This is a genomic window from Geomonas oryzae, from assembly GCF_004117875.1.
GTDB lineage: Bacteria > Desulfobacterota > Desulfuromonadia > Geobacterales > Geobacteraceae > Geomonas > Geomonas oryzae.
Window position 1 is genome coordinate 345,425 of the sequence record NZ_RAHW01000006.1, and the last position, 97,849, is coordinate 443,273.

Sequence of the window (97,849 nt, forward strand, 5' to 3'; positions counted from 1 at the left end):
GATGACCGCCGCGAACGAGCCTGCTCAGGCAGGGGCCACCGCTTTTGCCACGCTACGCTCCGTGACGGTCTCCCCTGACGGTTCCAGCGTCGAGCTGATCAGCGACAAGCCTCTCACCTACACCTCCTACAAAAGCGGCGAACCGTCAAAGATCATCGTGGACATCTCCCAGACCGAGCCAGGGGGCGTTTCCTCCCCGATCGAGGTGAACCGCGGCAGCGTCAAGCGCATCGACGTGGAGCGCCAGCCGGTGGGGGGGAGCGTGCTGACCCGCGTGTCGGTGGTGCTCACCCACGATGTCGACTTCTTCGTCGCCACCGACCCCGCCGACAAGAGCAAGCTCATGATCACTTTGCCGCGCGAGGCCGAGGCGAAGCCCGAGCAGCCCGAGGTCAAGGAGGCTCCCATCGCGGAGCCGCGCATCGAAGAGAAAACGCTCGTAGCGGATGCCGCGGCAGCGGCCCCGCCGGTACAAAAAAGCGACGCGCCGGCTCCCGCCGCACCGGTCGCCGAAAAACCGGTCGCGAAGACCACCGCCGCCGATGCCGGCAACGGGCAGAAACTGAACGCCATCATGACGGTAGCCGACGGCGTCGAGCTCTCCGTCCAGGGCGGGGTGCAGACCTTCAACTCCTTCAAGCTCGCCAAGCCGGACCGCATCGTTCTCGACCTGTTCAAGGTTAAAAACGCCCTCGTGCAGAACGTGGTGCCCATAGGCGCCTTCGGTGTCGCCAACGCCCGCGTAGGCTCCACCCCGGACAAGGTGCGCGTCGTCCTCGACGCTGCAGGGGAGGGGCTCCCCGCTTTCGAGGTGGTCAAGACCGATCTCGGCGTGAAGATCAAGCTGAAAGCAAAGGGACCTGCACAGGCCGAGGCAGCCGCACCGGCAGCCGCACCGGCAGCTCCTGCCGAGCCCGCTGCTCCCGCACCCGCACCCGCACCCAAACAGGCGGCTCCCGCTCCCGCTACCAGGATGAAGACGGATGTCCCCCCCGCAAGGAACGTGAAAGGGTCGCTCGAGGCCGTCGAGTTCAGGGTTGTGGACGGGGTATCCCGCATCACCATGAAGCTGTACGGTACCTGCGAGCCGGGTGAGCCGGTTCGCTCCGCACAGGGGCTCACCCTCACCATCAACGACTGCCAGGTACCGAAAAAACTGCAGCGCGCCATGGATACCTCCAAGTTCGGCACCCCGGTCCTCTCGGTTACCCCGTACCAGGTCAAAGGGAAGAAAGGGTACCTCACCAGGATTTCGGTGAAGCTGCACGGCAAACCTGAATTCAGTACGAGCCGCAGGGGGGATGTCTACACCTGGGATATCGTGAACCCCGGCCCGGCAGTCCCGGCGAAGCTTCCCGCGGCACCCGCTCTGGCACACGGCGGTAACGACGCCGCCGCCGAACTTGCCGCTCCCCCCGCACCCGCGCGCGTCGAGGAGCCGATGACCGACATCTCCGCCTCCGCCGAAAAACATCTCCAGAAGAAGGTTTACAAGGGGAGAAGGGTGACCCTCGAGTTCTCCGACGCCGACATCAGGAAGATCTTCCAGCTCATCGCCGAGGTGAGTAACCTGAACTTCCTCATCGGCGACGATGTCACCGGGACCATCAGCATCAAACTGGTCAACGTCCCCTGGGACCAGGCTCTCGACGTCATCCTCGACACCAAGGGGCTTGCCATGGTGCAGCAGGGTAACATCGTGCAGATCAAGCCGCGCAACAAGATGCAGAACCAGGCCGACGAGGAAGCCGCAGCGAAGAAAGCCGCCGAGCGCATGATGGAGCTTAAGACCGCGGTGTTCGAGGTGAACTACGCCTCGGTCTCCGACGTCGCCTCACAGTTCGGCATGCTTAAAAGCGAGCGCGGCATCATCACCAAGGACGAGCGTACGAGCCGCGTCATCGTGAGAGACGTCCAGCCCGCCCTGGACGAGATGCGCGCCCTCCTGAAAAACCTCGACGCGCCCGAGAAGCAGGTGATGATCGAGGCTCGCATCGTCGAAGCCACCTCCACCTTCACCCGCGACCTCGGCGTGCAGTGGGGGCTCACCTACCGTGACGCCTCGGCGTCGGTGGCCAACATCAATTCCGTCGAGACCACCTTCGGCGGCGTCGTATCCACCGCCGGCCCCGGGACGAGCGGTGCAGGCGGTCTCGGCCTCGGCATGTCGTTTGGCAAGCTGACCAGCAACGTGCAGCTCGACATGAGGCTCGCGGCAGCCGCCACCGTGGGGCAGGTGAAGATCATCTCCACTCCGAAAGTGGTGACGCTGAACAACAAGGCCGCGAAGATCTCGCAGGGGCAGTCGATCCCGTACCAGACCACCTCGGCTGAAGGGACCAAGACCGAGTTCGTCGAGGCGGCCCTCACCCTGGAGGTTACGCCGCACATCACCGCCGACGGTTCGGTAAGCATGAAGATCAAGGCGAGCAACAACTCCCCCGGCACCGGCTCGCCGCCGCCGATCAACAAGAAGGAAGCCACCACCGAGCTCGTCGTCTCCAACGGCGATACCACCGTCATCGGCGGCATCTACGTCGACAGCGACACCGAGTCCGACACGGGCGTGCCGTTTCTAGCCGACATTCCGCTTCTTGGTTGGCTTTTCAAGTCGAACGCGAAGCAGAAGACCAAGACCGAACTGCTCATCTTCATTACGCCGAAGATTGTTCTTTAAGGAGATCCTATGTTTAAACGGTTTGCTTTGTTGTTTTGCAGCGCGTGCATCGTCGCCGTCCTCAGCTCATGCGGGGCAGGCGACCTGGGTGGCGGGGTAGGGGAATTCACCACGGTGAACGCGACTGCAACGGCACTCACCAGCAGGCTCGAGTCCGACATCGTCAAAGGGAACACCTGTTCCGATTCGGTGTCCACCGGTGGAACCGTGGTAACCGACAGCGTCAACGTGACCTTCGCCTCAAAGGCGCTTTACACTACCGGCGCCCTCGACCTGGTCATCAGCAGGATCACCATCCATTACACCCCTGTCAATCCGGCGACCACTCCGCCGCTTGCCGACAGCTTCGCGAGCATATCCCAGACCGTTGCGCCGGGTGATGCCCCGACCATCCCGGTTGCCGTCCTCACCGATGCCCAGAAGATCGCCCTCATGGAGCGGACCACGCTCCCCATGACCCTTTGCAGTTCCACTGTCTTCGAATACTACGTCGACATCGTGTTCGACGTTTCCGAGGTCGGGGGCAAAGGCGACACCCACCCCGTCACCGCCAAAATGAATCTGGCCGTTGCAGACAGAATCTAAAACGACAAGGCTCCATGGATTGTTGGTAATAGGAGTGTGAAATGAATTTATCGAAAAAAATCTGCTGGGCGCTTTTAATGCTTTTTTGTGCCGTCATGCTCAGTTGTTCCGGTGACGGCGGGACGGGCACGACCACTGCTGCCGGCGGGAAAAAACCGGCGAAGGTGCTCACCAGCGACTTCCAGGTGACCTCAGACCCTACGGACCAGTCCCAGCCTGCCATCGCCTACGACACGGTGAACCACAACCGGTACCTGACCGTCTTCGTCGACAGCAGGAACGGTCAGCAAATCTACGGCGCCATCAGCGTCGGTTCCGACTCCCTGGGGCAGGGGGTGCCCGGCAACGTCACGTCCCTCGCCGCCAATCCGACCAATTTCGCGATCACCAACGTTACCGGCAACAAGGCCCAGCCCAAAGTCGCCTTCTACCATGATCCCAACGACTCCACCAAAAGCATGTACCTGGTAGTCTGGACCGACTCCAGGGCGGGCTACGGCCAGATCTACGGCCAGTTCGTCAGCATGACCGGTGCGCTTTTGGGGGGCAACTTCCAGATCTCCCCGCACGTCGCCAACGTAGACATAAACCAGAACGACCCCGATCTGATCTACAACGAGGTGACCGGCAAGTTCGTCGTCGCCTGGGTCGACACGTCCACCTACGACACGACCGCAAACCCGGCCAACGACGTGACTTACACCGCGGTCGGCGCCGGGAACTCCATCACGATCCGGCACATCCCGCTGCCGTTTGCGGACAACAACATCGTGCGCACCATCGAGGTGGACCCGAACTACACCACCCACGCGACCGGAAATCTGCAACACGTCTCTGCGAAGGTACGCGTAGGCGGCATCGTCGACAGCGGATCTGCGATCATCGATACCTGGAAGGTGCAGTTGAACGAGTCCCACCCGAGGATCGCCTACAGCCCGATCACCGGTGAGATTTTCACCAGCTGGAGCGGCTCCACCAGCACGGTGACCCTCACCATCACTTACTCGTTGAATACGACGGCCGGACCGCCCCCCGTCACCACGGCGATCTACAAAAGTGCCGTCTTCACCTCCCTTAACGACGATGACGCCGCGACGAAGGTGAAACTGCGCAGAAACCAGGGGCTCGGCTTCATCAACGACTTCAGCTTCGGCACCGTCGGCTACCCCGCGACGAACCCCTCGGTCACCGTCGACCCCAACACGAACCGTCTCCTGCTCGCCTGGGAAGACAACAACGGCGGCACGGAAACCGGCAAGAACATCGTAGGGCAGCTCGTCGATCTCTCCGGCTTCACCGCCTACGGCGACCAAATCCAGATCTCCAACGCCGTAGGCGACCAGACCGCTCCGGTTGCCGCCTTCGACAACGTCAACCAGCGCTTCTTCGTTGCGTGGGAGGATGCCCGGAACCAGAGCGCTAACCTGAGCAACATCGACCTTTACAGCCAGTTCGTCGACCCGCAGGGGAACCTCTCCGGCGGCAACTCCATCGTCACCGTGGCCACCGGCAACCAGCTCTCACCGGCGGTCGCCTTCGGCGACGTGAACTTCCGGAAATTCATGGTGGTGTGGAAGGACGGCCGCGCGCTTTCCAACTCGGACATCTTCGCCCAACTCCTTGAGTTCTCCTCGGCGCCGCAGCTCACCATCACCGACACGAAGGACGTGCCGATTCTGAGCGGCGCCATCGACTTCGGCAACGTCGATATCTCGTCCAGTACGCCGTACAAGGACGTCACCTTCCGTATCAGAAACGACGGTAACTCCGTTCTCACGATCAACTCGATCGTAGATCCCGCGGAGCCGTTCAAATTCACCACCCCGAAACCGACCACCATCAGCCCGGGTACCAACGCGGAAATGACGGTCCGTTTCGCCCCGACCGCGGCCGGTTCGTACTCGAACCCCGCCGAGGGGTACCGCATGATCTTCGATTCCAACGGCGGCCAGGCCGTGATCAACCTCTCCGGCGCCGGCATCGGCAACCTGCCCCTGTCCATCGCGACGTCGACGCTGCCTGACGGCACCGCCGGAGCGGTCTATCCCGGGGTCACGCTGTCCGCTACCGGCGGCGTCAGGCCGTACGGTTCCTGGACCATCACTTCCGGCACGCTTCCTCCGGGGCTCACCCTTTCCCCCACCACCGGCGTGATCAGCGGAACGATCAGCCCGTCCGCCGCGTCCGCCTACACCTTCACGGTGGGGGTAACCGATTCCAACGGTGCATCGACGACCAAGTCTCTCACCTTGAACATCACCGCGATGTCGATCACGACGTCATCGCTGCCGACCTGGACCCAGCTTAAGACCGGCTACAGCGCAACGCTTGCGGCTTCCATCCCCGGCGTCACGATAAAGCCGGCAAACATGACCTGGACCGCGCAGGGATTGCCGCAAGGGCTCCAGCTCACCTCCGGCGGTACCATCACCGACGTAAGCTCCGCCACCGGTCCGCTCATCCCGGGCTCCTACAACGTGACCGTCCAGGCGAGCTACCTCGACGATACCGTGACGCCCAACAGGACCTATTCGGCCTCGAAAAGCATCACCCTCACCATCAACCCGGCACTTTTCATCACCACCACGAGCCTTCCCTCGGTGGTCGTCGGTGCCCCCTACAACCAGTCTCTCGTAATGCAGGGGGGGACGCCGTCGTATCTCTGGCAGATCTCGGGCGGAAGCCTCCCCGCCGGACTCACCCTGAGCCCGAGCACAGGGACCATCAGCGGTGCGCCGTCGCAGACCGGCACTTTTTCCTTTACCGTCAAGGTGCTTGATTCCACCGGCGCATACACGACCCGCGACCTTGCCATCAAGGTCAACCCGACGCTCTCCATCACCACCACCTCGCTCCCGTCCGTGGAAACCGGCTCCACCTATGCGCAGGAACTGGTGGCCGCCGGCGGTACCGAGCCGTATGTCTGGTCCATCTCCGGTAGCGGTACCCTCCCTCCGGGGCTCACGCTCGACAACGCGTCCGGTGTTATCAGCGGCAAGGCTTCCGGTTCCGGTAACTACAGCTTCAACATCAAGGTCACCGACGCCGACGGCAACTTCTACACCAAGCTCTTCACCATCTCGGTGAGGGCCGCCGGCATCGTTTCCGGCAACCTTGTCTTCACCGATCTGGCGGGCGCCGACCTCGGCGGAACCCACAACTTCGGCGGCGTTCTCGTCAACAAGACGGCCGTTGCGACCGTGTGGGTCAAGAACACCACCACCTCCCGGATCACAGTGAGCAGCGTCGCCGCGACCAGCAACTCCGGTTTCGTGGCAAGCGGCGGCGGTAACGTCGACCCCTCCAAATCGATACCGATCAGCCTTTACTTCACCCCGAAGGCCGTTTCCAGCTACAGCGGGACCCTTACCGTTACCGACTCCACCGGCTCGACTTACACGCTTGCCCTCGCCGGCAGCGGTGCGAGCGCCGTTGCAGCCATCGAGGGGACCACCGGCGTCACCGACAGTACGGCACTTTTCTTCTCGAACCCGGCTCTATCCGACATCACTGCGGGCAAACCTGCCGAACTGGCCACTTTCACCCCCCTTGGCGCCATCAGCCTCCGTCTTGAAAACGTGGTTTCGCCTGGCATCGTGAACGTAGCGGTCACTTTCCAGACCACGCTTAGCGACAGCAGCGTGTACTACAAAGTGGTCAACAACCCGCTGACCAACCAGATCACCTGGACCAAAATCGACCCGATCAGCCGCTCCGGCAACACCGCGGTCTTTGCCGTTGAAGACAACAACCCGCTGCACGACTCCGATCTCAACCCCGGGTACATCCAGGATCCTATCGTCGTTGGCGTCGTGGGAAGCGCTCCCACAGGTGGCGGCACCGATACCGGCAACACCCCGCCGTCTTCTTCTTCCGGCAAGAGCGGTTGCTTTATCGCCACCGCCGCTTACGGCAGCTACCTGGATCCGCAGGTCGTGGTACTCAGGCACTTCCGCGACAACGTGCTCCTGAAATCGGCACCGGGTCGTGCTTTCGTCTCCTTCTACTACAAGCACAGCCCCCCGATCGCCGACTTCATCTACGAGCACGGGTTCCTGCGCCTGCTTACCCGCTGGGCGCTCACTCCGCTTATCTTTGCGGTGAAGTACCCGGTCACCATGCTGCTTTTCCCGCTGCTCTTCGCCTACAACCGGTTCCGCAAACAAAAGATTGCGGTTCCGGCCCGGTAGGGGCGGCAGGCAGATGAAACAAACGTCAGGAGCCCTTTTCATGTTCAAACGCTTCATCGTTCTCTGTCTCGCGGTGCTCGTGCTTTCCGCCTGCTCCAAGCCCCCCGCCAAGGACCAGGTGCAGGCGGCGGTCAAGAAGTTCATCCCGATGGACTTCGAGGTGCTGCAGGTCTCGGAGGTCAAGGGGATCGACGGGCTTTACGAAGCCGCCATCAGCGTGGGCGGCCATCCGGTCATTTTTTACGTCGACAAGAAGTGTGACTACATCTTCACCGGCAGCATGATGTCGACCGAGACCAAGGCAAACCTGACCGCCGAGGCACAGACGAAACTCCAGAAGAAGTAGCCAGACAAAGACATCACCAGCGCATCGAAAGCCAGGGAAGCTCCTGGCTTTCGTTTATCAAAGAAGGAGCAGGCATGTTCAGATACCTTACCGCGGGCGAGTCGCACGGCCCGCAGTTGACCGCCATCGTCGAAGGGGTCCCTTCAGGGCTAAAGCTCATCGAGAACGACATCAACGTGGACCTTGCCCGCAGGCAGGGGGGCTACGGGCGCGGCGGCCGCATGAAGATCGAGACGGACCGCGTCCGCATCCTCTCCGGTGTGCGCTGGGGCGAGACCCTCGGCTCCCCCATCACCCTGGTGGTGGAAAATTCGGACTGGGTGAACTGGGAGCAGCGCATGTCCCCTTACGCCGAGTTCCGTGACGACAGCATCCGGGTCACCCGGGCGCGTCCCGGTCACGCCGACCTGCCGGGGGCGATGAAATACGCCCATAACGACGTGCGCAACATCCTCGAGCGTTCCAGTGCCCGCGAGACCGCGATCCGCGTCGCCGTGGGAGCTGTGGCGAAGGCTTATCTCACCCGCTTCGGCATCTCGGTCACCGGCTGCGTGACCGAACTTGGGGGCGTCAGGGCAGAGCGCCCGGCCGACGCCGGTGTTAAGGAACTGCAGGAGCGCATCACCAAGTCGCCGGTCTACACCTATGACGAGAAAGCCGAGGTGGAGATGATGGAGGCGATCGATCGCGCGAAGGACGCGGGTGACACCCTGGGGGGCGTGGTCGAGGTGCGCGTGAACGGTCTCCCCGTTGGGCTTGGAAGCCACGTGCAGTGGGACAGAAGGCTCGATGCCCGTCTCGCTGCCGCGGTGATGAGCATCCAGGCTTTCAAGGGGGTTGAGGTCGGTGCCGGATTCGAGACGGCCCGTCAGCCCGGCTCCAAGGTGCACGACGAGATCTTCTTCGACGAGCAACGCGTCGCGCGCGGCGAGAAGACCGGGTTCTACCGCAACACAAACCGTGCGGGAGGGCTCGAAGGGGGGATCACCAACGGCGAGGAGATCGTCATCTACGGCGCGATGAAGCCGATCCCGACCCTGTACACGCCGCTTAAGTCCGTCGACATGCTCTCCAAGGAGCCGTTCGAGGCAACCGTAGAGCGCTCCGACTGCTGCGCGGTTCCGGCCGCGTCGGTGGTCGCCGAGGCCGTAGTGGCGATCGAGATTGCCGGCGCCTTCAAGGAGAAGTTCGGCGGCGACTCGGTCTCGGAGACCGCGCGTAACTATTCGTCCTATATCGAGTACCTGCGGGAATTTTAGGTTCACATCCCCTCGCCCTCCGGGAGAGGGGCAGGGTGAGGGCGTTGCCTTGGGAGGACCGTCGGTTTCCCGGCGCCTTAGCGGCTTTGCGTTAAAAGGTTTGCTTATGAATATCCGGAACATCTTTCTCACCGGTTTCATGGGGTGCGGTAAGACCACGGTCGGTCACGTGCTGGCGCAGAGGCTTTGCTGGAAGTTCGTGGACCTCGACCACGCCATCGTTGAAGAAGCCGGGATGAGCGTCAAAGAGATCTTCGCGGCACACGGCGAGCCGTACTTTCGCGAGCTTGAGTCGCGAGTGCTGGTCAGAATAGCCGCAGGCAGCGGCCAGGTCATCTCCACCGGAGGGGGTGCCGTCATCGACCGGGGCAACCGAGCCGTCATGCGCCAGTACGGCCGCATCGTCAACCTGAGCGCCGATGTCCCGACCATCGTTACCCGGGTAAGCGGCAACAGTGAACGTCCCCTCCTTGCCGACGGCGCCTCCGCTGAGAGGATCCGCACCATGTTAAAGGCCCGCGAAGAGTTTTACGCCGATGCCGATCTGCGTATCGACACCACCGGCAAGGACGTCGCCGCGGTCATAGATGAACTAATCGATTCTTTGAAGAGGTATCCGTGAACGTTCAGCACATCGAAGTGGCACTGGGAGAGCGCAGTTACGACATCGAACTGGGGGCAGGCATCCTGGGCGGGGTCGGCGCCCTCTGCCGTGCTCTCGGCCTCTCCGGTACCGCGGCCGTCGTCTCCAACACCACCGTGGCTCCGCTTTACTGCGAAACGGTGCGCGCTTCCCTTGAGGAGGCGGGGTACCGCGCGGTAGAGGTAATCCTTCCGGACGGCGAAGCGTACAAAAACAGCGCGACCCTAAACCTCATCTACGACGGCCTGGTCGACGCGTCCTTGGACCGGGGCTCCTTCATACTCGCCCTGGGCGGCGGCGTGGTCGGTGACATGGCGGGCTTTGCCGCGGCAAGTTTTCTGCGCGGCATCCCCTTCGTGCAACTCCCCACCACGCTCCTTTCGCAGGTCGACTCGAGCGTCGGCGGCAAGACAGGCATCAATCATCCCCGCGGCAAGAACCTGATCGGCGCCTTCTACCAACCGAAGGCGGTTTTGATCGACGTGAATACCCTGGACACGCTGCCGGAGCGGGAGTACCGAAGCGGCCTGGGCGAGATCGTGAAATACGGTGCGGTGCTCGACGGCGACTTCTTCACTTTTCTGGAGCAGAACGTCGAGAAGCTTCTCGCCCGCGACAAGGAAGCGCTCATTCACGCTGTTGCCCGCAGCTGCGCCATCAAGGCGAAGGTGGTCGCTCTCGACGAGAGGGAAGGGGGGGTGCGTGCCGTGCTGAACTACGGTCACACGCTCGGCCACGCCGTGGAGACCCTCACCGAGTACACCGGCTACCTGCACGGCGAGGCGGTTGCCATCGGCATGGTACAGGCGGCCAAAATATCCCATCACTTAGGTTACTGCAGCGATTCCGATCGCAAACGCATCGACGCCCTTGTCGGGGCCCTCGGGCTGCCCGCCGAGCTTCCCGCCTTCCCGGCCGAGCGCTACGCGGAGGCGCTTTCCCACGACAAGAAGGTGCGCGACAAGGGGCTGCTCTTCATCTGCAACCGGGGTATCGGCTCCTACAAGATGGAACGGGTCACCGACCTCAAAGCACTTCTGGAGATCTGCGGCATAGGAGAGTGACATGGTAGAGGACGCCTTATCGTTTTGGACGGAGATACAGCGCTACGAAGATCTGCTGGCTAAGGACGCCAAGTCGCTTTGTTTCGCACCGCTCTCCGAACTGTACCGAAAGCTCGGGCTGTTGGACGACGCCATCTCTGTTGCCCGCAAAGGGTGCGCGGCCCATCCCGAATATCCCCTGGGGTTTCTCGCCCTGGGCAACGCCTGTTATGCGAAGGGGGAGTCTGCCGATGCCTGCCAGGCACTGGAGAAGGCGGTAGAGCTCAAGCCGGACCACATCCAGGCCATGAAGCTTTTGAGCCAGATATACGTCGAACTGGGCCGGATCGACGCTGCGCGCAACATCCTGGGCCGCGTCCTGCAGCGGGACCCCGAGGACCTCGAAAGCACCATGCTGCTGAACTCCATCGCGTCAGCCGCTCCTGCCGATTCCTCGGAAGATGAGATCATCGAGGATGTTGAGATCATCGAGGAACTTGAAGAGGTGATCGAAGAGGCGCCCCAGCCGGCTCCCGCGATGAGCGAGCTCCAGCCATCATCGGCATCAGTCGCCAAACCTGCGGCACAAGTCCCGGTGCCCGAGCCCGAAGAGAACGATCTTTGGGCCATCGAGGACCTCGAAGGGGAACCGGAGTTGGCGGAAAGCGCCCCGGCTTCGGCGTCCCGTCCGGGAGCACCGGACCCGCTGACGACCGCGACCCTTGCCGAGCTCTACGTATCGCAGGGCTTTCTCGAGAAGGCGCAGAACATCTATCGCGAGCTCCTCACCGCCCATCCGGGCAACCAGCAGTACCGTTTAAGGCTCGAGGAACTGGCCGAACTGCAGGAACTGCAGCTTAGCCCTGCAGATCTCGCGCCCGCTCAGGCGCCCGCTGCAACACCGCCTCCAGCCGCACCTGCAGCACCTGTAGCACCTGTAGCACCGCAAGAAATGTCCGAACCGGTAAACGTTGCTCCGGAGCTTTTCGTCGAGCCGGCCGGTCTCGCCGAGGCGGCGGCGCCACTTGCGGCGCCCTTTGCACCTGCGCTACCAGTCGCCTCCGAACAGATCCCCGCTGCCGCAGCAGGTTTATCCGCTGCCTTTGCCGGGATGGAATCACCGGCGGAACAGGAGGCCGCTCCGCTTGAAAATCCTCGCCACGAAGACGCGGGGGGGACGGAAGAGGGCGTGGAAAGCGCCCTGGAGCGCTGGCTGGAAAACATAAGGAGAAGAAAAGATGGGGTTTAAGGCAATTCTGCGGGAGATCGTCGAGGAGAGCGGAGGGGGGCTGGGCGGCGTCATCATGGGGTATGACGGCATCGCCATAGAGGAGTTTCTGCGTGAAGAAAGCGGCGTGGACGTACAGACCATGACCGTGGAATACGCCTCCGTGCTCAAGGAGATCAAAAGGACGGTCGGCGTGCTGAAAACCGGCGACCTGGAAGAGGTTTCCATCATCAGCGAGAGGTGCTGCGTCATCGTGCGCGGCATAAGCGATGAGTTCTTCGTGGCGCTGGTGCTTCCCGCCGACGGCAACTTCGGAAAGGCCCGCTACCTCTTGAAACGCGCCGCACCCGGGCTCAGGGAGGAACTCAAATGAGCGATGCCAAGCCGAAGGTGCTCGTTTTACACGGGCCGAACCTGAACCTCCTTGGGGTCCGGGAGCCCGGCGTCTACGGGACCATGACCCTTGACGGGATCAACAAGGAGCTTGCCGCGCTGGCCGAAGAGCTGTCGCTCGAGCTCAAGATCCTGCAAAGCAACAGCGAAGGCGACCTGGTGGACGCCATCCAGGGGGCCATGGCGGACTGCCGCGGCATCCTGATCAACCCCGCCGCTTATACCCACACGAGCGTCGCCATCCGCGACGCGATCGCTGCCACGGCGCTTCCGGCCGTGGAGGTGCACCTCTCCAACGTCCACGCCCGGGAAGCCTTCCGAAGCCACAGTTACATCGCCCCTGTTGCGGTCGGCCAGATCTGCGGTTTCGGCGCCGACAGCTACCTTTTGGGGCTCAGAGCCCTCGCCAAACGGCTGGGAAAATAAGATTGTCTTACGGACGGAATTATGATAGGTAACAGAATCCCCGCGGCCCGAGAGTGCCTGAAACGGTTCAACGCCGATCTGTTGCTGGTGACAAACCTCAGCAACATCAGGTATCTAACCGGTTTTACCGGCAGCGAGGCGCTGCTCATTCTCTCTCCAGAAGACGGGTGGTTTCTCACCGATTCCCGTTACACCTCACAGGCGGGCGCCGAGGTCACGGGCGCAAAGGTCATCGAGTTCTCGAGCCGGATGGACGGGCTGGTCGAGCGGCTGCAAGAGCTTCGCCCCGCCAGGGTCGCCTTCGAGGCCGGCTCCACCACCGTTGCCTTCTACCAGGAACTCTGCGGCAAGACGCCGGGGATCGAATACCTTCCCGCCGACGCGGAACTCGCCGGGCTGCGCACCGTCAAGGATGCCGGCGAACTGGCGATCCTGGAGCAGGTAGCCGCCATCGCCTCCGAGGCGCTCCTCGAGACGGTGGCGCGCCTGAAGCCGGGCATGACCGAAGCCGAGGTCGCCTGGATGCTTGAAGTGGCGATGCGCGAAAAGGGGGCGGAAGGGAAATCCTTCGATTTCATCGTGGCCTCCGGCGAGCGCGGCGCACTGCCGCACGGTCGGGCCTCGGAGAAGAAACTTGCCGCGGGAGAACTGGTCACCATAGATTACGGTGCCATCTACCGGGGCTACTGCTCGGACGAGACGGTGACCGTCTGTCTGGGAGAACCCGACGCGAAAAAGCGAGAGGTGTACGAGACCGTTCTGGCTGCCCAGCGGGCGGCCATGGAGGCGGTGCATCCCGGCATGAGTTTCAAGGACCTGGACGTCAAGGCGCGCGATCTCATCGCGGGCAAGGGATACGGGGCCTATTTCGGTCACGGCCTCGGGCACGGTGTCGGCATCGACATCCACGAACACCCGGCCGCGTCGCCGCGCAGCAAGCACGTCATCCAGGAGGGGATGGTCTTCACCATCGAGCCGGGGATCTACATCCCTGAGTGGGGTGGGGTCCGTATCGAGGACACCGTGGTCGTCGAGAAAAACGGCTGCCGCCCGATCACCAGGGTCCCGAAGGAACTGATGATAGTTTAAAGTCCCCCTGCATAAAAGGGGTAGGCTCAAAGCGCAAGATTGTTTTTAGGGGGGCTGTTCCGGCTGCAACGGGGCGGCCCACAACCATGCAATAAAGGAGAAAGATGTGGATATAAAAGACCTGAAGATGCTGATCAAGATGGTAACGGAGACCGATATCACCGAGTTCGAGCTGGAGAACACCGACGAGAAGGTGGTCATCAAGAGGGGCTGCGCCGCACCGCAGTTCCAGATGCAGGCGCCCGTTGCCTACCAGTACGCACCGGCCGCTCCCGTCGCTCCGGCCGCCGCCCCCGCAGCTCCGGCTGCCGCTCCCGCAGCTCCGGCCGCTGAGAAGGAGCAGGGCGACGTGATCACCTCTCCCATCGTCGGCACCTTCTACCGCGCTCCCGCCCCGGACGCCGCTCCCTACGTTGAAGTCGGCCAGATCGTCGAGAAGGGGCAGGTGCTCTGCATCGTCGAGGCGATGAAGCTCATGAACGAGATCGAGGCGGAGTTCAAGTGCAAGATCGTGAAGATCTGCAAGGAGAACGCCCAGCCGGTCGAGTACGGCGACGCCCTGTTCGTGGTGGAGAAGCTGTAATCAAACAGATTGAGATGAAGGTCGAGCCTTGGATCGGAGTGCCGATCTGAGCCCTGACCTTCATCTGTTTCCCGGAGACATCGATGTTCCATAAAATTCTTATCGCCAACCGGGGGGAGATCGCCCTCCGGATCATCAGGACCTGCAAGGAGATGGGGATCAAGACGGTCGCCGTCTACTCCTCGGCCGACTCCGAGTCGCTGCACGTGAAGCTCGCCGACGAGAGCGTCTGCATCGGACCGGCCCCGAGCCTTTCCAGTTACCTGAACATCAACGCCATCATCTCCGCGGCGGAGCTGACCGACGCCGAGGCGATCCATCCCGGCTACGGTTTCCTATCCGAGAACCCGCGCTTCGCCGAGATCTGCGAGAAATGCGGCATCACCTTCATCGGCCCCACCGCCGAGAGCATGCGCATCATGGGTGACAAGATCTCCGCGCGTCAGGCGGTCATCAAGGTCGGTGTGCCCATCCTCCCCGGCACCAAGGAGGGGGTGAACGACGTCAACGAGGCGATCAAGGTCGCCAAGGAGATCGGTTTCCCCGTCATCATCAAGGCGACGGCGGGCGGCGGCGGGCGCGGCATGAAGATCGTGCACTCCCCGGCGGCTCTTCCGAACGCCTTCATGACCGCAAGGTCCGAGGCGCAGACCGGCTTCGGCAACCCCGAGGTCTACATCGAGCGCTACTGCGAGAACCCGCGCCACGTCGAGATCCAGGTCCTTGCCGACAAGCACGGCAACGTCATCCACCTGGGCGAGCGCGACTGCTCCATCCAGCGCCGTCACCAGAAGGTTATCGAGGAGGCACCCTCCACCGTCACCACCCCCGAACTCAGGAAAAAGATGGGCGAGGCTGCGGTTGCCGCCGCGAAGGCGGTCAACTACAACAGCGTCGGCACCATGGAGTTCCTGGTCGACAAGAACAACAACTTCTACTTCATGGAGATGAACACCCGCGTTCAGGTGGAGCACCCGGTCACCGAAATGATCACCGGCGTCGACATCGTGAAGGAGCAGATCCGCTCCGCTTACGGCGAGAAACTCCGCTACACGCAGGATGACATCAAGATCAAGGGGCACGCCATCGAGTGCCGCATCAACGCCGAAGACTCGGTGAAGTTCACCCCGTGCCCCGGCAAGATCACCGACCACCATACCCCGGGCGGTCTCGGTGTCCGCGTCGACTCCTTCGTCTACACCAACTACACCGTCGTCCCGCACTACGACTCGCTCATCGCGAAGCTCATCGTGCATGCCGACACGAGGGACGAGGCGATCAAGCGTATGGCCCGCGCCCTCGACGAGTACATCGTCGACGGGATCAAGACCACCATCCCGTTCCACAAGCGGATCATGGCAAACAAGGACTTCATCGAAGGGAACATAGATACCGGTTTCATCGAAAGGCTGGTGCTGGAGTAAACTATGGACTTTCCCGAAGAACTCAAATACAGCAAGGAGCATCTCTGGGTGCGCGTCGAAGGTGACCGGGCCGTCATCGGCATCACCGATTACGCGCAGGTGGAGCTTGGCAACGTGACTTCGGTAGAGCTTCCCGAGCCGGGCGACGAACTGGAGCAGGACGACTCCTTCGGCTCCATCGAGGCGAGAAAGACGGTCGCCGACCTCTACGCGCCGCTTTCCGGGACCGTGATCGAGTCCAATTCCGAGCTCGCCACCGCACCGGAGTTCGTGAACGACGACCCTTATGACGGCGGCTGGCTTGTCGTCATCGAGATGGCCGACCCTGAGGAGCTGAACCTCCTCATGTCCGCCGAGCTGTACGAGGACACCGTCTCAGTCTCGGAAGAATAACAAGAAGTTGCACCCGATATACCAGAAAAGGCGAGAGATCCTCTCGCCTTTTCCTTTTGTTTCATAAGCCTCATCCCGGAGCTTTAATCGTGACCATCAATATCGGACACATCAAGTACGCGAACTGCACTCCCATCTTCACCGCCCTCGAATCCCACTTCGACTGCACCGGCTATCGTTTCGTCGACGGCGTCCCGTCGCAATTGAACGCGATGCTCAGGGCAGGCGGCATAGACTTAAGCCCTTCCTCGTCCATCGAATACGCCACGGCGCACGAGCAGTACTGTCTGCTGCCGGAGCTTTCCATCAGCGCCATCGGACCGGTGAAGAGCGTCTTCATGTTCTCGCGAGTGCCGATCGAGGAATTGGACGGCGCCGCCATCGGCCTCACCGCAGAATCGGATACCTCGGTGAACCTTCTGAAGGTGCTGCTCGCCCGCAAGTACGGGTTCAGTAACACCTTCGAACGGACCACACTGCCGCTTGCCGAGGCCCTGGAGCACTTCCCCGGCCTGCTCCTCATCGGTGACCTGGCGCTCAAAGGGGCCGCCTCCGGTTCCGACTTCTTCTGTTACGACTTGGGGCAGCTCTGGCACGAGTTCACCGGACTTCCCTTCGTGTTCGCCCTCTGGATCGTGCGGCGCGACGCTGCGCGCGAAAAGCACGCGGAGCTTAAGGCGCTCGCCAGGGACCTGGTGGCCGCGAAAAAGCTCGCATATGACAGCTACGCCGAGATAGCCGCAGGAAGTGAGGAGCGCGCCTGGCTGAGCGAGGAGGCGCTGGTGGATTACTGGCAGACCATCTCGTACGAGCTCACCGAGACTCATCTGGAAGGGGCACGCCTTTTCTTCCGGCACGCCTTCGAGATGGGGCTCATCCCGAGTCTGCCGGAGTTGCGTTTTCTGGAGTAGGGGAGAAGAAGTGCGGCTGGGCGAGTTGAAACGATGGTCCCGGCGTTTGAAATTTATTTTTTGAAGTTCAAACGCTCGTCCCTCGATTTGAATTTCAGTTTTCGAAATTTAACTCGCGTCTCGAGGAATTAAACAGATCTTTCCGGCGTTTGAAAATTATTTTTGAAGTTCAAACGCTCGTTCCTCGATTTGAATTTCGGTTTTTGAAATTTAACTCGCGTCTCGATGAATTGAACAGATCCTTCCGGCGTTTGAAATTTATTTTTTGAAGTTCAAACGCTCGTCCCTCGATTTGAATTTCAGTTTTCGAAATTTAACTCGCGTCTCGATGAATTGAACAGCTCCTTCCGCCGTTTAAATTTATTTTTTGGAATTCAAACGCGCGTCACTCGATTTGAACTTCGGCTTTCGAAATTTAATTCGCGTCTCGATGAATTGAACGGGACCTTTCGCTGTTTGAAATATTTTTTTTAATTTCAAACGCGCCTCGGGCTCGTTCATTTCGAACCGGCGCTTCTATATCTCTCCTGCCGCTTTTTTTCTGCGATAGTCGGAAAGGATCCGTGCATGGTCGAAGCAGAGTGGTGCAGGGAGGGCGTCAATGGGGAATACACCGAATGCTGCCGCATCGTCGCCCGCGTTGGGGGTGCCGGTAGCCGTGGCTACGTACACGGTCGAGATGTTGTGGCTGCGCTTATCGCGGGCCGGGTCCGAGTAACATCCCAGCAGCCGCAACTTCTCTTCGTCCAGCTCGAGGCCGATCTCTTCCTGCATCTCCCGTACGGCCGCATGCTCCAGCGTTTCGCCGTAATCGACAAACCCGCCCGGGATGGCCCAACCGAAAGGCTCGTTTTTGCGCTCGATGAGCACGACCCCTTCGGGGAGTTCGACGATCACGTCCACGGTCGGCAGAGGGTTCTTGTACTGTTTAACCTTGGCCCCGCAGGCGGGGCAGGCGAGGAAGTCAAAAGGCATCACGAGCCTCCGGTTCAATAGTGGATACAAAAAAAGGGAGGACGTTTCGGTCCTCCCTTTTATGGTACAGCAGATTGTTCTTGGTACTACTTCTTCTTCTTGGCGCCTGCAGCTTTCTTGGAAGCTTTGAGCGGGTTGATCTTGGCGTCGTCGGTCTTGATCTCAACCTTGACGTGGGTAGCGAAGTTGCAGATACCGCCGACCCACTTCTTCTCGGGGGCCGGGTATGCGCTGCAAACCTTCCCGATGGAGCCATCGACGACCCTGTCGCACCCTTCGCAGTTCTCTACGATGAGCTGGCAGGAACCTTCGGTAAATACACAACCCTGTTTACCCCAGAAAGTGCACTCGGCACCAGGAAGTACGGTTTGACATTGCATGTTTTAAGCCTCCTCAATTGCTTCGTAATCGTTGATAAAAGACACTCTACCAATTTCGAAAGAAAAATGTCAACCCACTTTTTTCCCGAAAACTTGACTCTCCTCCCGCATTGAATTAATCTCTAGTAATTATTCTGTCAGGCCGCTTGGCACTCATGTTTTCGATGTCTTATCCATCGGAGATCCCGAGTTTTGCCACAGCAGACGGCCTTACTATCAATTGTCCCTGGAGGGTTTATGCAGCGAATCACTTTCGGCACTTCCGGCTGGCGCGGCATCATGTGTGAGGACTTCATCTTTGAGAATGTTAAGGTAGTGACCCAGGCGATTGCCGACCACGTTAAGAGTACCGGCGAAGCGAACAAAGGCATCATCGTCGGGTACGATTCCAGGTTCATGGGGGAAGCGTTCGCGAAGGAGTCGGCGCGCGTCCTGACCGGCGCCGGTATCCCCACCTTTTTGTGTGTACGCGATACTCCCACCCCGGTTATATCCTTCGAGATCCTGAGAAGGGGCGCCGCGGGCGCCATCAACTTCACCGCAAGCCACAATCCCCCCGAGTACAACGGCATCAAGTTCTCTCCCTCTTGGGGCGGCCCTGCGCTCCCCGAGACCACCAACGACATAGAGCGTCGCGCAAACGAGATGTCCGGCGAAATCTGCTACAACGAGTGCCCTCTCGACGAGGCCGCCCAGAAGGGACTCCTTGAAGAGATCGACCCGATGCAGGATTATCTCGCGGACCTTGCCAAAAAAGTCGATTTCGCCGCCATCGCCAAACTGGGCACCGTTGCCGTCAATCCTCTCTACGGAACGGCGCGCGGCTACCTCGCCGAACCGCTCAAGGCCCACGGCGTGAAGGTCGTGCAGATGAACGCCAACCGCGATCCGTACTTCGGCGGCTTCCCCCCCGAGCCCAGCGAGAAGTATATCCACGATTTCATAAAACTTGTACAGCAGGACCCGGAAATTTCTCTCGGCATCGCCACGGACGGCGACGCGGACCGCTTCGGCATCGTCGACGGCGACGGCAGCTTCATTGAGCCTAACTACATCATCGCGCTGCTTCTTGACTACCTGGTCCGTGTGAAGGGGATGACCGGCGGGGTGGGGCGCTCGGTGGCCACCTCTCACCTGGTGGACGCGGTGGCGAAGATGCACGGCATCAAGGTGTACGAAACACCCGTGGGCTTCAAGTACGTCGGGGAACTCATCAGCCAGGGGAAAATCATTATCGGCGGCGAGGAGAGCGCGGGTTTATCCATCAAGGGGCACGTCCCCGAGAAGGACGGCATCCTCGCCTGCCTGCTGGTGGCGGAGATGGTGGCGCACGAGGGGATGCCGGTCAAGGCTCTTTTGGAGCGACTCTACAGCAAGGTCGGGCGCTACCTAACCAAGAGGGTGAACATCACGCTCTCCCCTGAGCTTGAGGAGTCCTTCCCGCAGACCATCGCCGCGACCCCGGCGAGCTTTGCCGGAGAGGCTGTGCGGGAAAAGATCACCGTGGACGGGAACAAGTTCCTTCTCGAGGACGGCAGCTGGCTTTTGTTCCGCAAGTCCGGCACCGAGCCGGTGGTGCGTCTTTACTGTGAGGCGTCGAGCGAGGATCGTCTCCAGGCGCTGGTGGAAGCGGGCCGGGCGTTCATCCTCGGCAAATAGGAAGGGGAAGCTAGTCAGACAAGGGACGCAGACGCCAAAGGGAAATCGTTCTTCCCCCGGCGCTCTGCGTCTCCTTTTTCCGTCGCCGCTTTTTTGCGCGGCAGCCGACCGCATCGCAGGCAGCGCTTCGAATGCAACGACGATACCCGTTCACGGTCGTGGTAGAACTTCCTTCGCACATTCCCGCACTTACCGCTTCGTGATTGTCCTTCTTTCCGCCGCCGTCGCATGCGGAGCGGGAATTGCACTTCCTGCCGTAAACTCTGGATAAAAAAAGTACCTGACCACTTTACTGTTGTTTTGGGGTCGTTTAGGGGTTGTTCTTTCGACAAGCTTTGCGCTATGATTACGGGACTAATTAGAAGGGAGGGTCTATGTGGGACTACACCGATAAAGTAAAAGAACATTTCCTCAACCCTAGGAACGTGGGCGAGATAACGGATGCTGATGCGGTCGGCGAGGTGGGAAGCCTGGCCTGCGGCGATGCCCTTAAACTCTTTATAAAGCTGGACGAAAATAAGGAACGCATCGTCGACGCGAAATTCCAGACCTTCGGCTGCGGCAGCGCCATCGCCTCCTCCTCCGCCCTCACCGAGATGGTGAAGGGGAAGACCCTTGACGAGGCGCTGGAGATCACCAATCAGCAGATCGCCGATTTCCTGGGCGGGCTTCCGGAAGAGAAGATGCACTGCTCCGTCATGGGGCAGGAAGCGCTCGAAGCCGCCATCGCCAAGTACCGCGGCGTCGAGGCGCCTGCTCACGGCCACGGTCATGACCACGTCGAGAGCGAGGGGGAGCTCGTCTGCAAGTGCTTCGGGCTGACCGACGTCTTCCTTAAGAAGGTCATCGCCTCGAACAAGCTGCACACCGCCGAGCAGGTCACCCACTTCACCAAGGCGGGGGGCGCCTGCGGCGGCTGCATCCCGAAGATCAAGGAACTGATCGCCGAGGTGATGGGCGAAGAGAAGAAGGCGGCGGCAGAGAAGCCCTCAAAGCTCACCAACCTGCGGAAGATGCAGCTCATCCAGGAGACCCTGGAGAACGAGGTGCGTCCGCAGCTTTGGGCTGACGGCGGCGACCTCGAACTGATCGACATCGACGGCTCCACCGTCCAGGTCGCTTTCAGGAAGGCCTGCGCCGGCTGCGCATCCTCCGGCTACACCGCCAAATTCGTCGAGCAGAAGCTGCGCGAACTTGTTTCCCCCGACATCACCGTGCAGGAGGTCCAGGGATGAGAGAGATCTATCTTGATAACAACGCCACCACCAAGGTGGACGAGCGCGTTTTCGAGGAGATGCGTCCCTATTTCTGCGAACTGTACGGCAACCCGAGTTCCATGCACTTCTTCGGCGGGCAGGTACAGAAGAAGGTGGACGAGGCGCGCGCCCGCGTCGCCTCTCTTCTCGGTGCCCTGCCGGACGAGATCGTTTTCACCGCATGCGGCACCGAGAGCGACAACGCAGCTATCCGCTCGGCGCTCGAGGTGTTCCCGGAGAAGCGTCACATCATCACGAGCCGCGTCGAGCACCCGGCCGTGCTGACCCAGTGCCGCAACCTCACAAAGCGCGGCTACCGCGTCACTGAGCTGAACGTGGACGGCAACGGCCAGCTCGATCTGAACGAACTCGAGAGGGCGCTGGACGACGATACCGCCATCGTCTCCCTCATGTACGCGAACAACGAAACCGGCGTGATCTTCCCCATCGAGGAAGCCGCCAGGATCGTGAAGAAGAAGGGAGCCATCTTCCACACCGACGCGGTGCAGGCGGTAGGAAAGATCCCGCTGAACATGGCGGAGTCCGCCATCGACATGCTCTCCCTTTCCGGGCACAAGCTGCACGCCCCGAAAGGCGTCGGCGTCCTCTTCGTGCGTCGCGGCACGCCGTTCCGTCCGCTTTTGGTCGGCGGGCACCAGGAGCGCGGGCGCAGGGCGGGCACCGAGAACACCGCATCCATCATCGCCATGGGTAAGGCGTGCCAGCTTGCCGAGCAGTACATGGCCGAGGAAGCGGGGCGCGTGCGCGAGATGCGCGATCGTCTCGAGCGCGAACTGACCGCGCTGATTCCCAACACACGCATCAACGGCGGCGGCACCGACCGTCTCCCCAACACCCTCTCCATCGCCATGGAGTTCGTGGAAGGGGAGGGGATCCTGCTCCTTCTTTCCGAGAAGGGGATCTGTGCTTCCTCCGGCAGCGCCTGCACCTCCGGCTCGCTCGAGCCCTCACACGTGCTGCGCGCCATGGGCGTTCCTTTCACCTGCGCCCACGGTTCCATCCGCTTCTCGCTTTCCAGGTTCACCACCGACGACGACATCGACGCGGTGATCAAGGAACTGCCGCCCATTATCATCCGGCTGCGCGAGATGTCGCCGTTCGGGCGCGAGTACCTGGTTCAGAAGTAAATCCGCGGTCCGAAAGACAACTGACGGAGCAAAAGAAAAGGGGTGAGCATGTCAATGCTCACCCCTTGTTTCATCGTGCGAGAGGAAAAAATCATTGGTTGAGATCTGTCTGGAAAAGGTAAAAGCCAGGATCACGGAAGGGAAGTTCCTGGAAGACATTACGTTCGAGATCGCACGCAATCAGCACTGGGCTGTTGTCGGTGCGAACGGCTCCGGCAAGTCGGCGCTGGGAAAACTGCTTTGCAACGGTCTTCCCGTGCTGTCCGGCACGAGCCGCGTTCCGGAGAACTCCGCCTACGTCTCCTTTGAGAAGATCAACGAGATCCTGGAGGTCGAACGCTACAACGATGACTCCGACTTCCTGGGTTACGTGACGGAAGGGACGCGGGTGGACAAGTTCATCCTCTCCGGCAGCGATGCGGACGAGGCGCGGCTCGCGGAACTGGCACAGGAATTCGGCTTCACCAAGATCCTGGAGCGCGGCATCAAGTTCCTCTCGACCGGTGAGATGCGCAAGACCCTTATCTGCAAGGCGCTGTTGCAGGACCCCGAGCTGCTGGTGCTCGACGAGCCTTTCGACGGCCTTGACCGGGACTCGAGCACGGTACTCAAACAGCTGATCAGCCGCTGCATCGAGCGCGGGACCCAGGTGGTGCTCCTTTTGAACCGCTTTAGCGAGATCATGCCGGAAACAACGCACATAGCGTATATAAAGGAATGCCGCATCCTCATGTCCGGCGTGAAAGAGGAGCTGCTGGAGTCCGAAGCGCTGCGCCGCTTCCATGCCTTTCACTACACCCTCCCGGCCGTCCTGCCGGAGGTCGACACGGCGCGCAGCGCGCCGCCCCTTGTGCCCGGCGAGCCGCTCATCGACATGAAAAACGTCTCGGTCCGTTACGGGGAGAAGCAGATTCTGAACGGGGTCACCTGGACCGTGCGGGAAGGGGAGCACTGGAAGATCAGCGGGCCGAACGGCTCGGGGAAATCGACGCTCTTGAGCCTCATAAGCGGCGACAACCCGCAGGCCTACGCCAACGACATCAGCCTCTTCGGCCGTAAGAAGGGGAGCGGTGAAAGCGTCTGGGACATCAAGAAGCGGATCGGCCTCGTCTCCACCTCGTTGCAGCAGGAGTACCGTGTGGCCGGTACGGTGAAGGTGGCAGTCATCTCGGGGATGTACGATTCCATCGGTATGTACTCGCAGTACACGCTGCGCCAGCAGGAGATCGCGCTAGAGTGGCTCGACATCCTGCACATGGGGCACCGGAAAGACCACGCCTTCCGCGACCTCTCCTACGGCGAACAGCGCCTAGTCCTTCTCGCCCGCGCCATGGTGAAACAGCCGGATCTTTTGATCCTGGACGAGCCGTGCCAGGGACTGGACGACGTGAACCGGGAGATGGTGCTGAAGCTGATCGACCACCTGGGGCGCACCGGTAACACCCAGATCCTCTACGTGAACCATAACTCCGATGACAGCATCCCCTGCATATCCAACAGCATGGAGCTGGTGCCGGCCGCCGCTGGCGGCTACACCGCGGTGATCGGATAGCGCTACGGGTATTGTCGCCAGTACTCCAGGCCTGCGTAGGCATCCTGGAAACCGAAGCGCTTGAGCCCCTCCGCGTATGGTGAGGATTGTGCCGGTTCCCCGTTGATCCGCTCCACGGTCACCCTTTTCAGCGGGTTGAAGTCCCGGCTTACCAGTATCGTGAAGAAGGAGAGGTAGCGCTCCAGAAACGGGTGATCCGGTTCCGCTGTAAACTCCAATTCTTTCCCGAAACGCTTTGAAACCAGGACGAGACGCGGCCCGTGGTAGACCAGATGCGTGGAGGGGACGCGGGACGGGAGCGTCTCGTGCAGCCCCGCGATGCCGCTGCCGCAAAACGACGCCGGGTCCGTCGCGTTCAGCCAGTAGATCGCCTCCCCCGGCAGTCCCCTCTGCAGCAGCCGAAAGGCCTGGGGCGAGATGAACTGCAACCCCTGGATCCCCTCGAAGAACTGACCGGACAGCACCTCGCCCGACATCTCCATGATGCGCAGCGTTCTGAAGAGCCTCCCCCACTGCAGAGGCGGCATTTCCCGCGCCGCCAACTCCCTGAAGAGGATCCCGTAGCGCTCCAACAGCACGCGGACGCGGTCCTTGTTGCGCTCCTCCTGCTCGAGCACGTCCGCCGCCTCGGTCGAACTCGGCAGGAGGTACCAGTTGCCGGGTCCTTCCTGCACACGGCTCCAGCGTGTCCCGAGCGGGCGCCGCAGGTGGCGCGCATGTCCCGGCTCCGCGTTGGGGAGCTCGAAACGGTTCAGGATGCCTCGGCGCACCGCGGCGAAGGAGTCGTTGCTCAATTCGCCGTGCCAGGCGCCTTGCCAGAGCTCACCGTTCACTTCGCCGGACGGTCTTCCCGAGATGGAGCAGATCGAGGAGAGACTGTAACGCCCCATGGGGTCGGGGATGAGCCGGGGAGGGACGGAGCGGCCGGGCTCATCCCCGAATTCCTTCGCATCGCGAAAAAGGTCGAGGTCTTCGGGGAAAGCGAAGGAGAGCCTGCGCTCGCCGCAGCCGAACCAGAGGAGGTCGCTCGTCTGCATGAGACTGTCGAGCCACCCCCCGAAATAAGGCGCCAGGCGCGCGGGGAGAACCTCCTCCTCCCACATGGGCGCGGCAAGCGGAATGCCGAGCAACTGCTCCAGCCGGGTCCTCAGATCGTCCGCCTTATCTCCCGGAGCGGTCAAGCCATGGAAGTGGGCCAGGAACAGGGGAAGCTGGACGACATCGAGGGCTTCGAAGGCCGGCTTTCGCGAGCGGCGCAGCATGCGCAGCAGCGCCTCGAGGTTCACCGCGTCGCAAACCTCGGGCTCGACGCTCTTTTCGGTGAACCGGTCGAGGAGCACCGCTTCGGTCTCCTCCAGGGTCGCGAGGGCGTCACGCAACTGGTGCTCCAGCAACCCGAGCCTTTCCTGCAACCAGGCAACCGGCACCGGTCCGTAGTAGCTTAACCACCGACCGATAACCCTCGTCGCCCACGGTTCCTCTTCCTCCGCTACCCCCTCGCTGTAACCCTCCCTTTCCCAAAGTTTCAGCAGCGCTTTAAATAGCCGACCTCGAAGCGCCGCATCCTCGACGAGTGGCTCGAAGACCACCTCCTCTTTGGAAAAGGCGAGCCCCCGCGCTATCTCTGGAACCATCTCCAGGGCGGCGAAGAGCGGCGCTGCCGTGCGCGGAGGCCTCAAAAGGACGATCCTCTCCGCCACCTGCGGGAGCAATTCCTCGTTGCCGTCGCCATCGCGCCGCACCGCCTCCAGAAGGAGAGGCCATTCTTCTTCCGGGACCAAAAGCCGCTCCTTCACCCAGTCGATCAGCTCCCGTGCCGATTCAGGGGCGTATCCCTGCGCCGTGCGCTGCCGCTTTCCCTCGAAGAGCCGGACCAGCTCCTCGGGCAGGCGCGGGCGCAGGTGCGGTGAGAGCGCCATCTCTTTGAGCAACTCACCCCCAAGCGACGATCTGCGACCGCCTCCCAGGGTGTCGTCCTCGTAGACGTACTTGTTGGTCTGCTGCCAGATGAGCCCGCGGGCAAAGGGAGAGGCCTTTTCGGTGCGGACCCGCGTGACGGCGATGGTGCCGTCCTGGACCTCCTCGAGGAGACCTTTCAGGTGCAAGAGGTCGAAGTCGTCCTTCAGGGCGGAGCGCCAGGTCTCGAGCAGCACCGGGAAGTCGCGGTACTTGAGCACCGAGGCGAGAAGACGCTTCGAGCGGAGCCGGTTCAACCACAGCGGCATCCTTCTCTTGAAGCTGCTGCGCGACAAGAGAAGAGCACGCCCGGCGTTCTCGCGGAAGCGTGCCCCGAAGTAACCGCTTCCCTCCAGCGATTCCCTGAGGAGCGTCTCGACGTTCTCCGGCGTAACCAGTTCCAGGATCTCCTCCACCTGTTCCAGTTCGTCAGGGAGCAAAAGGGCGATCCCATCGTTGTTGTAGAAGGCCTGCAGAGGGTAGCCGTAGCGCTTCTCGAAGGCGGCGGTGAGCGCGAAGGTGAAGGGGCGGTTCACGGCGTTGCCCCAGAGCGTGTGCAGGATGATCTGCTGCGTCTCGGCCCCTCCGACACGGTCCCGGAACTGTTCGACCAGCATGTGATGGCGGTGGGGAAGGGGGGCGCGCGTCGCTTCCCGCTGCAGCTTGAGGTACCCCTCAAGCGCCTCGGCGGCGCCGGCATCCATGAAGTGGCGCTCCATAAGCCGCGCGGCGAGTGCCGGTTTCCCGAGCTGTTCCTCGCTCTGCTCCAGAAAACCGGCGATCCTCTCCGAGAGGAAAAAGTCGCGGTCCAGCTCCTCGGCGCGCCAAAACGGTATGATCTGCTGGGACTTCCGGGCCGGGACCACCAGCACGGTGCTGTGTGTGATCTCGGTGATCTGCCAGACCTGTGCCCCAAGTGCGAAGGTGTCGCCGAGCCTTCTTTCCCAGACGAACTCCTCGTCCAGCTCACCGATCTTCGCGCCGCTTTCTTTCAGGCGCAACTCGAAGTAGCCGCGCTCCGGGATGGTCCCCCCTTCCAGGTAGACCAGCATGGAGAGCTCGGGACGCGCGGCGATGGTCTCCTCGATACGGTCAACCGTCACCCGCGGGCGCAGCTCAGGAACACGGGTGTCGGCGTATTTGCCTTCCAGCATGCCGACGACGATGTCGAACTGCCGTCTGGTCAGGTTGCGATACGGGTAGCAACTCTTCAGGAAATCGAAGAGCTCTTCCAGGTGCCATTTCTCCGGGAGGGTCATGGCGAGGACGATCTGGGCGAGGAGATCGAGCGGCGCCTCGACCGGATGCAGTTCCTCGATCTCGCCGTCGGCTATGGCGCGCGCGATGACCGCGGCGCAGACGAAATCCATCCCGAAGGTGGGGAAGAGCGTCCCGCTGCTCACCTCTCCCACGCCGTGCCCTGAGCGCCCGATGCGCTGAATGGCGGAGGAAATGGAGCGCGGCGTCTGGATCAGCACGACGCTGTCGAGCCGCCCTATGTCGATGCCCAGTTCAAGGGAGTTGGTGGCGACGATCGCCTTGAGTTCGCCTCTTTTCAGCCGCTCTTCCACGGCGAGCCGGATTTCCCGCGAGAGGGAGCCGTGGTGCGAGTAGGCGAGTTCCTCGCCGGAGAGCTCGTTGATGAGCCGGGTGACCTTTTCCGTGGTCCTGCGGCTGTTCGCGAAGAAAAGCGTCGAGCGGTGCCGGGCGATGATGTCGATGAAGCTCTCCCCGAGCGCGGGCCAGAACTCTTCCTCGGCCGGGCCGTGTACCGCGTTCGGTGCACTGATCCCGATGCTGAAGCGTTTTTCCTGCTCTCCGCGCACCAGTGCCACCGGGCGCGGCTGGTAGCGCTCTCCCACCTGCCGGAATCCGCCCACGAAGGCGGCCACCGTTTCCAGGGGGCGCACCGTTGCGGAAAGTGCGATGCGCTGGAACTCGCCGCTCAAAAGGGTCAGCCGCTCGACGGCGGTGATGAGGTGGGTGCCGCGCTTGTCACCTGCGACGGCGTGGATTTCGTCGAGGATCACCGTGGCGACGCCTGTGAGTGCGGCCCGGCTTCCCTTCGAGGTGAGGAGGATGTTGAGACTTTCCGGTGTGGTGATGAGGATCTCGGGTGGATGGCGCAGCATGCGGCGGCGCTCGGAGCCTGGGGTGTCGCCGCTTCGCGTCTGCACGCCGATGGCGGGAAAGGGCTCCCCCTCGCTTTCAAAGACCCGGCGCAACTGTTCGAGCGGTGCCAGGAGGTTGCGCCGCACGTCGTTGTTGAGCGCCTTCAGCGGCGATACGTAGATGACCCTCGTTTCCCCGGCGGACCAGGCCCCGGTGATCAGTTGGTTCAGCGCCCAGAGAAACGCGGCCAGGGTCTTGCCGCTGCCGGTCGGAGCCGTCACGAGCACGTGGCGCTCCTGGCTGATCTCGCTCCAGGCGCGCAACTGGACGTCGGTCGGTTGACCGAGGGTGTCGGCGAACCATTTCTGTACCAGGGGATGAAAGTGTCTGAGGACGGTTGAGGACATAGCTATGACTTTAGGCGAAGGTGGAGCGCTCTTCAAGTCGTTCATCTCTTTTGTGAGGCACCTGCGGGTCCTGCATGAGCGCGCGCCCGATCTATTGTCTCAAGTGAGAGGGGCTATGAGCCGAGTTTATAGAGGAAGGGAACGAGCCGATAAACAGCAATCCTTATTGACGATCTCCTGCATGTCCCCCTCTCCCTCCGGGAGAGGGTGCCCGACGGGCGGGTGAGGGCGTTGCCGCGAAGTGAGGAAATTGCTGCCGCCGATGCCCTCACCCTTGCCCTCTCCCGGGGGGAGAGGGGATGTGGACGTTGCGTGGCGCAAGGTGCTGCTCATAAAAGTTATTTACACAGCCTGCCTCCGATGGTAATGGATGCCTCAGTATTCAATTATTTCGCGTCTCCCGGCGTTCGCCGGTAGAAGACGACGGAGGTTCGCATGAAGAGACTGTTGCTCGTGACAATGCTGGTATTGGCGGCAGCCGGGTGTTCCGGGGATAAAAGCAAGGAGCTTTACGACACCGCGCAGTTCGAGGAAAAACAGAACAACCGCGAACACGCGAAACAGCTTTACCAGGAGATCGTTGCCAAGTACCCGGAGAGTCCGGTAGCAAAACAGGCAAGCGAGCGACTTGCGGCGTTGGGTGGGAAGTAGCGCGGTTCAAGGGCAGAGGGAAACGACGGCCTCAGCGCCGGAATGCTTAAGAATCGGCGAGATTCCGGCGGCACGGCCAAAGAGCGGGGGTAAAAGTGAAACTGCGCGTTTTAGGTTGTTCCGGAGCCGAGTTCCCCGGGCACAGCCCGTCGGGTTTCCTGGTTGACGAGGGGCTGCTCCTTGATGCCGGCACCGTCGGCTCGGCACTGGAGCAGGCAGAGCAGGGGCGCATCAGGAACATCCTGGTGACCCATTCCCACCTGGACCACATCCGCAGCATCCCGCTTCTGGCCGACAATATAGTCGTTTCCGGCACGTCCCAGCGTGTCGAGGTGATCGGCACCGCGGAGGTGCTGGACGCCATCGCTTCTCACCTCATGAACGGCCTCATCTGGCCCGACTTCACGAAGATCCCGTCGCCGCAGGCGCCCGTGCTTACCTACCGCGAGATCCGCCCCGAGGAACCGTTCACCGTCGGGGCGTACCTTGTCACCGCTTGTCGGGTGAACCACCCGGTGCCGGCGGTCGGCTACCGTATCACCCGCGACGACAGCTCGATCCTCTACACCGGCGACACCGGTCCCACCGACCGGATCTGGGAACTGGCCGGAGAACTCGCCGCCCTCATCATCGAAGTTTCCTTCCCAAGCTCCATGGAGGAACTTGCCCTCATGACCGGCCACCTAACGCCGGCCCTCCTCGCCCGTGAGCTCGCCAAACTTTCCCGCCCGCCGCGCCGCGTCCTTATCACGCACCTGAAGCCGCAGTACGAGGAGACCATCATGGAAGAGCTGCGCGCCCTGTCGATCCCCGGGCTCGAGCTCCTGCAGGACGGCGGCAGGTACCGGCTTTGATGCTCACACCTGTTTCAAAATACTTCAGTTTTTTGCGACGGTAAGTGATTGAGGCTGCGGGGTGTATGCGGAGAGCGGCGGGGAAATGACCCCGCCGCTTTTGCTTTCGGATCAGGGGAAGGTGGCGAGGATGTACTGGCCGATCTTCTTGGCGTCGTCGTTGGAGATCATCCCCTCGTCGAATTTGGTCATGCCCGGACCGGGGTTGCGCATCACCTTCACGATATCCTCAGGTTTGGTGATCTTGCTGCGTTCCGCCATCGCCTTTGCTCCCAGGGGCTTCGCCGGGGTGATGGTGTTGCCGCCGTTTGGGTGGCAGACGGCGCAGTGCTGCTTGAAGAGCTGCTCGCCGCTGAGCCCGGTCGCTGACGGAGCGGGTTCCTTGGCGGCCGGACCAGCCGAAGTTGCCACGCTTTGCGGCGGGGTGACCTGCTCTTCGCTTTTCTTTTTGCATCCTGTTACCGCGGTGGAAACGAGTGCCAGAACTGCCAGGGTTACAACCAAACGCCTCTGCATGTGACACCTCCTGTTAGGGTTTTTTCATCCGGCGAGTATAGCAAATAAAGTGCAACCTGCTGGACCTGCCATTTCTTTTTCCGATTCAGGGTCCAAATTCTGAGAGAGGGGGGAGCGGAAGGGACTGGCACCTGGCGGAGCCTGTCCTCCTGTTCAGACGCTTGCGTATGGTTTGACAAAGTATTGGTAAATGTTAATCTAAGGCGTCCGTCGATAACCAAAGGAGGTGACCCATGAAGAGAATGGTCATGCTGGTCGTTTGGGCGATTTTATGTCAGATGTCCTCCACGCTTTGGGCCGCGGATGAGATGGTTCACCGCGCCAACGGCAAATTCATTCCGGACCAGCGGGATATCGAAAGCAGCCCCACCCAAGAAGATGCCTGCGAATGCTGCCAGAAGTGCAAGGCGGCTCAGAAACAGCCGACGAAACCGCCGACCGAGCGCGAGAAGGAAACCACGACCGGTTGCGAGGATTGCTGTCAGCGTTGCGGTCGACCGGTGCAGCCCCTTCCTGAAGACGTTCCCCCCGAGATCATCAACAAGCCAAGACAGAAGTGATAGAGCCGACCGAACTCAAGGCGATCAAGCTGCTGCTCTTCAAAGCGATGGGGACGACCGCGTTCGCCATCGTGGACGGTGCCGCACAGCCGGATCTCCTCGCCTCACTCGCCCAGCACCGTCCCGAATCTTATTGCCTCTTCCGAGGCGCGCTGGAGCCAGACATGGCTCGAGTCGCTCCTTATCTCGTTGCCCTGGAGCCAGAGGTCCCTTTCACCGACTGGGTTTTTTCGCTTTGGGGGCTGAGCCGGGCCATCTTCGGGCTCTCGTACCGTGACCTTCATTCCCTCAAAAGTCATTTGCGACGGCATGTCATGATCGAGTACGAAGACCGTGAGGTCTACTTCCGCTATTACGACCCGACGGTTCTGCGCAACTACCTTCCGACGTGTCTGGCGGTGGAACTTAGGGCGTTCTTTGGGGATGTTGAATGTTTCCTTGCCGAAGACGAGGAGCCTGGTAATGCCTGGATCTTCCGTCTTGAGGGAGCGGCCCTGGGCCAACGCTCGGTGGTTCTCAGAGAGAGTGGTCCTCTGTTAGCCGTCAACGGGCCGGTTGCGAAACGGGAACCGCGAGCCGGATCGGGTAGGCTGGCGGTACGGCCGGAGCAACTCAAGCAACTGGGAATGAGCATCTATCTGGAGCGCATGCGGCTTTATCTGAACGAGGTCTTTCCCGAGAGCAGAAAGGTTCCGAGGGCATCCCTGGAACGGATGATCACGGAGCTCACGGAACGAGCGGCCGGCTACAAACTGGTGCTGGAAACCCATGTTGCCGCATTCCTTGCCGCCGCCTGGATCCTCGGGATGGATTTTGATGAGTCTTACCCCGCCGCTAAGGAAGTGTTGCTGGACTACGAGATGGATTGCGGGCGGAAGGTGGAGTGGTTGTGGGATTTCATCGATGCGACGGCAGTCGAGGCGGGCGACAGGGGAGCGGAACCATGAACGGACAAGGCGATATCTTCTCGGAAGTCGCCCACCGTGCAGGCGATGCAGCCAGAAACGGCATGGAATTCGTCGCCCACGCGGCCAAGGCGGCAAAGGAGAAAGTGGGAGTCGCCACCAGGAAGGCGAGGACGTACGTTGCGAAGAAGATCCATCCGCAGCCGGCCGGCGCCGCCATCGAACCCTGCCCGAAGAACAAAAAGGCCGAGCGCGTCGCCGAGAGAAAGGCGCGACTGGCGGCAAGCGTGGAGCGGCTGAAAAACATGCCTGCCGGCCGTCAGCGCGATGCCCTGGCGCATGCGATCGATCGCTTCGCGCGCAACAACGTCGCCGTGGAACGCGCGCGGCTGGCGGACGATGTTTATAAGGTGGGGCAGGGGGATCCGCCGGAGGGGTGGGAGAGGGTAGGGGGCGAGGACCTGAGACTAATGGGAATGAATCAAGAAGATTTTCCACAACTAGATCGCAGATTTTCTCCAGAAAGTTATAAAGACGGTTACTTCGCTGAACTTTACAGATCCAAACCGGATGTTTTGGGACAAGAGCAGTACGTGCTGTCCTTTCGTGGTACGCAAGGGAAAAAGGATGGAATCACTGATCTGGTCCAAGCCTTCGGAGGGGAAACGGACCATTATTCTCGCGCCATAGCAGCCGCTCGGAAGCTGAAACGCTTCTTGGGCAATAAGCTCGAGGTGACAGGTCATTCAATGGGAGGTGGAATGGCAATCGCAGCTGGACTTGTTGCCGGCATAAAAGTTTATGCGATTGACCCAGCAGGGGTACATCCGCATACGCTGGAGCGTGTCGGAGAACGATACAATAGAGAGGTCGCCGCAAGATACGTCACGAACTACATCGCTGACGGTGAAATCCTGGATTGTATTCAAAATCCGGCAAACCAACGCGCTATTGTTGCAGGAGCGACCTTGGCGGCCCCAGCTATTGGAGGCACTATGGTGGTCGCAGGGCGTCGTGCAATGTCAGATTCCGGAACTGTCACTTATGGCTCGCCAGGTGTGATACACAAGCTTCCTATTATTGCTAACGCTGAAGACGTGCTAAATGGCAAATCAGTTCAGGGACTAACGCCTGGTCTTGCGGAGAAGCTTTCAAACGCCATTAATCCAATACGAAAAGTGGGCTTGCATGACCCAATATATGTCATTGCTGGCCTTGAACAGCAAAAAGCTGATGACATGAATACGATTAAAAGGGAACGGCAATGAGAGTCTTGCCAGTATTTGCAATGGGAATTTCTCTTGTAACAAGCTGTGTGGGAGATAAGTCAATGCAAGAAAACGGATATTATCAGGATTTTGCACGGCCTAAGGATGTAGAGTTGATCAAAGCTATTTCCGCAGGCGATTTAAAGGCAATCAGAACTTTGGCCGGAGAGGGGGGGGATTTGAATGCGGTGGGGAAGCATGAGAATACACCTCTACGGGTCGCGGTTAAGCTGAAGCAAAAGCAGGTGGTCAGGTTGCTGTTCCAGTTGGGAATTGACCCTAACACCATAACACCTGGAGGTGTTGTGGCGGCAGCGGATGACGCCGTTACAGAAAAAGATCCCGATTTTCTGCGTCTTTTTCTCGAGTTCGGTTTAGACCCGAATCTGAAATGTCAGGGCATGCCGCTAATATTTTTCGCATTATCGCGCCAGAACTGGATTCAGTATGAGATGCTTCTTTCGAGTGGAGCAGACATCAACTCAAAACTGTCTGACGGCTCGTCATTGCTACTCGACTTGGTTATGCACATGGAGTACGACCGGGCAAAAGAACTGCTGCTTAAAGGGGCGGAGTTTAGAGCTAGAAGTAGCCATGGATTTAACGTGTTGGACCAACTGGTAGATGACCAGCGCCGCCTGTGCATCGACCCCGACCTCCCCGACTGTCACAAGCGCGCCGAACTGCTTAGGCTTTTGCGGGAGCGGGGAGCGAGCGTGCCTGCAGGGTTGCCCTACATGTGATTACCGCTGTTTTCCACTGCAAAAAGCAAATCCCCCCCGTCCCCCCTTCGCAAAGGGGGGAGCGCTAGCTCACCTGCAACGCTTCGTGGAGACACCTACCGTCATTCCCCGAATATTCCAGGATGAACTCTACAACGGTGGGAGGACACAGTTGGTCCATCGAGGGAGCACGCAACTAGCTCCCTGTGACATATTCTCTACCCCTTCACTCAATCCAACAAAAAATCATTGACAGTGACACGGCTCGTCGTTATCATGACATCCACTTTCAATTGGGGTCCTCATGAAACGAGCCAAGAAAAAAGCTTTCGCCGAATTCATGTCCCAGCGCGGACTCAAGTCGACCAAGCAGCGCGACATCATCCTCGACAGTTTCCTCTCCAGCGACAGGCACCTGAGCATCGAGGAGCTGTATCTGAAGCTCAGGTCCAAGCACCCTAACATCGGCTACGCCACCGTGTACCGCACCCTGAAGCTCTTCGCCGAGGCGGGCATCGCCCGCGAGATGCAGTTCGGCGACGGCCAGACCCGCTACGAGCACGTGAGCGAGGGGGAGCATCACGACCACCTGGTCTGTACCCGCTGCGGCCACATCGAAGAGTTTGAAAACGAGGCGATCGAGAAGCTGCAGGACGAAGTGGCGGAGAGCCACGGCTTCCTGATCGAGCGGCACCGTCTCGAACTGTACGGCCTCTGCGCCACCTGCAGGAAGTAACGCCCGGGGGGAAAGCCTGGCGCGACCTCCCGGCCCGCCTGCGTCGTCAACCCATCGATCAAGAGCAGTAAAAAATTTTTCCCGCCATCATGAAAGTGATATCCATTGACATTTCATTGGCAAGCTAACGTTAAAAGGGGTAGTAGAATCATGTCGATTTTCGGTAAGAAGGGTTCCTGTCACGAAACACCAACCGTCACCAGCACCGGCGCCAAGAAGGTCGCGCTGGTCGGGAATCCCAATGTCGGCAAGAGTGTGCTTTTCAACGCCCTCACCGGCGCTTACGTTACCGTATCCAACTACCCGGGCACCTCGGTGGAGGTCTCCCGCGGCAATACCACGATCGGCGGCGAGGATTTCGAGATCATCGATACCCCGGGGATGTACTCCATCCTCCCCATCACCGAGGAGGAGAGGGTGGCCCGCGAGATCCTCCTCACCGAGCGTCCGCACCTCGTGCTCCACGTCCTCGACGCGCGCAACCTCGAGCGCATGCTCCCGATGACGCTGCAGTTGATCGAGGCCGAACTCCCCGTGGTCCTGGTGGTCAACATCATGGACGAGGCGGCGCGCATGGGGCTTCAGATCGACATCCCGCTTTTGTCCCAGCGCCTCGGCATCCCGGTCATCGGCGCCGCGACCGCCAAGAAGGTCGGTCTCCCCGAGATCAAGGCGGCCATCGCCGCTTCCAGCGCGAGCGCCATCCCCCCCTTCAGCTTTTCGCGCCTCATGGAAGGGGATATCGCCGAGATCGCCGCAACCCTGAAGGGTGACTACATCCTCTCGAAGAAGGCGCTTTCGCTGCTTCTTCTGCAGGGAGACGGCGAGGTTGCCGATCTCGTGCGCGCCACCGAGGGGGAGGGCTTCACCCAGGTGGAAGGCGTGGTGCGTGAAAAGCGCTTCGAGCGTCGCGAGTCCTTTCATCTCGACCTCTCCATGGAGCGCAAGGCCATCGTCAAGCGGGTGCTCGACGGCGCCTTCAAGACCCCGGAAAAGAGGGTGGTCACCCTGGCCGAGCGCATCTCGCGCCTGACGGTGCGCCCCACGACCGGAATACCGCTTCTGATCATCGTGCTCTACTTCGGCCTTTACCAGTTCGTCGGCGTTTTCGGCGCCGGAACCCTGGTCGACGTTCTCGAGGGAAAGGGGTTCGAGGAATTCTTCAACCCCTGGATTACAGGGGTCGTTAAGGGCAACGTGCCCTGGCCGGTGATCCAGGAACTCTTCGTCGGCGAATACGGCATCATCACGCTGGGCTTCCGCTATGCGGTCGGCATCATCCTCCCCATCGTCGCCACCTTCTTCCTCTTCTTTTCCGTTCTCGAGGACAGCGGTTACTTCCCGCGCCTGGCCCTTCTGGTGGACCGGGTCTTCAAGACCATGGGGCTTACCGGCCGTGCCGTCATCCCGATGGTGCTCGGTTTCGGCTGCGACACCATGGCCACCATGGTGACCCGCACCCTCGAGACGGTACGCGAGCGGGTGATCGCCACCGTACTTCTGGCGCTTGCCATCCCGTGCTCGGCGCAGTTAGGCGTGATCATGTCGCTTCTTTCCCAGACGCCGGGGGCGCTCCTGGTCTGGAGCCTCTGCCTCTTCGGCATCTTCCTGCTCGTCGGTCTACTCGCCGCCAAGGTGCTCCCCGGCGAGACCCCGATGTTCTACATGGAGATCCCGCCGATGCGTCTGCCGCAGTTCTCCAACGTGCTCACGAAGACCTACACGAGGATGCAGTGGTACTTCATGGAGATCCTGCCGCTCTTCATCCTCGCCTCGGTGCTTTTGTGGCTCGGCAAGATCACCCATTTCTTCGAGAAGATGATCGAGGCGATGACCCCGGTGATGGCGTCCTTGGGGCTTCCCAAGGAAAGCGCCGTTGCCTTCATCTTCGGTTTCTTCCGCCGCGACTACGGTGCGGCCGGTCTGTACGACCTGCAGAGCAAGGGGCTCATGAATCCGCGCCAGCTTACCGTCGCCGCGGTGACCCTGACCCTCTTCATCCCGTGCGTCGCGCAGTTTCTGATCATGAAGAAGGAGCGCGGGTGGAACGTTGCGTTGAGCATCGGCCTCTTCGTCTCCACCTTCGCCTTCGGCTGCGGCTGGCTTTTGAACCGTTTCCTGCTGCTGACCAACATCCTGTAACAGACCTTTATCACGCAAAGGCGCGAAACAAAGATAAACAGAACCGATTCAAACAGGGATGAAGGGGATAAAGGGGATAAAGGCTTAAAACCTTTGTCACGCAAAGACGCAAAGACGCAAAGAGAGACAAGACTTTTAGGGTTAAACCAAAATCTTTTAGTCTCAAGGTTTTATCCCGTTCATCCCCTTTATCCCTGTTAAACGCTTTTGTCTTTGATTTTGTTGTAAGCCTTTCTTTGCGACTTTACGTCTTGGCGTGACACGGTTTAGGCCTTTGGTTTTTAACGTAGAACGTAGAACGTAGAACGTTCTTTAGAGGTTTTATGCGGTGCGGATTTTGCGGACATGAGTTCGAGGAAAGTGAAGGAAACGTCGGATGCAAGAATTGCCCGATGTCATCCGGCTGCAAGATGGTAAAATGTCCCCGCTGCAATTATGAGAACCCGCCGGAGCCGGCTCTCGTTAAGGGGCTTAAGAAAATGTTCGGAAAGAAAAAATAGATCCAGCAGGCGCCGCAAGGCCCGTGGGCCGATGATGACCCTCGAGCGAGGGAGTAAAAGGAGATGTTATGAAACTCAGTGATAAAGCGGAAGAGATACTGGAGGCGCTCTGGATCGAGTCGGAGGAGAAGGGGACCGGTTACGCCGAACTGGACCGGATGGAGATCGAGGCGTCCGACCCGGCCTACCAGGAGCTCTCCTCCCGGGCCCTCGTCGAGATCCGCGACGGACGCATCTACTTCCGTCCGGAGGGGCGCGAGGAGGGGCGCATGACCATCAGGAGGCACCGGCTCGCCGAGCGTCTCATGATGGACGTCCTCAACATCCGCGGTGAAAGCGGCGACGTGAAGGCCTGCCAGTTCGAGCACCTTCTGAACGAAGGGGTCGACAGCAAGGTGTGCGCCATGCTGAACCACCCGGTGACCTGCCCGCACGGCAAGCCGATCCCCCCGGGGGATTGCTGCGACGAGGCGCGCAAAAGCGGCGACCTGGGGGTCGTTCCGCTGACCGAGCTCAAACCCGGCGACGAAGGCGACATCGCCTACATCCAGACCGAGGACAGCAAGAAGATGCAGAAACTCATGGCGATGGGGGTGCTTCCGGGCAACCGCATCTCGCTTTTGCAGGCCTTTCCCTCCTACATCTTCAGGGTCGGCTTCTCCGAGTTCGCCATAGACTCGGCCATGGCCCGCGAGATCTTCGTCAGGAGATAAGCCGCATCGTCCTTGTCGACCCCGCCGCAAAAACAGCCCGCAACACCGAAGGCGCCCCTCACCGGGCGCCTTTTTGTTTTTCCCCGCGCGACTTTGCCCCCCGTTCCATTAGCACATCGCACTTTTCCCCCCCATGAGAAAAAGACTTCAAGATCTACAAAAACGTGACGATAAAGTATCAAGACCGGGCACTGGTCTGAAACCGATTCAAACAGGGATGCAGGGGATGCAGGGGATAAAAGCGTAAAACCCTTCTCACGCAAAGCCGCAAAGGCGCAAAGAAAGACAAGGCTTTCAGGGGTAAACCAAAATTTTATCCCGTTCATCCCCTTCATCCCTGTTAAACGGTTTATTCTTTTGAATTTTGGTTGTGACTTTCTTTGCGACTTTGCGGCTTAAGTGAGCGCAGCGAACGGGCGTGAGCAGGTTGAGCGCTTAAAAGGAACGATATGATATCTGCCGGCAAAGACATAAACGAGCAACAGGCCGAGTTGAAGAGGCTCGCCGAGGCGTGGTCTGCGGCCCTAGAGAAGTCCGTGGCGGAACTGGCCGTCATTTCCGGGACGACGGAAGACGAATTCCTCGCCATCGGCGGCAGGCTGCAGGACTTCTACCAGCGCGGCGTCGGTATATCGGAACTCGCCTCCTCGATGGTAGGAGAGGTGGCGGGTGAACACGTCACCGCTGCCATGGGCGGCCTGGACGACATGCTCGACCAGATGGGGCGCTACGTGGACCGGGCCCAGGGTGAGATAGAGGAGAGCGCGCAGACGCTGCGCGAGATCCTGAGCCTTCTCTCCCAGGTGGGCGACCCGCTTTCCGGCTTCAAGAAGGTGAACAAGGTGCTGCGCATGTTGGGCATCTCGACCAAGATCGAGAGCGCGCGGCTCGGGCAGAGCGCCGCCGGTTTCGACACCCTGGCAAGCGACGTCGGCGAACTCTCGGTCCAGGTGAACGACAAGGCCGCCTTCATCATCAAGAGAAAGGACGACCTCGCCAGGGCCATCGCGCAGACCCTCTCCGGCGTGCTCGAGGCGGGCGCCAAGCAGCACGACAAGGTCCTCGAGGTGCTGGGACGGACCAGGACGGGGCTGCAGGCCTTGACCGAAATCAACTCCCGCTGTTCCAGCTCCGCCGCGACCATCTCCGCGGTTTCCGACGAGGTTTCCCGCTCCATCGGCGATGTCGTCATGTCGATGCAGGCCCACGACATCGTGCGCCAGCAGATCGAGCACGTGGAGGAGTCGCTTGAGGAACTGAAGCAGGGGCTCTCCGACGGCTCGGCAGGCGCGGATGCCGCCGCCATCATCTGCGAGCTGCAGGTGGCCCAGCTGAGACACGCCTCGGAGGAGCTGGACGCCGCGGTGCGCACCATCATCGAGAGCCTTCGGGAGGTGGCGCGCAAGCAGTCCGGGCTTTCCACGCAGACGAGCGGCCTCGCCGGGATCGCGGACCAGGCGGGGGGCGGCTTCTTCACCGATATGGAGCGGGATATCTCGGTGGCGAGCGACGCCCTCATGGAGAGCTCGCGGGTGAACCAGGGGCTTTGTGCCGCCATGGCGACCGTGGCTGAGACGGTCGGGGAGATCGCGACCTTCGTCGGCGACATCGAAAGGATCGGCGAGGAGATCAAGCTGATCGCCCTCAACGCCCAGATAAAATCGGCCTACACCGGCGACGAGGGGGCCGCGCTAGGCGTTCTCGCCGAGGCGATCCAGCGTCTGTCCATCGACGCCATCACCCATACCGGCGCGGTCTCCGACACGCTGCAGGGGATCATCTCGGTGACCGACCGGTTGAGCGCGGGGGTGAACGCCGAGGCCTCCAACCTCGAGAGCGAGGTGCAGGTGATGGTGGACAAGCTCTCGGCCCTGGTACAGTCCCTCAGGCGGGTCAACGATACCCTGAAGCATTCGCTCGGCAGCATGGACGACGGGGTCTCGCACCTTTCCACCGAGATCGAGCAGGTGATCGCCGGGATCACGGTGCACCAGAAGGTGGCCCGCGTGCTGGAAGTCTCCATCAGGGAGCTCTCCGCCATCGCGGCCGACGCACGCATCATAGCACCCGCCGGATCGACCGGGAACCTGGACCAGTTGGCCCAGCGTTACACCATGCAGAGCGAACGCAGGATTCACGAATCGATGAGCGGCCAGGCTTCCGAAAGACGGCCGCCGACCCAGTCGGCCCCCGCGCCCGCTCCGGTGACGGATGACGACCTGGGCGGGAATGTGGAACTTTTCTAAACAGCGAGGAAAAAATGGAAGAGTCGACGTTTGAGTGCAGACAAGACCCCGCGCATCCCGGAACCCGGGTCCTGAAGGTTGCAGGAGAGGTCTCCATAGGCGTTGCCGGAGAGTTCAAGGGGGCGCTCGTCGGTGCGCTCGCCGGTGGAAGCGAGGTGCAGGTGGACGTCTCCGCACTCACGGCAATAGATCTGACCGGCCTGCAGCTTCTCTGTGCCGCCCACCACAGCGCGGGAACGGCCGGCAAGGAATTCCACATCACGGACGGCGGCAACCCTACCTTCCGCGACATGGCGACCTCGGCAGGATTTCGCAGGCATACCGGTTGCGCCTACGATCGAGCGTGCAGCTGTATCTGGGTAGGAGGAGATAACTAATGGCAAAAGTAATCATGACCGCGGACGATTCCGCGAGCGTCAGGCAGATGGTGACCTTCACCCTGAAGCAGGGGGGATACGAGGTGGTCGAGGCGGTCGACGGCAAGGACGCGCTGCAAAAACTCGCCGGCACCAAGGTCGACATGCTGATCACCGACCTCAACATGCCCAACCTGGACGGCATCGGGCTCATCAAAGGTGCGAGGGCCCTGCCCAGCTGCAAGTTCATCCCGATCGTCATGCTGACCACCGAGTCGCAGGAATCGAAGAAGCAGGAAGGGAAGGCGGCGGGCGCCACCGGCTGGATCGTGAAGCCCTTCAAGCCCGAACAACTCATGGCGGTAGTCAAAAAGGTGCTAGGATGATCGACCAACACCGGCAGGCATTCAAGGAGGAGGCGTACGAGCTCCTGGCCGAGCTGGAAAGCTCGCTTCTCGAACTCGAGGAGAGACCCGACGATCAGGACCTGATCGGCAGGGTGTTCCGCGCCATGCACACCATCAAGGGGTCCGGCTCGATGTTCGGCTTCGACGACATCGCAAGCTTCACCCACGAGGTGGAGACCATCTTCGACATGGTGCGTAACGGCAAGCTCCAGGTCACCGGACGTCTGGTGAACCTCACCCTTGCCGCCCGCGACCAGATCCGGGCCATGCTCGACGCCGCGGACAGCGGCGAGGCGACCGATCTGCAGGCAAGCGCCGAGATCATCGTCGGGCTGCGCGAGCTTGCCGGGTTCCAGGGGCAGGTTGCCGCCGCGGCACCGAAGGAGGAGGTGCACGAGGCGAAGAAGGACCAGGTGACCTACCGGATCCGTTTCGCTCCGGCGCGCGAGATCTTCGTCTCCGGCACCAACCCGCTCACCCTGATCGCGGAGTTGAGGGAACTGGGCGCCTGCACCGTGGTGGCGCAGACGGCGGGCTTTCCCTGCCTCGAGGAGATGAACCCGGAATCCTGCTACGTCTACTGGGACGTCATCCTCACCACGGACCAGGGAGAGAACGCCATCCGCGACGTCTTCATCTTCGTCGAGGACGACTGCGAGCTTAAGATCGAGCCGATCGCCGAGCACAACCGCTACGAGGAGCAACAGGATTACAAGAGGCTGGGGGAAATCCTCGTCGAGCGCGGCGACATCAGCAGCGAGGACATGAAGGCCGTCCTCTCCCAGCAAAGGCGCTTCGGCGAGCTGGCCATCTCGCAAGGGATCCTGCACGAAGGGAAGGTCCAGGCGGCCCTGGCCGAGCAGCAGCACATAAAGGAAGTCCGGCAGGAGAAACAGGTTGCCGAGGCATCTTCCAGCATCCGCGTCCCCGCCGAACGGCTCGACCTCTTGGTCAACCTGGTGGGCGAGATGGTGACGGTGCAGGCGCGCCTGTCGCAGACCGCGGCCCAGCGGGCGGACGGCGAGCTGATGGCGATCGCCGAGGAAGTGGAGCGGCTGACGGCGGAACTTAGGGACAGCGCCCTCAACATCCGGATGCTCCCCATCGGCAGCACCTTCAGCAAGTTCAAGCGCCTCGTGCGCGACCTCTCCGTCGAGCTCGGCAAGCAGATCGAAATGACCACGGAAGGGGCCGAGACCGAGCTCGACAAGACGGTCATCGAGAAGCTGAACGACCCGCTCGTGCACCTGATCAGAAACAGCATCGACCACGGCATCGAGCTTCCCGAGGCGCGTGTCGCGGCCGGCAAGCCCGAGCGCGGCACGGTGCACCTTTCCGCCGTCCACTCAGGCGACAGCGTTCTCATCACCATCGCCGACGACGGCGCCGGTCTCGACAAGGAGGCCATCCGGACCAAGGGGATCGAGCGCGGCATCATCCCGGCCGGGGCCGAGCTCTCCGAGAAGGAGCTCTTCAACCTGATCTTCGCCCCCGGGTTCTCCACCGCCAAGACGATCTCCTCGGTCTCCGGGCGCGGCGTCGGCATGGACGTGGTGAAACGGGCCATCGAGGCCTTGCGCGGTTCCATCGACATCACCAGCGTGCGCGGCGAGGGGACCCGCATCACGGTGAAGATCCCCCTTACCCTGGCGATCATCGAGAGCCTCCTGGTGAAAATCGGCAACGACTCCTTCATGATGCCCCTTGCCCTCGTCGACGAGTGCGTCGAGCTCACCCGGGAGGACGTGGCCGCGGCCCACGGCAGGAACCTGGCCCACGTACGCGACCAACTGGTCCCCTACATCCCGCTCAGGGAGCATTTCGCGATTCCCGGCGCGCCGCCGGAGATCGAGCAGATCGTCATCACCCAGGTGAACGGGGTAAGAGTCGGTTTCGTGGTGGATCACGTGATCGGGGAACACCAGACCGTGATCAAATCGCTCGGGCGGGCCTACAAGGACACCGAGGGGATCTCGGGCGCCACCATCCTGGGGGACGGCACCGTGGCGCTCATCCTCGACATCCCGCAGCTCGTGCAGGCGGCCGAGGCGGCGCAGGAGTGAAGGCAGACAGGAGGTAGCGGTAAAAATGTACGCAGCGGAGGCTTTGAAGATGGAGGAGCCAGGTCGAATCGAGCCGAGCGCGTCGCTTTCCGCGCGTGACTTCGGCAGGCTGAGCCGGTTTATCTATGACACCTGCGGCATCAAGATGCCTGACGTGAAGAAGACCATGCTGGAGGCGCGCCTGCAGAAGAGGCTCAGAAGCCTCGGCATGCACAGCTTCACCGATTACTGTGATTTCCTCTTCTCTCAAGAGGGGCTCGACAGGGAACTGGTTCCCATGCTGGACATGGTGACCACGAACAAGACCGATTTCTTCCGCGAGCCCGACCATTTCCACTACCTGACCCACACCGTGCTTCCCGAATGGGTGAAGCGGCACCCGACAGGGACCCTCGCCATCTGGAGCGCCGGCTGCTCGTCGGGCGAAGAGCCGTACACGCTCGCCATGGTGCTTTCCGAGTTCGCGGCACGAAACCCCGGCTTCGACTTCAAGATCCTCGCCACCGACATCTCGACCCGCGTGCTCGACAAGGCGAAGACCGCCATCTACTCAGAGTCCCAGGTCGAGCCCGTGGCGATCGAGCTCAAGAAGAAGTACCTTTTGCGCAGCAAGGACCGTGCAAGCGGCATGGTGCGCATCGTGCCGGAGTTGCGCGCCAAGGTCAATTTCCGCCGCCTGAACTTCATGGACGACGACTTCGGCATGCGCGAGCCGCTCGACATCATCTTCTGCCGCAACGTGATCATCTACTTCGACCGGCCGACCCAGGAGAAGCTGCTGCAGCGTTTCCACCGCAACATGAAGTCCGGAGCCTACATCTTCATGGGGCATTCCGAGACGCTTAGCGGCCTGGACGTACCGCTGGTCAGCGTGTACCCGACGGTGTACCGGAAGCCGCGATGAGCGCGGAGGGGGCAGGGGTTTTCTTCCTGAAACCGGGGCAGATAGTGGTAAGCTCACATCCGCTATTGGTGACCACCCTGCTCGGCTCCTGCGTTGCGGTCACCATGTTCTGCCAAAGGTTGAAAACGGGGGGGATCTGCCACGCCCAGCTACCCACCTGCCGCGAAAAGGAAGCGGAGGGGGTGGCCCATCCCGGCAGGTTCATGGACAGCGCCCTGAGGGAGATGCTGGCGCGGCTTTTGGAGCGGGGGGCGCTTGCCGGGGAGCTCGAGGTGAAGGTTTTCGGCGGCTCCGACATGTTCCAGGGGCGCGGCCGGGGGCGGGGCGTCGGGAGGCAGAACGCCGAGACGGCGCTCGCGGTGCTCGCACGGGAGTCGATCAAGGTGGCGAACCAGGACCTTTACGGCGAGCGGGGGAGGAAGATCATCTTCCATACCCATACCGGCGCCGTTTTTCTCAAAAGGCTGAACCGATCGGGGGGTGCTGGATGCCCAAAAAGATAAAAGTGCTCATCGTTGACGACTCGGCCGTGGTGCGCCAGACGCTCGCCGACATCCTCTCCTCGGACCCGCAGATCGAGGTGATGTCGACGGCGGGCGACCCGTTCATCGCCGCCGAGCGGATCAGGCACGAGGTCCCCGACGTCATCACCCTCGACGTCGAGATGCCGCGCATGGACGGCATCACCTTCCTGCACAAGATCATGAGCCAGCACCCGATTCCCGTGGTGATGTGCTCGAGCCTCACCGAGAAGGGGTCGGAGACCGCGCTTAAGGCGCTCGAGTTCGGCGCGGTGGAGATCATCCAGAAGCCGCGTCTGGGGACCAAGGCGTTTTTGGAGGAGTCGCGGGTCAGGATCTGCGACGTCGTCAAGGCCGCGAGCCAGGCGAGGCTCAGGCGCGTCCCGGTGGTGACGCATCAGGTGGCCCCCAAGCTCACCGCCGACGTCATCATGGAGAAGCCGAAGAGCCAGGCGATGATGCAGACCACCGAGAAGGTGGTGGTGGTCGGCGCGTCCACCGGGGGGACCGAGGCGCTGCGCGTCTTTCTCGAGTCGCTTCCCGCCGACTGCCCCGGGATCGTCATCGTGCAGCACATGCCCGAGGGGTTCACGCGTGCCTTTTCGCAGCGGCTGGACGGGCTTTGCCGGATCACGGTGAAGGAAGCCGAGAACAACGATACCGTGGTGCGCGGCCGGGCGCTGATCGCCCCGGGGAACCATCATCTGCTTTTGAAGCGCAGCGGTGCGCGCTATTTCGTCGAGATAAAGGACGGCCCGCTCGTCTCCAGGCACCGTCCGTCGGTGGACGTGCTGTTTCGTTCCGCCGCGCGTTATGCAGGCAAGAACGCCGTCGGGATCATCATGACCGGCATGGGAGACGACGGGGCGCACGGCATGCTGGAGATGAAGCAGGCGGGAGCCTTGAACATCGCGCAGGACGAGGCGAGCTGCATCGTCTTCGGGATGCCCAACGAGGCGATCAAGCTTGGCGGCGTCGACTACATCCGCCCGCTCGACTCCATCAGCCGAGAGATGCTTAGGCTCTGTCAGTAAGACCGTTCTACGTTCTAGGTTCTAGGTTCTACGTTGCAACCTTAAAAGGCGTCTTTGGTTACATGGGCAACGTTGCGACATCAAGCTGCTGTCACCTTGCTTTCAGCTTTTAACTTAGAACGTAGAACTTAGAACGTAGAACTCGTTTCTCAGAGGTAGTGACATGGTTGACGAAAAGTTCTTTCTCGGGCGCCAGCCGATACTGGACCGGACGCAGCAGATCGTGGGGTTCGAACTGCTTTTCCGCTCCCCGGAGAGCCTCTACGCGGCCAACGTCTCCGACCTGCATATGGCGAGCGCGAGCGTCATCGTGAACTCCCTCTCCGAGTTCGGCTTCCAGGAGGTGCTGGGACGCCACAAAGGCTTTTTCAACGTCACCCGTGAAGTGCTCATGAGCGACGCGCTGGAACTTCTCCCGAAGGACCGCGTGGTCATCGAACTGCTGGAGACCATCGTCGCCGACGCCGAGGTCTTCGAACGCTGCCGCACCCTCAAATCCCTCGGTTTCACCCTCGCACTCGACGACCACGTCTACTCGGAGAGCTTTCACGACATCTACCGCCTCATAGACATCGTCAAGGTGGACGTCCTGGAGACCCCTGATACCTCGCTTGCGGAGATGGTCGGCAAGTTCAGGAACTGGCCGCTCACCCTGCTAGCGGAGAAGGTGGAGAACGCGGATCACTACAAGTTCTGCTCCCAGCTCGGCTTCGACCTGTTCCAGGGGTACTACTTCGCGCGCCCGGTGGTCTTGAGACAGAACAAGATCGACATCGGCAAGATCACCATGATGCAGCTCATGAAGCAGGTGATGGCCGATGCCGAATGGGCGGAAATCGAGGAGACCTTCAAGCAGAACCCCGGGCTCACCTACAACCTTTTGCGCCTGGTCAACTCGGTCGCCATGGGGCTTCGCGTGCGCATCAAGACGCTGCGCCACGCCCTCACCGTCTTGGGCCTCGAACAGCTGAAACGCTGGATCACCCTCGCCCTTTACGCAAACAGCGACAGCAACGGCGTGCAGAGTCCGCTGCTCGAGATGGCGGCGACCCGCGGCAAGCTCATGGAACTCCTCATGCTGGCCTCGCACGGCCGCGCCGCAGGCGAACTTGCCGACCAGGCCTTCATGGTCGGGATTCTCTCTCTCATAGACGTTCTCTTCGAAGATTCCATGGCGGAGCTCATCGGGAAGCTCAATCTGGTGGACAGCGTGAAGAGTGCGCTCTTACACAAAGACGGCGATCTGGGTGCGCTGCTAGCACTTGCCGAGCTTCTGGAACAGGCCGATTTCCCCGCAGTCAACGAGCAGTTGGAGATCTGCGAACTCTCCCTTGATCAGCTTCTTACCGCACAGTTGGAGACCTTCTCGTGGGCCGATAAGCTTAGTACATCCCTCTGATTCACTCCTTGACACGAACCTTTCTTTTGATGTAACTTGTTTCGTCCCGCCAGACAAAGGGACGGAGCCGGCAGTTCAGGCTGCGCTCCACCGGCTACAAGCAGCAAGCCAGCCAGTACAAATCACCACAACACAACCGCAACCAGGACTTGAGGCCCGGCCACGCCGGTTCGGTCCGTATTGAGACGCCAAATGAAAATAACCGCGGTAATTCCCGCCAGGTATGCTTCTACGCGTTTTGAGGGTAAGGCATTGGCGGACATCATGGGGCGGCCCATGGTGCAGCATGTATATGAGCGCGCCTCCAAGGCGAAGCTCGTTTCCGAGGTGATCGTCGCGACCGACGACGAGCGTATCGCCCAGGCAGTGCGGAACTTCGGCGGCAGGGTGGAGATGACCTCGGTTGAGCATGAGACCGGGACGGACCGCCTGGCCGAGGTTGCGGGAAGGCTTGATGCCGACATCATCGTGAACGTGCAGGGGGACGAACCCCTCATCGATCCCGCGATGATCGACCAGGCCATCGAGCCGATGCTCGAGGATGCCACGATCCCGATGGCGACCCTCAAGTGCCGCATCAGGACCCTGCACGACTTCCTCTCCCCGAACGTGGTGAAGGTGGTTTCCGATCCGAAGGGGAACGTGCTCTACTTCTCGCGTTCGCCGCTTCCTTTTTTCCGGGACAAGTGGAACGACCTCAAGGACGACGCCTTCTGCTGCGGCAAGCTTTTGTGCTACAAGCACGTAGGCCTCTACGTCTACCGCAGGGAGTTTCTCCCGGTGTTCGCCGCGCTTCCGCCGAGCTATCTGGAGATGGCCGAGAAGCTCGAGCAGTTGCGCGTACTGGAAAACGGCTATCGCATCAAGGTCGTCGAGACCGAGTTCGAGTCGATCGGCGTGGACACCCCCGCCGACCTCGAGAAGGTGCTGGCCAAGCTTAAAGGATAAAAAACGTTCTACGTTCTATGTTCTACGTTCTAAGTTGAAAAACAGCAACCGCAGGCCCAGTGCTTTTGCGTGTGTTGTTTCGCTAAGAACATGGAACATAGAACGTAGAGCGGTCATAAAATTTGTATAAGTTCTCTGTTCCGATTCGAAATTCGTCGTTGCCGCTCATGATGGTGGTAACGTAGAACGTAGAACGTAGAACGTAGAACAGTTTCTAGTTTGCGGAGGTTTTTTCAGTGAAGACAAAATTCATCTTTGTAACCGGCGGCGTTGTCTCCTCCATAGGTAAGGGACTCGCCGCCGCTTCTTTGGGCGCTCTGCTCGAGGCGAGGGGCCTTAGGGTCACCATCCAGAAGCTCGATCCGTACATCAACGTCGACCCCGGCACCATGTCGCCGTTCCAGCACGGCGAGGTCTTCGTGACCGACGACGGCGCCGAGACCGACCTCGACCTCGGTCACTACGAGCGCTACACCTCCAGCAAGCTCTCCAAGAAGAGCAACTTCACCACGGGTCAGGTCTACTTCTCGGTCATCGAGAAGGAGCGCCGCGGCGACTACCTGGGGGGCACCGTCCAGGTCATCCCGCACATCACCGACCAGATCAAGGCGAACATCCTCGAGAACGCGAAGGGGAGCGACATCGCCATCGTCGAGATCGGCGGCACCGTGGGCGACATCGAATCGCTTCCCTTCCTCGAAGCGATCCGCCAGCTGAAAAGCGACCGCGGCCCCGGCAACGTCCTTTACCTGCACGTGACCCTGGTCCCCTACATCAGGACCGCAGGGGAGCTGAAGACCAAGCCGACCCAGCACTCGGTCAAGGAACTGCGCGAGATCGGCATCCAGCCGGACATCCTCCTGTGCCGCTGCGAGCAGGAACTCCCCCAGGACATGAAGGCGAAGATCGCTCTCTTCTGCAACGTCGAGGAGAAGGCCGTCATCACCTCCCGCGACGCCGAGCACATCTACGCCGTGCCGCTCGCGCTGAACCTCGAGGGGCTGGACGACCAGGTCGTCGAGAAGCTCAACATCTGGACCAAGGCGCCGGACCTGTCGCACTGGCAGCAGGTGGTTTCCAAGCTCACCAACCCCGCCTGCGGCGAGGTCAGCATCGCCGTGGTCGGCAAGTACGTCGACCTGAAGGAATCCTACAAGTCGCTTTCCGAGGCGCTCACCCACGGCGGCATCGCCAACGACTGCCGCGTCAACCTGGTCTACCTCGACTCCGAGAAGATCGAGGAAGAGGGGGCGGACAAGTTCCTTGCCGGCGTGGACGGCATCCTCGTTCCCGGCGGTTTCGGCGAGCGCGGCACCGAAGGGAAGATCAAGGCGATCGAGTACGCCCGCGTCAACAAGGTTCCCTTCTTCGGCATCTGCCTCGGCATGCAGATGGCGGCCGTCGAGTTCGGGCGCAACGTCTGCGGGCTTCCCGAAGCCTTCTCCAGCGAGTTCAAGCCGGCGTGCAAGAGCCCGGTGATCCACCTCATGGAAGAGCAGAAGGGGGTCGACAAGAAGGGTGGCACCATGCGCCTTGGCGCGTACCCCTGCTCGCTCGTCAAGGGGACCTTCGCGCAGAAGGCCTACGGCGCCACCGAGATCTCCGAGCGGCACCGTCATCGTTACGAGTTCAACAACACCTTCCGGGCCGCACTCGAGGAGAAGGGTATGATCATCTCCGGCGTGTACAAGGAAGGGAACCTGGTTGAGATCATCGAGCTCCCTGACCATCCGTGGTTCCTGGGGTGCCAGTTCCACCCGGAATTCAAGTCCAAGCCGCTCAACCCGCACCCGCTCTTCAAGGCCTTCATCGGCGCAACGAGGGCACGCAAAGGCTAAAACCGATTCATACAGGGATGAAGGGGATGCACGGGATAAAAGCTTAAACCTTTACTCACGCAAAGCCGCAAAGACGCAAAGACAAGCACAACAGAAGAAAAGACTTTGGTTTAACCCCAAAAAGCCTTTCGGGTTAGGTTTACTTTGCGACTTTGCGTCTTTGCGTTACAAATAGTTTTGGTTTCAGGTTTTACCCATTAACCCCCTTCATCCCTGTTAATATTTTGTCTCTGTCTCTCTTTGCGACTTTGCGTCCTTGTGTGACAAAGATTTTATGCCTTGGTTCAGTTTTTATCCCTTTTATCCCCTTCATCCCTGTTAAAATGGTTCTGCCTTTGACTTTCTTCGCGGCTTTGCGACTTGGCGTGACATCGTTTTTGTAAGGTTATAGGAGAAGTTATGATTCGTGAGATCGCTGTAGGTGACATAAAGATTGGTGGCAACAGGCCGCTCGTGCTGGTAGCCGGGCCGTGCGTCATCGAGAACGAAGCCGCGACGCTGCGCCACGCCGAACGCCTCATGAGCATCTGCAACGGCGTAGGCATCCCGCTCATCTTCAAGGCCTCCTACGACAAGGCGAACCGCACCTCGGTCACCGCCTTCCGCGGCCCCGGGATGACCGAAGGTCTCAGGATCCTCGCCAAGGTGAAGGAATCCCTCGGCGTCCCCGTGCTCTCCGACATCCATTCCATAGAACAGGTTGAGCCGGCCGCCGACGTCCTCGACGTGCTGCAGATCCCCGCCTTTCTCTGCCGCCAGACCGACCTCCTGGTCGCCGCGGCCAACACCGGCAAGGTGATCAACGTGAAGAAAGGGCAGTTCTTAGCCCCGTGGGACATGAAAAACGTCGTCGGCAAACTTCGCTCCTGCGAGAACGACAACATCATCCTCACCGAGCGCGGCGCATCCTTCGGCTACAACAACCTCGTCGTCGACATGCGCAGCTTCCCGATCATGCGCTCCACCGGCTTCCCGGTCATTTTCGACGCCACCCACAGCGTCCAGCTTCCGGGAGGCGAGGGGACCTCGTCCGGCGGTCAGCGCGAGTATGTGGAGTTTCTCTCCCGGGCCGCCGTCGCCGCCGGAGTGGACGGCGTCTTCATGGAAGTGCACGAAGAGCCCGAGCAGGCCCTTTGCGACGGACCGAACTCCGTTCGTCTAGACGACCTGCCGGTGCTTCTGAAGAAGCTGAAGGCGATCGACGCCATCGTGAAACAGTAAAACCGAAAACCGACTCAAACAGGGATGAAGGGGATGAATGGGATAAAGGCTTAGAACCTTTTTTCACGCAAAGACGCAAAGGCGCAAAGAAAGACAAACAGGCAAGCATTTGGTTTAAACCCAAAATCTTTGTCTTTAGGTTTCACTGTTAAATTGCTTTTAGGTTCTCTTTGCGACTTTGCGTCTTTGCGTGACAAGAGGTTGTCTTTGTTCCGGTTTATCCCTTTCATCCCCTTCATCCCTGTTAAATTGTTTTTGAGGTTTTCTTTACACCTTTACGTCTTTGCGCGACAGTGATTTAGGTTTCAGCTTTAAGGAGTCCATTTTGATATTAGAAGAAGCGAAGAGGGTGATCCGCGTCGAGGCAGAGGCGCTTTTGAACCTCGAGTCCTCCATCGACCAGGCCTTCGAACAGGCCGTGCAGATGATACTCAACACCCAGGGACGCGTCGTCGTCACCGGTATGGGCAAGTCCGGCCTCATCGGCCAGAAAATCGCCTCCACCATGGCCTCCACCGGCACCCCCGCCTTCTTCCTGCATCCCGCGGAAGGGATCCACGGCGACCTCGGCATGATCATGAAGGGGGACGTGGTGATCGCCATCTCCAACTCCGGTGAAACCGACGAGGTGGTGCGCATCCTCCCGATCATCAAGCGCCTGGGCGCGTCGCTCATCGCCATGGCCGGCAATCCGAACTCCACCCTCGCGAAAAGCGGCGACATCTTCCTCGACATATCCGTGAAGGAAGAGGCCTGCCCGCTCGGTCTCGCTCCCACCGCCTCCACCACGGTAACCCTTGCCATGGGGGACGCCATTGCCGTAGCGCTTTTGGTGAGCCGCGGTTTTAGGGCCGAAGACTTCGCCATGTTTCATCCCGGCGGGACGCTCGGGCGCAGGCTTCTTCTGAAGGTCGAGGACATCATGCACACCGGCGAAGGGCTTCCGCTCGTCTCCGCCGACACGCTGATGCGCGAGGCGCTCTTCACCATCACCTCCAAAGGGCTTGGCATCACCGGCGTCACTTCCGCCGACGGAGCGCTGATCGGAGTCATCACCGACGGCGATCTGCGTCGCGCCTTAGGCAAAGGGCTCGACATCATCAACCTCCCTGCCTCCGACCTGATGAAGGCAGGGCCCAAGCGGATCCGCCGCGACGAGTTGGCCGCCCGTGCTTTGCAGCAGATGGAACAATATTCCATCACGTCCCTCTTCGTGTTTGCCGACGACAAAGATGCCAAGCCCGTAGGCATTGTGCATCTGCACGATCTCCTCAAGGCCGGGATAGCTTAAAACCTTTACTCACGCAAAGCCGCGAAGACGCAAAGAAAGACAAAAGACACAAGATTTTGGTTTAACCCCAAAAAAGCCTTTCGGGTGTAGGTTTACTTTGCGCCTTTGCGTCTTTGCGTTATAAATCGTTTTGCTTTCAGGTTTTATCCCCTTCATCCCTGTTAAACTGCTTTTGTCTGAGAGGTTCTCATGGAAGATAGACTGAAAAAGATCAAGCTCCTCATTCTCGACGTGGACGGCGTCCTCACCGACGGACGCATCATCTTCGACTCCAACGGCGTTGAGAGCAAGTTCTTCAACGTAAAAGACGGCCACGGCATCAAGATGCTGCAGCGCTCCGGCATAGAAGTCGGCATCATCTCCGGGCGCGAGTCCCAGGTGGTGTACAACCGCGCCGTCGAACTCGGCATCGGCCAGGTGTACCAGAAGTCGCTGGACAAACTGGTCCCTTACCGCCAGATGCTCGAGGCCACCGGAGTGTCCGACGAGGAAGTCGCCTTCATGGGGGACGACGTCATCGACATCCCGCTGCTGAAGAGGGTAGGCTTTGCCGCCGCCCCCGCCGACGCGGTGCCCGAGGTCCTTCCCTTCGCCCACTTCGTCGCCAAGAACCGTGGAGGCTGGGGCGCGGTGCGCGAGGTGTGCGATCTCATCCTTAAGGCACAGGGGACATGGGAGACGGTCACTTCGAGATATTATGTATGATCTGACGCAAATTTAGATCGATTAGATCGAAATGAACACACAAAAGGAATGTCAAAAAACAGACATTCCTTTTTTATTTTGACGCTCATTACTGTCACACCGTTTCAAATTGCCCTCTCAAACTGTCAAATGCCCTGCTGCTTCCCTTTTTATTTTTTGTCGATACAATTGCTGTTGTTTCCCCATTCTTGCAGAATTAAAGAACAATACCATTTATAACAAAAACTGAAGCGACCAGAAGCGCCAAGATAGTGTGTTTGCATGGGTGGCGAGTGGTGCTGTGGCATGGAACCTGCTGGCATCCAGCCGGTGCACATGCGTGTTGGGATTGACTCACATGAGGGTTTTTTGAATTTACATAGCCCCTCATAAGTGCTATACCGTAGCGTCTGATCATTAGCTCATTCTGATTGGTCGTCCCAGTCCCAGGAGCGTGAAACGTTAGCACACTCAGCTGTCGGCGTCGATGCAGGGATACCCGCCTTATCTGTCCGTTGTACCTTCCGCGCCAAGCTACTTTTACGAGGTTCTCGAAGGCATGAAAAAAATACTGCTGTTCGCTGCTGCGCTGTTCCTGCTCACCGTCACCACCTCACATTCCGCAAGTACCTACGACAGCACTTCTCAGGGGAGTACGTACTACTCCGGCACCTCGGCAACCGCGCCTGCGCCGGTCACCTCCAGTTACTTCACGATCCCCGCACAGACGGATCAAAACGCTGCGACCTCTTATTCCCAATATCCGTCCCAGCAACAGACGACCGGGCAAACGCAGCCATACACGCAGCCCCAATCCAATTTTCAGATGCAGACCTACGGCGCGAAGCCGGTTTCCGGGCAGGTGCAACCTGCCGGTCAGAACACTGGAACGGCAAGGGGGCAGTCGTCGGTACCGGGGCAGGGAAGCGTGCAAGGCACCGTGCCGGGGCAACCCGGCGCCCAGCACGGTCTCCAGGGACAAAGCGGCAATCAAGCTCCTGCAGGCCTGAACAAGCAGCCCCAGCAGTACGACCAGGAACAGGGAAGACAGCCTCTTCAGCAGGCCGTCCAGCAGCCGGTAGTGCCCGCAGAACCTTCCGTGCTGGAAAAGGCGATGGGAGAGGACCCGGTTACCGCGGAGAACTCCCTCTCACAGCCTTACGGAGGGACCACCCTTACCCAGTTCGGGTACAACTTCTTCCGTCCCGAAATGAGCGATCCCCTTTCCGCACAGATGGACATCCCAGTCGGCCCGGACTACGTGGTAGGCCCTGGCGACCGTCTGATCGTCACCCTCTGGGGGAGCATTGACGGGACTTGGGAACTGGAGGTCAACCGCAGTGGCGAGATCGTCCTTCCCAAGGTGGGAGCGGTAAAGGTGGCGGGGCAGACCTTCGGCCAAGTACCTGCGCTGCTGAAGAACACGCTCGCGCGCATCTTTAAGGACTTCCATGTCAACGTCAACATGGGGCGGCTCAGGGTCATCAAGGTCTACATCGTAGGCGAAGTGGCCGCACCGGGCGAATACAACGTGAGTTCGCTTTCCACCATCATCAACGCGTTGGCGGCGGCCGGCGGCCCGACCAAAAACGGCAGCCTCAGGAACATCAAGATAAACAGAAACGGCACCGTCGTCGAGACGGTCGACCTCTACGATTTCTTCCTGAAGGGGGACCAGGGCAAAGCCGTCCGACTGCAGCCGGGCGACACCGTGTTGGTCCCGGTGATCGGCAAGGTTGCTGGCGTTGCCGGCAACGTCCGTCGCCCGGGCATCTACGAGCTCAAGGGAGAAAGCAGCCTGAAGGATCTGCTTGGGCTTTGTGGCGGGATCAACGCCACCGGTTACCTGCAGCGGCTCCAGATGTACCGGGTGCAGGCGCACGACAAGAAGATGGTGACCGAGATAAGCCTCGAGCCCGGTAAGAGCATCGAGGAGGCGACTGCCGGCATCAAGCTGCAGGACCTGGACCTGGTCAAGGTCCTGTCCATCGACACAGTCCTGCGTGGGTACGCGCGGCTCGAAGGGCATGTGCTGCGCCCCGGTGATTACGCTCTCAAGCCCGGCATGCGTGTCAGCTCCCTGCTGAAGGGGGACAACCTGCTGCCCGAATACCATGCCGCCGCCGGGCAGATAACCCGTTTGTTCCCCCCCGACCTGCACCCTGAAATCATCTTCTTCAACGTGACCCGCGCGCTCAACGGAGAGCCCGATTACGACGTCGAGCTGAAGGAGTTCGACCGTGTGAAGATCTTCTCGCGTACCGAGATGGAGGAAGTCCCCTTCGTCCAGGTGAGCGGTGAGGTGCTGCGACCGGGGCAGTTCCGCTATCTCGAGAACATGACCGTGCGCGATCTGATCATGCAGGCCGGCAACGTGAAGCTGAGCGCCTACCTCAAAAACGCTGAGATCGTGAGGGTCAAGCGTGCCGACTCGCGTGTCGTCACCATCGTCCTGCCCGTCGATCTCGAAGCGGCCCTCAAGGGAGGGGATGCAAACATCAAACTGCAGCCCCTGGACGAGCTTACCGTAAGGCGCATCCCCAATTGGGCGGACGCCACCGACCGCTACGTCACTCTGAGCGGCGAATTCGTCTTCCCCGGGACCTACCCGATCTACAAAGGAGAGCGTCTCTCCTCTGTCATCGCAAGGGCGGGCGGCTTCTCGAATCTCGCCTATCTCAAAGGGGCGAGATTCACGAGGGAGAACGTACGGAAACTGCAGCAGCAGCGTATGGACGAAGCACTGCAGAAGGCCCAGGAAGACATCATACACCTGCAGACCAACATGGCTCAGACCGCCGCCTCTGCCGAGGAGGTTTCCGCCGCCAAGACTACCTTGGAAGGTCTAACGCGCACCGTGGAGATTCTTAAAACAAGAAAGGCGGAAGGGCGCGTACTCATGGAGATCGCCTCTATGGACGAACTGAAGGGAGGCCCTTACGACCTGGAACTGCAGGGGGGCGATCAATTGACCGTTCCCAGCGACCCCGGCGGCGTCAACGTGATCGGCAACGTCTACAACCAGAGCACCGTAGTCAGCCAGCAGGGGCGCGACGTTGAATGGTACCTGCATCAGGTGGGCGGACCGACCGGCGACGCCGATACCAGCGAAATATACGTGGTCAAGGTGGACGGCACCGTCGTGAGCCAGGCGAACTCAGGGAAGTTCCTGTTCTACAACTCCTTCTGGGGGAAATCACTCGACTCCGGCGACACCATCATCGTGCCGCGCCAGTACGAGAAGACAGCGTGGCTTAGAACCGTGAAGGAGATAACCCAAATCCTCGGCAACGTAGCCATGACCGCTGGCGTGGCCATTGCAGCAGGTAAATAAGGAGAGGGACCCCTCAGCCCGATTAGATGGTTAAAGTCTTTCTGAGTGCCTTCGTTTTTTAACGTGCGGCGCTGTTGGTATAGAAACAACTGGCATGACTTGCAACGGACACATAAGTATTCGTCGTCTGAATTTTAGGTGTGAACTTGCTGTACAACGGTTCTGGTAAATGGGGGCTATTGATGTGCAAGGTATTACTGGTTTTCGGCACTCGACCAGAAGCTATAAAGATGGCGCCAGTCATCAAGGAGCTAAAGGGGCGCCCGAATAGTTTTTCTACCACAGTGTGTGTCACGGCTCAGCATCGCCAAATGCTTGATCAAGTACTTGAACTTTTTGACATCACTCCCGACTACGATCTCAATATAATGAAGCCGGGGCAGGATCTGTTTGATGTGACGTGCAACATTTTACATGAACTGAAGCGGGTGATTCAGATTGAAAGGCCCGAAATCATACTCGTTCACGGGGACACCACCACTACGATGGCGGCCTCGCTTGCCGCGTATTACTATCGCATTCCGGTAGGGCACATCGAGGCCGGTCTTCGTACTGGCAACAAGTTTGCCCCCTTCCCTGAAGAGATAAACCGTAAAGTAACCGGTGCCCTTGCAGATATACATTTCACCCCGACCGATCTCGCGAAATCCAACCTTATTAAAGAAGGTGTCTCGCCGGACGCTGTCCATGTGACGGGAAACACGGTTATCGATTCGCTTTTCATCATCAGTGAGCGATTGCGATCAGATAACCGCCTGAGTCAGGAACTCAAAAAGCGGTTCTCCTTTTTGGATCCCAATAAGCGGCTGATTCTCGTCACGGGGCACCGCAGAGAGAATTTCGGCAGGGGGTTCGAAGCGATCTGTAAGGCGCTTGCTGAAATCGCACTTGCCAATCCTGATGTTGAGATTCTTTATCCTGTACATCTGAATCCTAATGTACTCGAACCTGTGCAGCGCATCTTGGGTGGAATGAAATATCGAAACGTGCATGTGATTGAACCGGTGGACTACCTTCCTTTTGTTTACTTGATGCAGCGTGCTTTTTTGATACTGACGGATTCTGGCGGAATTCAGGAAGAAGCTCCTTCTCTGGGAAAGCCGGTGCTGGTTATGAGGGATACCACCGAGAGGCCGGAGGCTTTGCAGGCTGGAACCGTCAAGCTCGTGGGTACGGATGAAGATAGGATCTTCGCTGAAACCCAGCGCCTGCTTTGTGATCCTGCGGTTTATCAAGCCATGAGTCGTGCTCACACGCCTTATGGTGATGGTCACGCTGCGGAACGCATCGCAGATATCCTTTCAAATCACAAGCTGCCGAACCAATCAACTTCCTATTAGCCTATATAAAATAGGCACGAGGGCGTGAATGTCTTTATCTTCTGAGGAACGACTGACCCATACCGAAAACAGCAGGATGTTCGGTTTCCTTGATTGCGTTCAGATTGTGTTGCAACGCTTTAAGATGATAGCGGTAATAACGCTGGTGGGTGCTTTTGGAACGGCGGCGTACAGTTTGACGCAGTCTAACGTGTATCAGTGCAAAGCCATGATCATTCCTGTACAGGAAGACAAGAACTTGATGTCTTCCATGTTGTCGCAGTTGGGCGGGCTGGCGACTCTGGCGGGCGCATCCGTTGGAGCGCCTACCACCGGTGATCTGTACGTCACGATGCTGCATAGCGAGACGGTACTGGATGGCGTGATCGACCGTCTTCACCTGATGCAGCAGTTCAAGAAGAAATATCGCTACAACCTTTACGAACATTTTGATAAGGCGATGGAGGCTGTGGTCGGCAAAAAGGACGGAGTCGTTTCCATAACGGTGAAGGATACCGACCCTAAACGGGCCGCGGATATAACGAATGCACTTTTGGATGAGCTGGCGAAACTCACCGCGGATTTGAGCGTCAAAAGTAGCGGCGCCAACCGGAGTTTTCTCGAAGGAAGGCTCGCGTCCGCGAAGGTCGATCTCGCTCAAGCCGAAAATGCCCTCGCTGCTTTTCAGCGCAAGAACAAGACCATCGCCTTGCCCGAGCAGGCCCAAGTATCGATCGGCGAAATTTCCATGCTGAACGGTCAAATCGCCATCAAAGAGGTAGAGCTGGCGTCAACAAGGCAAAGATTCACCGAGGCGAGCCCGGAAGTCAAGATGGTCAAGGCCTCCATCGAAAGCATGAAACAGCAAATAGGAAAGCTGGAAGGAAACGGCGGCGGTAGCTCGATCCCCTCTATCGGGGCCGTTCCTGCCCTGGCGCAGGATTACATACGCCTCACCAGGCAGTTCAAGATTCAAGAAACCTTGGTCGAGGTCTTAACCAAGCAGTACGAGATGGCCAAGCTGGCGGAATCGAAATCGGTCAAATCTTTCAATATTCTGCAAAACGCGAAGGTGCCGGAAGCGAAGGTCGCACCGGCCAGGGCGAAAATGGTGAAGGTCGCGGCTTTTCTGTCCCTGTTGCTGGGCCTCTTCGTGGCGTTCATGCGGGAAGGCATCGCCAGGATGCCGGAAGCGGACAAAACCCGTATGAGATCTCTTCTGCCCGGCTATTTGAAACGGTTTTTCCCGGAATTATGAGGCGGCATCAACCGCAAAGGCTCTATCTAATGGACAATGACGCATGATATTGAGCAAGACCTTCATGTTTAGACTGTCCGCACTTGCGTTCGTCTGTTTCGCGACGCCGGCTCTCGCTTTTTATCTGAGGGGGGTGGCAGGTTTGTTCGCCTTTCTTACCGCGGCAGGCGTCCTTGGCTTCGCCGAGGGGGCTTGGCTTCCCTTCTTTGAAAGGTTCAAAGACGGGCTCTGCCGGTTCAAGTGGTTTTTCCTGGCCCTGCTCTGGTACTTCGTCGGCCTGTGCGCAAAAGTCTACTACTACGGGGACGGTCTGGCCGACTGGCGTCTGGTAATGAGCCCCGTCGTTTTGTTCCTCGCTTCCGCTTTCGCCGTCGGGTTTCTTTACGACGAACGATGCTATCGCCATTTCCAGATCATGTTTCTCACGGGCATCGCGATTCAATCAGCCTTCTTGATTCACGCCATTGTTACTGATGTCGTTGCGTTCAGGACCACCTTGTTGGAGACACATGGCGCTTGGGTCTACGGGGACCAGGCTGGATTTGCTCTGGTGGCGATGGTGTTCCCTACTCTTGTCTGGCGCGCCTTCAAACAAACGGGGCTTCTCAAGGTTCTTTTGCTTGCCTGCTGCGTAACGATAGCCGTTTCACTAGCTATCTGCACCTTCGCGACCCCCGTCGGTTTGCTCTTTCTCGCCGTGCTTGTCGTCGTCCTCGTCTCGCTCTTTTTCCCGATCACGCGTAAGAGCTATGTGGTGGCAATTTTTTTTGCCGCCTTTTTATCGATGGCCTCCATCGCGGGATATATCGCCACTCGCGACAACCCTCTTTTGGGTAACGCATATTACAAGTTATCCAACGTGGTGGACGATCCGAAATCCGGCGGCTATCGCGGCCGTGATGCCGAGGAAGGTTCGAGATGGATGCTCTCTGGCATTTCCATCAACAGTTTTTTAGAAGCGCCGCTTTTCGGCCGGGCCAGGGGGGGCGTCAGGAATAGCACCTATCTGGGAGGTCATTCCTCAATTTTCGATTACCTTGGCGGATATGGCATGCTGGGGGGAGGGATGGCGTATTGCTTCACCATCTTTTTTCTGCTCGCGGTGTCCTGGCGGCGCTTTGCGAGCGAGAGGTCATGGGAAACCATGCTCTGCTTCACCTCGGTGCTTTTGCTGGTGGTCGGAGGCGTCGTCAATCCGTACTGGGACGGCTGGCAACCGGCGTACGTACTGCTTTTGGCCCGCCCTGTGTCGCGAGCGGTGCACCCGCGCCGTCACTTGCCTGATGAGGGGAACATATAATGTCGGACACCAGATTCTCGATGGTCATTTGTACTTGCGATGCGTACAGCGATGCCTGGCACCCTCTTTTTACCCTTTTTGAGAGGTACTGGCCCGAGCTAAAGAATATCCCCATCGTGCTGAATACGGAGACTGCCTCGTATCAACATGAGGGATTCGATATCGTCTCGCCCCAGTTGTACAAGGACCACCCGTCCCCAGCCTCCGTTCCGTGGTCGAAGAGGCTTCGGCGCACCCTGCAAGAGGTCGTAGACGCCGAAGTCGTGCTGATTTATCTCGACGACTTCTATTTGCGCAGCCGAGTCAATGCCGATCGGTTCGACGTCTGCCTTTCTTATTTGGAACAGGACCAAAAGATAGCCAACATACAGCTTTTCACCTGTCCTCTTCCTTATACTCCCGTTGCCGAGTATCCCTGGCTCTTGAAAAGGGACAAGAGGTCGCCATATCTGTTCAGCCTGCAGGCGGGCTTGTGGCGCCGTGACCGACTACTGCATTTTCTGAGGGATCACGAGTCACCTTGGTATTTCGAACGTTGGGGCTCCTTGCGCGGGCGTAGGTATCCTGACGATTTTTACGCCCTCGCTACCATAGACGGCAAACTCCCCATTCTCGACTACTGCCCGTCGACCCAGGGGGTGAGCAAGGGACTGTGGCTACCGCAAACGCCGGAATTATTCGAAAAGGAAGGGATCGAGATCGATCTCTCGGCAAGGGGAGTCATGCCTTATGGCTGGAAACCGCCTCGCCGCCGCCGCAACTGGTTCGCGACGGCACGCAACATATTCCGGTCGCTATGCCCGTGATGAAGGCGTTTTCGAAAAGAGCGTTCGAGTCCAACACGCTGCGCGTCATATCAGCGCTGGCCGGAGGCAACTTCCTCGCTACGCTGATCGGCGTCTTGGGTTCGCTCGTACAGGCGCGGTACGTGTCACCCGCGGATCTTGGTTACTTCCGCGGCTTCACCATTGCGACCGGATACGCCTTCTTTTTTCATCTTGGTTTACTGGACGCCATGCAGAGGCTGTATCCCTACTACGTCGGTAAGGGCGATGACAACCGGGCCCGCTCCATCGCGGAAATTTGCCAGGCCTGGATGGCGGGCGTTACCGTCGTCGTCTCTGGTGCGTTCGTGCTCATGGCCGCGGTGTCTCTTTGGCGCGGCAATGAGCGCGCCATGCTGGGGTGGTTGGTGCAGGCGCTGGCCATGGTCGGATTCATCTACGGCGGCTATATGAGCGCGACATATCGCTCCGGCCACGATTTCACGTCCTTAGCCAAGGGAGGGGTCTATTCGAGCATCGCGTCGGTGCTGGTCCTTCCGCTCTTCCTGCTTTGGCCGTACTTCGCGATGGCTGTGCGAAGCGGCATTTCCAGCCTGGTCAACATCCTTTATCTCCATGCGCGTCGTCCGCTGCGACTCAAATTGAGGTTCGCGTGGGGAGAGTGGTTCGAGCTGGTAAAAGGGGGCATCCCCATCTTTGTCGCTTCTTACGGGGCGGCCACACTATGGTCGGTCGTCGAAACCTCCCTCGTCCTGAGGTTCCTCGGTGCGGGCGCCCTGGGGCTTTGGTCCATGGGGTTCATGGTTCTTGAAGCGGCCAACAAGGTGCCCCAGGCGGTAACCGCGGTGTATGTGCCGCGCCTTACCGAAACGTTGGGAAGGACCTCGGACGTGGCGGCTTGCCTTCGCTTGTGCAAAAAGCCTCTGGCTTTCGGTGTCCCGGCCATGATTGCCCTGGCCGTTGTAGGCTCATTGGCGCTGCGTTTCCTCGTTCCGGTCGTGATGCCGAAATACATTGCTGCGATACCGACCATGTCCCTCATGTTGCTTATGTTGCCCCTGATCGTATTGGATACGCCTTACGCCATCCTCGTGGCCATGGGTAAGATTTTGCACCAGAATGTCGCCGTTTATGCGGGGTTGGGTTCCTTCGCCCTGCTCGCTTTGGCTGCGATCAATCTCGGCTTTGGCCTAAACGGTGTGGTGGCCGCCTCCCTGGTTGGCCGGGTCGTCAGGCTGGTGGCCGTATATACGAGCCTTTACCGCGTCTCCAGATACCCGGTAGTCGCCGAAGCAGCGATGCCGGCTCAAACCTCACAGACGGAAGCTTAGGGAACCGGATGAGATTCAACAACGTATGGACGCATGTAGAAGCGATTAAAAGAGCGATGCGGCCCTTGGTCAATCGGCCGGTTGTCGGGAAGACCTTGCGTCTTTTGGAGGCGTGCAGGTATCTCGATCCCATGGTGTGGCGCCCTGAGGCCTGCAATCACAGCATCAGGGACGCCCTGCTTTCCAGCGAACCGATCGCCGTCGGCAAATTGGGATCGGTGGAAATGTTCGCGCTGAAAAAATACCTGATGTACAGGGATAGTCCTTCCGCTGCGGACCTCACAGCGGTAAATCGGCAGATCCTGTTCACCAATGCCGGTGTTTTCCCTAACGAGTACCCCACCCTGGAGCGATACGCGCGGCTCATGACCGAGAAGGTGCTGCCGCACATGTCCCACACGGTGGTGTGGTTCAATTTCGGTGAAGCGCGCATCGTGAAAAAGTACTGCCCTGAGGCGAAACTGCTAGGCATGGGGAGTCTGGCCCCCTTTCTTTGGCAGGACGCGTGGACCAAGGCTCTCGCCGGGAAAAAGGTCCTGGTCGTTCATCCTTTTTGCGGCACCATATTGCGGCAATACCCGAGGCGGAGGCTCATTTGGGGAGAGCATGCCGATCGCGTTTTGCCTGATTTCGAATTGGACGTACTCCCGGTACCGCTTTCGCCCGCGCTGGTCCCGCCGGTGTACACGGACTGGTTTGCTGTGCTTGATGCACTGCAGCTGGAAATGTCTTCCCGCGACTTCGATATAGCTTTGGTCGGGTGCGGTGCCTATTCTCTCCCGTTGGTGGTACATGCCAGAAATCTGGGGCGTCAAGGGATTCACCTGGGTGGCGGTACGCAGATCCTGTTTGGCATCCGGGGAGGGCGCTGGGACAAGATGCCGGAATACAACCGGTACTACAATGAACATTGGATAAGACCCCTTCCAGAAGACACACCTCAAAATACCAACATTATCGAAGGTGGGTGTTACTGGTGATAATCGGAGTTCAGATATAAGTTTCCTGAGCATAGCTAAAGCCTTTTATGACGCGGCGTTTCCGGGCTTAAAGGGATTCTTGAGAAATGGAGACGACCTCTGTCGAGCAGATAGAGAAGCTCGACATCCACGCTTGTAGGGTGAACAAGGGCTATGTGCTTGTATTCACGATTCCCAGCTCGGTGATCCACATCGACGGTCGCTTCGAGTGTTACAGCGGTAAGCCCTTTCTGAACAGACTTATGTAGTCTTGCATCACAACGAGGTACATCTTTTATGTCATTAGCCGTATCTGGGAAATCACCCGCTGTATTGTTGCTCGTCTTCAACAGGCCAGAGCAAACCGAACTGATGTTGGAGGCCATAAAGAAGGCCGGGACGTCGTCGCTTTACGTCGCCTGCGATGGTCCTAGGCTCGACAAGCCGGACGACGCGGCAAAAGTGCAGGCGGTTCGAAGATTGATCGAAGACATCGACTGGTGCACCGTTCGCACCAACTTCAGGCAAACCAATCTCGGTTGCGGGCGCGCGGTCAGCGATGCGATCACCTGGTTTTTGTCAGAGGCGGAAGAGGGGATCATTCTCGAGGACGACTGCCTTCCCGATACGACTTTCTTCTCGTTCTGTGCCGAGATGTTGGAGCGTTACCGGCACGATACCAAGGTCATGCAGATTGCCGGCTTCAACTTTCTCGGGGAATCCTGCGACCATTCTTGTGACTACCTGTTCAGCAATTTCGGCTGGCAGTGGGGGTGGGCCACCTGGAGGCGCGCTTGGCAGAAGTTCGACCTGAAGATGACGGATTGGCCCCGTTTCAAGGCGATGGGGTTGCACCGCCAATTTCCGTTCTACAAGGAGCGTGTTGAAGTATTCGACCTAGTCTACGGCGGCAGCATCGATACGTGGGACTATCAGTGGCATTTTGCCATGGCCGCGCACTCAGGCATCTCCGTGGTGCCGTCCGTGAACCTCGTGAAAAACCTCGGTTTTGGATGCGGCACCCATTCCACTTCCGCAGCCGGTTTTGAACGCTACAACGTGAAGGTGCGCCCGATGTCTTTCCCCTTGAAACACTGCGACTTCGTTTACGCCGACCGTCAGTATGATGATCGTTTGGTAAAGGCGGTGTGCAGTCTGCCTCTGGGCGTAAGGCTCGTGCGGAAAGCGGCTCGCATCTATCGCCGCTTCCGGCCAAAGTCGGGGGGGGCGGCATGCGGATAGGTCTGATCACCTCCTGGTGCGAGGGGGGCGCGGGGCATGTGTCAAAAGCCTACGAGCGCATCCTGCAGCAGAGGCACGAAGTCTTCATCTATGCGCGTGGCAGCGTAGCCGACACCGATGACAGGATATGGAACCTCCCCACCGTGACGCGGGCTCCATACCATCCAAGCACCACGGGGGTGCACGCCGCTCATTTTACCGGCTGGGCGAAGCGGCACGGCATCGAGGCTGTCATCTTCAACGAACAACGGCACTGGGAAGGTGTCGTGCTGGCTCGAAAACTGGGACTGCTGGTCGGCGGTTACATAGACTACTACACGGCCGACACCGTCCCGTTTTTTGACCTGTACCATTTCGTGATCTGCAACACGAGAAGGCATTTCGAAGTGTTCAAGTGCCATTCCCAGCCATGCTACTGTCCCTGGGGTACTGACACCTCGGTATATAAACCAGGGCCCGCCCAAGCGCAGCGGCCCCTGACCTTCATCATAAGCTCCGGCCTCTCCGGCGCTTATGCCAAAGCTCAGCCCTGGATGGACAGACGCGGGACCGGCATGGCGTTGGAGGCCTTCGCGAAGGTCGCCGGCGATTGCCGCCTGGTTGTGCTGAGTCAAGTCCCGTTGGATCAGTGCCCGGACGAATGGCGCAGGGTGGCGGAAAGGGATAGGCGCATCGAATTCCTTGTCGGCACCTTTAACCCCGTTCCCTATGCACTCGGTGACGTGTACGTCTATCCCTCCAGGCTCGATGGGATCGGGCTCACCCTTCCGGAAGCCTTGAGTTCCGGGCTCCCCGCGATCACCACGGACTGCCAGCCGATGAACGAATTCGTCAGGCAGGGCGACAACGGTATGCTCGTCGACGTCATGGAATTTCGTGCCCGTCCCGATGGCTACTACTGGCCGGAGTCCATCTGCAGCCTCGACCGGCTCGTAGAGGCCTTCGCCTTTTACGTCGACCACCCCGATGAGGTCACCCGACAGGGGCGTCTGGCACGCGAGCTTGCTGAACGTGACCTCTGCTGGGAGAAAAACGCCTCTTTTCTGCCTGATTGGCTGGAGACGGTGGCCAAGGTGCCGTTTCACGAACAGGAAGACTTCCAGTGTCTTGCCCAAAAAGCGATCAAGTATGACATGGTTCACAATCCGAAGCCGTTTCAGTCGCTGCTGGTAGCGGTGAAGGCGCTGCTGTACCACTCGTGGAGACGTTTCAGATACCAATAACCATCACTTCAGGTCACCGGGATTTTTATGTGCGGAGTTGCGGGAATCATTGGGAAGTCTGCCGACGCTGAGCTCGTTCGCAAAATGGCCCGAACCTTGGTTCGAAGAGGCCCCGATTCCGACGGGATCTGGGCCGATCCGGGCGGAGGCGCCGCACTCGGCCACACGCGTCTTTCCATCATCGATCTGTCGGATTCAGGACGGCAGCCGATGACGACCGCAGACGGTCGGTACTGGATCGTCTTCAATGGCGAGATATTCAACTATCTGGAGTTGCGCAAGCAGTTACTTGGGCTGGGGGGCTGCTTTCATTCCAATTCCGACACCGAAGTGATCCTTGCCGCCTTCGAGCGCTGGGGAACCGCCAGTTTCGGTCTCTTGCGGGGTATGTTCGCCTTCGTTCTCTGGGACCGCGAGGCGCGTCGGGCATATTTGGTGCGCGACAGGCTCGGCATTAAGCCGCTTTTGTGGGCGGAGGTGCCGGGCGGACTGGTCTTTGGCTCGGAAATCAAGGCCGTTCTTGCTTCGGGCTTGGTGGAACCGGTCATGGAGCCTCTGGCGCTCTTCGATCTTCTTGCTACCGGTTCGGTCTCGCATCCTCGCACCATGGTCCGAGGCGTGCACTCCGTAGCACCCGGCACCTTCATGGTCCTTGACGCCAATGGCGAACGTCGGGTATCCGGCTACTGGGACGCGGCAGGCGCGGCCGCCAAGCTTCGTCCCCATCTGTCCGCCCTGCCTTACCAGGAGTTGGTCGCGCTCACGAGGGCGAAGCTTGAGGAAGCCTGCCGGTACCATCTCGTTTCCGATGTGCCGGTCGGGAGTTTTCTTAGCGGTGGCATTGATTCCACTGCGATAACCGCCCTCATGTCCCGGTACATGGCGGAACCGGTGCGGAGTTTCACCGTCGGGTTCGCTGAAACAAATGGCCTGAAGCATGAACTGGATGGGGCGAGGATCGCTGCCGACTTCCTAGGATGCAGGCATCATGAGATTATCGCAGACGGGAAGGGCTTTTCCGAGCTGTTCGATGATTTCATCCGGACCATAGATCAGCCAAGCTACGATGGGGTCAACAGCTATTTCGTGAGCCGTGCCGCCGGCAAGGAGGTCAAGGTCGCCCTCTCCGGTCTGGGAGGCGATGAGATTTTTGGCGGATACCCTCATTTCGCGCGGTTTGCCACTGTGGAAAACGCGCCCGCGAAGAGATTCGACCCGTTGCTGAGGCTGTTGCACAGACTCCGCCCCAGCCACTATACCCGCCTGGCCGATCTTCGCGGCCAGAGCCGGGCGGCGCGCTACGCCGGGATGAGGCGGCTTCTTTGCGATACGCGCATCGCCGGCAGCGTCACCGCGGCCATGATGGGCTCGTTCACCAAGGGATTTGTCGAGGCTGCCATAGAACCGCTTCTCGACGCTGCTCTGGATTCAATCAGTCAGACGACATTGGTCGAGTTTAACCGTTACCTTCCCGACACGCTGTTGCGCGACGTCGACGTGGTGAGCATGGGGCACGGGTTGGAGGTCCGCCCTGTGATGCTGGATCACCTCCTGGTGGAGCACGCCCTCGCCTTGCCTCCCAGCGCAAAGCTCCGTGAAGGCCGGCATAAGTCGGTACTCGTCGATGCGGTGCGGGATCTGCTTCCTCCTGCGCTCCTCGACCGCCCGAAGGTCGGCTTCGAGCTCCCGATCGGGGATTGGCTTAGGAGTGAACTGCGCGAGCGGGTCCGCTGGAGCCTCGAATCGGCAGCGGCACGCAGCCTTTTTGACCGGGAGTTCCTTAGAGGATGCCTTGCGTCGGTCGACTCGCAGGCTAATACGGCCATTCTCTGGACTGTCGTCGTGACGGTCTCTTGGGCAACCGAAACGGGTTGTCTTCCGTTGAACGAAGCCGGGTGAAAGTTTCCTGGAACAGCCATGCGAGGCCGAATTCCGTACAAATGAGATCTTATGAAAGTTCTTTGGCTCAGTAACAAGGTACTCAGTCCCCTGGACAGCGGCACCACGGGGACATGGCTCGAGGCGATGGCCCAGAGCCTTTCAGCCTCCGACGGCCTGCAGCTTGGCAACATATCGTTGGGCGGCGTCTGCGAACCTTCCAGACAGGATCTCGGCACCGTCAGTCAATGGGTCATGCCTGCGGTCTTGCGCCCGGGTGGGGACGGTCTTCCCCCTCGGGAGACGGTCGCCGCTATCGTAAAGGCCGTGGATGAATTCGCGCCCGATCTCGTGCATGTCTGGGGGACCGAGTCCTTCTGGGGGTTGCTGACCAGCCGCGGCATGATACGCAGGCCCGCACTTCTCGAAATGCAGGGGCTGAGCCTTTCCATATCGAGCGTATATGGAGGTGGTCTTACGCTTCTGGAACAGCTAAGGTGCGTGGGGCTCAAGGAAATTGTCCGGGGCAACTCCATCTTGCAGGGGCGAAAGCGGTTTGAGCGATGGTCCACGCTTGAGCGTGAGATGATCCAAGGGCACGATTTCATTTCCACGCAATCGAGTTGGATGCGGGCGCAGGTTCTCGCCATGAATTCCGGCAGTACCGTATTCACGACGGACCGGGTGTTGCGTCCTCCCTTTATCACCGGTGAGCAGTGGGAGTATCACGGAGACCCTGTCATTTTCTGCTCAGCGGCCTATTCCTCTCCCTTCAAGGGCCTCCATGTCGCGGTGAGAAGCCTGGGGCTTTTGAAGCGGCGGTTCCCGAACGTCAGGCTTCATATCGCCGGCTTGCACCAGCGCGCAGGCCTGCGTAGAGACGGATACATCGCATGGGTGCAGGGGGAGGTGCGCCGGCTGGGCCTTGAGGAAAACGTCCGCTGGCTCGGGGCCTTGTCCGCGGGAGAGATCGTTGGAGAAATGCGGAGGGCTTCCGCGATCCTTCTCCCTACGTACGTGGAGAGTTACTGTCTCGCCCTCGCGGAGGCGATGATGCTCGGCGTCCCGGCGGTAGTCACTTATACCGGCGGTACTTCCTGTCTTGCACGTGACGGGGAGTCTGCGCTCTTTTTCGCTCCTGGCGACACGGCGATGTGCGCATACCAGTTGGAGCGGATCTTATCGGACCGTGAACTGGCCTGCAGCATCTCCAACATGGCACGCACGGTCGCCCTGGCTCGTAACGACACCCAGAGGATCATTGCCAATCAGATCGAGATATACAAAAGGTTATGCGACAGATGAAAGGAGGTCCAGGCGTTTGAAGCAGAAGCGTTTCCCGAATGTGCTTATCATATCGAAGTCCATCATCAACGACAGGGACAGTGCAGGCGCCTCCTTGCGCAACTGGTTCATGCAATGGCCGAAGGAGAACCTGGCACAACTGTATTCAGGCGTCCTTTTTGAAGGGGAATCTTTCTGTGGCACCAACTTCCAGCTCGGCCGGGAGGAGAGACGCTTTGGTTCGCTTTTCCAACTGCTGAAGCATTCCTCTCTTGGCGCTTCGGCGCAGCCGATGCGAGCGGAAGTTCGCAGTCGGCGCACCGGCCCCTTTCGGCGTGCCGTCCACTCGCTCGGAAAGACGCTCGTAGGCAGCGGACTGTGGGAGCTCATCTTCACCCCTCGCGTTTCTACCGGGCTTGCAGGCTGGATAGAAACCTTTCGTCCGGAAGTTCTGTTCGTGCAAGGCTGCGACATCTCCTTTATGAGGTTAAGCCTTGAAATCAGCAAGCGGTATGACATTCCCATCTGCTTCAGTATAGTGGATGACTGGATCGAGCACCTGTATGAAACATCGTTGATCGCTCCATTGATCCAGCATGTCGCCAAGTTGAACTTCAGCGCATTGATCGCCCGTTCCCGGCTGCTCTATGCCATCGGTGATCTGATGGCGGAGGAATACCAGCGCCGCTACGGTATCCCTTTCTCTGTTCTGATGCAGTGCGACGATCCATCCCGTTATCGCATGGATGAGGTTCGAAAGGAAAACGGGGCTGTCAATATCGTGTATTCCGGGAGCCTCGCCTTGAACAGGTGGAAGCTTTTCGTCACCTTGGCAGAAGCTGTACGGATGCTGAGGAGCGAGGGGCTGCGCGTAGAGGTAACCGTTTACGCGCCGCTGGTCCCGGTCGAGGCGGAACCCGCGTTGCGCGACCTGGAGGTGGTGAGGGTGTTGCCAGCGCTGTCGGACCATGAAGTTCCGAAGGCATTGACGGGCGCGGACATCCTGTTTCTACCGGAATCCTTCGATGAGGACGTTCGTGCCTACACGCGGCTCTCGGTATCCACCAAGGCCCACCTCTACATGATGAGCAGGCGGCCCGTTTTGATCGTCGGCCCCCCCGAGATTGGCACCGTCGACTATGCGCGCAGGGGGGGGTGGGGGTACGTGGTAGATAAGGACGACAGCCTGCGATTGGCGGAGGCAATCCGGGTCTTAGTGTCGTCGCCGGAAATCTCTTGCGAGTTGGTGAGGCGCGGTGAGGAGATCGCGAGCAAAAACCATAGTGCGCCTTCGATCCGTGAGCGGTTGCTTCAGGAACTTTCGGATTGCGCGGCATATGGCGGAACCGGGAAAAGGCGGTACGAGAGGCAAGCATGAACGTCTGTCTTATAGGTTCTTCCAGTCTCAGGTACATGCCCTTTATCAGATGCTATGAGGAGGTGTTGCAGGCGAGCGGTGTTTCCTATGACATCGTTTACTGGGACAGATTCGGGCTTGATGAAGAGAAAGAGAATTCGATCGCCTTTCACCGGCCGGGGACGGCGCGAAAAGCCGCTCTCATTCCCGGTTATCTGGGATATCGCCGTTTTTTAAAGAACCGGCTGCACGGAGCCCGATACGATCTCTACGTTGTTTTTTCGGCGCAGATCGCGGTGCTGCTTTTTGGCTTTCTGATCGATAAACGTTTCGTCGTCGACGTCCGGGATTACACCTACGAAGGCTTTCTCCCGTTCCGATTGGCGTTAAGCGCCCTTTTCAAGAGGGCGATGCTGGTGTGCATCTCTTCCTCGGGATATCTTGAGTGGCTGCCTAAGTCCGGTAAACGCGTCATTTCGCACAACCTGATTGAAACGGACCTCGGCGCGGCACCACTTCCATTCGATTTCAGCAAGAAGGTCATGTCCTACATAGGCGCCATCTCCTACTATGATGCGAATGTGAAGTTCATCAGCCAGGTTCGGCGCCTTGAAGGCTTTGAGGTGCGTTACATCGGGAAGGGCGAGTGCGAGGCGTCTTTGGAGCAATACTGCCGCTGCGAAGGTGTGGGAAATGTCAAATTCTTCGGTCAATTCACCCCCGAACAGAAACGGCAGCACTATCTCGATGCCAATTTCGTGGTCGGGTGTTTTGGCTCCGAGACCGTTAACGGGAGGTGCACGATGCCGAACCGGCTGTACGAGTCCTGCCTGTACCGCCGCCCCATCATCGTGAACAAGGGGACCTTCCTCGGTGAGATGGTAGACAAGTACGGTCTCGGAATTTCCGTCGAGCAGGACAGGGTCGCGGATATGGAACCTGAATTGAGTCGCTTTTACGACCCCGGGTATTACGAAGCTTATGGGCGGAGATGCGAACGGTACCTGGCTACGGTCAAGGCTGACCTTGCGACATTCCAGCAGGCCTTTGGATCACTTCTTTATTGAGCGAGAACAAGCGCGACAACAAGCGCTGCTCTTCTGATTAATTCAAAATGGAGGACGATGTGTTTTCAGGGAAAACTCTTTTGATAACTGGTGGGACAGGTTCTTTCGGTAATGCGGTATTGCGTCGGTTTCTTCACACCGACATCAAGGAGATCCGCGTTTTTTCTCGCGACGAGAAAAAGCAAGAGGACATGCGCATCGACCTGAAGAACTCCAAACTGAAATTTTACATAGGCGACGTCCGCAGTTATGAGAGCATCTATTCCGCGCTCGACGGAGTCGATTTCGTCTTCCATGCCGCGGCGCTTAAACAAGTTCCGTCCTGTGAGTTCTACCCGATGGAAGCGGTGCGCACCAATGTGCTGGGAACGGAAAACATGCTCAACGCCGCTCTGGCTTGCGGCGTCAAAAAGGTCATCACACTCAGCACTGACAAGGCGGTGTACCCCATAAATGCCATGGGGATATCGAAGGCTATGATGGAAAAATTGATGGTCGCCAAGGCGCGCACCTCCGATGAAGAAAAGACCGTGTTCTCAGGTACGCGCTACGGCAACGTCATGGCATCGCGTGGTTCGGTAATTCCCCTGTTCGTGAAACAGATACGTGAAGGGCTGCCACTCACGGTAACCGATCCCAACATGACGCGATTCCTCATGTCTCTGGACGATGCGGTAGACCTGGTCCTTTATGCCTTCAGCAACGCCCGCCAAGGCGACATATTCGTGCAGAAGGCGCCCGCCTCCACCATCCACGATCTCGCGGTTGCTGTACGCGAACTGTTCGACGCGAAGAACCAGATCAAGATCATCGGGACACGGCACGGCGAAAAGCTCTATGAAACGCTGCTGACGCGCGAGGAACTCTCCAAAGCGGAGGATATGGGCGACTACTATCGGATCATCCCCGATGAACGTGACCTAAACTACGGGAAGTACTTCACCGAGGGAGAGGAAAAAATCTCGCAGATAGAGGATTATAACTCCCACAACACGCAACGTCTGACGGTCACGGGAATCAAGGAAAAGCTGCTGAAACTAGACTACATAAGACAAGAACTGGGGCTATGACGGCGATGAAGGTACTGATAACAGGCGCTAACGGTTTCATCGGGAAAAACCTCTCCCTCACTCTCGGGCAGCGCAAGGACCTGGAGTTATCTTGCTACGACATCGACAGCGACTCCGCCTCCCTGGAAAGGCTGGTGCTCGAGGCCGACTTCATCTGTCACCTGGCTGGGGTGAACCGTCCTCAAAGCATCGAGGAGTTTGCCACGGGAAACACCGGTTGCACCGAGAGTGTCGTCTCGATATTGCGTGAACATGGCAAAGTGACTCCCTTTCTCATTTCCTCCTCCATACAGGCCGCCCATGGGAACTCGTACGGGGTGAGCAAACGCGATGCGGAAGAGGTGGTGTTCTCCTACGGTCGTGACTGCGGGGTTTGCGTGTACGTTTACCGTCTCCCGAACGTGTTCGGTAAGTGGTGCCGCCCCAATTACAACAGTGCCGTGGCGACGTTTTGCCACAACATCGCCCATGACCTTCCGATACAGGTCAACGATCCGTCAGTGGTGATGAATCTGGTTTACATCGACGATGTGGTTGCCTCGTTTGTGGCCGCCATCGACGGACGTCTTGCATCGGATAGCGTCGCCTTTCGGGACGTTCAGCCTGTGCATACGGCTAAGCTCGGGGACATCGCGGAGTTGATCAGGAGCTTTCGAAGGACGCGGCAGGAGAGGGGGGTTCCCCAACTCGACGATCCTTTCGTCAAGAAACTCTACAGCACCTACCTTAGCTATCTTCCCGTTCGTGAATTCAGCTATCCTCTCAAAATGAATGTGGACGATAGAGGGTCCTTCACCGAGTTCCTAAGGACTCCCGATCGCGGCCAGGTCTCCGTGAATATCTCAAGACCCGGAATAACGAAGGGGAACCACTGGCATCACACGAAGAATGAAAAATTTCTGGTGGTGAGTGGAGAGGGGGTCATCCGTTTCAGGAAGGTCGGGAGCGATGACGTCATAGAATACCCGGTAAGCGGTGCTAAATTGGAAGTGGTCGATATTCCGACCGGTTACACGCACAATATCAGCAACACCGGAAGTGGTGATCTGGTGACGGTTATGTGGTGCAATGAACTGTTCGACCCGGAACATCCAGACACGATTTTTGAAAATGTGGAGCGCAAACATGAAAAAGATTAGAGTGATGACGGTCGTCGGCACGCGGCCTGAGATCATACGTCTGTCCCGTGTGATGGCTAAGCTAGATGAACATGCTGAGCATATCCTGGTGCATACTGGGCAGAATTACGACTACGAGCTGAATGAGATCTTTTTTCACGACCTGGGGGTGAAGAGGCCGGACCATTTTTTGGAGGCTGCCGGTGCCAGCGCCGCCGAGACCATCGGGCAACTAATCATCAAAGTGGACCAGGTGCTGGAGAAAGAGCAGCCTGAGGCGCTTCTCGTTTTGGGGGACACCAACAGCTGTCTCGCAGCCATTCCCGCCAAGCGTCGCAAAGTCCCTATCTTCCACATGGAGGCGGGCAACCGATGCTTTGATCAGAGGGTCCCTGAGGAGACCAACAGAAAGATCGTTGATCACATAAGTGACATTAACCTCACCTACAGCTCTATTGCTAGAGAGTACTTGCTGCGCGAGGGACTGCCGCCGGACCGCATCATCAAAACCGGTAGCCCGATGTTCGAGGTGCTGAGCACCTACCTGCCGAAAATCGATGCCTCCGACGTGCTCGTCCGCTTGGGGCTTTCCCGTGGTGATTACTTCGTGGTGAGCGCGCACCGGGAGGAGAATGTCGATTCTGAAGTTAACCTCATAAAGCTCGCGGCGATCCTGAATGGCATCGCCGAACGCTACGGCAAGAGGATCATCGTCTCAACCCATCCCCGTACCCGGAAACGCATAGAGGAAAAGGGGCTCTGCTTTCACGAAAAGGTGGAGCTTCTGAAGCCGCTTGGTTTTTCGGACTACGTCCATCTTCAGATACACGCTTTTGCCGTCTTATCCGACAGTGGCACCATCACCGAGGAGTCTTCCATCCTTAATTTCCCGGCCCTCAATATCCGTGAGGCGCATGAACGTCCCGAGGGGATGGAGGAGGCGGCAGTTATGATGACCGGACTGACGCTCGACCGGGTGTTTCAGGGACTCGCTATTCTGGAGAGGCAGGGGCGTGGCGAAGCGAGGACGCTCCGACCGGTTTGTGACTACACCATGCCAAACGTCTCAGACAAGGTGCTCCGGGTTATCATCAGCTATATTGACTATGTGAACCGCACCGTTTGGAAAAAACCCTAGATGCGCGTTCTGATGATTACTCAGCTGTTTCAGCCGGAGCCTAACCATCTTAAGGGACTCGAATTTGCCAAGGAGTTGTCTCGCCTGGGGCATGAGGTGGAGGTTCTCACTGGGTTTCCAAATTACCCAGGCGGGCGGATCTATTCTGGCTATCGGCAGCGATTCTGGCAGCGCGAGGTGCTCGATGGGATTCGGGTGACCAGGGTCCCTCTTTATGCCGACCACAGCAGTTCCGGATTTAAGCGGATACTTTGTTATGTGAGCCTTGCCATCACCATTTGTTTTCCTGGGCTGTTGCTGGTGCGTCGGCCTGACGTAGTGCATGTCTATCAAGGACCCGCCACCTTGGCGATGCCGGCAATGCTGCTACGCTTGCTATTCAAGATCCCATATGTCTTGGACGTTCAGGACCTCTGGCCTGAGAGCGTCACCAGTTCAGGCATGTTTGTGACTTCAAGGCTAAGCTTTATCCTTGACTTGTGGTGCAAGTTGACGCACCTGTTCGCCTCAAAGATTGTCGTTCTTTCGCCAGGGTACCAGCGTGCTCTTGCCGGACGTGGGGTGTCTCCCGATAAGATTGAAGTCGTTTACAATTGGTGTGGCGAAAGAGCTGCTTCAATGGACAATGAGAAGTGCGGAAACGATAGTTTCGGTCTTGCTGATCATTTTTCTGTCATTTATGCCGGTAACCTTGGCAAGGTCCAGGCCCTTGATGCCGTTCTCGAGGCTGCCCAAATACTGGAAGTTTCCCATCCGGATGTACTTTTTATCTTGGTGGGCGCCGGTGTAGATTCCGAAAGACTTCAGAACCTGTGTCAGCAAAAGAAGATTAAGAATGTCCTTTTTATTCCACGACAGCCAGTCTCAGAGATCGACCGCATCCTTCAAAAGGCCCAGGTGCTGTTGATTCACCTCCGGGACGATCCGCTCTGCCGCATTGGAATCCCTCAAAAGACACAGGCTTACCTTGCTGCCGGACGCCCAATCCTTGTTGCCGTTAAAGGGGAAACGGCCGACCTCGTAGCGCGGGCAAAAGGAGGGGTTGCGTGCGAGCCGGGAAATGCCGCTAGCATCGCGCATGCGGTGACCGAGCTGCATCGTCTCACCCCTAGGACGCGTGAGGAAATGGGGCGAAATGGCAGGAGCTACTACGAGCGAAACCTCAGCTTTGTGGTAGGGGTAAAGCGAATGGAAGCAGTGCTCAAAGGAGCTGCCTCATGAACAATTTATTGGTTCCGCTCAGGCCGGAACACGTTCCGGACGTTGTGCAGACCCACCTAGCAAGTTTCCCAGGATTTTTCCTGTCATTTCTGGGAGCGCGATTTCTTGCCGTGTACTATAACGGCATTTGCTCAACACCCGAGGGTATCGGATTTTGCTACCTCAATGCCTCGGGAGTTCCAGCCGGTTTTGTTGTTGGCTCCTCGAACCCTAGGGGTTTCTATTCTAGGCTTCTCAGGCGACACTGGCTAAGTTTCTCACTTGCTTCGGTTCGGGCGGTCTTGCGGAAGCCCTCGGTGCTCGGGCGTGTTGCACGAGGTTTTCTACACCCTGGGGGGAACCCCGTCGGCAACCACGTGGCAGGGCTCTACTCCATCGGGGTCCTTCCCGAACTGCAGGGAACAGGGGCGGGCAAAAAACTGGTGAATGCATTCCTGTTCGAGGCTGCCAACCGCGGCTGCAATCGGGTTTTTCTCACCACCGATCGAGATGGTAATGAAGCCGTTAACATTTTTTATCAGAAGCTAGGCTTCACGCTCGAGCGTCAGTACCAAACGCGGGAAGGACGTAGCATGAACGAGTACTGGATCTCTGTGGCAAAGGATGGTGAGAATGAGTGATTTTCTACCTTTTGCACTCCCGGACATTGGGGAAGAAGAAATAGCTGAAGTCCTTGATTCGCTTCGTTCCGGTTGGCTCACAACCGGGCCTAAGACAAAACGCTTCGAACAGGAGTTCGCTGCCTTTATCGGCGGAAATGTAGAGGCTGTTGCTGTCAACTCCGCTACTGCCGGGTTACACTTGGCGCTTGAGGCAATCGGCATCGGTCCGGGTGACGAGGTTATCACCACAACTCATACATTTACCTCAACTGCTGAAGTCGTCAGGTATCTTGGTGCTGATCCTGTCCTTGTCGATATCGATCCGTTGACATTGAATATTGATCCCGCTGCTGTAGAGCGTGCGATAACGCCGCGCACACGCGCCATTATCCCTGTGCATTTTTCGGGTCTCTCCTGCGATATGGATTCCATCTTTGCGCTGGCACGCAAGCACGGGTTAAAGGTCGTGGAAGATGCAGCACATGCACTTCCCGCCACCTGCCATGGGAAACTGATCGGCTCTCTGAATAGCGATGCCACCGTCTATAGCTTCTACGCCACCAAGACGATCACCACTGGCGAGGGTGGAATGGTGGTGACCGCTAGCCCGGAGATCGCTGCGCGTTGCCGTACTATGCGACTGCATGGCATCAGCCGCGACGCCTTCGATCGCTATACATCAAAAAAGCCGGCGTGGTTCTACGAGGTTGTGGCACCAGGCTTTAAGTACAATATGACTGATATTGCTGCCTCAATCGGGTTGCACCAGATTAAGAAGGCGTGGCAGTTCCAGGCGCGCCGTCAGGAGATGGCGCAATATTATGACAAGGCATTAGAAAGGCTCCCGGTGCTGTTGCCGCCAAAGGCTCCTGCTGGAGACACTCATGCGTGGCACCTTTACGTCCTCAGGCTGGAGCCATCCGCCAAGGTAAAGAGAGACCATTTCATCGAGTTGATGGCTGAACGCGGGATTGGTTGCAGCGTGCACTTTATCCCGCTTCATCTCCATCCTTACTGGCGAGACCGATATGCACTCAAGCCGGAAGACTTTCCTTGTGCTCAAGAAATATACGGACGATCTGTCAGTCTCCCTCTCTTTACAAAAATGACTGAAGCGGATCAACAGAAGGTAATCGATGCGGTGCGGGGTATTCTCACGTGATCGCCAAGAGGCTGTTTGATTTATTCTTTGCCCTTCCGGCTCTTTTGGTCCTTATGCCTATCTTCGTTGTGATAGCCTTCTGGATCAAGCTTGATTCTACTGGTCCGGTGTTGTTCAGGCAAGAACGTGTGGGGCTTAAAGGGAAGATTTTTCAGATACTAAAGTTCCGAACCATGTGGGTAGATGCAGAGGGAAAAGGCCGTCAAATTACAGTGGGGAAAGATCCCAGAATCACCCGCTCGGGAGAATTCCTGCGCAAATCAAAGCTAGACGAATTGCCACAGCTTTTTAATGTCATCCTAGGAGAAATGAGTCTCGTTGGTCCGCGACCAGAGGTCCCACGATACGTTGCCCTCTATTCCAAAAAGCAGAGAGAGCGCATCCTTTCTGTCCCGCCTGGCATTACTGATTTCGCATCAATAGAGTTTCGGGATGAGAGTACAATACTTGCAAGAGCAAACGATCCTGAATTGGCTTATATACGTGAGGTCATGCCCATTAAGCTGGCTCTTTGCGAGCGCTACGTCGCGCAGAGAACGCTGTGGGTTGATTTACTCCTTATTTTGCGCACATTCAAGGCAATCGTTGCTTGAGTATCATGCTTTTGGCGAAGGTGTATAACGCCTTCTCCTCAAACTTGACGGATTTTACCTCAATGTCTGGCGGATTTTGCAATTGGATTAGACTCTAAGTCGAAAGAGTGAAGAGGTCAGGCACTAGGTGGAGCTTTCAGAAAGGTAGATAGACGGATTCACACCCTCGGATAGACCATACCGACGCGCTCGACGGGGGAATCGCCATGACTTTTCGGTGGTATGTCGACAACATAGAGACGAAGACGTCAGCGGGCGAAGGTTGATGGATTGAAAACTGTTAGTTTTTGCCCGAAACCGTTGTTTTTCACCCCAAAACTGTTGCTTTTTACCCCAAAACCGTTTGTTTTTAGGTGAAAAGCAACAGTTTTGACCCGAAAACTTTTAGTTTTCCTGCAAAAGCAAAAGTTTTTGCCCTAAAACTTTTGCTTTTGGGGGTAAAAGCGATAGTTTTGACCTGAAAACTGTTAGTTTTTGGTCGAGAATAGAAGTTTTGGATAGCCGGATCGAAACTGCGGTGCAGGGACTGCTGAGGATGCCGTGAGAAGAGACAAAAAAGTCCCCGAAGGCAGCGGCCTGCGGGGACTTAATGGTGGAAGGGCGGATCAGATGCACATCAGCGAAACGATCTGCGACCAGGGACCGTAGCCGTTGGCGCCTACCGCCCTCACCCGGAACCAATAGACCGTTCCCGGGATGAGACCCGTAACCAAAAGATGCATCGCCTTGGTCCCGGTTCCGCAATGCCTCCAGTTCGCTTCGACGGACGGGTCGCCGATGCAGCATGAGATGTCGTAGCTCTTCGCCCCTTTCACCGGCTTGGTCTTCAGCGACATCTCTCCCGAATTTGGGCCGTGCTGCGCCCGCGGGGTGTCAGGGCTCGTCAAGACAGCGGTGGTCGGTTTCCTGACTTTCGCGGGAGGAACCCCGAACGCATCCAACAGCTCGGGATGTTCCACGGCCGCGTGACGCACCAGTGTGAAGAAGATGCTGAACTTGCGGTCCAGCTTCTGCCGGGCAGCCTTCAACCGCTTCGCCTTCTCCGGGTCCCCGTCGGCCGCGGCACTGAACGCCGCCTTGTGCTCTTCGTCGACTTCCTGGAGCTCCTGTTGCTTTGGAAAGCAGGCCTCGACAAGCGCGTACAGGTTGGGGTCCCTCGACATGGCGACCACGACGGCTGCCGTTCTCGGAATCGCTTCCGCACTGCTGAGTAGCGTGATGTTGTCCATAGGCGTCTCCTCTCTTGATGGCGTTAAAGACGCCTAACGTTACCGCGGAGAGCTTTCGGAGTCAAACGATTCCTTGGAGATTTATAATTTTCCTTTTCTCAGGTGCGGGAGGCTCCCCGCCGATGAGTATAAGTCGTAGAAGCGGCAAGCACGACTGATAGCGTTTTTCATATTGTTAACGCTTGCTTCCTTAAGGTTTTGTGATATTTTTCCCTGCTGTCGTTCTTTTGTTCGGTGCCCGGCCAGGTCCGGGCGTTGCCGTAGGAGGGGTTCATGATACACGCCAGACGGGTCCTGGTGTTTTTCCTCGATGTGGTGCTTGTTGCCGCTGCGTTCTTCCTTTCGTTTCTCCTTCGTTTCGATTTTCAGATCCGACCGAACCAGGTGGAGAACCTGAAAACCGGCCTCGTCGTCGCCATGGCGGTGAAGCCCGCCATGTTCGTCGCCTCCGGGGTCTACCGCAGCATCTGGCGCTACGCCTCGTTGCAGGACGCCTACGAGATCTTCAAGATAGTCTCCCTTTCTTCAGCCGTTTCAGCCCTTACCCTCGTATATATAAAGGGCCCCTTCGGGATGCCGCGCTCCATTTATATCCTGGACTGGTTCCTGCTCTTCGCCCTCGTCGCCGCGAGCCGGCTCGTGTGGAGGATCTACCGCGAAACGAAGATCATCCCCGGTCTGTGTAAGGGAAAGAGGACGCTCATCATCGGTGCAGGAGAGGCGGGGAACCTTCTTCTCAAGGAGATTCGCAAGCAGCCTGAGGCCGCGTACAACGTGTTGGGCTTCGTGGACGACGACCCTCAGAAGATGGGCATGCGGCTCTCCGGGGTCCGCGTCCTTGGGGGGACGAGCAGGCTCAGCGGTCTGGTACGCAAACACAACATCGAGGAAGTCATCTTCGCCATCCCCTCCGGGGACAGGGATCTCATGCGCCGCGTCATCGCTAACTGCGAGAGGACCAAGGCGCGCTTCAAGACGCTCCCCGGCATTACGGAGATGATCGACGGCGACGTCTCCATGAGCCACATAAAGGACGTGGAGATCGAGGACCTCCTGGGGCGCGATCCCGTGGTGCTCGACCAGTCCGCAATCCGCAACTACCTGACCGACAAGAGGGTTATGGTGACCGGCGCGGCAGGAAGCATCGGAAGCGAGATCTGTCGCCAGGTGGCCCGTTTCAAGCCGGCCAAAATCGTGCTTTTCGACCACGCCGAGACCCCGCTCTTCTACATCGAGAAGGAGCTCTCCGAAAGTTTCCCGGACCTGCGCATCATCCCGATGGTGGGGGACGTGAAGAACCAGGACCGCGTCGAGGCGGTGTTCGACGAGTTCGAGCCTGAGGTCGTCTTCCATGCCGCGGCGTACAAGCATGTCGCCATGATGGAATACAACCCGGCCGAGGCCGTGCTGAACAACGTCATGGGGTCGAGGATCGTCGCTGATGCGGCGCACAAGTACAAGGTGCGCAACTTCGTGATGGTCTCGACCGACAAGGCGGTGAACCCGACCAACGTGATGGGGGCCACCAAGCGAAGCGCGGAGATCTACGTGCAGGCGCTGGCCGCGAAGAGCCAGACGAAGTTCACGACGGTACGCTTCGGCAACGTGCTCGGAAGTAACGGCAGCGTCATCCCTCTTTTCAAGGAGCAGATCAGGAAAGGGGGGCCGGTCACGGTCACCGACAAGGACGTGGTGCGCTACTTCATGACCATACCCGAGGCGTCGCAACTCGTGATGCAGGCGGGGTGCATAGGTCACGGCGGCGAGATCTTCGTGCTCGACATGGGAGAGCCGGTCCGCATCCTTTCCCTTGCCGAGGAGCTGATCCGTCTTTCCGGTTTCATCCCGTACAAGGAGATCGACATCCGGTTCACCGGCTTGAAGCCCGGCGAGAAGCTTTTCGAGGAACTGCTGATCGACGGGGAGGGGATCAAGCTGACCAGTCACAAGAAGATCCGGGTCATGGCGCCGGTGGAGACCGATCTCAAGCAGGTGAGCGCGGATCTGGAGGAGCTTTTTGGGTTTGCGAAAAGCCATGAGCTGGATGCCGTTTTGCGCACGCTCAGGCGTGTCGTGCCCGAGTTCGTGCCGCGGTATCATTTCGAGGCCGCCCCCCCGTTTGCCTTCCAGAGGGTGAGGCCCGACCTCTTCCCACCTCAGAAACTCGCCCTCGTCCGCAACCTGCGAGAGGAAACGGCGGCGTAAAACCGAACCCTTTTGTCACGCAAAGCCGCAAAGACGCAAAGACAAGCAAAAAACCTAAAAAGACATCGGGTTAACCCCTACAGGCATACACCTTCTCTAACGCAAAGCCGCAAAGGCGCAAAGACAAACCGAAGCAAATAAAGATTTGGTTTTAACCATAAATCTTTTTGATGGTTTGTGCTTTGGGCTTACTTTGCGACTTTGCGCCTTGAGTGAGCGCAGCGAACGGGCGTGAGATCATTTTATGACCGAAAATGAAATTGCTTCTGTAATCGTCGACGCATCTTACAAGGTTCATACAGCGCTGGGCCCTGGTTTACTTGAATCTGTATATGAAGCCGTATTGGCCTATGAGCTGGAACGAAGGAACATGCTCGTGTGCCGCCAGATGATTTTACCGGTTATCTACGAGTCTGTTGTCCTGGATGAAGGTTATCGTGCTGACATCGTGGTAGGAAACAAGGTTATCATCGAACTTAAATCAGTAGAAAAGGTTGTTCCCGTACACTCGAAACAGCTTCTTACTTATCTCCGGTTATCCAAAATGAAACTTGGCCTGCTGATCAATTTTGGGGATAACTTAATCAAAGATGGCATCACCAGAGTCGTGAACGGTTTGTGACACAACCGCTTTTGGTCTACTTTGCGCCTTTGCGTCTTTGCGTGACATGGGGTCCTATGCGTTTTTATCTGTTCGTGCTTGTTGCAGTCCTTAGCGTCTCTTCCTCCGCTTTTGCGCTTTCGTCCCCGAATATTCCCTTAGACAGTCCCATCTATTTCTACCTCGAGAAACTCTCGGGTTTCGGCCTGGTCTCTTCTGACGTGAAGGGAATCCGTCCCTTCTCTCGCGCCGAGGCGGCACGTATGGTCCGGGAGGCCGAAGAGAAAACCGTATCCGGCGCTACCTCGCCGCTCGCCACGGAACTGATCACGCGCCTCAAGGAACTCTTGCCCCGCGAACTGACTTACTACGGTCGCGAGGAGTCGGCTCCTGCCTTCGACTACGACCCGCTCACAACGGCCCGTCTGCGCTACGTCTACTTGGACGGAGCACCGAGAAGCTATTTCCGCGCCGTGCATGACCCGGGCGACGACGGCGTGTTCGGCATCGGCGGCGGTCTGCGTCCCTCGAATCCCTATCCCTCGCCGGTGCTGCAGCGGGGCGGCGAGGGGACGCCTCTTTTCGAAAACAACGACGGCTTGGTCTACAAAAGAGGGACCAACCTGGACTTGATGGGTAGCGGTGAGCTCTACTTCGGCGCCATGGGAAGCGCGCTCGTCGAGCCGCAGCTCCTTTGGTCGGAGGCGGACGATGAGGCGAGGGTGCGCCTGAACCGCGGCTACGTGAAAATCGGCGGAAAGGGGCTGGAACTGGAGGTGGGGCGCGATGAGAACTGGTTCGGCCCTGGCTACCGCGGTGCCGTCACGCTGACCAACAACGCCAGAAACCTCGACCAGGTAAAGCTCTCCAGTCCCGAGTTGGTGAAGAGTAAATACCTGTGGGACCTCAAGTACTCCCTGGTCTTCTCCCGGCTGGAGAAAACGGTCACCGACGGAAGGGAGCGCGAGCCGTACTTCTTCGCGGCAAAGCTCGCCATGAAACCGCTTGAAAACCTCGAGTTCGGCATAAACCTCGGAAGGCAGGCGGGCGGCCCCGGCGTCGACAACGGCTTTGGCGCCACGGTGCGCGGCCTTATCGGGGGCACGAGCGACGACAACTCCAACTCCATCGCCGGTTTCGATCTGCGGCTGAGACTTCCCCGGCTGCGAAACACCGAGTTGTACGGCGAGCTCTCCGGCGAAGACGCCGCAGCCTTCTGGCCCATCGTGGAGAGCTACGTCGCCGGCTTCTACATACCGAGGCTCACCGACAGCGGCCAGGACGACCTGCGCTTCGAGTACTTCCGCGGCAACCGCATCCTCTACACCAACGGCACCTTCCCGGAAGGGTACCTCTACCACGGCATGCCGCTCGGTCACTCGCAGGGTGGCGCCGTCCAGGACTTCTTCCTGCGTTACAGCCACTGGTTCTCCGTACGCAACAACCTCGCGCTGGAGGCGTTCCATACCCGGCGCGGCGACTACGGCCGCGTCACCGTCGACGAGACGGGGAGGTACGACGCCGCAGGCGTCATGCAGGCGATCGAGCGCAAGAACGCCCTGCGTGCGTCGTGGACCTTCCCGGTCTTCAAGGAGTGGAGCGCCCTGCTTCTCTACGGTCAGGAATGGGTCCACAACTACGAGCTGCGCGCCGGCGACACGCGGATGAACCGGCTTCTCCGCGCCGAACTCACCTACCGCTACTGATCCCACCCATTTCTTCCTCGATCCCGTCACCTGCCCAAGCTACCTCCCCCTGGAGGGGGGAGGCTGGGAGGGGGGAAGCCTGAACCTGACGCTGCGCGCCCCCTCCCTGACCCTCCCCCTCCGGGGGCGGGGACGAAGCAATGCCATGGCCCAAGGTTCCCTCCTTGGCGAAAGGGAGGGGGAAGCTCTTCGCTTGTGTTGACGGCCGCGCTGTGGCATAGTCTCTCCTGTTGAATTTCCCGACATTTCTTCCGACTCACGCGAGGCCGCCATGAAAAAAGAAAACCTTGAGGTGTTGCTGGAAGACATCAACAGCAAGTTCCAATTTGTTGTCGAGAGTCATGAGGCTCTTCGCAGCGAGATCCACGATTTGAGCCGAAGAACCGATGAACGCTTCGATCTGTTCGATTTCAAATTTGACACCCTAAACAAAAAAATCGATGCGATCGCCGATGACCTTTCTGCCCACAGGGCCGACACCGAGGCGCACCACGGCGCCTACCGTATCATGGAGAGAGAAGGTTAGGAGGTTCCCCATGAAAAAAGAAAACTTTGAGGTGCTGCTGGAAGACATCAACAGCAAGTTCCAATTTGTTGTAGAGAGCTATGAGGTGCTTCGCAGCGACATCAGCGAATTGCGCCGTGATACCCGTGAGCGTTTCGATTTCGCGGACTTCAAGTTCGATACCCTCACTAAAAGGGTTGACGGACTTGAAAAGAAAATTGACGCGATCGCCGATGACCTTTCCGCCCACAGGGCCGATACCGAGGCGCACCACGGCGCGTACCACGTAATGGAGAGAGAGGGATAACCCCCGCATGCCTGCGATGTACTGCGAATTTTACGGCTTTAGGGAGAGCCCGTTCACCCTCACTCCCAACCCCCGCTTTCTCTTCATGAGTGAACAGCACCGGGAGGCGTACGCGCATCTCATCTACGCCGTCGACCACCGCGCGGGTTTCGTCGAGCTGACCGGCGAGGTCGGTACCGGCAAGACGACGCTTCTGCGCACCTTCCTGGGCAAACTCGACCAGGATGGACACCGTACCGCCCTCATTTTCAACCCATGTCTTTCCGACCTCGAGCTTTTGAAGAGCGTCAACCGCGAGTTCGGCCTTGCCTGGGAATCGGAGAGCAGGGTGGAACTGCTGCAGGTCCTGAACGCGTTTCTGCTTGAACAAAAAGAGGCGGGGCGCTGCGTCGTGCTGGTGATGGATGAGGCTCAGAACCTGCCTGCCGAGGTGCTGGAGCAGATCCGTCTCATCTCGAACCTCGAGACGGAGACCGACAAGCTGATCCAGATCGTTCTTTCCGGCCAGCCGGAGCTTTTGTCGGTACTTGCGCGCAAGGAGCTGCGCCAGTTGAACCAGCGCGTTACCGTGCGCTATCATCTGCTTCCCATGGACTTCGAGAGCACGGAGCGTTACATAGACCACCGCATGGAGCTCGCCGGGTGCTATCGCGCCGCGGAGTTTTCCAAGGCTGCCATGAAACGGATCTACCGTTTCTCCGGCGGGGTGCCTAGGCTGGTGAACGTGGTGTGTGACCGCGCCCTGCTCATCGGCTTTACCGAGGAGGCGCGGACCATCACCGGCAAGATGGCGGCCCAGGCCGTTTCCGAGGTGGGTGGTTTCTCCCCTTACGGCACTACCTCAAACGTGTTGTGCCGCGTCTTCGGAAGAAACCTATTCAAACAGGGATGAATGGGATAAAGGGGATAACACCTTAAAGGCACAACCGGTGTCACGCCAAGACGCAAAGTCGCAAAGTAAATCTAAAAACCCGAACGTCTTTTTTTGGGGTAAACCAAAATCCTGGTTCTTGATTTTATCCCGTTCATCCCATTTATCCCTGTTAAATAGGCCTTTGTTTTTGCTTTACTTTGCGACTTTGCGGCTTTGCGTGACAGTGAAGTTTGGTCTTGAATCCCTTTCATACCTGTTAAGTTGAGGATTTTATGAGCTCTATTTTGAAGGCACTGGAGAAGGTAGATGAGTCGCAAAGGCCGAGACGTGCGGCTGGCGGCGGCATCGGCAAGGGACGGGAACGGCGTCCTGCCTGGCTTCTGCCGGCCTGGACGCTTGGCGGTGCCTCAGTTGCCGCTTTGGTCACTTATGCCTTGATGGGAGGCTTTGCGCGTCCGACTGTTGCAGAAGTTCCCGCCAAGGTGGTGCAGCCGCCCGTAGCCGAAAAGCAGCAACCGGTGCAACAGCCTGTTGCGGAACCCGCGACGCAACCGGTCGCCGCACCGGTCGCCAAGGTTGCCGCAAAACCTGTGCAGTCCGTCGCAAAAACTTCGGCCAAACCGGTCGTGCAGTCAACTGTCCCGGCCATGGCCGCAAAGCCGATCGGGAACACCGCGAAGATCGCGGCGGTCGCAACGAAACAGCAAGCGGCAGTTAAGGTCACCCCGGCCGTGCAGAAGGCTCGTCCCGTCTCGAATACCGCTCTTCAGCCGGCGCCCATCGAAACGGCGGCAGTCCCTGCCGTGGTGCCGGAGCCTGCCCCGCAGAAATCCCGTCCGGCGATCCGCGTTTCCGGGATCGCATGGCAAAACAGCAGCGAGGCGAGTTTCGCCATGGTGAACGGGCGTGCCCTTCGGCAGGGCGCCGTGGTGGAGGGGTACAAGGTCGAGCAGATCTACGAAGACAGTGTCCGTTTCTCCAGCAGCAAGGGTAATTCCCTGGTGGTCCCCCTCGGGGCGGGCGAGGATTAAGGCGCAAAGAACAGCACAGCGATTCAAACAGGGATGAAGGGGATAAAAGGGATAACACCTTAAAGGCATAACCGGTGTCACGCCAAGACGCAAAGTCGCAAAGAGAACCAGAAACAAGGATTTTGATTTAACCCCAAGAAGACGTTCGGGTTTTTAGATTTGCTTTGCGCCTTTGCGGCTTTGCGTGACAGTGAAGTTCGGTGTTGTTTTTATCCCGTTCATCCCCTTCATCCCTGTTAAATAAGCCTTTGTTTTTGCATTGTCTTACTTTGCGGCTTTGCTCTTTGCGTGACAGAGATTTTGGGTTTGAAAGGAAGGGGAGATAAAATGTCGGCGCACGAGATGGACCAGGCGCAGTGGGAGGCGCTGTGTGAGCAGTGCGGGCTCTGCTGCTTTGAAAAGATTGAGGACGAGGACGGCAGGATCCTGTTCACCTCGACTCCCTGCCGTTATCTGGACATAACGACCAGGCGCTGCAAGATCTACAAAAAGCGCTTCAAGGTCTTTCCCGAATGCGTGCAGCTGACCCCGGAACTCGTAAAAGAGTTGAAGTGGCTGCACAGAAGCTGCGGCTACAAGAAGGCCATGCGCAAAGGGATTCTTTGATAAAATCTAAACCTGTGACACGCAAAGACGCAAAGACGCAAAGTACAACCAAAAACTAAACAACATTTAACAGGGATGAAGGGGATGAAAGGGATAAAACCAAGGCAAAATTCAATGTAACGCAAAGACGCAAAGTCGCAAAGGAAAACCTGACAAATAAAAGACTTTGGGGCTCACCCAAGATCTTTAGTTTGTTTCTGCTGTCTTTGCGCCTTTGCGACTTTGCGTTACAAGAGGTTTTACGCCTTTATCCCGTTTATCCCCTTCATCCCTGTTTGAATAGGTTCTGTTTTGTCTTTTTCCCGTGTTTGATCTTAAAGAATAGGAGTTGTTTTAGAAATGGCAGATATGAACCACGCAGTAGCAGTCAGACTTTCGGAAGCTGATTTCCAGGCGCTTTCCCTTCCGCAGAAAACCCAGTACCTGAAAACCCGGTCCGGCAAGGAGAAGATGGACCTGATCCTCGCCGACTCCGATGCGAGAAGGCTCGCCGCTTCTCTGGAGTCGCAGGAGTTCTTCTGGCTCATCAAAGAAGTGGGCGAGGTCGACGCGGTGGAGCTCCTGCGTCTTGCTTCGGCCCAGCAGTGTGTCTTCATCCTCGATATGGAACTCTGGGACGGCTGGACTTTCTCGGCGGATCGCGCCTGCCACTGGCTTACCTACTTCATGGAAGGTGGCGAGCCGCGCGTTCACGAACTGCTGAAGCATCTGGACTTCGAGCTTTTGCAGCTCTTGCTGAGCCGGGAAATCACGGTGGGAGGCGGCATCGGCGATCAGGGCAACGACGAGGAGCGTCTGGCGGACTACGACCACACCTTCGACGGCGTCTTCATGGTCAGTTTCAAGAACCCGCAGCACAGCCAGTTGATCGGCTCGTTTCTCTCCATGCTGATCAAGTTGGACAACCCGCTCTATACGGCGCTCATGGAAGGGGTGAAAGGGGATATCGACCTGGAGTTGGAGGAGCAGTGCCAGCGTTTCCGCACCGGAAGGCTGCAGGATCTCGGGTTCCCCCCGCTTGAAGAGGCGCTGTCGATCTACGCCCGCGTGCATCCGGACCACTTCCAGCTGGAGGGAGGGAAAGAGCTTGTCTCGGCGGGGGAGGGGGGGCACCTGATCCCGGTTGCCGCCGACGAAGGGACGCTCTTCGCGCGCGCCTTGAACCGCGCCGGCTCGGAGATCGTCTACCAGGAGCTGAACTACCTCGTGAACAGTGCGCTGGTCGCCGAAGGAGAGGCGTTCCACGAGCCGGAGTCGATGCTTGCGGTGATGCACCGGGTGTGCGGCTACCTGAACATCGCGCTGGAGAAGGTCGCCGCCGGTGACGAGGAGGCGGCGGCGCGCATCCTGGTCGAGGAGGAGTTGAGGAGGCTGTTCCAGCTTGGCTACAGCATCGTGCTGCAGCTGAAGTTCGCCGGACGGGACGTGGAGAGTGAGGACTATGCCACGGCGAAACTGCTTGCCGGGCTTAAGACGAAGCGTCCGCGTTACTACCGCGGGCTCGATGAGGATGGCATCGACGGGTACCGGGAGTTCCGGGATACCGCCGACGTGCAGCGCGTGGCGGAGTTCATCCAGGCACACCACTAAACCTTGTCACGCAAAGACGCAAAGTCGCAAAGCAAAGCAAAAACAAAGATCTTTTAACAGGGCTGAAGGGGATAAAAAGGATAAAACCTTTAAAAACAAAAAGACTTTGGGGTAACCCAAAATCTTACCTGTTTAGCGTCGTTCTTCAGCTACGACATATGCTGTCGCCGGTATGCCATAGGGGTAGCCATGCAGATAATCCCTCCACAAAGGAGTCTGACATGGCGCAAAATCGGATTCAGTTTTAAAAAATCCTGAGCCTACCACAGTTCTAACTCTATTCTGCCGCCAGTTTATCCAGCGGGTGTACCTGAAAGCGAGATTCTGGATGATACTCGCTAGCAGAGTGTCGGATACCTGGCAGAGCAGATGAACATGGTTGGTCATTAGACAGAAGGAGAGGATCGAATGGCCAAACCTTTCGATCCCCTCCTGGAGAAGCAGGTAGAACTTGTAGCGGTCGCCTTGTCATAGAAGATGTCCTGCCGGTCGTTCCCCCGCAGGATCACATGATAGTAAGCACTTGGGAAATGTATCCGCTGTCGGCAAGCCATTAACCAGAACCAACCTAACTTTGCAACCTTGCAAGCCTGACCCTAGATCCCTAGATCCCCTCGGTACGCAAGTGGGAGGTCGGGGAGAAGAACCATGGCTGCCCCGCGCTCAAGTTGATCAACATCCTTGACCCCAAGGGAATGGAGGTCTTTTTCTGGAAGTCCTCCAATCCCCTAGCTCCTCACCCCCAGCCGTCGAGATCCCCTCTCAGAACCTTATCTTTACATGTCCCCCTCTGGTTAGGTAAGCATCTCATGGTACTATTTATTGAACACGGCGGACGGCGAAACTTTGCTGCTTCGTCTGCCTATGTGTGTGGTGGTGATTGCAGCGAGGAGTTCCTGTGTAAAAGTATTGATCTCGGGCTAGTAACAGTTGGCAGTGCAGAAGGCAAGACCATCGATATATAGGGCAGTATAGGTATTGAGCCGGCGACCGCGGAGATAGAGAAAAAGGACGAGGCCAACCGGCATATCGTTTTAGGTGACGGAGGAAATTATGGCGCAGTGCTTTTTATACGTGATTTTGTCTCTGGTGATGACCTGCAACGGGGCGTTTGCAGCTACCGACACATTCGGCCCTTGGGGGGTGGATGCGAGCGCACCACAATTCAAGGACCTGTCCACCTGTCTGGCCTCTCCCCTTACCTCTGGCAAGACCATCGTCATCGGTAAGCCGATGGCGATCGGCAATATGACCGTAAACGGCAATCGGCAGCTTAAGTTTATTCAGGGGGGACGAATCGACGTCGCAGCCGGCAAAACAGTTACCTTTGCTAGCGATGCGAGCTTGGATGCCGGCATTTTTCAGATCTTTTCGGGTGCGGGTTCAGTTGCTGGATTGAAAGAGTCGCGCCCGGAATGGTTTGGAGCCCCTTACGGTTCGTCAAATTCTGCCCCTGATGCTGGCCCCGCAATACGCGCGGCTATGGCTGCCCTTTCAGACGGAGGCACCCTGTACGTCTCGGGGAAACACGTTTTTCAGACAGCTGATGCCGTTGGTGGCCTCAGCATCCCCAATGGTGTAAACGTAGTATTCGTAAACCGCTGGGTTTCCGGTTTTTACGCTGGGAACCATTTTCCTGCAAAGCCCCTGTTGTATAGCATCGGAGAGAGCACCAAGAGGTTCAACATCACAAACCCGATGCTTCAAAACTTTGGAGATGCCAAGTATTCTCCAGGGACATCCCGCTGCACGGATGCTTTTTACGGCGAGAACGTGGCATCCTCAACCTTTAAGAATTTTACTGCGCTTTATTTCTTCAACGGAACAGGGCTCAAGTTGGATGCTCCCACCGTTGTTACCGCGTATTACAATCTAATTGAGAACCCTTCCATAGTTGCAAAATACGGTGTGAACTTCACCGGTACTGCTGCCGCGAACCAAGCCAATGCTAACACCATACTTGGCGGCGAAATCATCGGCATAGCTAGCTCAGGAGCAGTAAGCGGTGCGGTGTTTAATGGTGGTGTCGGTTCGAACTACATAAGGGGTACGGATATCTCTGGCTCATTCATTGGTCCGGCAATTGTGCTTGATAACTCCTGCAACAATACCATCGACGCAAGGATGGAGTTGAGCCAGAAAGTAGGGGCAAACATCTACTTTGACGAGAAGAACGGATCAAAAGACAACCGAATTAACGTCAATTTGCAGCGACCGATTCGATCCTCATACCTTGCGCCCGGGTCATCTTGGCCCGGACTGACCGACACGGTGCAGAACGTTGTCCTCACCGGTTCACAGGCTGCCTACACAGTCCCCCAATTCCAAGCGACTACAATAGTTATCGAGGTGAGAGATCTCACAGAAGATCTGCGTATCACTCTGCCCAATGCACGCAACATGGTGCAAGGCCAGACCATCAGGGTTATGCGCTCCGGCATCACCGATGACAGCGCCTACACTGTTGTTATCCAACCAAATCCCAATACTTTGATCGATGACGTCTCGAATACCAACCTGTTTGCAGTTTCAGTCGCGCCAAGGAATTCGGCCCTCTTTACCGTTAACACCGCGAGCGCGACATCGGCAAAATACCTTCTCTGGAAAATGCCCGATGCCCTTTCTGCGACTCCCACGCGTGGTTTTTATTCCCGAGGGCAAACCGTTCTTAATTCAGCACCTCACGCTGCTGGAGTGCCCGGGTGGTCATGTGTGTTCAGTAACTCTACGGAATTTTCTGCTGGGGCAAGTGCAGGCTCAACGATGGTAAGTGTGGGGTCAACCGCAGGTGCCGCTGCCGGGGATACAGTAGCTATGTTCCATGGTGACGGTACCCCCGGTTACTACAGCGTCGTGTCGGTAAACAGCGCGTCATCTTTAACAATCACGCCGGCGTTGACCAAAGATGTTGCAAGAGGTTTCCAGAACAGCATGAACACCTTTTTTATCTATCGTTTTAAACCTCAGCCTAACTTAGGGCTTTAAAAGCTATGAAAAGATTGCTCGATGGTGCGACAGGGGTACTGGTGGAGGATGAGTACACTCCCTCCCTCACCATTACAGCAGCAGGCATAAAAAAGAGGAGACTGCTTCAGTCTCCCCTTTGGTTGTCTTTGACCAGCATAAACAATTCGTCAGCCTCAATGAGGATTGCCCTGTACCGCCTTGGAAGAGGTGCCCGACTCTGTTGTGCCGCCAGTTTACCCCAAAAAACATATAATCCTACCTGCGTTATTCAGCTACGACAGATGCATTCGCATGCTTTAGAGCAGTAGTCGCATCTGGTTGCGAGATCCAGTACCGATTCAATCGCCGGTTTTGATCTATGCAGCATGTTCTTCCGATTGCTGGTCGCTGTGATCAAAACCGGTAGGCGGACGGAGGCTTGGCTCAGAGTGGCTGAAGATTATCGCTTGTTTCTGCTTGTCTTCGCGCCTTTGCGGCATTGCGTGACAAAAGTTTATGCCTTTATCCTGCCTATGAGTTCCCCGCCTCTGGTTCCGGTGATCTCCACGTTCACCTCACGGTTCACCATTTCCTCGCTTCCGTCGATCTGCACGGTGAGGTAGTTCCTGGCAAGTCCCCTGCGCCCACCGTCGTCCTTTTGCACCAGTACCTCCAGTTCGCGTCCCACGAACCTGGCGGCATACTCTGCCTTCTTCCGCTCGGAAAGGAGTCTCAGTGCCTCGGCGCGCTCCTTGATGACCTTCGGCTGCACCTGGGCGGCCATGGTGGCGGCGGGGGTGCCGGGACGCTGCGAGAATGGGAAGACATGGAGGTAGGCCAAGGGGAGCGACTCGATGAACGCGAAGGTCTCGGCGAACTCCTGGTCGGTCTCCCCGGGAAAGCCGGCTATGACGTCGGAGCCTATGCAAACGTCGGGGATGGCCGCAACCAGCGCGTCGACGACGCCGCGGAAAAGCTTCGTATCGTAGCCGCGGTTCATCCGGGCCAGCACCCCGTCGGAGCCGCTTTGCAGCGGCAGGTGCAGATGCGGGCAGACGATTTTCGAAACGGACATGAACTCGATCATCTCGGCGGGAACCTCGGTCGGCTCCACCGAGCCTACCCGCAGCCTCTGCACCACTCCCTGCTCTTCGGCGAGCTTCATAAGGCCCAAAAGGTCGGTCGGCGGATCGAGGTCGAGGCCGTAGGCGCCGAGATGAATCCCGGTCAGCACGATCTCCCGGAACCCTTTCGCCGCAAACGCGGCCATACCCTCGAGTGCTTCCGCCGGGGCGACGCTGCGTGAGGCGCCGCGCGCATAGGGGACGATGCAGTAGGCGCAACGGGCGTCGCAGCCGTTTTGCACCTGCAAAAAGGCACGCGTGTGCTCGGCGAAGCTCTCCAGCGGGGTTCTCTCTTTCGACCTCTCCTTCGATATGTCGCTCACCACCGCCTGCGGCTCGTCCTTCAGCCCCTCGATGAAGCCGACGATGTCTTTCTTCTCGGTGTTGCCGAGGATCAGGTTGACGCCGGGGAGTTTCAGGAGATCGTCGCCGGCCATCTGGGCGTAGCAGCCGGTGACCACGACGCGGGCCTCCGGGTTCATGCGGGAGGCGCGTCTGATCAGGCGGCGCGACTCGGCGTCGGTTTTGGCGGTGACGGTGCAGCTGTTGATGACGTAGATGTCGGCCTTCTCGGTGAAGGGAACTAAGCTGTAGCCTTGCTGCTCGAGGGCCTGGGTCATGGCGGCAGACTCGAACTGGTTGATCTTGCAGCCGAGGGTGGTGATGGCTATTTTCTTGTTCATGCAACCTCAAAAGACATATTTAACAGGGATGAAAGGGATGAAGGGGTAAGGCCAAACAACATTTGTAACGCAAAGGAGCTGAGACGAAAAGAAAAAAAGAAACCCAAACCTTTCGTCACGCAAAGACGCAAAGTCGCAAAGAGAATCTTAAAAACGATTTAACAGGGATGAGGGGATGAAAGCGATAAAACCAAAGACAAAAACTTCTGTAACGCAAAGACGCAAAGCCGCAAGGAAAAACAAAGGCAAAAACTCTTTTGAGGGGATGAACGGGATGAAAGGGATGAACCAAAGGCAAAAAGACTTTGGGGGTAACCCAAAATCCTTTGTTTGTTTCTGCTTCTCTTTGCGCCTTTGCGGCTTTGCGTTACAAAAGGTTTTACGCCTTTATCCCGTTCATCCCCTTCATCCCTGTTCGAATCGGTTTTAGCTGATTTTCTTCTTGAGCGCTTCGTGCTCGGCGGCGAGGGCGTTGTACTTCCTTTCCAACTCGCGGATCTGGTCGAAGAGGCAGGAGATCGCCTTCGCCTCGGGGTCCGGCATCTTGCCGTGCTCGAGGTCGGGGCGGTCCTGCGGCTTTTCGGTGGCCATGACGACGCGCCCGGGTATGCCGACGACGGTGGAGTTGGGGGGGACTTCCTTCACGACGACGGAGTTGGAGCCGACCTTGCTGTCCTTTCCAACGGTGAAGGGGCCGAGGATCTTCGCTCCGGAGCCGATGACGACGTTGTCCATGAGGGTGGGGTGACGTTTCACCTTTTCCCAGCTGACGCCGCCCAAGGTGACGCCGTGGTACAGGGTCACGTTGTCGCCGATCTCGGCGGTCTCGCCGATCACGACGCCCATGCCGTGGTCGATGAAGAAGCCTTTGCCGATCTTCGCACCGGGGTGGATCTCGATGCCGGTGAAAAAGCGCCCGAAGTGGGAGGTGAGGCGTCCCAGGAAGTAGAAGTCGTGGATCCAGAACCAGTGCGCCACCCGGTGGAACCAGAGAGCGTGCAGTCCCGGGTAACAGAAGATCACCTCGAGCACGCTTCTTGCCGCCGGATCCCTGTCAAAGACTGCCTTTATGTCTGATTTCAACCTTGCAAACATCGGTTTCCTCCCTGGTTTCATGTCTTTTTGTCGTAGCATACCACACCGATTACGTCAATAATTTACATGAAACCTGAGAACAAAATCATCTCACGCGAAGACGCAAAAACGCAGAGCAAAGAAGAAAACCATATTTAACAGGGATGAAGGGGATGAAAGGGACAACACCTAAACAAACCATCTGTAACGCAAAGACGCAAAGACGCAAAGGAAAACCAAAACTAAGGCTTATTGACAGGGATGAAGGGGATAAAGGGGATAAACCAAAGGCAAAAAGACTTTGGGATTAAACCAAAATCTTTTGTTTCTGCCAGTCTTTGCGCCTTTGCGTCTTTGCGTGACAAGATCTTCGCTTTGTTTTTGATTTTATCCCGTTTATCCCCTTCATCCCTGTTCGAATCGGTTTTGTTCGAATCGGTTTTGCAGCAGTTCGAGTGCTTCGTTTAGCGGGTCCGCCGCTCCCTCCACCCAGTGGATCACGGTGCCGCGGCTTTGCATCTTCTTGAACCAGTTCTCCTGCTTCTTGGCAAAATCGTGGATGGCTGCGTTCAGCTTCTGAAACATGTCGTTCCGGGAGAGCTCTCCCTTAAGGTACCGGGCGAGGTAGCGGTACTCAAGACCGTAAAACTCGAGCCGCTCCCAACTCGTCCCCGCCTCGTGCAGGCGGCGCACCTCCTCGACCATCCCGGCTTCCATGCGCTCCTTGAGCCTGCGGGTGATCCGCTCCCTTATCAGGGCTCGATCCCAGCGGATGCCGATGGTGAACGGCACGATGTCGGGCCACGGCTCACTTTTCTCGCCGTCATGCTCGGCGATCTCGATGGCACGGACGAGGCGGCTGCGCTCGGTAAGATCGGTGGTGTTGTGCAGGGTGGGGGTGGCGCGGACGAGCCTCTCGGCCAGCTCTTCCATGGAAAGAGGCGCAAGCTCTTCCCTAAGCGCCGGGTTTTCCGGAACCTCGGCCAGGCGATAGCCGCGCAGCACGCAGTCGAGGTACATGCCGCTCCCCCCCACCAGGATCGGGAGTTTGCCGCGCTCCGAAATCTCGGCAAAGCACGCGAGGAAGTGACGCTGGAACTGGAACAGGTTGAACTCGGAGCCGGGGGGGGCCACGTCGATCAGGTGGTAGGGGGTCCCTTCGTACTCGTGCAGGTCCTTGCCGGTGCCTATGTCCATGCCGCGATACACCTGGCGCGAATCGGCGGAAATGATCTCACCGTCCAACCTGTCGGCCAACTGCACCCCAAGCCGCGTCTTTCCCGAGGCGGTGGCCCCGAGGATGACCAGCAGGTTGGGGCGGCCGGGCGTCTTGCTGCTGCCGGATACCATCAACGGACGGCGCTCTTTTGCAGTACGTTGACCCCTTGCAGCAGGTCGAGGGCGCGAGCGAGCTGATTGTCCTTTTGCAGAAGCTCCTCGTTGCTTAGCTCCTGACTCTTGCCGTTACCGCGGGAGGGGATTTGCTGCGGCGCGGTTTTTTTCGGCGCCGCAGGGGTCGGGGTGGCCGCCTCGGGAACCTCATCCATGTGCCCGTCCAGGTCCCGCTCGCGGAGATCGGCCTCCTTCTCCTTCTTGAGCGCCGGTTTCACAGCGAACTCGACGACGATGTCGGGGGTGATCCCCTTTGCCTGTATGGAACGCCCGTTCGGGGTGTAGTAACGTGCGGTGGTGAGCTTCAGCCCGTCGCCGTTGTTGAGGGTCATCACCGACTGCACGCTTCCCTTTCCGAAACTCTGCGTTCCCATGATCACGGCGCGTTTGTGGTCCTGCAGCGCGCCGGCGACGATCTCGGAGGCGCTCGCGCTGCCACCGTTTATGAGCACCACCATCGGGTAGTTCGGCTCCTTCTTGCCTATCGTGGCGGTGAGCGTGTTGGTCATCCCGGGCTCGCGCCCTCTGGTGCTGACGATGTCGCCGTTGCCTAGCCCCTCGCCGATGAAGCGGTCGGCTACGCGGTAGGCCTGATCCACGAGTCCGCCGGGGTTGTAGCGCAGGTCAAGCACGAGACCTAAGAGGGGTCCTCCGTTGTCCGCGGCCAGGGTCTTCAGGGCTCTCTCGAAGTCCTCGCCGGTCCTTTCCTGGAACTCCGCGATGCGCAGGTAGCCGTAACCGGGTGCGATGAGACGCGCCTTGAGGCTCTTGGTCTTGATGATGGCGCGGGTGAGGCGGAAGGTTAAGGGTGCCGCGGCCCCCTCTCTCTCTATGGTCAGGGTGACCGTCGTGCCCGGTGTGCCGCGCATCCGGTTCACGCACTCGTTGATGGGGAGATCCTTAGTCGGCTTGCTGTCGATGAGGGCGATGTGATCGCCGGACAGGATGCCTGCCTTGAAGGCCGGGGTGTCCTCGATGGGTGCGTTGACCATGAGCTTGCCGTTACGCATGTCCAGCTCGATTCCCACGCCGCCGAAGGCACCGGCCATGTGCACCTTCATTTCGGAGAAGTCCGAGGCGGGAAGGTACACGCTGTGCGGGTCGAGTGCTGCGAGCATGCCGTTGATGGCGCCGGTCATGAGCTTTTTGTCGTCGACCTTGTCGACGTAGCTCTCTTTGACGATGTCCACCACTTCCCTGAACATGGCGAGGTATTCCGCCTCGCTGCGGCGGGCACGCTCTTCCTTGTCGAGAAGCGGTGCGAGGAAGAAGATGGAAGCGAGGAGGGCGGCGACGGCCGATATGACGAAACCTTTTTTCAGCATTAAGGTGGGCCCTTGCTAGTTTTCGGGATGAAACGGCGACTGTTACTGTAATTTTTGCGAGGGGCGTTGTCAAGAATTCCGGGGAGGCTAATGCATGAACTACGAAGCGCCGTACTTGAACTTGCGCTCCCCCCTGTCCGACCGAGGCAAATCCCCCCTGTCCCCCCTTTGTATAGACCGGAGTCAAGGGTGACAGTCGTTCGGAGACATGGGTGACACTTTTTTATCGCCGATCCGGATCTCCCGGAGCTTATGGTGGCAGTAGTAAATTAAAAATGTTCCGTCCTGATCCGTGG

Annotated in this window: 81 protein-coding genes (1 of these 81 only partly in view); 71 read left to right on the forward strand and 10 right to left on the reverse strand. The window is 58.6% G+C overall.

The features are described 5' to 3' along the window. From pilQ to D6Z24_RS16610, 15 genes are all read left to right on the forward strand, one after another. Positions 1 to 2,677 carry the 3' portion of a type IV pilus secretin family protein gene (gene pilQ, locus D6Z24_RS16540; protein WP_129127706.1) on the forward strand. Its footprint begins 83 nt before the window's first position, so only the last 2,677 of its 2,760 coding nucleotides appear in the window; the start codon falls outside the window, past its left edge; it ends in the stop codon at positions 2,675 to 2,677. 9 nt (positions 2,678 to 2,686) lie between these two features. After that, on the forward strand, positions 2,687 to 3,262 hold the full coding sequence (locus tag D6Z24_RS16545; RefSeq protein WP_129127707.1) for a hypothetical protein: 576 nt from the start codon (positions 2,687 to 2,689) through the stop codon (positions 3,260 to 3,262). A 41-nt stretch (positions 3,263 to 3,303) separates the two neighbouring features. Beyond that, the gene (locus tag D6Z24_RS16550; protein WP_129127708.1) at positions 3,304 to 7,452 is read left to right on the forward strand and encodes a putative Ig domain-containing protein; all 4,149 of its coding nucleotides are present in this window, start codon (positions 3,304 to 3,306) and stop codon (positions 7,450 to 7,452) included. A gap of 40 nt (positions 7,453 to 7,492) precedes the next feature. After that, positions 7,493 to 7,798, forward strand: coding sequence for a disulfide isomerase DsbC N-terminal domain-containing protein (locus D6Z24_RS16555; RefSeq protein ID WP_129127709.1), 306 nt, complete (start codon positions 7,493 to 7,495; stop codon positions 7,796 to 7,798). A 74-nt stretch (positions 7,799 to 7,872) separates the two neighbouring features. Beyond that, positions 7,873 to 9,057, forward strand: a complete 1,185-nt coding sequence (gene aroC, locus D6Z24_RS16560) for a chorismate synthase (protein ID WP_129127710.1) — start codon at positions 7,873 to 7,875, stop codon at positions 9,055 to 9,057. A gap of 106 nt (positions 9,058 to 9,163) precedes the next feature. Further along, entirely contained in the window at positions 9,164 to 9,679 is a 516-nt protein-coding gene (locus tag D6Z24_RS16565) for a shikimate kinase (RefSeq protein WP_129127711.1), read from the forward strand. Further along, the gene (aroB, locus tag D6Z24_RS16570; protein WP_129127712.1) at positions 9,676 to 10,764 is read left to right on the forward strand and encodes a 3-dehydroquinate synthase; all 1,089 of its coding nucleotides are present in this window, start codon (positions 9,676 to 9,678) and stop codon (positions 10,762 to 10,764) included. Before D6Z24_RS16565 ends, aroB begins: the two co-directional genes overlap by 4 nt. A 1-nt stretch (position 10,765) precedes the next feature. After that, positions 10,766 to 11,992, forward strand: a complete 1,227-nt coding sequence (locus D6Z24_RS16575) for a tetratricopeptide repeat protein (RefSeq protein ID WP_129127713.1) — start codon at positions 10,766 to 10,768, stop codon at positions 11,990 to 11,992. Beyond that, positions 11,982 to 12,344 (forward strand): roadblock/LC7 domain-containing protein, encoded by a 363-nt coding sequence (locus D6Z24_RS16580; RefSeq protein ID WP_129127714.1) that lies wholly within the window; start codon positions 11,982 to 11,984, stop codon positions 12,342 to 12,344. The genes D6Z24_RS16575 and D6Z24_RS16580 overlap by 11 nt, the downstream gene beginning before the upstream one ends. Next, positions 12,341 to 12,790 (forward strand): type II 3-dehydroquinate dehydratase, encoded by a 450-nt coding sequence (gene aroQ, locus D6Z24_RS16585; protein ID WP_129127715.1) that lies wholly within the window; start codon positions 12,341 to 12,343, stop codon positions 12,788 to 12,790. The genes D6Z24_RS16580 and aroQ overlap by 4 nt, the downstream gene beginning before the upstream one ends. A gap of 21 nt (positions 12,791 to 12,811) precedes the next feature. Further along, positions 12,812 to 13,879 carry a M24 family metallopeptidase gene (locus D6Z24_RS16590; protein ID WP_129127716.1) on the forward strand — a complete coding sequence of 356 codons (1,068 nt, stop codon included), beginning with the start codon at positions 12,812 to 12,814 and terminating at the stop codon, positions 13,877 to 13,879. Between the two features lie 106 nt (positions 13,880 to 13,985). Beyond that, positions 13,986 to 14,462 (forward strand): acetyl-CoA carboxylase biotin carboxyl carrier protein, encoded by a 477-nt coding sequence (gene accB, locus D6Z24_RS16595; RefSeq protein ID WP_129127717.1) that lies wholly within the window; start codon positions 13,986 to 13,988, stop codon positions 14,460 to 14,462. Positions 14,463 to 14,545: 83 nt separating this feature from the next. Further along, positions 14,546 to 15,886 carry an acetyl-CoA carboxylase biotin carboxylase subunit gene (gene accC / locus D6Z24_RS16600; RefSeq protein WP_129127718.1) on the forward strand — a complete coding sequence of 447 codons (1,341 nt, stop codon included), beginning with the start codon at positions 14,546 to 14,548 and terminating at the stop codon, positions 15,884 to 15,886. Positions 15,887 to 15,889: 3 nt separating this feature from the next. Then, entirely contained in the window at positions 15,890 to 16,279 is a 390-nt protein-coding gene (gcvH, locus tag D6Z24_RS16605; protein WP_129127719.1) for a glycine cleavage system protein GcvH, read from the forward strand. 89 nt (positions 16,280 to 16,368) lie between these two features. Next, positions 16,369 to 17,190 carry a menaquinone biosynthetic enzyme MqnA/MqnD family protein gene (locus D6Z24_RS16610; RefSeq protein ID WP_129127720.1) on the forward strand — a complete coding sequence of 274 codons (822 nt, stop codon included), beginning with the start codon at positions 16,369 to 16,371 and terminating at the stop codon, positions 17,188 to 17,190. 516 nt (positions 17,191 to 17,706) lie between these two features. Here the strand turns inward: D6Z24_RS16610 and D6Z24_RS16615 are convergent. Next, positions 17,707 to 18,165: an NUDIX domain-containing protein gene (locus tag D6Z24_RS16615; RefSeq protein WP_129127721.1), complete on the reverse strand. Its 459-nt coding sequence runs from the start codon at positions 18,163 to 18,165 to the stop codon at positions 17,707 to 17,709. An 86-nt stretch (positions 18,166 to 18,251) separates the two neighbouring features. Then, positions 18,252 to 18,545, reverse strand: a complete 294-nt coding sequence (locus D6Z24_RS16620) for a PxxKW family cysteine-rich protein (RefSeq protein ID WP_129127722.1) — start codon at positions 18,543 to 18,545, stop codon at positions 18,252 to 18,254. Between the two features lie 237 nt (positions 18,546 to 18,782). On the opposite strand from D6Z24_RS16620, the gene D6Z24_RS16625 reads away from it, so the two are divergent. The 4 genes from D6Z24_RS16625 to modF all read left to right on the forward strand — a co-directional run bounded on the left by D6Z24_RS16625 (position 18,783) and on the right by modF (position 24,160). After that, entirely contained in the window at positions 18,783 to 20,204 is a 1,422-nt protein-coding gene (locus D6Z24_RS16625) for a phosphoglucomutase/phosphomannomutase family protein (protein WP_129127723.1), read from the forward strand. Between the two features lie 374 nt (positions 20,205 to 20,578). Continuing rightward, a complete protein-coding gene (gene nifU / locus D6Z24_RS16630) occupies positions 20,579 to 21,439 on the forward strand; it encodes a Fe-S cluster assembly protein NifU (protein ID WP_129127724.1) in 861 nt (286 codons plus the stop codon). Continuing rightward, entirely contained in the window at positions 21,436 to 22,608 is a 1,173-nt protein-coding gene (nifS, locus tag D6Z24_RS16635) for a cysteine desulfurase NifS (RefSeq protein WP_129127725.1), read from the forward strand. The genes nifU and nifS overlap by 4 nt, the downstream gene beginning before the upstream one ends. A 94-nt stretch (positions 22,609 to 22,702) precedes the next feature. Next, positions 22,703 to 24,160 (forward strand): molybdate ABC transporter ATP-binding protein ModF, encoded by a 1,458-nt coding sequence (modF, locus tag D6Z24_RS16640; protein WP_129127726.1) that lies wholly within the window; start codon positions 22,703 to 22,705, stop codon positions 24,158 to 24,160. A 2-nt stretch (positions 24,161 to 24,162) separates the two neighbouring features. Here the strand turns inward: modF and D6Z24_RS16645 are convergent, their stop codons facing one another. Next, a complete protein-coding gene (locus D6Z24_RS16645) occupies positions 24,163 to 28,635 on the reverse strand; it encodes a DEAD/DEAH box helicase (protein WP_129127727.1) in 4,473 nt (1,490 codons plus the stop codon). Between the two features lie 435 nt (positions 28,636 to 29,070). On the opposite strand from D6Z24_RS16645, the gene D6Z24_RS16650 reads away from it, so the two are divergent. Further along, entirely contained in the window at positions 29,071 to 29,286 is a 216-nt protein-coding gene (locus D6Z24_RS16650; protein ID WP_129127728.1) for an outer membrane protein assembly factor BamD, read from the forward strand. Positions 29,287 to 29,381: 95 nt separating this feature from the next. Beyond that, positions 29,382 to 30,140 carry an MBL fold metallo-hydrolase gene (locus tag D6Z24_RS16655; protein WP_129127729.1) on the forward strand — a complete coding sequence of 253 codons (759 nt, stop codon included), beginning with the start codon at positions 29,382 to 29,384 and terminating at the stop codon, positions 30,138 to 30,140. 111 nt (positions 30,141 to 30,251) lie between these two features. Here the strand turns inward: D6Z24_RS16655 and D6Z24_RS16660 are convergent, their stop codons facing one another. After that, entirely contained in the window at positions 30,252 to 30,656 is a 405-nt protein-coding gene (locus D6Z24_RS16660; protein ID WP_129127730.1) for a c-type cytochrome, read from the reverse strand. A gap of 233 nt (positions 30,657 to 30,889) precedes the next feature. On the opposite strand from D6Z24_RS16660, the gene D6Z24_RS16665 reads away from it, so the two are divergent. The 39 genes from D6Z24_RS16665 (at position 30,890) to D6Z24_RS16855 (ending at position 78,355) form a co-directional block, all read left to right on the forward strand. After that, the gene (locus D6Z24_RS16665; protein ID WP_129127731.1) at positions 30,890 to 31,216 is read left to right on the forward strand and encodes a hypothetical protein; all 327 of its coding nucleotides are present in this window, start codon (positions 30,890 to 30,892) and stop codon (positions 31,214 to 31,216) included. Continuing rightward, positions 31,213 to 32,163, forward strand: a complete 951-nt coding sequence (locus D6Z24_RS16670) for a DUF4123 domain-containing protein (protein WP_129127732.1) — start codon at positions 31,213 to 31,215, stop codon at positions 32,161 to 32,163. The genes D6Z24_RS16665 and D6Z24_RS16670 overlap by 4 nt, the downstream gene beginning before the upstream one ends. Next, on the forward strand, positions 32,160 to 33,389 hold the full coding sequence (locus D6Z24_RS16675) for an alpha/beta hydrolase family protein (protein WP_129127733.1): 1,230 nt from the start codon (positions 32,160 to 32,162) through the stop codon (positions 33,387 to 33,389). Before D6Z24_RS16670 ends, D6Z24_RS16675 begins: the two co-directional genes overlap by 4 nt. Before the next feature lie 62 nt (positions 33,390 to 33,451). Next, complete coding sequence (locus tag D6Z24_RS16680; RefSeq protein ID WP_129127734.1) at positions 33,452 to 34,132, forward strand: ankyrin repeat domain-containing protein; 681 nt, start codon at positions 33,452 to 33,454, stop codon at positions 34,130 to 34,132. Between the two features lie 283 nt (positions 34,133 to 34,415). Next, a complete protein-coding gene (locus tag D6Z24_RS16685; protein WP_129127735.1) occupies positions 34,416 to 34,847 on the forward strand; it encodes a Fur family transcriptional regulator in 432 nt (143 codons plus the stop codon). Positions 34,848 to 34,997: 150 nt separating this feature from the next. After that, complete coding sequence (feoB, locus tag D6Z24_RS16690) at positions 34,998 to 36,989, forward strand: ferrous iron transport protein B (RefSeq protein WP_129127736.1); 1,992 nt, start codon at positions 34,998 to 35,000, stop codon at positions 36,987 to 36,989. Between the two features lie 568 nt (positions 36,990 to 37,557). Then, on the forward strand, positions 37,558 to 38,202 hold the full coding sequence (locus tag D6Z24_RS16695) for a metal-dependent transcriptional regulator (protein ID WP_129127737.1): 645 nt from the start codon (positions 37,558 to 37,560) through the stop codon (positions 38,200 to 38,202). Between the two features lie 449 nt (positions 38,203 to 38,651). After that, on the forward strand, positions 38,652 to 40,448 hold the full coding sequence (locus D6Z24_RS16700) for a methyl-accepting chemotaxis protein (RefSeq protein WP_129127738.1): 1,797 nt from the start codon (positions 38,652 to 38,654) through the stop codon (positions 40,446 to 40,448). 14 nt (positions 40,449 to 40,462) lie between these two features. Next, positions 40,463 to 40,825, forward strand: coding sequence for an STAS domain-containing protein (locus D6Z24_RS16705; protein WP_129127739.1), 363 nt, complete (start codon positions 40,463 to 40,465; stop codon positions 40,823 to 40,825). After that, positions 40,825 to 41,190: a response regulator gene (locus D6Z24_RS16710; protein WP_129127740.1), complete on the forward strand. Its 366-nt coding sequence runs from the start codon at positions 40,825 to 40,827 to the stop codon at positions 41,188 to 41,190. The genes D6Z24_RS16705 and D6Z24_RS16710 overlap by 1 nt, the downstream gene beginning before the upstream one ends. Beyond that, on the forward strand, positions 41,187 to 43,274 hold the full coding sequence (locus tag D6Z24_RS16715; protein WP_129127741.1) for a chemotaxis protein CheA: 2,088 nt from the start codon (positions 41,187 to 41,189) through the stop codon (positions 43,272 to 43,274). The genes D6Z24_RS16710 and D6Z24_RS16715 overlap by 4 nt, the downstream gene beginning before the upstream one ends. A gap of 25 nt (positions 43,275 to 43,299) precedes the next feature. Further along, a complete protein-coding gene (locus D6Z24_RS16720) occupies positions 43,300 to 44,178 on the forward strand; it encodes a CheR family methyltransferase (RefSeq protein WP_129127742.1) in 879 nt (292 codons plus the stop codon). After that, the gene (locus D6Z24_RS16725; RefSeq protein ID WP_129127743.1) at positions 44,175 to 44,681 is read left to right on the forward strand and encodes a chemotaxis protein CheD; all 507 of its coding nucleotides are present in this window, start codon (positions 44,175 to 44,177) and stop codon (positions 44,679 to 44,681) included. The genes D6Z24_RS16720 and D6Z24_RS16725 overlap by 4 nt, the downstream gene beginning before the upstream one ends. Then, positions 44,666 to 45,733: a protein-glutamate methylesterase/protein-glutamine glutaminase gene (locus D6Z24_RS16730; protein WP_129127744.1), complete on the forward strand. Its 1,068-nt coding sequence runs from the start codon at positions 44,666 to 44,668 to the stop codon at positions 45,731 to 45,733. The genes D6Z24_RS16725 and D6Z24_RS16730 overlap by 16 nt, the downstream gene beginning before the upstream one ends. A 163-nt stretch (positions 45,734 to 45,896) precedes the next feature. Beyond that, entirely contained in the window at positions 45,897 to 47,132 is a 1,236-nt protein-coding gene (locus D6Z24_RS16735; protein ID WP_129127745.1) for an EAL and HDOD domain-containing protein, read from the forward strand. A gap of 192 nt (positions 47,133 to 47,324) precedes the next feature. After that, on the forward strand, positions 47,325 to 48,080 hold the full coding sequence (gene kdsB / locus D6Z24_RS16740; protein WP_129127746.1) for a 3-deoxy-manno-octulosonate cytidylyltransferase: 756 nt from the start codon (positions 47,325 to 47,327) through the stop codon (positions 48,078 to 48,080). A 236-nt stretch (positions 48,081 to 48,316) separates the two neighbouring features. Beyond that, positions 48,317 to 49,918 (forward strand): CTP synthase, encoded by a 1,602-nt coding sequence (locus tag D6Z24_RS16745; RefSeq protein ID WP_129127747.1) that lies wholly within the window; start codon positions 48,317 to 48,319, stop codon positions 49,916 to 49,918. A 399-nt stretch (positions 49,919 to 50,317) separates the two neighbouring features. Continuing rightward, the gene (gene kdsA / locus D6Z24_RS16750) at positions 50,318 to 51,139 is read left to right on the forward strand and encodes a 3-deoxy-8-phosphooctulonate synthase (RefSeq protein ID WP_129127748.1); all 822 of its coding nucleotides are present in this window, start codon (positions 50,318 to 50,320) and stop codon (positions 51,137 to 51,139) included. A 325-nt stretch (positions 51,140 to 51,464) separates the two neighbouring features. Then, positions 51,465 to 52,430: a KpsF/GutQ family sugar-phosphate isomerase gene (locus D6Z24_RS16755; protein WP_129127749.1), complete on the forward strand. Its 966-nt coding sequence runs from the start codon at positions 51,465 to 51,467 to the stop codon at positions 52,428 to 52,430. Positions 52,431 to 52,619: 189 nt separating this feature from the next. Beyond that, a complete protein-coding gene (locus D6Z24_RS16760; RefSeq protein ID WP_129127750.1) occupies positions 52,620 to 53,135 on the forward strand; it encodes a KdsC family phosphatase in 516 nt (171 codons plus the stop codon). A gap of 538 nt (positions 53,136 to 53,673) precedes the next feature. Further along, on the forward strand, positions 53,674 to 56,448 hold the full coding sequence (locus tag D6Z24_RS16765; protein ID WP_129127751.1) for an SLBB domain-containing protein: 2,775 nt from the start codon (positions 53,674 to 53,676) through the stop codon (positions 56,446 to 56,448). A 146-nt stretch (positions 56,449 to 56,594) separates the two neighbouring features. Beyond that, the gene (wecB, locus tag D6Z24_RS16770) at positions 56,595 to 57,788 is read left to right on the forward strand and encodes a non-hydrolyzing UDP-N-acetylglucosamine 2-epimerase (RefSeq protein ID WP_456237290.1); all 1,194 of its coding nucleotides are present in this window, start codon (positions 56,595 to 56,597) and stop codon (positions 57,786 to 57,788) included. A 28-nt stretch (positions 57,789 to 57,816) separates the two neighbouring features. Beyond that, positions 57,817 to 59,025: a GumC family protein gene (locus D6Z24_RS16775; protein ID WP_129127752.1), complete on the forward strand. Its 1,209-nt coding sequence runs from the start codon at positions 57,817 to 57,819 to the stop codon at positions 59,023 to 59,025. 43 nt (positions 59,026 to 59,068) lie between these two features. Continuing rightward, the gene (locus tag D6Z24_RS16780; protein ID WP_129127753.1) at positions 59,069 to 60,325 is read left to right on the forward strand and encodes a hypothetical protein; all 1,257 of its coding nucleotides are present in this window, start codon (positions 59,069 to 59,071) and stop codon (positions 60,323 to 60,325) included. A 652-nt stretch (positions 60,326 to 60,977) separates the two neighbouring features. Continuing rightward, the gene (locus tag D6Z24_RS16785; RefSeq protein WP_129127754.1) at positions 60,978 to 62,441 is read left to right on the forward strand and encodes an MATE family efflux transporter; all 1,464 of its coding nucleotides are present in this window, start codon (positions 60,978 to 60,980) and stop codon (positions 62,439 to 62,441) included. 8 nt (positions 62,442 to 62,449) lie between these two features. Continuing rightward, positions 62,450 to 63,421 carry a hypothetical protein gene (locus D6Z24_RS16790; RefSeq protein ID WP_129127755.1) on the forward strand — a complete coding sequence of 324 codons (972 nt, stop codon included), beginning with the start codon at positions 62,450 to 62,452 and terminating at the stop codon, positions 63,419 to 63,421. Between the two features lie 276 nt (positions 63,422 to 63,697). Then, positions 63,698 to 64,642 (forward strand): hypothetical protein, encoded by a 945-nt coding sequence (locus tag D6Z24_RS16795; RefSeq protein WP_129127756.1) that lies wholly within the window; start codon positions 63,698 to 63,700, stop codon positions 64,640 to 64,642. After that, a complete protein-coding gene (locus D6Z24_RS16800; RefSeq protein WP_129127757.1) occupies positions 64,633 to 65,865 on the forward strand; it encodes a glycosyltransferase in 1,233 nt (410 codons plus the stop codon). The genes D6Z24_RS16795 and D6Z24_RS16800 overlap by 10 nt, the downstream gene beginning before the upstream one ends. 27 nt (positions 65,866 to 65,892) lie before the next feature. Further along, a complete protein-coding gene (gene asnB / locus D6Z24_RS16805; RefSeq protein ID WP_129127758.1) occupies positions 65,893 to 67,764 on the forward strand; it encodes an asparagine synthase (glutamine-hydrolyzing) in 1,872 nt (623 codons plus the stop codon). Between the two features lie 51 nt (positions 67,765 to 67,815). Beyond that, positions 67,816 to 69,048, forward strand: a complete 1,233-nt coding sequence (locus D6Z24_RS16810) for a glycosyltransferase family 4 protein (RefSeq protein ID WP_129127759.1) — start codon at positions 67,816 to 67,818, stop codon at positions 69,046 to 69,048. 16 nt (positions 69,049 to 69,064) lie between these two features. Continuing rightward, positions 69,065 to 70,405 carry a glycosyltransferase family protein gene (locus tag D6Z24_RS16815; RefSeq protein WP_129127760.1) on the forward strand — a complete coding sequence of 447 codons (1,341 nt, stop codon included), beginning with the start codon at positions 69,065 to 69,067 and terminating at the stop codon, positions 70,403 to 70,405. After that, complete coding sequence (locus D6Z24_RS16820) at positions 70,402 to 71,451, forward strand: glycosyltransferase family protein (protein ID WP_129127761.1); 1,050 nt, start codon at positions 70,402 to 70,404, stop codon at positions 71,449 to 71,451. Before D6Z24_RS16815 ends, D6Z24_RS16820 begins: the two co-directional genes overlap by 4 nt. 59 nt (positions 71,452 to 71,510) lie before the next feature. Next, positions 71,511 to 72,521: a polysaccharide biosynthesis protein gene (locus tag D6Z24_RS16825; RefSeq protein WP_129127762.1), complete on the forward strand. Its 1,011-nt coding sequence runs from the start codon at positions 71,511 to 71,513 to the stop codon at positions 72,519 to 72,521. Further along, positions 72,518 to 73,660: a polysaccharide biosynthesis C-terminal domain-containing protein gene (locus D6Z24_RS16830; RefSeq protein WP_281275043.1), complete on the forward strand. Its 1,143-nt coding sequence runs from the start codon at positions 72,518 to 72,520 to the stop codon at positions 73,658 to 73,660. Before D6Z24_RS16825 ends, D6Z24_RS16830 begins: the two co-directional genes overlap by 4 nt. Then, positions 73,647 to 74,777: a non-hydrolyzing UDP-N-acetylglucosamine 2-epimerase gene (wecB, locus tag D6Z24_RS16835; protein ID WP_129127763.1), complete on the forward strand. Its 1,131-nt coding sequence runs from the start codon at positions 73,647 to 73,649 to the stop codon at positions 74,775 to 74,777. Before D6Z24_RS16830 ends, wecB (D6Z24_RS16835) begins: the two co-directional genes overlap by 14 nt. Next, positions 74,778 to 75,998 (forward strand): glycosyltransferase family 4 protein, encoded by a 1,221-nt coding sequence (locus tag D6Z24_RS16840; protein WP_129127764.1) that lies wholly within the window; start codon positions 74,778 to 74,780, stop codon positions 75,996 to 75,998. Beyond that, a complete protein-coding gene (locus tag D6Z24_RS16845) occupies positions 75,995 to 76,618 on the forward strand; it encodes a GNAT family N-acetyltransferase (protein WP_129127765.1) in 624 nt (207 codons plus the stop codon). The genes D6Z24_RS16840 and D6Z24_RS16845 overlap by 4 nt, the downstream gene beginning before the upstream one ends. Further along, positions 76,611 to 77,762, forward strand: coding sequence for a DegT/DnrJ/EryC1/StrS family aminotransferase (locus tag D6Z24_RS16850; RefSeq protein WP_129127766.1), 1,152 nt, complete (start codon positions 76,611 to 76,613; stop codon positions 77,760 to 77,762). The genes D6Z24_RS16845 and D6Z24_RS16850 overlap by 8 nt, the downstream gene beginning before the upstream one ends. Then, a complete protein-coding gene (locus tag D6Z24_RS16855; protein WP_198419573.1) occupies positions 77,759 to 78,355 on the forward strand; it encodes a sugar transferase in 597 nt (198 codons plus the stop codon). Before D6Z24_RS16850 ends, D6Z24_RS16855 begins: the two co-directional genes overlap by 4 nt. A gap of 605 nt (positions 78,356 to 78,960) precedes the next feature. On the opposite strand, the gene D6Z24_RS16860 is transcribed toward D6Z24_RS16855, so the two are convergent. Further along, a complete protein-coding gene (locus D6Z24_RS16860) occupies positions 78,961 to 79,584 on the reverse strand; it encodes a fibronectin type III domain-containing protein (RefSeq protein ID WP_129127767.1) in 624 nt (207 codons plus the stop codon). A gap of 273 nt (positions 79,585 to 79,857) precedes the next feature. Between D6Z24_RS16860 and D6Z24_RS16865 the strand changes: the two genes are divergently transcribed. The 9 genes from D6Z24_RS16865 (at position 79,858) to D6Z24_RS16905 (ending at position 89,009) form a co-directional block, all read left to right on the forward strand. After that, entirely contained in the window at positions 79,858 to 81,789 is a 1,932-nt protein-coding gene (locus D6Z24_RS16865; RefSeq protein WP_129127768.1) for a polysaccharide biosynthesis protein, read from the forward strand. Positions 81,790 to 82,033: 244 nt separating this feature from the next. Continuing rightward, positions 82,034 to 82,411 (forward strand): GxxExxY protein, encoded by a 378-nt coding sequence (locus tag D6Z24_RS16870; protein WP_129127769.1) that lies wholly within the window; start codon positions 82,034 to 82,036, stop codon positions 82,409 to 82,411. A gap of 56 nt (positions 82,412 to 82,467) precedes the next feature. Then, positions 82,468 to 84,096, forward strand: coding sequence for a capsule assembly Wzi family protein (locus D6Z24_RS16875; RefSeq protein WP_129127770.1), 1,629 nt, complete (start codon positions 82,468 to 82,470; stop codon positions 84,094 to 84,096). Between the two features lie 271 nt (positions 84,097 to 84,367). After that, complete coding sequence (locus D6Z24_RS21675) at positions 84,368 to 84,622, forward strand: hypothetical protein (protein WP_198419574.1); 255 nt, start codon at positions 84,368 to 84,370, stop codon at positions 84,620 to 84,622. Between the two features lie 10 nt (positions 84,623 to 84,632). Next, positions 84,633 to 84,908 carry a hypothetical protein gene (locus D6Z24_RS16885; RefSeq protein ID WP_129127771.1) on the forward strand — a complete coding sequence of 92 codons (276 nt, stop codon included), beginning with the start codon at positions 84,633 to 84,635 and terminating at the stop codon, positions 84,906 to 84,908. A gap of 7 nt (positions 84,909 to 84,915) precedes the next feature. Further along, entirely contained in the window at positions 84,916 to 85,800 is an 885-nt protein-coding gene (locus D6Z24_RS16890; protein ID WP_246014699.1) for an ExeA family protein, read from the forward strand. A 254-nt stretch (positions 85,801 to 86,054) separates the two neighbouring features. After that, on the forward strand, positions 86,055 to 86,813 hold the full coding sequence (locus D6Z24_RS16895) for a hypothetical protein (protein WP_129127772.1): 759 nt from the start codon (positions 86,055 to 86,057) through the stop codon (positions 86,811 to 86,813). A 327-nt stretch (positions 86,814 to 87,140) separates the two neighbouring features. Beyond that, positions 87,141 to 87,419 carry a YcgN family cysteine cluster protein gene (locus D6Z24_RS16900; protein WP_129127773.1) on the forward strand — a complete coding sequence of 93 codons (279 nt, stop codon included), beginning with the start codon at positions 87,141 to 87,143 and terminating at the stop codon, positions 87,417 to 87,419. Between the two features lie 339 nt (positions 87,420 to 87,758). Next, positions 87,759 to 89,009 (forward strand): DUF6178 family protein, encoded by a 1,251-nt coding sequence (locus D6Z24_RS16905; RefSeq protein ID WP_129127774.1) that lies wholly within the window; start codon positions 87,759 to 87,761, stop codon positions 89,007 to 89,009. Between the two features lie 132 nt (positions 89,010 to 89,141). Here the strand turns inward: D6Z24_RS16905 and D6Z24_RS16910 are convergent, their stop codons facing one another. After that, entirely contained in the window at positions 89,142 to 89,396 is a 255-nt protein-coding gene (locus D6Z24_RS16910; RefSeq protein WP_407925423.1) for a transposase, read from the reverse strand. Between the two features lie 666 nt (positions 89,397 to 90,062). Between D6Z24_RS16910 and D6Z24_RS16915 the strand changes: the two genes are divergently transcribed. Continuing rightward, positions 90,063 to 91,994: a hypothetical protein gene (locus D6Z24_RS16915; RefSeq protein WP_129127775.1), complete on the forward strand. Its 1,932-nt coding sequence runs from the start codon at positions 90,063 to 90,065 to the stop codon at positions 91,992 to 91,994. Positions 91,995 to 92,469: 475 nt separating this feature from the next. Here D6Z24_RS16915 and mtaB read toward each other — a convergent pair whose 3' ends face one another. Next, the gene (mtaB, locus tag D6Z24_RS16920) at positions 92,470 to 93,762 is read right to left on the reverse strand and encodes a tRNA (N(6)-L-threonylcarbamoyladenosine(37)-C(2))-methylthiotransferase MtaB (RefSeq protein ID WP_129127776.1); all 1,293 of its coding nucleotides are present in this window, start codon (positions 93,760 to 93,762) and stop codon (positions 92,470 to 92,472) included. A gap of 175 nt (positions 93,763 to 93,937) precedes the next feature. On the opposite strand from mtaB, the gene D6Z24_RS16925 reads away from it, so the two are divergent. Beyond that, positions 93,938 to 94,192 carry a hypothetical protein gene (locus D6Z24_RS16925; RefSeq protein ID WP_129127777.1) on the forward strand — a complete coding sequence of 85 codons (255 nt, stop codon included), beginning with the start codon at positions 93,938 to 93,940 and terminating at the stop codon, positions 94,190 to 94,192. On the opposite strand, the gene cysE is transcribed toward D6Z24_RS16925, so the two are convergent. The 3 genes from cysE to D6Z24_RS16940 all read right to left on the reverse strand — a co-directional run bounded on the left by cysE (position 94,189) and on the right by D6Z24_RS16940 (position 97,553). Next, positions 94,189 to 94,857: a serine O-acetyltransferase gene (cysE, locus tag D6Z24_RS16930; RefSeq protein WP_129127778.1), complete on the reverse strand. Its 669-nt coding sequence runs from the start codon at positions 94,855 to 94,857 to the stop codon at positions 94,189 to 94,191. The two genes, D6Z24_RS16925 and cysE, sit on opposite strands and share 4 nt — an antisense overlap. A gap of 384 nt (positions 94,858 to 95,241) precedes the next feature. Further along, a complete protein-coding gene (miaA, locus tag D6Z24_RS16935) occupies positions 95,242 to 96,186 on the reverse strand; it encodes a tRNA (adenosine(37)-N6)-dimethylallyltransferase MiaA (RefSeq protein WP_129127801.1) in 945 nt (314 codons plus the stop codon). Beyond that, a complete protein-coding gene (locus tag D6Z24_RS16940) occupies positions 96,186 to 97,553 on the reverse strand; it encodes a S41 family peptidase (RefSeq protein WP_129127779.1) in 1,368 nt (455 codons plus the stop codon). The genes miaA and D6Z24_RS16940 overlap by 1 nt, the downstream gene beginning before the upstream one ends. Between the last annotated feature and the right edge of the window lie 296 nt (positions 97,554 to 97,849).

Coding starts and splice junctions, on each gene's coding strand:
- D6Z24_RS16910 (WP_407925423.1), bottom strand. CDS start 89,396: ATGACCAACCATGTTCATCTGCTCTGCCAGGTATCCGACACTCTGCTA.
- D6Z24_RS16565 (WP_129127711.1), top strand. CDS start 9,164: ATGAATATCCGGAACATCTTTCTCACCGGTTTCATGGGGTGCGGTAAG.
- D6Z24_RS16870 (WP_129127769.1), top strand. CDS start 82,034: ATGACCGAAAATGAAATTGCTTCTGTAATCGTCGACGCATCTTACAAG.
- D6Z24_RS16810 (WP_129127759.1), top strand. CDS start 67,816: ATGAAAGTTCTTTGGCTCAGTAACAAGGTACTCAGTCCCCTGGACAGC.
- D6Z24_RS16715 (WP_129127741.1), top strand. CDS start 41,187: ATGATCGACCAACACCGGCAGGCATTCAAGGAGGAGGCGTACGAGCTC.
- D6Z24_RS16800 (WP_129127757.1), top strand. CDS start 64,633: ATGCGGATAGGTCTGATCACCTCCTGGTGCGAGGGGGGCGCGGGGCAT.
- D6Z24_RS16790 (WP_129127755.1), top strand. CDS start 62,450: ATGAGATTCAACAACGTATGGACGCATGTAGAAGCGATTAAAAGAGCG.
- aroC (WP_129127710.1), top strand. CDS start 7,873: ATGTTCAGATACCTTACCGCGGGCGAGTCGCACGGCCCGCAGTTGACC.
- D6Z24_RS16665 (WP_129127731.1), top strand. CDS start 30,890: ATGAAGAGAATGGTCATGCTGGTCGTTTGGGCGATTTTATGTCAGATG.
- D6Z24_RS16820 (WP_129127761.1), top strand. CDS start 70,402: ATGAACGTCTGTCTTATAGGTTCTTCCAGTCTCAGGTACATGCCCTTT.
- D6Z24_RS16590 (WP_129127716.1), top strand. CDS start 12,812: ATGATAGGTAACAGAATCCCCGCGGCCCGAGAGTGCCTGAAACGGTTC.
- wecB (WP_129127763.1), top strand. CDS start 73,647: ATGAAAAAGATTAGAGTGATGACGGTCGTCGGCACGCGGCCTGAGATC.
- D6Z24_RS16720 (WP_129127742.1), top strand. CDS start 43,300: ATGTACGCAGCGGAGGCTTTGAAGATGGAGGAGCCAGGTCGAATCGAG.
- D6Z24_RS16680 (WP_129127734.1), top strand. CDS start 33,452: ATGCAAGAAAACGGATATTATCAGGATTTTGCACGGCCTAAGGATGTA.
- D6Z24_RS16620 (WP_129127722.1), bottom strand. CDS start 18,545: ATGCAATGTCAAACCGTACTTCCTGGTGCCGAGTGCACTTTCTGGGGT.
- asnB (WP_129127758.1), top strand. CDS start 65,893: ATGTGCGGAGTTGCGGGAATCATTGGGAAGTCTGCCGACGCTGAGCTC.
- nifS (WP_129127725.1), top strand. CDS start 21,436: ATGAGAGAGATCTATCTTGATAACAACGCCACCACCAAGGTGGACGAG.
- D6Z24_RS16555 (WP_129127709.1), top strand. CDS start 7,493: ATGTTCAAACGCTTCATCGTTCTCTGTCTCGCGGTGCTCGTGCTTTCC.
- D6Z24_RS16710 (WP_129127740.1), top strand. CDS start 40,825: ATGGCAAAAGTAATCATGACCGCGGACGATTCCGCGAGCGTCAGGCAG.
- D6Z24_RS16695 (WP_129127737.1), top strand. CDS start 37,558: ATGAAACTCAGTGATAAAGCGGAAGAGATACTGGAGGCGCTCTGGATC.
- D6Z24_RS16730 (WP_129127744.1), top strand. CDS start 44,666: ATGCCCAAAAAGATAAAAGTGCTCATCGTTGACGACTCGGCCGTGGTG.
- D6Z24_RS16795 (WP_129127756.1), top strand. CDS start 63,698: ATGTCATTAGCCGTATCTGGGAAATCACCCGCTGTATTGTTGCTCGTC.
- D6Z24_RS16550 (WP_129127708.1), top strand. CDS start 3,304: ATGAATTTATCGAAAAAAATCTGCTGGGCGCTTTTAATGCTTTTTTGT.
- D6Z24_RS16830 (WP_281275043.1), top strand. CDS start 72,518: ATGACGGCGATGAAGGTACTGATAACAGGCGCTAACGGTTTCATCGGG.
- kdsA (WP_129127748.1), top strand. CDS start 50,318: ATGATTCGTGAGATCGCTGTAGGTGACATAAAGATTGGTGGCAACAGG.
- D6Z24_RS16615 (WP_129127721.1), bottom strand. CDS start 18,165: ATGCCTTTTGACTTCCTCGCCTGCCCCGCCTGCGGGGCCAAGGTTAAA.
- miaA (WP_129127801.1), bottom strand. CDS start 96,186: ATGGTATCCGGCAGCAGCAAGACGCCCGGCCGCCCCAACCTGCTGGTC.
- D6Z24_RS16660 (WP_129127730.1), bottom strand. CDS start 30,656: ATGCAGAGGCGTTTGGTTGTAACCCTGGCAGTTCTGGCACTCGTTTCC.
- D6Z24_RS16645 (WP_129127727.1), bottom strand. CDS start 28,635: ATGTCCTCAACCGTCCTCAGACACTTTCATCCCCTGGTACAGAAATGG.
- D6Z24_RS16650 (WP_129127728.1), top strand. CDS start 29,071: ATGAAGAGACTGTTGCTCGTGACAATGCTGGTATTGGCGGCAGCCGGG.
- D6Z24_RS16850 (WP_129127766.1), top strand. CDS start 76,611: ATGAGTGATTTTCTACCTTTTGCACTCCCGGACATTGGGGAAGAAGAA.
- D6Z24_RS16685 (WP_129127735.1), top strand. CDS start 34,416: ATGAAACGAGCCAAGAAAAAAGCTTTCGCCGAATTCATGTCCCAGCGC.
- cysE (WP_129127778.1), bottom strand. CDS start 94,857: ATGTTTGCAAGGTTGAAATCAGACATAAAGGCAGTCTTTGACAGGGAT.
- D6Z24_RS21675 (WP_198419574.1), top strand. CDS start 84,368: ATGAAAAAAGAAAACCTTGAGGTGTTGCTGGAAGACATCAACAGCAAG.
- D6Z24_RS16625 (WP_129127723.1), top strand. CDS start 18,783: ATGCAGCGAATCACTTTCGGCACTTCCGGCTGGCGCGGCATCATGTGT.
- D6Z24_RS16545 (WP_129127707.1), top strand. CDS start 2,687: ATGTTTAAACGGTTTGCTTTGTTGTTTTGCAGCGCGTGCATCGTCGCC.
- D6Z24_RS16875 (WP_129127770.1), top strand. CDS start 82,468: ATGCGTTTTTATCTGTTCGTGCTTGTTGCAGTCCTTAGCGTCTCTTCC.
- D6Z24_RS16845 (WP_129127765.1), top strand. CDS start 75,995: ATGAACAATTTATTGGTTCCGCTCAGGCCGGAACACGTTCCGGACGTT.
- nifU (WP_129127724.1), top strand. CDS start 20,579: ATGTGGGACTACACCGATAAAGTAAAAGAACATTTCCTCAACCCTAGG.
- accC (WP_129127718.1), top strand. CDS start 14,546: ATGTTCCATAAAATTCTTATCGCCAACCGGGGGGAGATCGCCCTCCGG.
- D6Z24_RS16940 (WP_129127779.1), bottom strand. CDS start 97,553: ATGCTGAAAAAAGGTTTCGTCATATCGGCCGTCGCCGCCCTCCTCGCT.
- mtaB (WP_129127776.1), bottom strand. CDS start 93,762: ATGAACAAGAAAATAGCCATCACCACCCTCGGCTGCAAGATCAACCAG.
- aroQ (WP_129127715.1), top strand. CDS start 12,341: ATGAGCGATGCCAAGCCGAAGGTGCTCGTTTTACACGGGCCGAACCTG.
- D6Z24_RS16775 (WP_129127752.1), top strand. CDS start 57,817: ATGTCTTTATCTTCTGAGGAACGACTGACCCATACCGAAAACAGCAGG.
- gcvH (WP_129127719.1), top strand. CDS start 15,890: ATGGACTTTCCCGAAGAACTCAAATACAGCAAGGAGCATCTCTGGGTG.
- D6Z24_RS16865 (WP_129127768.1), top strand. CDS start 79,858: ATGATACACGCCAGACGGGTCCTGGTGTTTTTCCTCGATGTGGTGCTT.
- D6Z24_RS16760 (WP_129127750.1), top strand. CDS start 52,620: ATGGAAGATAGACTGAAAAAGATCAAGCTCCTCATTCTCGACGTGGAC.
- D6Z24_RS16860 (WP_129127767.1), bottom strand. CDS start 79,584: ATGGACAACATCACGCTACTCAGCAGTGCGGAAGCGATTCCGAGAACG.
- D6Z24_RS16735 (WP_129127745.1), top strand. CDS start 45,897: ATGGTTGACGAAAAGTTCTTTCTCGGGCGCCAGCCGATACTGGACCGG.
- D6Z24_RS16840 (WP_129127764.1), top strand. CDS start 74,778: ATGCGCGTTCTGATGATTACTCAGCTGTTTCAGCCGGAGCCTAACCAT.
- D6Z24_RS16895 (WP_129127772.1), top strand. CDS start 86,055: ATGAGCTCTATTTTGAAGGCACTGGAGAAGGTAGATGAGTCGCAAAGG.
- D6Z24_RS16780 (WP_129127753.1), top strand. CDS start 59,069: ATGATATTGAGCAAGACCTTCATGTTTAGACTGTCCGCACTTGCGTTC.
- D6Z24_RS16725 (WP_129127743.1), top strand. CDS start 44,175: ATGAGCGCGGAGGGGGCAGGGGTTTTCTTCCTGAAACCGGGGCAGATA.
- D6Z24_RS16700 (WP_129127738.1), top strand. CDS start 38,652: ATGATATCTGCCGGCAAAGACATAAACGAGCAACAGGCCGAGTTGAAG.
- D6Z24_RS16915 (WP_129127775.1), top strand. CDS start 90,063: ATGGCGCAGTGCTTTTTATACGTGATTTTGTCTCTGGTGATGACCTGC.
- D6Z24_RS16900 (WP_129127773.1), top strand. CDS start 87,141: ATGTCGGCGCACGAGATGGACCAGGCGCAGTGGGAGGCGCTGTGTGAG.
- D6Z24_RS16580 (WP_129127714.1), top strand. CDS start 11,982: ATGGGGTTTAAGGCAATTCTGCGGGAGATCGTCGAGGAGAGCGGAGGG.
- feoB (WP_129127736.1), top strand. CDS start 34,998: ATGTCGATTTTCGGTAAGAAGGGTTCCTGTCACGAAACACCAACCGTC.
- D6Z24_RS16575 (WP_129127713.1), top strand. CDS start 10,766: ATGGTAGAGGACGCCTTATCGTTTTGGACGGAGATACAGCGCTACGAA.
- kdsB (WP_129127746.1), top strand. CDS start 47,325: ATGAAAATAACCGCGGTAATTCCCGCCAGGTATGCTTCTACGCGTTTT.
- D6Z24_RS16675 (WP_129127733.1), top strand. CDS start 32,160: ATGAACGGACAAGGCGATATCTTCTCGGAAGTCGCCCACCGTGCAGGC.
- D6Z24_RS16890 (WP_246014699.1), top strand. CDS start 84,916: ATGCCTGCGATGTACTGCGAATTTTACGGCTTTAGGGAGAGCCCGTTC.
- D6Z24_RS16925 (WP_129127777.1), top strand. CDS start 93,938: ATGAAAGCGATAAAACCAAAGACAAAAACTTCTGTAACGCAAAGACGC.
- D6Z24_RS16885 (WP_129127771.1), top strand. CDS start 84,633: ATGAAAAAAGAAAACTTTGAGGTGCTGCTGGAAGACATCAACAGCAAG.
- D6Z24_RS16705 (WP_129127739.1), top strand. CDS start 40,463: ATGGAAGAGTCGACGTTTGAGTGCAGACAAGACCCCGCGCATCCCGGA.
- D6Z24_RS16905 (WP_129127774.1), top strand. CDS start 87,759: ATGGCAGATATGAACCACGCAGTAGCAGTCAGACTTTCGGAAGCTGAT.
- D6Z24_RS16765 (WP_129127751.1), top strand. CDS start 53,674: ATGAAAAAAATACTGCTGTTCGCTGCTGCGCTGTTCCTGCTCACCGTC.